This window comes from Neoalteromonas facilis (assembly GCF_002807665.1).
GTDB lineage: Bacteria > Pseudomonadota > Gammaproteobacteria > Enterobacterales > Alteromonadaceae > Alteromonas_E > Alteromonas_E facilis.
In genome coordinates this window covers 288,357-403,699 of record NZ_PEAY01000001.1, presented here as the reverse complement: position 1 = coordinate 403,699, position 115,343 = coordinate 288,357, and the positions used below count along the sequence as shown (strand labels likewise).

The following is a 115,343-nucleotide window of genomic DNA, read 5'->3' as shown; positions in this document are numbered from 1 at the left end:
GCCCGCATGTATAAAAATTGGGGCTTTTGTAATTTGAATGAAACCAGTTACAAAAAGTCGATTAAGGATATGAAACAAGCAGATAAGCTTATCGAGCGGATCCTGTTTCTTGAGGGATTACCCAACTTACAAAAGCTTGGCAAGCTCTACATCGGCGAAGACACAGCAGAGATGTTGAAGTGTGATATGACATTTGAACTCGAGCAAGTTCCGCTACTCAAGAAGGCAATCGCGCTGTGCGAATCTGAACAAGACTATGTAAGTCGTGATCTGCTTGAAGATATACTGACCTACGAAGAAGACTACATCGACTGGCTAGAAACTCAACAGTATCAAATAGAGGCTATGGGTATAGAGAATTACCTACAGAGCCAAATTGAGGAGGATGAATAACATGCAGGGTAAGCACAATATTATCGAGGGCTTGAACACCCTACTCGCTTATGAATTAGCAGCGATGGATCAATACTTTATTCATTCACAAATGTATCTCGATTGGGGTTTAAATAAACTTTATGAGCGCATCAATCATGAATTTGATGATGAAAAAGGCCATGCAACTAAACTGATTGAGCGTATTTTGTTTTTAGAAGGTACACCTGACATGCAAACGCGCGTTGGGTTTATGGTAGGAAAAGACGTTCCTGAAATGCTAGCAAGTGATCTTCGAGTCGAATATGAAGTTGCAAATAAGCTCAGGGAAGTGATGGCATTAGCCGAAACAGAACAAGACTATGTTACACGCGATATTTTGTTGGAATTGCTTGATGATACAGAAGTTGACCATGCTTACTGGCTAGAGCAACAATTAGGCTTGATAAAGCGCGTTGGATTAGCAAATTATTTGCAGTCTCAAATGTAACGCTAGTCTTATTATTCAACGGTAGTAAAAAAACGCACGCTTATTGGCTGCGTTTTTTTGTTTATAACGAGTGTCATTTGCCATTCCATTTGCGTCAGATTGCAACTCCCTAAGAAGAACAGGCCCTCGTATGATGTAGTTGATTCCGCATTACGAATTACCGGTGTTTTTCCCATATACATATTCACGCCTTCAATCCAGCCCGCTTCGACGCTAAATGAGGCTGTCGATTTAACGCTAACAAAGCTCTCTTCCTCTATCTGTGGTGGCTCTACAAATGAAATTGTAAAAGCCTGATTATCTAGGTTAACAGTACATTCTCGATCTGACATGATGCATAGGTGATCCCCTGCTATATTTAAAGCACTTTGCCCTGTTGGTGCTATTGGATGTTCACTGCCGTTTTTTATAAATATAAATGTGACAATAGCGATAATGGTTACGAGTGAAAAAGTTGCGTATTTTTGCATCGACATTTAACTAAATATTAACCTGTGTTTAACGTTTGAATATCGTTTATTGACCGAGATCAACTGTTTTGTGCTTTGGGTATCTTTATGTATTTAAAAGCATTATTATCGCACCGTCAAAAACCACTTGGCCGATACAAAATAAAGCATAAATCGCCAAGGACAAACAGTGAAAACACTTTTTTAAATTGCAGTGGAAGATCCGTCAAATGAGTGAAATCAGCCAAGCACAGCCAGACTACAACTATAAAGTGGTTCGGCAATTTACCGTGATGACAATCATCTGGGGCATCATTGGGATGACCGTTGGAGTCCTTATTGCAGCGCAGTTATTTGCACCTGCTTTAAACTTCGACCTCCCATGGTTAACCTATTCACGATTGCGTCCCCTTCATACCAACGCGGTTATTTTTGCGTTCGGTGGTTGCGCCCTATTCGCTACCTCATACTACATCGTTCAGCGTACCTGTCAGGTACGATTGTTCAGCGATAAACTAGCGTCGTTTACGTTTTGGGGATGGCAGGCCGTTATTTTAAGTGCCGTTGTTACCTTGCCATTAGGTATCACCAGCAGCAAAGAGTACGCTGAGCTTGAATGGCCGATTGATATCCTGATCGCTTTAGTATGGGTCGCATACATCATCAACTTCTTCGGAACCCTGGTGATCCGTAAAACGTCTCACATCTATGTTGCTAACTGGTTTTTAGGCGCATTTATGTTGACCGTTGCGGTATTGCATATCGGTAACAGCATGGCGATTCCATTGTCTTTCACCAAATCTTACTCTCTATATGCGGGTGCAGTCGATGCCATGATGCAATGGTGGTATGGCCACAACGCGGTAGGTTTCTTCCTAACGGCAGGATTCCTAGGGATGATGTACTATTTCGTACCAAAACAAGCCGGCCGACCAGTTTACAGCTATCGTCTTTCGGTGGTTCACTTCTGGGCACTTATTTCACTGTACATTTGGGCCGGTCCTCACCACCTTCATTATACTGCGCTTCCTGATTGGACTCAGTCGTTGGGTATGGTGATGTCGTTAATCCTATTTGTTCCTTCTTGGGGCGGTATGATTAACGGGATTATGACGTTGTCAGGTGCGTGGCATAAACTACGTACTGACCCAGTGTTACGCTTCTTGATTGTTTCTCTATCTTTCTACGGCATGTCGACGTTTGAAGGTCCGATGATGAGTATTAAGACGGTAAACGCGCTATCTCACTACACAGACTGGACTGTTGGACACGTGCATTCTGGTGCGTTAGGTTGGGTTGCGATGGTGTCTATCGGTTCAATTTATCACCTTATTCCAGTGTTATTTGGCCAACGCGGCATGTACTCAGTTAAGTTGGTTAATGTTCATTTCTGGTTAACGACCATTGGTGTTGTTCTTTACATTGTAGCGATGTGGATCTCAGGTGTTCTTCAAGGCTTGATGTGGCGCGCAGTTAACGCTGACGGCACACTAACCTATAGCTTTGTAGAATCATTAGAAGCCTCTAAGCCGTTCTATGTCGTTCGTTTCCTTGGTGGTGTGTTCATTGTTGTTGGTATGTTGATCATGGCATACAACGCCTACATGACAATTAGAGCCCCTAAAGAAAGCTTTGGCCAAGAGCCAGCAAGCCAGGCAGCGTAAGGAGTAAACAATGGCTAATCCACATGAGTTAATTGAAAAGAACGTTGGTCTACTAACGGTTCTAATATTAGTCGCTATCAGCTTCGGCGCGATGGTTCAAATTACGCCCTTAATGTTTCAGCAGCAGACAATGGAGCCTGTAACAGGTTTGCGTCCTTACACTGCGCTTGAGATGGAAGGTCGTGATATCTACATTCGTGAAGGGTGTTATGGTTGTCACAGCCAAATGATTAGACCTTTCCGTGCTGAAACAGAGCGTTATGGTCACTACTCTGTTGCCGGTGAGTCTGTGTGGGAACGCCCTTTCCTTTGGGGTTCTAAGCGCACAGGTCCTGATTTGGCGCGAGTTGGTGGTCGTTACAGTGATGAATGGCACCGCGTTCACTTAATAAACCCGAGAGACGTTGTTCCAGAATCCAATATGCCCGGCTACCCATGGTTGCAGGAGAATGTGTTATCAGGTGACGAAACCGGTAAGAAATTGCAGATCTTCCAGAATTTAGGTGTTCCTTATACTGATGAAGATATTGCAGGTGCTAAAGCTGCTGTTCAGGGTAAAACCGAAATGGAAGCGCTTATCGCCTACCTACAGTCACTTGGCACACATTTGAAGTAATTATGGATCAAGGTGTAATCGGCAGCATATTTACTGTCATCGTATTCGTCTCCTTCATCGGTGTTGTCTTGTGGGCATTTAGTAGTCGCAACAAGCAAAAATTCGACGAGGCAGCCAACCTAGTGTTTGCTGATGAAGAAGACAACAAGAACACAAAAAATAAGACACAGGAGTCTGAAAACTCATGAGCATGTTTTGGACAATTTGGATTTCGGTAATAACACTCGGGCTCATATTCGGTTGTTACCTGCTTTTGCGTTGGTGTTTAGCCAATAACACAGGTATTCCTGAAGGCGAAAGCATGGGGCACGAATTTGATGGAATAGAAGAAATTAATAACCCTTTACCTAGATGGTGGACGATTTTGTTCTATATCGTCATCGTATGGGGTCTAGTTTACTTGGTGCTTTATCCTGGACTCGGAAGCTATAAAGGCTTATTGGGTTGGACAAGTTCAAACCAAGGCGTTTTAACTCTGGAAGAATCTAACGCGAAGCAACAGGCGGCTATCGATTCAGGCGCACTGGTTCAATATGACCGTGAAATTAAGTTTGCGAACGAACGTTTTGATCCGATCTTTGCTGAATACGCAAAGGTGCCGGTTGAAGAACTCGTTAAGAATGAAGAAGCGGTAAAAGTTGGTCAACGTTTGTTCTTACAAAACTGTTCACAGTGCCACGGCTCTGATGCTCGCGGTCAAAACGGCGGTTTCCCTAACCTAACCGACAATGACTGGTTGTATGGTGGTACGGGAGACAAGATCAAAGAAACGCTTCGTAATGGTCGTAAAGGTGCTATGCCTGGTTGGCTCGCTCCCTTTGGCGAACAAGGGATTAAAGAAGTGGTTGCTTATACATTGAGTCTAAGTGGACGTGAGGTTGACCAATCACTTAAAGATGCGGGTAAAGTTCGTTTCGCCGCTTGTGCTGCTTGTCACGGTATGGATGGTAAAGGTAACCAAATGCTTGGCGCCCCAAATCTTACTGATAACATTTGGCTATATGGCGGTAGTGAGCGTGCCGTTACAGAAACGTTGAATTACGGTCGTAATGGTGTGATGCCTTCTTTCGCCAAAACGTTAGGCGAAGATAAGATTCACGTTGTCGCAACGTACGTTTATAGCTTATCGAATTAAACCTAGTTTGGTGTCAAAATAGCCCCGTTATCGCGGGGCTTTTTTATATAGGAAACTAAATTTCAATGACAAAAACGAACATTACGCCATGGTATAAACAATTTTGGCCATGGTTTTTAATCGCTGTACCCATGTCGTCGTTTATTGTGGGTTTTATAATGTTCCACTTAGCATCGAATACAACGGATAGCTTAGTCGTTGATGATTATTACAAAGAAGGCCGTGCCATTAATGCAAGGCTTGATAAAATTCAAACAGCCCGAACGTTGAATATTAAAACTGAGCTTACCTTTGCTGCAGATGGATCTATAGCGCTGAAGTTTCTATCGGGTACGCCGCGTTCTAGCGAAGCGTTAAAATTATCCCTTTATCACGTGACATTGAAAGATCGTGACGTCGATATTTTGCTTTCAACCGATGCACAAGGGGTTTACCGAGGGTTCACTGAAGAAGTGCTCGACGGTAAATGGAGGGTCACCCTGCTACCTCTCGATGAATCCTGGAAGATCCAACAAGTAATAGCGTTACCACAGACATCTAGCATACGGTTTGAACCTTGAGCACTACACCTACATGTTATCACTGCGGGCTTCCAAATTATGAAGGCTCGAAATACAGCGTTGTTATTGCTGATAAGTCTCGTGACATGTGTTGCCCTGGCTGTCAGGCAGTTTCTCAGGCCATTGTTGATAACGGGTTGGAAGATTACTACACCTTTAGAACAGAACCTGCAGCAAAAGGCGATGGATTTCTTGAATCTACGTTGGATAAGTTAGCCATATTTGACCAAGCCGAAGTGCAGGAAGAATTTGTCCATGACAAGCGTGATAAAAAGCAGATCCAATTAACCATCGAAGGTATTACATGTGCTGCTTGTGGTTGGCTAATAGAAAAACAAATGGCCAAAACCCCAGGTATTGCTCAAGTGTCGGTTAACGTGTCGAGTCGCCGAGCGCTTATTGATTGGGATCCATCTCAAATTTCCCTGAGCGCTATCATTGCTAATTTTCAAAAAATTGGCTACCACGCCTCTCCCTTCCAACCTGATAAACACGAAGAGAGCTTTAGGGCCGAACAAAAAACACTACTCAAAAAAGTTGGGCTCGCAGGCATCATGACGATGCAAGTTATGATGTTGATGGCAGGGTTATATTTTGACTGGTTTGGCAACATCGATTTAGAAACCCGGCATTATTTCTACTGGGTGAGTTTAGTGCTCACAACGCCAGTCGTATTGTATTCCGGTAGTGTTTTTTACGTTAGCGCGATGAAAGCGATTGCGGCAAAAACGGTTAATATGGATGTACCTGTTACTCTGGCTGTAATTGGGACCTATGTGGCGGGTATCAAATCAACCCTATTAGAAAAAGGCGAAGTGTATTTTGAATCTATATGCATGTTTATCTTTTTCTTATTGTTATCACGCTTTTTAGAGCATCGGGCTCGCCACAAGGCGGCATTGATATCAGCCAATATGCTGCAGTATATGCCTGTTTCAGCGACGTTAGTTGTGTCTAATGGGCACAAAACCGTTTTAGCAAAACAGCTGCAACCTGAACAAATAGTACTGGTAAAGCCCGGGGAAACAATTCCTGTTGATGGCGTGGTTGTTGATGGGCAAAGTCAGGTAAATGAGTCTATGTTAAATGGTGAATTTGAACCAGCAACCAAGATTTCGGGGAGCACAGTCTACGGTGGTACTGTGAATGAAAGCGGTTCACTGACAGTTAAAGTAACGACACGGTTAAAAGATGCATTAGTCAATCAGATCGTGTTGATGCAAGAAGAAGCGTTGGCAACTAAACCCCATATCGCCCAAATTGCAGATAAATTCTCGCGCTATTTTGTTGTTGCAGTGCTCGTTATATCGGCATGTACCTATTTGTTTTGGTCATGGGTTGGTAGTGAACATGCGTTTTGGATCACCATAGCAGTATTAGTCGCTACCTGCCCTTGCGCATTGGGATTGGCCACGCCATCCGCCCTAACCTGTGCAATGGCACGTCTAAATAACTTGGGAGTTGTACTTAAACGAGCAGACGCGTTAGAGCAGATAAATACGGTTGACACCCTTGTGTTAGATAAAACCGGCACATTAACTGAGGGTAAATTCTCAGTTCATAGTCAATGGCGCTCACCACATTATTCTGGTGAAGATCCTATGGAAGTAGCAGCCACACTAGAGTCACGATCAGAACACCCTATCGCTAAAGCATTTGCTGGTTGGCCATTGCTTTCAGTGAAGAATACGAAAATCACCATCGGTGGTGGTATTGAGGGTGAGGTTAACGGCAAAGTGTATCGCATCGGTAGCCCTCAATATGTCGGTGAACAGGCTGTAGACCAAGCATTAAAACAAGGTGTTGCGCATATTGATTCTGCGAATGTTTGGTTAACTGAAGAAAATAACCTAATTGCGATATATTGGTTAAATGACACACTCAAGCCTGGTGTGAAACAAACACTACAGGATACGCCGCTAGAAAAAGTACTGCTCAGTGGAGACACCGAATCAAACGTTAAAATGATAGCCGAACAATTGAATATTCCAACTTACATTGCCAAGCAAACTCCTTTTGATAAGCTTAAATTCGTAGAACAAAGCCAATCTCAAGGGAAAAAGATTATGATGATTGGTGATGGTGTAAACGATGCGCCCGTTTTAGCGAAAGCGGATATTTCCATTGCTGTTGGGAATGCATCCGATCTGGCGAAGAGTTCAGCAGATGTTGTTTTGTTAAATGACAGCATTTCAGCCACACCGGAACTGATTGATATGGCCTTACGGACAAAACGTAAAATAAAACAAAATATAGCGTGGTCTGTGGGATATAACTTACTGATACTACCTTTTGCTGTTTCGGGCATTTTAGCGCCTTGGATGGCTGCTGTAGGTATGTCCCTAAGTTCTATTATCGTTGTGACCAATTCCACAAGGCTGTTAAGAAAGAGAAGTTAGAGCGCTAAAATGACCATTATTTATGTATTGATCCCAATCGCTATCATCATTGTGGCTATCGCAATAGGTGTTTTCTTTTGGGCGGTTAGATCAAATCAGTTCGATGACCTTGAAAGACAGGGTTACAGTATCTTGTTTGATGACGATTTATCGCCAGAGGAAAAAGCACTTGCAGAAAAGCGTAAACAAGATCTAGAAAAAGATGGCGAGTGAATTTAATCTTTTCGCCGCATTTTTGATCGGATTAGCCGGCGGTGTTCACTGCTTAGGAATGTGTGGAGGAATTACAGTAGCACTTCAATCGGCTATTCCTCGAAATGCAAATCCACTCATCTACTCATTAAGTTATCACCTCGGCCGTATAGCCAGTTATGCCGTTGCGGGAGCGCTTGCTGGATATGTCGGCACGATCATTAGTCATGCAAGTAAAAGCCATGGATTATCAATTCTAACCATTCTAAGCGGTATTATGTTGGTGCTGCTTGGAAGTTATATTGGCAATTGGTATCGCGGTTTGCTCAAATTGGAAAAGCTCGGCGGTTTTCTTTGGCGTTTTATTCAACCTGTGTCTAAACGATTAATCCCCTTTAGGTCGCCTATTCATGCACTTTCCTATGGCATAGTATGGGGCTGGTTGCCGTGTGGACTTGTGTACTCCACGTTGAGTTGGAGCATGGCAGCAGGCTCGTCATTACAAGGCGGTCTTATCATGCTTATGTTTGGCTTAGGAACACTGCCTTTAATGCTAGCGGTCAGTATCGGCTCGAGCAATTTAACCTCGATTCTTCGCGCGAATTACCTGAAACAATTCATAGCTTTATTACTTGCTAGTTATGGTGTTTACTTGATTTTTAATGGCGTAAGATTTATAACGTAAGTTGTCTTTTGGGCAACCACTAAGGTGCATAATGCACAGCAAATTAGGTCGCAGTGACCTGTCAATACACTGTCAAACCTGTAGTTTTAGTCACTTATGTCTTCCAGTTTCACTTAGTGAAGAGGAAATGGGGTCGCTGGATGAAATCATCGAGCGTAAAAAGCCATTGCATAAAAACGACAAACTTATTAGCGCAGGTGATCCTTTTCATTCTCTATTTGCAGTGCGTTCAGGCTCGTTCAAATCCTTTATTAGTGATGAAGACGGCGAAGAACAGGTTATTGGTTTCCATTTCCCCGGGGACATTATTGGATTTGATGCGCTGCGCGAAAACACACATAAAAGTTTCTGTCAGGCATTAGAAACCGCTATGGTGTGTGAGCTTCCTTATGAAACGCTCGATGAAATGTCTGCGAAATTTCCTAAATTACGCAAACAAATCATGAGTTTTATGAGCGCTGAAATTAAACACGACCATGATTTAATGATGTTATTAAATAAGCGCACTGCCGAAGAACGGTTAATGTATTTTATCGCACATTTGTCACAGCGCTTCGAAGAGCGAGGGTTTTCACCCAAGCAATTTAACTTAACCATGACCCGAAATGATATAGGCAATTATTTAGGTCTAACGGTTGAAACGATTAGCCGCCTGTTAACACGTTTCCAAAAAGAAGGTGTTATCAGTGTAGAAGGTAAACTGATCACTATTTTAGACTTCGATAAGATGTCGGAGAAATTGCATTCTGCAGAAATCCCCTCTTGTACCATCGAATAATTCACTTTGCTTGCGTTAGGTTGATCTAACGCAAGTCCCTCAACTAGCAAATTTTTTTATCCCGTTTACACTGTAACTAGACATCAAAAACGGAAAATAGAATGTTTGAATATAAAAATATCCTAGTTGTTATCGACCCAGAAGCTGAAACGCAAACAGCACTTGCCCGCGCCTGTGAATTAGCCGCAAAATGCAATGCTAAAGTGACGGCATTCATGTGTATTTATGACTTTTCATATGAACTCACGACCATGTTGTCTGCCGACGAACGCAATGCAATGCGTAAAGCGGTATTAACTGATAGAACTGAATGGCTATCAACTTTGGTTAAACCGTACGGGTCAGACAATGTAGAGGTTCAAGTTAGCGTAGTATGGGATAACTCCGTTTATGAATCAGCGATTAAGGCGGCGTTAGAGTTACAAGCTGACCTAATTGTAAAAGCTGCAGGCTCGCATGATGATCTCGCATCATTACTTTTCACGCCGACAGACTGGCATATCCTTAGAAAGTCACCTACGCCAGTACTGATGGTTAAACAACATGATTGGCCAGTGAATGGCAATGTAATTGCCAGTGTGAACGTTGGTACTGAAGATGGCCAGCATGCGCGCTTAAATGACAAAGTGGTTGAAACCGCCAAAGGATATTCAGAGCTTTTAAAAGCGAATTTACACCTTGTAAATGCATACCCAGGAACTGTTGTTAATTTAGCAATAGAAATGCCTGAGTTCGATCCACAAGGCTATAACGAAAATGTAAAGCGTCATCATCAAAATGAGATGCAAAAGTTTTCGCACAAACACTCAGTAGCACCTGAAAACTGCCATGTAATCCAAGGGTTACCGGAGGCTGCAATTCCTCAACAGGCAAAGTCATTAGATGCTGAACTGGTCATTATTGGTACGATTGGCCGGGCGGGATTGTCTGCAGCGCTAATTGGTAATACCGCAGAAGCCGTTATAGATGGATTGAACTGTGATGTGCTAGCCATTAAACCTGATGACTTTGAATCACCTATTCACGGATAACACGCCAATGAAAGATGGGTACTCAAAATAAAAAACGTCAGCTGTTTTTTAACGCAACAATAAGTTTTACAATAGGCGCATTAGTATTCTTATTCAGACTTACATGAACTCTAGCGTTAACACTCGCGCTGACGCCAAGCGCCAATACAGTATCAACAAACTCCAAAAACGCCTGCGTAGAAATGTCGGCAAGGCGATTGCTGACTTCAATATGATAGAGCATGGCGATCATGTCATGGTGTGTTTATCCGGCGGAAAGGATAGCTACACCCTACTCGACATATTATTGTTTTTGAAAGCGATTGCGCCGATTGATTTCACTATTACAGCTGTGAATCTTGACCAAAAGCAACCAGGCTTCCCCGAACATGTTCTTCCTGATTACCTGGATAATTTAGGGGTGAATTATAAAATTGTAGAAGAAGACACTTACAGCATTGTTACGGACAAAATACCGGAAGGTAAGACAACCTGTTCGTTATGTTCTCGACTTCGACGCGGAATATTGTACAGAACTGCAAAAGAAATAAAGGCAACCAAAATTGCGCTTGGTCACCATCGCGATGATATGCTGGAAACCTTGTTTTTGAATATGTTTCATGGTGGCAAGTTAAAGGCAATGCCGCCTAAATTAGTCAGTGACAACGGTGAGCACATCGTTATTAGGCCATTGGCATACTGCTCAGAGCAAGATATTCAGCGCTACAGTGATGCGGTAAACTTTCCCATTATTCCGTGCAACTTGTGTGGTTCGCAAGAAAACCTGCAACGAAAGAACATTAAGATGATGCTACAGGATTGGAACAAACGATATCCAGGCCGCATTGAGTCTATGTTCCGTGCAATGCAGAATGTTGTTCCGTCACATTTAGCGGATTCAGAACTATTCGATTTCAAATCAGTAGAAACGACCGACGCGCCTGTCGAAGGTGGCGATACAGGCTTTGATCAGCCAAATTTTCCCGTTTCACAACCTGATGTGTCAGACGACAAGCCGCAAATTATTTCGCTTAGCTAACAAGGATCACATATGAAAATTGGATTAGCCCTAGGCGCAGGCGCAGCGCGTGGATGGACTCACATCGGCATAATTAAAGCGCTTGAAAAAATGGGGATTAACATTGATATCGTAGCTGGCTGCTCGATTGGTGCCTATGTAGGTGCGGCTTACGCAAGCGGAAAGTTAATAGAGTTAGAGGAATGGGCTAGCTCTCTGACCGAATGGCAGGTATTTGCCCTTTTAGGCGTTGGTATACGACGTGGTGGTATCGCTTCGGGTCAGAAGGTTTTTGATAAACTTGCTACAGAATTCTGTGCAAATTCGTTTGAAGAAATGAACAAACCTTTTGCTGCTGTTGCTACAGATTTATATAGCGGCAGAGAAGTCGTCTTTAACTCAGGTGTGCTTGGCGATTGTATTCGCGCATCATGTGCAATACCGGGTTTATTTTCACCTGTTGAACACGGCAATCGATACCTAGTGGATGGTGCTGTAGTCAACCCTGTACCGGTAAATCTATGTCGACAGCTAGGTGCTGATTTTGTTATCGCAGCTAATTTGAGTGCTGATTTTAGGCCGCAGGTGTTAGAGCAAAACAGCATTGAACACGAAAAGATGCAGCGTAAAACCGACGAGTTCTTAAATTCAAAAACATCTGTTCTACGTCAGTGGTTTTCACCCGGTCCCAAAGAAGAAAAAAGGTCAATGCCCGGTATTATGGGGGTTATGAGTAGTTCGCTTGAAATTTTACAGGCTAGAGTCACGCGTTCGAGACTCGCTGGCGATCCACCTGACATCCTAATTGAACCGCAATTACGCGATGTTGGCTTACTAGAATTTCATCGTGCAGCTGAATTAGCTGCACGCGGTGAAGAGAGTGTTAACCGGCTAGCAGAACAAATCCGCTATCAGTTAAGCTTGGATAGTTGATTACCGGTGGGTTCTAGCTGTTATTCTCAGAGGGATCTGAGGTAATACAAGTAGCTTACCTTGTTTTAACCAATCACTATTGAGTTGCAATACCCCATTGACGATACTGGGTGCGTCTTTTAATTCATAATCTAGATCATGATCGGAGAAGTGCACAGTTAACCCATCGACTTGCGGCATCATAAAAGATAGGAAACTCCCCATTTCATTAAAAAATGCTGCGTATTGCTCGAAAATTAACTGCAAATCCTTGGGTTCATAATACTGTTTCAAATATTCAGGTTTGGTTTCCAGTTGAACTGACATATCGCATTGATTTGCTAGATCATTGGTAACGATACGAACCGTTGCATCGGCGAGGTTTAGCGCTCGTTCAGAGGGAACGGTAAACCTATTTTCTGGCGTGATCACCAACGGAATCGTTTGTTTTTGTGTGACGATATCGGCAGAAATAAGTTTGCATAATCTCGATTGAGTTACATGCTGGAATCCAAACGCAAATTGCAGCGCCTGAGTATCCTCACCGTTTAGTTTTTTTACATGACTATAGAAACCTTTGTATTCGACTTCTATTACGTCTTCAGCATGCACGAATCCGGAACCCAGCAGGAAAAACACAATGCTGATAATACGTTGAAAACTCATGTAGATATAAACTCCCTATTAATGCGTATCATATGTTGTAGCTCATCGATGTAGGCTTCTCCCCTTTCGGAATACTGCATCAAGCCTTCTGATAATGCAGTACCCGTTATTGGGCGCTGATTAACCCTGAGTCTGTAACGAATTTCTCGCAACGATTTGTAAGCTTGGTGACGATTTAGGTTGCGCATGTAGGTATATGTCGCATGCGCGAGGTTCTTAAATTTAGCTACTTCATGAACCGCACCATCTGTGCGTTGCTTAGGTACAAAGCCACAATTTACTCTAAAGCACCATAAACCAAAGAAGTTGTATCCTTGGGTAGCAAATCTTGATGTTCCCCACGCACTTTCGTTTGCAGCTTGTACTAATACTAAATCCGCCGGTATTATATCGACACGGCGTAACAACGCTGATAACTGTTCTTTAATGGGGAGCGTGGAATCTACTTTATACTCTTTTACTAACCAATGAAGACGACTAGTATCTGCAGCGCTTAAAACGCCGCTTTGCTCATAAGCTTCAGCGATCGCCTTTATTTTCAGTCGTAAACCCATGATGTAATCATTTTGGCGCTCGACTTCGGGTAATAAGTAGTCAAAAAACGCTGACTTTTTATCTTTCACCTGCCCAATGCTTGCAAAATCAGGCATTTCTGGTTCCGCTTCTCGAGCTGTCACAGGCGGTTCAGGTACAAGTGGTTTCGGTCCATATAAAACGGGATATAGAAAAGAGAAACCAACGAAAAGCGTTACTAGTAACCACCAAACTATTTGCTTTATGTTCATACCCACCTCACATCGTTAAGCATCAAAAACCGATGCGTTTGAAGTCGAAGCATCTACACCTTGCTCATCACCGAAAAGTTTATCATAAAGAATTCCCTTAGCATTAAAATACAAAGGTAATACCCAAATAAGCGCGATACCAAAGGTAAAAGCGGCAAACATAAATAAGACAATGGAAATAATAAAAAATATAAAAATTTGTAGGAAATATTTCGTGGTTACTCTAACCGACAATATGAGTGCACTGATAGCCGTCAGTTTTTTATCTGCAATTAAAGGTAGGGTAAACGTAGTCGCGATGCCAAAGTAAATACCGGGAATAATGAAAAGCATCATACCGATTTGCACTAAAATTGACGCAATTAAAGAGCCGAGTGCAAGTACAACCGTAATCGATACCCAGTTAAATAAATCACCTACTTTCACATTTTTCTGTCTAGCTGATTTCACCCCCATCATCATGAGTCCAGCCATTAATGGCGAAATCAACAATACTAAAGTCACATCGACAATAGCGGATTGAGTAGCGTTCATATCGTTATATTGTTCAATTGGAACACCGAGTATTTGCAAAAGCATAAAAATTGTGACGATTACTGTGGCTGCAACGATAAACCCCGACAAAATGAAGGTACTAAAATTTCCTTTGGTTAATTCGTTTGCTTGCTTAAACGCCTCTACAGCATCTAATTCAACCTCTCCAGCTAAGGCCTTCGCAATTTTTCCCGTATATTCATTTTTGTTTTCGTTATCTGATTGCATATTAGTGTGAGTATTCTAAGTTTAAGGTGATTATAAGTGAAAATGGCCAAGTTATTACACAGGTTGGAATAACAAAAGATTGGTTGCCAATACGATTAACAGCACACCCATGGCCCTATCTAAAAGATATCCTTTATTTCCTATAAAGGAGAGAACTCGACTTGTTCCGAGTAAATAAGAAAATAAAACAAACCATATACCAGTAGCGATGCTCAGGTATATTCCATATATTAATTGTACGCTAAATGGGGTGTCTGTACTTATTACAACGGTAAACAACGACATAAAAAACAAAGTCGCTTTTGGATTCAATCCATTGGTTAAAAAGCCGACCCAAAAAGCGCGAAGCCAGCTAATAGTTTCAACGTTTACTGCATGAGTATTAATCTCAGTTTCTTGTGTCTGAACGGTAGCTTTAGCCCTAATGGCACCCCACGCCAACCAAAGTAAGTAGGCTGCAGCAATATAGCTAAACGTTGCGTATAACCATGGCGTTGTCTTGATCAACAAGCTTAAACCCAATAGCGAATAAGCAACATGAATCAATATGCCGACACCTATACCAATACTTGTCGCATAAGCAGCGTTACGCCCATATTTTACACTGTTCTTTACCACTACAGCGAAATCAGGCCCCGGACTGGCTACAGCAACCAAATGCACAGAGGCAATGGTTAGGAATTCAAGCCAGTAATGTTGTAATAGTGTACTCAAGAACTATTCCATAAAGGTTGATGTTAAAAATTGCGGGACAACTTGTGTTGCGGGACCGTTTATTTGTATATCAAACAGGTGGTTATTGTTACTCGGCTCAAGGTTTAACTCAACGGTTTTTGCACCCGAAAACTTTGCTATTTCGACAAAACCTGCCGCAGGATATACATTTCCAGACGTACCAATGCTAATAAACCAATCTGCTTGTGTCAGGGCATCTTCGATAACGTCCATGTACATTGGCATTTCACCAAACCAAACGATATCAGGCCTAATTGTAGCTGTTGGTGAGCAGCAGTGGCATCGATCACGCCCATCAAAATCGCAATCTATCGCAAATTGTTGGCCCGATTTACAACATCGAGCTGACAGTAACTTTCCGTGCATATGGTAGACACGTTTTGAACCTGCGCGCTCATGCAAGTTATCTACGTTTTGAGTGACCAAGGTTAAGTTACTTCCGAGAACATCTTCTAAATCTGAAAGTGCGGTATGTGCTTGATTGAACGTGACGTCAGGTGATTGCAGTTGGCGTCTACGTTCATTATAAAAACGATAGACTAAATCTGGGTTTCGATGAAATGCTTCAGGCGTTGCGACATCCTCTAAGCGATGGTTTTCCCACAATCCGTTATTATCTCTGAATGTTTTTAAGCCTGATTCCGCAGAAATACCAGCGCCCGTGAGTACTACAACGTTAGGCTTGCTCATTTTTAAACCTCCACAGGGAGTTCATTATTAGCCCCCCACTCTGTCCATGAACCATCATACACAGCCATATTACGATGACCCAATTGATAAGCCGCTAACGCAAGACAACAAGCCGTAACACCTGAACCACAAGAAAATACCAACCGTTTATTTTTGTATGCACCCAGGGCGCTGAATTTTTCGTTTAACAATTGGTCGCCAAGTAATACACCGTTTTGCTGTGTGTCACTAAAGGGCAAATTAACGGAACCCGGTATATGCCCTTTGCGAAGGCCAGGCCTTGGTTCATCGACATTGCCAGAAAAACGTTCTGAACTGCGGGCATCTATAACCAATGTATTACTAGTCGAAGAGTTGTTAGCGGTTAGCACTTCATTAGCCGATATAAAAAGCGCAGTATTCGGCAATGCAACAAAGTCGCCTTTAATAGTACTAACGGACAATTCATTCATTGTCGGTAAACCCGCTTGTTTCCAGCCATCTAAACCGCCGTGCAAAATACTAACGCGTTCATGCCCCATAGCTTTAAACATCCACCAAACTCTTGGAGATGCATAAAGCCCCTTTGAATCGTAAATAACCACATGACTATTCTTGCTTATTCCAAGGTTGCGCGCACATTCACTAAACCTTTCTGGTGGTGGCATGGTATGCGGAAGATTAGAATCTTGATCGCAGAACTCGTTTTCAAAGTCGAATAATTGCGCGCCGGGAATGACGCGACCGGCTAACGCTTCAATCTCTCCCGACTTGATATCTGCAATGCGCGTATACAATAAAATGACATTATTGCTTCTCATATGCTTAGACAGCCAAATAGCGTCTACGAATAATGGAACCTTTGTTTGCATGAATATTATTTGTAAGCGTTATGTATCGGCATTATTCAATAATTCTCTTAACCTTCCAACTCTCATATTTTGATGTAATAAGAAAATATTCCGGCCAAATAGGACTATTATTTAAAGGCTGTTAAAAAACAAACAATGAGCAAGCACATGAAAATAACTACCACCACTTTCAGTACTGCAGCGATTCTCTCACTATTGTGTACACCCGCTGCATTGGCCAATGATAATACCCAACAAGGGTTTTCATTAGGTGCAAAGTTAGGCACGTTAGGGCTTGGGTTGGAGGCTGACTATGCCTTTAATGAAAAATGGAATGGCCGTATCCAATTTAATTCCTACACTTACGATGATGATTTTGAAGAAGATGATATTAATTACACCGGTGAAATTGATCTATCGTCCATTGGCGCACTAGTGGATTATCGACCATTTTCTGGAGCGTTTCGATTGTCTGCGGGTGTATATTCGAATAGCAATGAGCTCAATGGTACCGCGGTCAGTTTAGGCAATGAAGTTTTTGATATCGGTGACTTATCATACCGCGGCAGCTCAACCGACCCTCTTACTTTAACCACCAATGTAGAACTTGGCGATGGGACCGCAGGTTACCTCGGTGTTGGATGGGGAAATACCTACGGTAATGGTTTTAAATTTTCATTTGAGGTCGGCGTTTTATTATCAGGCTCACCCACTGTGTCGCTTGACGCTACAGGGAGCGCGCAATTAGTCGGCGTTGATAATGTAACCTTTGATGTGAATGACAGTACGAATCCGTTTGCGGTGCAGCTACAGCAGGAAGTAGAACAGGAAGCGCGTAATTTGGAGGATGATATTTCAGATTTTGAATATTATCCTGTTATTTCAGTCGGATTTGCTTACCGATTCTAGGAAATGGTGCCCGGGGCCGGACTTGAACCGGCACACGCTTTCGCGCGAGGGATTTTAAATCCCTTGTGTCTACCAATTTCACCACCCGGGCAGGATGGTTGCAGGTTGCCCTGCTCTCTTTATATGGAGGCGGAACCCGGAGTCGAACCGAGATCCACGGATTTGCAATCCGCTGCATAGCCATTCTGCCATTCCGCCATATAAGAGATGGTCTTCGTCGCAGAGTGTCAATACAGAAGTATTGGAGCGGGAAACGAGACTCGAACTCGCGACCCCAACCTTGGCAAGGTTGTGCTCTACCAACTGAGCTATTCCCGCTTGCAACGTGGGGTCGAATTCTACCGACAAAGACTCCACTGTCAACTACTAAAATGTCTGTTTGCTGTGTTTTTAAGCGACTTTTGCCTGAACGCCGATATTTTAAACAATTCTATGCTTTCTTGAGATGTACCCAAGCCGCTGTCGTGTACGTTACCATTGACCATAGAGAGAGTGCCGCTGCAAAGTACAGCAGAATATAACCTAAGGAAACCCAATAAATACGGATGCCCATGAAATATTCCAATCCGGATAAAAGTCCAATGAGTGCCAACATCTGCGCCATTGTTTTGGCTTTACCGGTAAAGTTAACTTTTACGACATCACTCAACCCGTGTTGGCCCATCCATTCACGCAATGCCGAAATATAAATTTCGCGCATCATAAGAATAATAGCGGGTGCTGTTATCCAAACACTATTATAGGTGTGTGTAATCATGAGCAATGCAGCGCCGACAATCAATTTGTCCGCAACAGGATCCAGAAATGCGCCGAATGGCGTTGATTGCTGTAATTTCCTCGCGAGATACCCATCGAACCAATCGGTTATTGCAGCTAACCAAAAGATAAATGCACCCGCATATTGTGCCCATTTCCAATCGAGAAAATAAACAATTACAAACACCGGAATTAAAACGACACGAAACAAAGTAACGATGTTAGGAATTGTCCACACGTGCTTACTACTCTTAGACTCAAAACACCCGCAGTGTACACACTTAGTCGTGAAAAGTTAACTATGAAGGTAGTCGTATATTGTTTCAGCGAGCTCTTTGCTAATTCCAGGTACATTGGCAATTTCATCTTTACTGGCTTTTTTAAGCCCGTGTAATCCACCCATATATTTCAATAATGCCTGTCTACGTTTGTTCCCGATACCTGGAATTGACTCTAGTGATGACGTTGTTTTAATCTTTTGTCGACGGTTGCGATGGCCCGCAATAGCAAAACGATGTGATTCATCGCGAATATGTTGAATGAGATGAAGTGCGGGTGAATCAGGATCCATTGGAATGGTTTCATGTGTTCCCGCAATGATCAGTGTTTCAAGCCCGGGCTTGCGAGTCGTGCCTTTTGCCACACCTATTAATAATGGCTTTTTCTCTAATGGCCAGTTTTCAAAGCAACGTTCAGCCTGAGATAACTGACCTTTACCGCCGTCGATCAATAACACATCAGGCACCTTATCAACTTCCTTTACCTTGCTGTACCGACGTCGTAACGCCTGATCCATGGCGGCATAGTCGTCGCCTGGTGTAATGCCGTCTATGTTAAAGCGTCGATAATCTGATTTTAACGGCCCTTCTCTGTTAAACACCACGCAGGACGCAACCGTTTGTTGACCCGAGGTGTGACTAATATCAAAGCATTCCATTCGTTGGATCGGCATGTCCCACTGCAAAACTTCTTCAAGTGCTGTATATCGTGCAATTACGGATTTCTGTTGGTTCTGCTGTGCTTCTAATTGGTTCTTTGCGTTGTTCATCGCGAGCTGCAGGTATCGCCTTTTTTCATTGCGAGCACCAATAAACAACTGGATTTTTCTTTTCGCCTGTTGAGAAAGAGCCTCAACAATAGCTTTTTGATCCTCTAAGGCTGTGGGAACCACTATTTGCTTGGGGATTGTTTTATTCCCAGTTAAATAAAACTGTGTAAGGAATGACTCGAATATTTCAGCTTCATTCGCAAGCGAAGGTACCTTGGGGAAAAAAGATTTACTGCCCAATAATTGATTATCACGAATAAATAATCCGTGAACACATGCACTTCCTCTATGAACATAGATCCCGAATATGTCCAGCTCTTGTTGTGTACCGGCCACAAATTGTTGTTCTTGAATTTTTCTCAGTGCTGCGATTTGGTCCCGATAACGAGCCGCAGCCTCAAAATTAAGAGAAACACTTGCCTCTTCCATTTTAACGACCAAGCGATCGATGACTTCTTTATTCTTGCCCTTCAGAAATAACCGAACCCAATCTACTTGTTCCGCATATTCTGCGTCAGACACATACCCCTCGACACAAGGTGCAGAACAACGTTTCATTTGGTATTGCAAGCATGGCCTAGAACGAGCGCGATAATAGCTATCTTCACATTGTCTTACAGGAAAGATGCGCTGCATTGAGCGTAGGCTTTCTCTAACTGACCAAGCTGATGGATAAGGACCAAAATATTCACCCGCCCCCTTCTTTGGTGTTCCTCTGCGAAAGGCTAAGCGTGGGTGTTCATGCGCTGATAACATGATGTATGGATAACTTTTGTCATCGCGCAACACCACATTGTATCGAGGCCGATATTTCTTAATAAAGTTGTTTTCCAGCAGAAAGGCTTCGGTTTCACTGCTGACTACAGTTACATCTATAAACGAAATATTGGCAACAAGTGCCTGAGTTTTGGGGTTGTCATGTTGAGACTTAAAATAGCTAGAGACCCGATTTTTTAGGTTTTTCGCTTTGCCAACGTATATGACATCGTGTTTATCGTTATACATTCGATAAACACCAGGTTGATGAGTTAAATGAGCAAGAAACGTCTCGATATTAAAGGGAGAATCGTCAGTCATTAAAACTGTTCGGCGCTGATTAACTTGTGCCGTAATGCCAAATGGGTCAATTCTACGTCGCTTTTAACGTTAAGTTTCTCAAACATTCGATAACGGTAGGTGTTGACTGTTTTTGCGCTGATATTCAGGTAGTTGGCGATATCCGGTACTTTTTGACCCTTCGTGAGCATCATTGTTATTTCCAGCTCACGATCACTTAATTGGTCAAACGGATTGCTATCGTTCATATCCAGAAAACCTAACGCGACTTGCTGCGCTATGTCGGGCGCTAAATATTTTTGTCCGGCCGCTACCTTATATATAGCGTTAATGACTTCGTCTGGCTCAGCATCTTTAGTTAAAAAACCAAAAGCGCCGTTATGCATGACTTTTGCTGGAATAGGACTTTCACTTTGCATTGACAGCCCGATTACGCGCGTATTTTCTGACAAACGCATAATTTGGCGCGTTGCCTCCAACCCACCGATACCGGGCATATTGACATCCATCAACACGACATCTGGGGCATTTTTACGGCAAACAGCAACAGCATCCTCGCCGTTCTTTGCCTCAGCAACAACGGAAAAGTCCTTAACATCTTGTAAAATCCTTTTTATGCCTGTCCGCACGAGATCATGGTCATCGACCAAAAGAATTTTTATCACTGTAGTGTTCTTATTATGTTGAGTACTGGATAAGTTAAGACAATAGCGTCTGATTTGGCAATAATAGTTATTCTCAGTTGATTTGCCAATAGTCAATAAATATCAATGGGTATGATAAGTTGTTACGAAATATGCCAAATTAACTAACAAGTATTGTGGCTATTTATGGAAATGTGTGACCACTTAGAATTGATAAATGAGCCTTAACATCTGTAGCAAGGACAGATATTCCTGAAAGCTCAAGCGCTAAAAAGTCGGTAAAACAATAGTTTTGCCAGATTACCATTACAAAAATGAAATAAAAAAAAGCCCGAGCTATTAACGTCGGGCTTTATTCAACACTTAGATTTTAAACAGTTTAGGTTATTAACCTTAACTTATGCTTGCTTGCGACGACGTACTGACGCAAGACCGAATAGGCTTAGACCTAATAGCGCAACAGTGTACGGCTCTGATACATTTGTAGATGTGCAAGGTGCACCTGGTTGAGGTACACATTGTTGGTTACCACCGTCAACACTTAGGGTTGATTTGGCCAGCGTTACTAACCAACCTTCATTAGCAACATCAATATCTAGCCAAAGTTGAAGCCCTGCATTCACCTGAGTCTCTGCCCAAGCATAACCAGTCAGGTCAAAGACTGTAAATTCCCAAGTATCATCCGTTCCCATTAGGTTTCCTAATAGAAACCAATCAGAACCGTCCCACGCATAAACATTATCAATTTCGTCAGGACTATCAATATCAAATGCGGAGATTTCAAGAATAATTGACGAAAAAGTACCAGCGATAGCATTGTGAACCCATCCCCAGTCTTCTGATGCACCACGCCAAATACCAGAATCGTATTTGTTTGCGTCGTTATCGACAAAATATTCGCTAGCGGTATTCGATGTATAGTCTTGAACATCTGTAATGGGTACCGCGTATGCTGCCACTGAAGCAGTTAATGCAAATACTCCTGCTAATAAACGTTTAATCATGCCATAGCTCCTTGGATTTAAATTGTCATTCTTGCTGTAAAGAAAGATTGTTTACGTTCGCTTTACAAAAGCATATCCTGGGCCAACTTTATAAACGCTTTAAATATCAACGTGTTGTAGCTTATCTGTTCGAGTTGACGTTCAAAAAAAGATCTATTCTGTAAAAAAAGCTGACATTTTATTTACAGAAATTAATATCGTAATTTAAAGCATGCAATTGTTCGCGTTTTAACTCAGCACAATAAATATGTGTCAGTTAGAGCAACGTAAATAAGAAAAGGTTTAAGCGTGAAAAAATAGATCCGCGACTTAGATTGGTGAATAACTCGAATGATAAGCAGGTTTTGATAATATGAATGAGAAAATTATGATTTCTAGTAGAGTTGGTAACGGTTATGTAACAATTACGAAAAAGGGCCGCATTTCTGCAGCCCTTTAAATTTGGCGGAGAGGGAGGGATTCGAACCCCCGGAAGGTTTGACCCTTCGCCTGATTTCAAGTCAGGTGCATTCAACCGGACTCTGCCACCTCTCCAAGTGCTGCGAATGTTAATGATGAACGTTGTGCTTGTAAAGTAGTAATTCAAAAAAAATGTTCGTTTGCCTAGTAATTAGTCAGTTCGGGCGGAATTGATACAATTCATCGAGAAATCTGTCGTTTAGCTATTTGAAAGCACTTGAAAATTGGAACTAAACACCATACAAAGTACTCTATAAACAAGCGATCCCGTTTTCGCTGTAATCTGTTATAAGACGTTAACACCTGTTGGAGGGTAAAAATGGAACATCGTTCGATGTACGCTAGTTCAGCACAAGAGTCTGCTATTCAGACGAATAAAGTACTTCGCAGTACTTATATGTTGCTATCGATGACACTGGCGTTTAGTGCTTTGTGTGCGGGTATTGCCATGGCTGTAGGGATCAGTCGCTTAGCATCTATTGGCTTTATGATTGGTGGTATCGTTACATTATTCATCCTTAACCGTAAGGCTAATTCTGCGGCAGGTATTGGTTTAGTATTCCTATTTACCGGATTATTTGGTGCAGCGCTTGGTCCGATATTGTCGTTCTATGCTGGATTTGCTAACGGTCCATCCATCATTATGCAGGCATTAGGCGGCACCGCTATCGTGTTTCTATCGCTATCAGCCTATGCATTGACGACAAAGAAAGATTTTTCTTTCCTTGGTGGGTTCCTTGTAGTCGGTATGGTCGTTGTGTTGATTGCAGCCATTGCCAACATATTCTTCCAAGTGCCAGCGGTATTTCTAGCACTTAATGCAGCCATTATTTTCATAATGTCTGGCTTTATCCTGTTCGATACAAGTCGCATTATTAATGGTGGCGAAACAAACTATATTTTGGCTACTGTATCCTTGTACCTAAACATATATAATATTTTCACTTCACTTCTACACCTATTGGGTGCCTTTGGTGGTGATGACTAATAGATTGTTAGGGTTTAATTAAAGAAAACGCCCCTTCTATGGGGTGTTTTTTTTGGATGTATATGAAAACAGTAAGTTGCCTAATTACCAGCAGTCCTGAACATGCATTACGTATGCAAGAAGCTTTGTTTACATTGCGCACTTTTCTCTCTGCTGGACATGCCATCAACAACGTTTTTTTCTATCAAGCTGGTTGTGCAAATGCGAATGGTTATCTCCATGTACCATCTGATGAATTTAATGCAAACACTGCATGGCGTGAGTTTTCGCTAGAATTTAATATCCCTTTACTGGTTTGCGTATCATCAGCTGAGAAGCGCGGCGTTATTGATACTGCCCTCTCCCATGAATATGAAGCGAATGGATACAATTTACATCAACCGTTCGAGCAAGTTGGTATTGGAGAATTCTTTACCCGTTTGCACGACGCAGATAAGTTGGTGCAATTTTAATGGCAACCATTCTCAGCATCATTTCACAAGCACCACATCAAACGACTGAAAGTAAAGATGCATTAGACTTTGCTATGGCTGCAGGCGGTTACGGTCATTCTTGCGATGTTTTATTGATCAATGATGGTGTATTTCATGTGCTCACGGCTGCTACGCAGGATGTGTTTAAAACAAAAGATGCGAAAAAAAGACTCAAGTCCCTTAACTTTTTTGATGTTGAGCATGTATATATCTGCGAACAGAGTCTTACGCAGCGTTGCGTTAATTTTATCAATGATATTGAGGGGGCCGAAATATTGGACACAAACCAATTATCGGCTTTGACTGATCAATATGATTTTGTGGTGAGCTTTTAAGATGACACTTTGGGTTATTCGAAAACTTCAGTCTGACGTTACATCTGATGACCGGCTTCAACTTATCAATAGCCAAGATACCGTAATTGTCATGGAAGATGCGCTTTATTATTGTGACAAATTAAAAGAGCATCTTATGTGCGATATTTATGCCTGTGAGGAGCATATGTACGTCAGAGGTATTCAATTTCCTGACATTGCAACGATACCCCTTAATGAAGCTGCTAAGTGGCAAGTGTCTGCAAAGAGAAGTATTTCATTATGAGTGACAACGCGATAGTTGTAGACGAACGTTCTATACCGGTGGATAAATTAGGTTACTTGAAGAACGTTCAAGACTGGTCTGAGTCTGTTGCTTTGTATATAGCAGAATTAGACAACGTTACTTTGACCGAGTCTCACTGGGAAGTTATTTGGTTTGTGCGTAACTTTTACCTGGAATATGAAACCAGCCCAGCTATTAGAGCACTAGTGAAAGCCATGGCTGCTTCGTTAGGCCCCGATAAGGGCAACAGCCGATATTTACATCGACTCTTTCCCAATGGACCAGCTAAACAGGCAACAAAATTGGCAGGTTTACCTAAACCTGCCAAGTGCTTGTAACTTACAGTAATTCTGCTCCACCAAGGTACGATTGCAGCGCTTTTGGTACAGTGATCGAACCATCCGCATTTTGGTAGTTCTCAAGTACCGCAACCAAGGTACGCCCAACCGCAAGCCCAGAACCATTGAGTGTATGAACAAGTTCAGGCTTCTGACCTGCAGCGCTTCTATAACGTGCTTGCATACGACGAGCTTGGAAATCACGCATGTTAGAGCACGAAGAAATTTCTCGGTAGCAATCTTGCGCAGGTAACCAAACCTCTAGATCATAGGTTTTAGCAGCACCAAATCCCATGTCGCCAGTACACAATAGGACTTTTCTGTATGGGAGTTCCAATGCTTGTAAAATAGCTTCTGCATGACCAGTTAATGCCTCTAAAGCCGCATCAGACTCCTCAGGCTTAACGATTTGCACCAACTCTACTTTATCAAACTGATGCTGACGAATTAGCCCGCGTGTATCTCTTCCATATGCGCCAGCTTCACTTCTAAAACAAGGCGTATGCGCTGTCATTTTAAGCGGTAATTGCTGTTCATCTAATATCGTGTCTCGTACCAAATTGGTCAGAGGTACCTCTGCTGTTGGTATCAGTGACATGCCCTGGCCTTCTTCAGTTGCAGGCTTTGTATGAAACAAATCTTCACCGAACTTTGGTAGTTGACCTGTCCCAAATAAGCTATCTGAGTTAACCAAATACGGAACATACATTTCTGTATAGCCATGGTGTTGTGTATGCATATCCAACATAAGTTGGGCAATAGCGCGGTTCAACTTAGCAATTTTTCCGCGCATCACCACAAATCTAGCGCCAGATAATTTGGCTGCTGCTTCAAAATCTAAGCCTTTGTCTAGCTGCTCACCGAGATCCACGTGGTCTTTGATCTCAAAATCAAATTCGCGTGGCGTTCCCCAGCACAATACTTCTACGTTGTCGTTTTCATCTTTACCTTCAGATACATCTTCGTCCGGTAAGTTTGGTGTCTCTTGATAGAAAATATTAAGCGAGGTTTGAACACTGTCTAGTTCTTGTTTTGCTTGAACTAGTTCATCACCTAACGAACTGACTTCAGCTAATAACGGTTGAATATCTTCGCCCTGCGCTTTTGCTTTTCCAATTGCTTTACTTTTTACATTGCGGGTATTTTGAAGATCTTGAGTTTTAACTTGAAGCGCCTTGCGCTGTTCTTCTAATGCGTTATACGCGTCGACATCTAAAGTGAAACCACGTGTAGCAAGACGCTTCGCGGTGATTTCAATATCGTTACGAAAATACTTCGGATCTAACATGAGATCTACTTATCCTTTCACTAAATACACCGCAGATCCTGCGGCGATAATACAAACAAATACATTAAGTCCAACGTTGGCCAATGCTTTTAACCACTCTCCCTGTTGGAGTAGCAAAACCGTATCAAACGAGAAGGTTGAAAACGTAGTAAATGCGCCCAATACACCTATGGCAAAAAACGCGCGGTACGCATTATCAATCGGCGCATTTTGATGCATTAGCGCATAAAATACACCTAATAAAAAGGAGCCAATTACGTTAACCGCTAGTGTACCAAAGGGCATGCCTTTTCCAAACCAATCTTCTGCTCTTAACATGACAAAATATCGGAGACTGGCGCCAATGGCACCGCCAATGGCGACATACAGGTAATTCATTCTGCGTGATTCCCGTTATTTTGATGAAAATGTAAATCAAGACTATCCAAAAAATCTTGCTTGGCTTTCAACTGCTTTTCAAACCCGCGTTCAGTAGGGTAATAAAATCCACCGTCAACATTTTCGGGTAAATATACCTCACCGGCAGCATAGGCATTGGGCTCATTATGTGCATAGCGATAACCCTCCCCATGTCCTTGAGAGCGTGCAACAGCCGTTGGCGCGTTACGTAAGTGATTGGGGATTGGTGCGTCAGGGTGCTTTTGAGCTGCTTGCTTTGCTGCTTTAAATGCTGCGTAAACTGCATTACTTTTAGGGGCCAATGCGCAATATACAATTGCTTGCGCTATCGCTCTTTCACCTTCAGATGCCCCTACGCGATGATAGATATCCCAAGCATTTAGACACACTTGTAAAGCTTTTGGATCTGCATTACCAATATCTTCACTGGCTATCGCCAATAAACGACGAGCTACAACAGTGGCCTCACAACCCGCTTGTATTAAACGTGCAAAGTAGAACAAGGCTCCATCAACAGAAGATCCTCTTACTGACTTGTGAAAAGCCGACAAATGATCATAAAAATAATCACCGCCGCGATCAAACGCGGTCGAGGTTTCCCCCTGAGCCATAGTGACATGAGCCAACTCAACAGTATCGCCATCGCATAACTGAACGGCCAGTTCAAACTGAGTTAATAACTTTCGCCCATCTCCTGAAGAAACATTAAGAAGGCTTTTAATCGCTTGTGGCGTAACGGTCAGAGGCTTTTCACGGCTATGATTTATCGCTTTGGTTGCTTTTATAATCAACGCTTCTAAATCCTCTGTACTTAAAGACTTTAATACAAACAAACGCGTACGTGAGAGCAACGCGTTATTAAGCGAAAACGAAGGATTCTCTGTTGTTGCGCCAATAAATTGGATCAAACCAGACTCTATATGCGGTAGAAACGCATCTTGCTGGGATTTATTGAAACGGTGTACTTCATCCACAAATACCACCGTACGCTGATGCTGCTCTAAAGCATGAGTCGCCTTTTCGATAGCGCCTCTGATCTCTTTTACGCCGTCAGTCACCGCCGATATACGGATGAAGTTTGCATTGCTGTGTTGTGCAATGAGTTCTGCTAACGTCGTTTTGCCCGTGCCTGGAGGGCCCCACAATATGATTGATGTAGAGGCGTCTTGGCGCAGAATTTCCGCCAACGGCTTACCGTCTGCAATTAAATGTTGTTGACCAACAACGTCTTCAAGACAAGTTGGACGTAAACGCGCGGCAAGTGGAGCGTTGAGCTCTGGTGGAGGAAAAAGTGATAAATTATCGTTTGCGTTGGTCATCCAGCACGAATCCACCAATATTCTCGACGATAAAACGATCAGCAGGTACAGCTTGATTGATCACTCTGCCTGTAAACGTTAATACACTTTTTTGTTGTTGTGTGTCGATACTTTCTAAGCTGCTTAACTGATTATCATCGAACACTAACTTGAGTTGCGTTATCGCACTTTCATTTATTGGGGTGACAACAAACGCGTCTTCACTAAAGGTCACGTTTACATTAAGCCAATCCGCATCATTGTCTGATGCTAACAGCATAATAGGATTGTCTTGAACGGCATCACTTTGATCGACCACGGTTATTTGCTCAACAAAGTAATCGACTTGTGATACGGATTGCCCATCAGCTACCAATAAAACCTCATCTGGCAGTTCGGTATGCCAATACAACTTTTGTGGGCGCTCAATGACTATGGAGCCCGACGCTTCATGTACCAGATTCTTCTGGGCATCTTTTACAATCTGTGTAAAGGATGCCTGATAGGTATTGATATCCTTGAGCATACTTCTTAATTGTGATTTGGCATCGTCACTTGCCATGCTCGATAGGCTCGTAATTGTAAAGACAAGCGCAATTACAAAGTTATTAATCATCTTTTAATCCCTTGGTGGCGGAGGTGGAGCTAATACCTCTCTATTGCCGTTATGGCCCGATGCACTTACGACGCCGCTTAGTTCCATTTGTTCAACAATTCTGGCGGCTCTATTGTAACCAATTCTAAATTTTCGTTGCACACTACTTACCGATACCTTGCGGGCTTGTGTTACAAAAGCAACCGCTTCATCATAAAAAGCGTCCATCTCTTGATCCTCGCCTTCCGGTTGTTCGCCAGGAAGTAAAATCTCAGCCGTCGCTTCAGGGTTCAATATTTCATCGATGTATTCTGGTTCACCGCGCTGTTTCCAATCCGCTACAACGGCATGCACTTCATGGTCATCAACAAAAGCTCCATGAACACGTGTCGGAACAGCCGTTCCTGGCGGTAAATACAACATATCACCAGCACCTAATAAAGCTTCAGCGCCTTGCTGATCAAGAATGGTTCTGGAGTCAATTTTGCTCGACACTTGAAACGCAATTCGGGTTGGAATATTGGCTTTAATTAGCCCTGTAATAACATCGACGGATGGTCGCTGAGTTGCCAATACCAAGTGAATGCCTGCTGCACGCGCCTTTTGTGCAATACGCGCAATTAGCTCCTCGACCTTTTTGCCCACAATCATCATCATGTCAGCAAATTCGTCAACGACGACAACGATTGACGGAAGCTTTTCTAAATCAGGCGCTTCATTCAGCATACTCTCTTCATGACGCCATAACGGATCTTTAATTGGCGTGCCTGACTCTATCGCCGCTAATATCTTTGCGTTATAGCCTTTTAAATTTCTTACGCCTAACTCAGACATTAAGCGATACCGCCGTTCCATTTCGCCTACACACCAACGCAGCGCATTAGCGGCTTCTTTCATATCGGTAACAACTTCGGCAAGTAAGTGTGGAATTCCTTCGTAAACCGACAATTCCAACATCTTCGGATCAATCATGATCATACGCACGTCTTCAGGCTTAGATTTGTACAATAAGCTCAAAATCATAACGTTTACGCCAACGGATTTACCTGAACCCGTTGTACCCGCGACAAGTAAGTGTGGCATTTTGGCTAAGTCAACAATAACCGGTTTACCCGAAATATCCGCCCCCAGCACCATCGTTAATGGTGAAGCCGCAGACTGGAACGCTTCGCAGGTAATGACTTCACTTAGGCGCACCATTTCTCTATTTTTGTTAGGTAATTCCAGACCAATCACAGATTTGCCTGGTATAACTTCAACGACACGAACCGAAATAGCAGACATCGCTCTGGCGAGGTCTTTAGACAAGGCTGTTATTTTGCTCACTTTCACGCCGGGTGCTAAATCAAGTTCAAATCGTGTGATCACTGGGCCGGGGTACACCCCTACTACACTGGCTTCTATATTGAAGTCTGCCAGTTTTTGTTCAACTAAACGGCTTACTTGTTCTAGCTCTTCCGGTGAGATTGGGTTCTCGTGCTTATCTGGTCGCTCAAGTAAGTCAAAAGAAGGCATAGGCGTCGAAGGTTCAGATTTAACGACGACTTCGTCCTGCGTGGCGGCTTTGCCCTGTGATGTGGTAGCACCGCCAGTAGTACTATTAACTAACTGCTCTTCGTTTTGTTCACTTGTATGTTCTCTGTCAATAGAACGACGTGAGGCGAAACGCTGTTTTAAACTGTCTATTCGACTGATCGCAGGCACCTCAGAATCTGCATCAGAAGACTGACTGGACACATCGTTTTCAAATACTTCATCAGGAATACCAAAATGGGGTTGTTGCTTGACCGGCTCTGCGCTCGGATTATCTTCCGGCGTGGCGCGTAATCGAGTAATGGTTACGTCACTAGACAGCTCTTCGTTGTTATTGCTTAAGCGTTTCATCGAAGGCAATTCTAGCTGTTGAAATTTATGGGGTAACGACGTAGTCGCTTTAGCGGTTTTGATTGTATACCGGCCGATACTATCGATAACAAAAAGCCAAGATAGACCCGTCATTAACGTAATGCCGGTTAGGACAAAACAGAGTAGAAGCAGTGTCGTGCCGGCCAGGTTAAAATATGGCATCAGCGCAGAGCTCATTACGTCTCCCACCATACCGCCCGCAGTAAAACTGTATATATTGTCAGCGTTAAGACTAAGTAAACTTGACGCACCTAACATAAATAATACAAAGCCAATGATCCTCAACCCTATGGTTAAGTAATCAAATTCAGCCAGAGTTTTAACGTGCTGAAATAGGAACCAGCCAATCAACGCACAACCGATAGGCGCCGCGTATGCAAGATAACCAAAAAAGAATAACAGAATATCTGCCACCCAAGCGCCTGTTGCCCCGCCCCAGTTTTGAACATTGGTTTGCAAGCCTACTTGACTCCAGCCTGGGTCGGCTGGATTAAAAGAGACGATTGAGAGCAATAAGAAAAATGCGAATGTACACGCCAACATCATGCCGACTTCGAACAATCGCTGAATACCTGATAATCGCGCCATAACCCTAGAATTACTCGATTTAACTCAGTGTGATGCTGCTTTAAGCGTCCACTGTTTATTTTTATTATCTAGCTATAAAGGGTACCACAACCCACCTAAAGAGAGTGATAATTTTCCACTCTGGATTGCTATTTAAGGCTTATATGTACTTGTGTTGTCGATTTGACTTCTTCCATGACCACATATGTCCGCGATTCACTCACACCAGGCAGCCTAAGTAGCGTATCGCCTAACAAGCGTCGATAACTCGACATATCCGCGACTCGTGTTTTCAATAAGAAGTCAAAATTGCCCGATACCAAATGACATTCCTGTATATCATCATGCAACTTAACCGCAGCAGAAAATTCTGCAAAGATATCAACCGATGTTTTAGTTAACGTTATTTCAACAAACACTAACATGGCTGCCCCAAGTTTCTCAGGATCAACCATGGCCTTGTAACCCGTAATATACCCCTGCCCTTCCAATCGTTTGACTCTCTCAAGACACGGGCTTGCGCTTAACCCAACTCTTTTAGCAAGTTCGACATTGGATAAACGTCCATCTTTTTGCAGTTCGATTAAAATACGACGATCGATTTTATCTAAACTCTTGGGTGTTTTAGCCAGCATGTAATTTCACCTATTCAAACATAGGCAAAATTATATGCTGAAACAGCCTAAATTACAGCCATTTCTTTGCCGAATTTGTCAGTATACTGCGCTCCGAATTTATTCTGTTAAAGGTTTGTAAAATGTTAGTAGGTGTACCTAAGGAAATTAAAAATCACGAGTATCGTGTAGGCCTTACTCCAGCAGCGGTTAAAGAATTCGTTGCACACGGACATGACGTTATTGTTGAAACTCATGCCGGCACAGCTATTGGTTTTGACAATGCGATGTATGAAGATGCGGGTGCAACCATAATAGATACAGCTGAAGAAATTTTCGCGCGTGCAGAGATGATCGTTAAGGTTAAAGAGCCACAGCCTAACGAATGTAAAATGTTACGCGAAGGACAGACTCTTTATACTTACCTGCATTTAGCCCCCGACCCTACGCAAACTGAATTACTCGTAGAGTCAGGCGCAACCTGTATAGCTTATGAAACGGTAACCGATGCTCGCGGTGGACTGCCGCTACTAGCACCGATGAGTGAGGTGGCTGGTCGTATGTCTGTTCAAGCAGGCGCGCATTATTTAGAAAAAGCTCACGGCGGCAGCGGTACATTACTAGGCGGCGTGCCGGGTGTTGCTCCGGGCAAGGTTTTGGTTATTGGTGGTGGTGTTGTAGGTACAAACGCGGCCAAAATGGCAATCGGTCTGGGGGCAGACGTGACGATACTAGACCGTTCTCTACCTCGTTTACGCGAGCTGGATGATATATTTGGTAACCAAGTTAAAACGGTTTTCTCGACCGTAGATGCAATAGAGCATTATTCATCAAAAGCAGACTTGGTTGTTGGTGCTGTGTTGATCCCAGGAGCGGCCGCTCCCAAGCTACTGAATACTGACCACATTAATGCAATGAAAAAAGGTTCTGTGTTAGTTGATGTGGCTATTGACCAAGGTGGTTGTTTTGAAACCTCTCGTGCTACAACTCACCAAGATCCCGTATACATTGTTGATGGAGTCGTCCATTACTGTGTAGCGAATATGCCAGGCGGTGTTGCGCGTACATCAACGATGGCGCTTAATAATGCAACGCTTCCCTTTGGTCTAGCGTTAGCCAATAAAGGACCAAAGCAAGCTATGCTTGATAATCCACATTTGTTAAACGGCTTGAACGTACACCAAGGGAAAATTACCTATGCAGCGGTTATGGACGCATTAGGTGAGCAACTATCTTTACAATATCAAGATGCTGCTGAGGCACTACGCTCGTAGTCATCTAATTTAACGTGAAAAGGCTGCTTATAAAGCAGCCTTTTTTATTTCTTCATTGATATTGTAAAGCGCATCAGCGGGGTTTGAGGACTGAGTAATTGGGCGGCCAATCACCATGTAATCTACGCCGTCTTTTATCGCTTGCGCGGGTGTGACAATTCGGATTTGATCGTCAGAATTTGACCCCGCAGGTCTTATACCGGGCGTGACAAGCTCAAATTCTTTTCCTAGCTTGGGCTTCAGTAAAGGGGCTTCTTGAGCTGAACACACCACACCATCTAGGCCACAATCTTTACTTAAGGTTGCTAACTTAACCACTTGCTCTTCAACCGTAGTGTTCGGAACCACACCGCTTAATTGCTGCTGATCCATACTCGTGAGCACTGTAACAGCTATGAGTTTCGTATTACTACCGTAATTGGCTAACACCTTCTTTGTATGTTCCATCATTTTCGCACCGCCAGATGCATGAACATTAACCATCCACACGCCGAGGTCAGACGCTGCAAGACATGCCTTCGCTACCGTGTTGGGGATATCGTGAAACTTCAAATCTAAAAATATGTCAAACCCCAATGCTACCAACTGTTTCACGATGTTGGGGCCTAAACGCGTGAATAACTCTTTACCAACTTTAAGGCGACATTGAGAAGGACTAAGTTGCTCAACAAGTGATAAGACTTGATGTTCGTTTTCAAAATCCAATGCAATAATAACTTTAGGGTCTTCTATGATCACACTACTCTCCATCTAGACCTTTAATGGGTTTAACAACACCCCATTTTTTACACGATGGGCACAACCAATAAATTTTGCGCCCTGAAAACCCACAATTTCCGCATCGGTATTTAGGCCGCTGCAACATTTGTTGTTCTACTAAGCCTCTTAACAGCGCAAGGCTACTAGTAGACGGGTCTTGTTTATGTTGTTCGATATATAACTTCATCAACGTCGCAAAGCCTTTCATTGTTGGCTTCTTACGTAGCTGCTCATAAAGCATTTGCGTCGCTTCTTCGGTTTTCCCTTTTCGCGCCAAAATATTCACTTTAGCCAAGTAGGATGTTGCACATACGCTGCCGTATTGGTCGATAACCTGTTCTAACTTTTCCCAATCGTCATTTTCTTCAGCACAGGTTTCGAGTAAAGGGATCGCTTCACTGAACCAATTAATGTCACGTTTAGCCACTTCCATTAGGCAGTCAAAAGCGTCATTGAAAGATTGCTTTGAAATAGCAAGCTCACCAAGCATTAACCAAGGTCTAATAGCCTTTTCGTCTGAATGAGTCGCTTTTTGCAGATAAACAGCTGCTGTTTCTTGATCACCTTGCGCCAATGACAACGCTGCTTGTTCACAATAAAAGTGGGCTAGTCGCACCAATATATCGTTGTCGTCACCATGGCAATCTACCATGCGTTCAGCGAGCTCTATTGCTCGATCCCATTCCTTAGTCGTCTGGTATATTTTGAATAAGTTGGTTTGAGCATCAATATAATGCTTATCGGAATTTAGCAACTGCAAATAGGCATTTTCTGCACGTTCTAGAAAACCCGCTTGGGTATAATCGCGGCCTAGTTCTCTTAATGCATTTTCTCGCTGGCTAGGCTCAATTTCATCTCTGCTAACAAGGTTTTGGTGCACTTTAATCGCGCGATCCAGCTCTCCTCTATGGCGAAAGAAGTTCCCCATCGCTATATGCGTCTCAACCGTGTCATTATTGAGGTCGATCATTTTGATCAAGGTGTCAACAGCTTTATCTGGCTGTTCAGATAATAGGAAATTTAATCCACGGTAATAGTGTTTGGAAAGAATACTAGATTGCTTACGCTGGGCTTGGCGTAAACTATTACGCCCCATCACCCATCCATAGCCTACTGCAACAGGTAATAAAAGGAACAGCAGTTCTAACATGAATTACTCGTTTTGCAGTTTTTTTAATTTTTGTTTTGCTAAGCCTAACTTGACTCGCAATGTTAACCAACTCGCCATCAGGATTATCAAACCGATTGCCACACCTATTGTCATAACAATCGCCATGAGCGTTGATAACTTCAAAGTCGCCTGTGCGATAAGAAAGTTGACCGTTACTACCTGACTATTTTGTGCACCTACTAAAACAAAAATGCACAGCAACGCAATAACGGACAAGAAATAGACTAGTCCCCGCAAGGAGCATATCTCCTATATGTATTAGCGTTGTTACATGGATTCATTAACACGATCTCTAAGCTCTTTACCAGGCTTAAAGTGTGGGACATATTTTCCTTCTAACTGCACGGTTTCACCCGTTTTAGGGTTTCTACCCACGCGTGGAGCGCGGTAATGCAAGGAAAAACTACCAAAACCTCGAATTTCTATACGTTCACCCTTCTGTAGAGTTTGCGCTAGTTGTTCCAAGAGTTCTTTGACTGCTGTTTCAAGCTCTTTTGCAGGAATGTGATCAGCTTTTAACGCCAATCTTTCGATAAGTTCTGACTTTGTCATGGCAACCTCACGATAGTTAGATATCAGGATGTTACCAGCAGGAGGGAAAAGGCGCATCAATTGATGCGCCTAATAGGAGTAAATTACTCGCCTTTTGCTGCTTTGAAAGCTTCAGCCATGGCGTTAGCAAAACCAGCATCTTCTTGCTGATTTACTTTATCCAAAGCTTCTTTCTCGTCAGCTTGGTCCTTCGCTTTAACAGAAAGGTTAACCATGCGGTTCTTACGATCTACGCCCATGAATTTGGCTTCAATCGCGTCACCTACATTTACAACTTCTGAAGCATCTTCTACACGATCACGTGCTAGGTCACCAACACGGATATAGCCGTCTACTTCTTCAGCTAGGTTTACAGTTACACCTTTCGCGTCAACTGCGGTAACAGTACCATTAACGATAGCACCTTTCTTGTTATCTGTCAGATACTTATTGAAAGGATCTTCTTCGATTTGCTTAACGCCTAGTGAAATACGCTCGCGCTCTGGGTCGACCTGCAATACAACTGCAGAAATTTCGTCGCCTTTCTTATAATCGCGAACCGCATCTTCACCTGACTTGTTCCAAGAAATGTCAGAAAGATGAACCAAACCGTCGATGCCGCCGTCTAGGCCGATAAAGATACCAAAGTCAGTGATAGACTTGATCTTACCTGATACCTTGTCACCTTTTTCGTGTGACTTAGCAAACTCTTCCCAAGGGTTAGCAATGCACTGCTTAAGACCTAGAGAAATACGACGACGCTCTTCGTCAATTTCAAGAACCATAACTTCAACAACGTCACCTAAGTTAACAACTTTAGATGGGTGAACGTTTTTGTTAGTCCAATCCATTTCTGAAACGTGTACAAGACCTTCTACGCCATCTTCGATTTCTACGAAACAGCCGTAATCAGTAAGGTTTGTAACTGCACCGCTTAGCTTAGAACCTTCAGGGTAACGGTTAGCAATTTCTTGCCATGGATCGCTGCCCATCTGCTTCATACCAAGAGATACACGTGATTTGTCTTTGTCGAACTTAAGAACTTTAACGTTGATTTCATCACCAACATTAACGATTTCGCTTGGGTGCTTAACACGTTTCCAAGCCATGTCAGTAATGTGAAGTAGACCGTCTACGCCGCCAAGATCAACGAACGCACCGTAATCTGTAAGGTTCTTAACGATACCTTTAACTTCATGACCTTCTTCCAAGTTAGCCAATAATGAATCGCGCTCTGCACTGTTTTCAGCTTCGATAACGGCACGGCGAGAAACAACAACGTTGTTACGCTTAGCATCTAACTTGATTACTTTGAATTCTAGTTCTTTACCTTCAAGGTGAGCTGTATCGCGTACTGGGCGAACATCTACCAATGAACCTGGAAGGAAGGCGCGTACTGAGTTCACTTCTACAGTGAAACCGCCTTTAACTTTACCGTTGATAACACCTTTGATGGTTTCTTTTTCTTCGTATGCTTTTTCTAGCTCTACCCAAGCTTCATGACGCTTAGCTTTTTCACGAGATAGGATAGTTTCACCGAAGCCATCTTCTACTGCATCTAGTGCAACATCAACAGAATCGCCGATAGCAATCTCAAGTTCGCCTTCAGCGTTCTTGAATTGGTCAGCAGGGATTGCGCTTTCTGATTTGAGACCTGCATCTACTAATACAATGTCTTTGTCGATTGAAACAACAGTACCTTTAACGATGGCACCAGGACGAGTTTCAAGTTGTTGTAAGCTCTCTTCAAAAAGCTGTGCAAAATTTTCAGTCATAAAAGTCAATTAATTTATATAATTACATCCACATTACAATCCAGTTAACATGGGGTTGTTACTCAAAATCATCGAAATCCATATCGACGAAACGGTCTATCTAATTACTAGGAATCGTCAATCACTTAACAGGAATTGTTTTGCTATTGATAAATTCCAAAGCCTTTTCAAATACTTGAGCAATACCTAACGATGTTGAATCAAGAACTAAAGCATCATTAGCAGGGACCAACGGCGCCACAGTTCTCTGTGAATCACGCTCGTCTCTTGCCTGTATGTCAGATAAAAGGCGCGAAAGTTTAACACTCATCCCCTTATCTTTCAACTGATTGAAGCGTCTTTCCGCTCTCGCCTCAGCCGATGCAGTTAAAAATATTTTGGCGTAAGCATCGGTGAAGACTACAGTGCCCATATCTCGGCCATCGGCAACCAAACCAGGCGGCTGCTCAAATGCACGTTGTCGACGCAATAGTGCTTCCCTCACGCGCGGTAATGCGGCTACTTGGGAGGCAATACCACCGACTTCCTCAGTGCGGATAACGTCTGTAACGTCTTCGCCTTCTAGAATAATTTTACGCGTATTGCCGTCTAGCTCAAAAGTAACATCAAGACTTGAAGCTAACGGTAACAACGCTTCTTCATCAGTTGGCGACAGATCATGATGCGAACAGGCAACCGCCAACACTCGGTAAATGGCGCCGCTATCTAATAAATGCCAGCCAAAATGTTCAGCTAACATGGATGCCAGGGTACCTTTCCCTGCTCCACTGGGTCCGTCGACAGTTACGACAGGAATAGACTGCATATAAACCACCCTTGGTTAAAAACGGGCGGCATTATACGCATCCAACATAGGAATTACCACTTTGAATGGGTTAAGTGGCTGGATTATGCGCTTTGGTACAGTGTCGAAAAGCGTTCGAAATAGTCTGGAAAGGTTTTACGCGTGCATCCGGGATCAAGGATGGTTACAGGTGTATCGCTTAGCGCAACCAATGAAAAACACATCGCAACACGGTGATCATCATAGGTTTCAATTTCAGCGTGAGCTATATGCTTTGGTGGGGTAATGGTTATATAGTCATGACCCTCTTCAACTTCAGCTCCAACTTTGCGTAATTCGGTCGCCATCGCGTGCAGGCGGTCGGTTTCCTTTACACGCCAATTATAAATATTGGAGATACGTGTTGTTCCATCGGCAAACAATGCCGTGGTAGCGATAGTCATAGCTGCATCTGGAATATGGTTCATGTCCATATCGATGCCTTTTAGTGGTGCGCCGGTTACCGTAATGGACTCATCTTGCCAAGAGATTTTGGCGCCCATTTTTTCCAAAACATCAGCAAACCGTATATCACCCTGTATTGACTTCTTACCGACGCCGGTAACCTTAACAGTACCACCTTTGATAGCGCCTGCAGCAAGAAAATATGAAGCTGATGAAGCATCCCCTTCAACCAAGAATCGCCCTGGTGATTGATAAGTTTGTTGCCCTTTAACATGGAAACGCTGGTAGTTGTCATTTGTGACTAACACACCAAACGCCGCCATCGTCTTGAGCGTTATATCAATATAAGGCTTAGAAACCAACTCTCCCTTAATGGTAATTGTTGAATCACCTGCAAACAAAGGAGCAGCCATCAGCAATGCGGTTAGGAACTGGCTTGATACACTGCCATCAACCGATAAGTCACCACCGTTTAAACGGTGACCTTTTATGAGCAGCGGTGGATATCCTTCATTTTTTAAGAATTGAATATCAGCACCTGCTGCAATTAACGTATCAGTCAGGTCACCAATAGGCCTCTCTTCCATGCGAGGTTCACCGGTTAGGGTTGCTTCCACATTTGATGTAGCAAGGACTGCACACAATGGACGCATCGCAGTTCCCGCATTACCTAAAAACAATTCGACAGTGCTATCGAGTGAAAATGCCTTACCCAACCCATACACAGTACATTCTGTGCCATTGCTACTTAATTGATAGGTTACGCCTAACCGTTGCAGAGCGTTTAACATGTGGTTTATGTCATCGCTATTCAACAAGTTTGTTAGCGTAGTAGTGCCTTCAGCAAGAGCTGCAAGTAATAACGCTCTATTTGATAGGCTCTTTGAGCCTGGCACGTTAACCGTACCCTCAATACGTGAAATAGGGTTAAGGGTAAGCTTTTCCATTATTATCCTTGTGTGCGTTCAAATTCGCGCATGAACTCAATGAGTGTTTTTACACCTTCTTCAGGCATTGCGTTATATATACTGGCTCGCATACCACCGACTGAACGGTGTCCTTTGAGCGCATGTAAACCTTCATCAAGTGCCATAGACAGGAATCGTTCATTTAGTGATTCATCCGTTAATTGAAACACTACATTCATGCGGGAGCGATTTTGCGGCATTATTCGGTTGTTGAACAATGAAGAACTGTCAATAAACGAATAGAGTAGATTTGCTTTTCGCTCATTAATTTTAGCGATCGCTTCTACACCACCCTGCGCAATTAACCACTTAAACACCAAACCCGAGAGATACCAGCTATAGGTTGGTGGCGTGTTGAACATCGACTCGTTATTAGCCGCAGCCGTGTAATCAAGGATAACAGGCGTTTGCGGTTGGGGGTTGCCGAGCAAATCTTCTCGAATGATAACCACCGAAAGACCACTTGGACCTATGTTTTTCTGCGCGCCCGCGTATATCAATCCATAGTCACTGACATTAACTTTGCGAGACAGAATATTAGACGACATATCCGCCACGAGTGGTGCTGCTGAATTGGGTAGAGAAAACAATTCAATACCATCAACCGTCTCATTTGGACAAAAGTGAACAAACGCATGAGCACCTTGTTCTGGCTGATATTTGGATACATCCGCCCCTATTTGCCCATTTTCGTTTGTGATAATGTCGACGCTATCGGCTTTAACGTATTTACTGGCTTCAACCACAGACGCTTTAGACCAAGAGCCAGACACAATGTGCATAGCTGGCTGGCCTGATTTGGCTAAGTTCAATGGAACAGCAGCAAATTGCCCCCGACCACCACCGTGCATAAATAACACACGATAGTTTTTCGGGATATCCATTAAGGTTCGCAAGTCTTGCTCGGACTCTTCAGCAACCCGCATAAATTCTTTACTGCGATGGCTGATTTCCATTACGGAGGTACCGAGCCCATGCCAATCAATCAATTCCGCCTGAGCCTGGGCCAAAACTGGGGCCGGCAACATAGCCGGCCCAGCTGAAAAGTTATACACGGGGTGTGTCATAGATGTTTAGTCTTCTGAAGGAGCTGTATCATTCTCTGCTGTGGCTGAAGATTCTGGTGTTTCAGTTGTCTCTACTGATTCATCGAGAATTTCGTCTGTTTCGATTTCTTCAATGCGTTCCAAGCCAACTACGTTTTCATCTTCAGCGGTTCTAATCAGACGTACACCTTGAGTATTACGCCCAACAACAGAAACCTCGTTAACCCGCGTACGCACCAATGTGCCTTTATCACTGATCAACATAATTTCCATATTGTCATCAACTTGCACGGCACCTACGACTTTACCATTACGTTCAGACACTTTGATCGATACAACGCCCTGCGTCGCCCTGCTCTTCGCAGGATAATCAACCAATGGTGTACGTTTACCGTAACCATTTTCGGTAACGGTTAAGATAGCGCCATCAGTATTGGGTACGATTAACGAAACGACTTTTTGACCAGGTTGTAATTTAATACCACGTACTCCGGTCGCCGTGCGCCCCATCGGACGAATCGCAAGGATCTCTTCACCTGTTTCAGGGTCACGTTTAACCTCACCGGTTTCAGAATCACGCGCTTTTTCATTGAAACGAACAACTTTACCTTCGTCTGAGAACAGCATGATATCGTCTTCACCATTAGTGATTGCAACACCAATAAGCTCGTCGCCTTCGTTCAGGTTAACCGCAATGATGCCGTTTGAACGAGGTCTTGAATATTGCGTTAATGCAGTCTTTTTCACCGTCCCGTTTGCAGTGGCCATAATAACAAACTTGTCATCAACGAATTCTTTGATCGGCAAAATGGCGGTGATACGCTCATCTTCCTCAAGTGGCAGAATGTTGATAATCGGACGACCTCTTGCATTTCGGCTGGCTAGTGGTAATTGATAGACTTTCAACCAATATAAGCGGCCGCGAGTACTGAAACATAGGATGTGATCGTGTGTATTAGCAACCAATAAACGTTCAATGAAATCTTCATCTTTCATTTTCGTTGCTGATTTGCCTTTACCGCCACGACGCTGCGCTTCGTACTCATTAAGCTTCTGGTATTTCACGTAACCTTCATGAGATAAGGTTACGACAACATCTTCCTGTTCAATTAAATCTTCAATATCAATATCGTGACTTGCTGCAGTAATTTCGGTGCGGCGTTCGTCTCCGAACTCGTCACGAATAGCTTCTAGCTCTTCCCTAATGACTTCCATTAGACGCTCAGAGCTCGCCAATATGTGCAGCAATTCGGCAATCAAGTCCAATAGACCACGATATTCATCAAGGATCTTATCGTGCTCTAGACCCGTTAGTTTATGTAGGCGTAGGTCAAGAATTGCTTGCGCTTGTTGTTCAGTTAAATAGTACTGACCATCACGAATACCAAATTCAGGGGCAAGCCATTCTGGACGTGAAGGATCTTCATCACCAGCGCGTTCCAACATTTGCGCCACATCACCAAGATCCCAGCCGCGATCAACGAGCGCCTTTTTAGCATCTGACGGGCTTGGAGATGCTTTTATAAGCTCTATAATCTCGTCAATATTCGCCAGCGCAATCGCGAGGCCTTCTAATATATGTGCGCGGTCACGAGCTTTGCGTAATTCAAACACTGTCCGACGAGTTACAACCTCACGACGGTGTAGAATGAAAGCTTCTAGCATTTCTTTAAGCGTAAAGACTTTCGGCTGACCATTATCAAGCGCAACCATGTTTATACCGAACACTGTCTGTAACTGTGTATTGGCGTATAAATGGTTTAGAACAACTTCTGCTGACTCATTGCGTTTAACTTCGATAACGATACGCATTCCGTCTTTGTCAGATTCATCGCGCAACGCGGAAATGCCTTCTACGCGTTTTTCTTTTACGAGTTCAGCTATCTTTTCAATTAAGCGTGCTTTATTGACCTGATACGGGATCTCATTGACGATAATGGTTTCTTTACCATTTTCTTCCGTCTCGATATTGGCCCTTGCACGTAGATAAATTTTACCACGGCCAGTACGGTATGCATCGTCGATCCCCTTACGACCACTTATCATTGCAGCGGTTGGGAAATCTGGGCCGGGTATAAATGTCATTAACTCTTCGATAGGCATATCAGGGTTATTGATAAGCTCGATACATCCGTTAACGACTTCGGTTAAATTGTGTGGTGGGATATTCGTCGCCATACCAACGGCAATACCAGATGATCCATTCACCAATAAATTCGGCACCTTGGTTGGCAAGACTTCTGGAATTTGTTCTGTACCGTCGTAGTTAGGCACAAAATTGACGGTTTCTTTATCAAGGTCGGCTAAAAGCTCGTGCGATATTTTCGCCATGCGAACTTCTGTATAACGCATCGCTGCCGCTGAGTCGCCGTCAACTGAGCCAAAGTTACCCTGCCCATCGACTAGCATATAACGTAAAGAAAATGGCTGAGCCATCCGTACGATAGTATCGTAAACCGCGGAATCCCCGTGAGGGTGATATTTACCAATTACATCACCCACTACACGAGCAGACTTTTTATAAGGCTTATTAAAATCATTTTTTAATTCATTCATCGCGAACAGGACACGACGGTGAACAGGCTTTAAGCCATCTCTTACGTCAGGCAGCGCACGCCCAACGATTACGCTCATGGCGTAATCAAGGTAGGAATTCTTCAGTTCTTCTTCGATATTGATCGGAAGGATTTCTTTAGCATTGTCAGTCATAAACTGGCGGTTCCCTTATAGGTTTTATTCGGTCTTACCTGCAGGATTAAAGGGTGATCACATATTGCAACACGAATTCGCCTTTAATCAGCATTTCAAAGCAGGTATTAACACTCTTTTGGGTAATACTCCAAGCGTTCGAGTGTACCATTACAAAATTACAAACTGTAGCCTTAGATGCGCTTCGTTTAAAACTTTTAAGCAAGGCTTTACGACGTGAATTGCAATCGTTAATAATATCGAGGATTTATAACTAAAAATGAGCAAATAATGACCACTAACGTAGATGAACAAGAAATTAAGAAGTTTTCCGATATAGCATCGCGTTGGTGGGATCTTGAAGGCGAATTCAAACCGTTACATCAAATAAATCCATTGCGCGTTAACTGGATAGCACAACAAACCAATGGCTTATTTGGACTGAACATTTGCGATGTTGGTTGTGGTGGAGGCATTTTATCTGAATCGATGGCAAAGCTTGGCGCTCAGGTTACTGGAATTGATATGTCTAGCGATGCGCTAGAGGTCGCAAAGTTACACGGTTTAGAAAGTCAGGTAAGCGTACAGTATTTTCACTCTACCGCTGAAGATTTTGCCACTCAACAAGCACAACAGTTTGATGTCGTAACCTGTTTAGAAATGCTGGAGCATGTTCCAGATCCAGCGTCCGTTGTCAGAGCGTGTGCGAAGCTTGTGAAACCCGGCGGTCATGTATTCTTCTCTACCCTAAATCGTAATTTAAAATCGTATTTAATGGCGATAGTGGGGGCTGAATATGTGCTTAACCTAGTACCAAAAGGAACGCACGAACATAGCAAGTTTATTAAACCGGCTGAATTGATGAATATGATCGACGACACTCAGCTTCAACCGTCAGCGGCAACAGGGTTGCACTTTAATCCATTACTACAACAGTACTTCTTATCTGATAAAAATCTTGATGTGAACTATATTTTACATTGTAGTGCTTAGTCGCCTAGGCACTACATATTGTGTTTATTTAAATCAAGAAAACCTATATATCGATAATCTATAGGTTTTATAAAAGTTAGAAAAATTTCGTTCTAGGCCTAAAAAACTATTTGATCTTTAGTAAACGGCTATAAGAAAAGCCATATAATGTGAGTCTCCACTAACTAAAAATTGATGCCAGTTTTTATTTCATAAAATCCCTATATATTGGGTTGCGCATTTATCAAAACCGCTCTATCTTGTGTTTCAGTTGCTCGCAAAAAACGTATAAAAAAGCAGCGGCTACATAATCAATAAAATAAAAATCCGATACTCGTATTGAGCTATATCGCTCCCTGTGTCGTGCGCTAACTAAAACGAATGGCTAAACATCATGAATAACAATCTGTATGTCACTAAACGTAACGGTGAGAAAGAAGCAATCGATCTCGATAAAATTCACAAGGTCATTACCTGGGCAGCGAAAGGCCTTAGTAATGTGTCAGTTTCTCAAGTTGAAATAAAAGCGCAGATACAATTCTACGAAGGTATCAGCACAGAAGTTATCCACGAAACATTGATCAAGTCAGCTGCGGATCTGATATCGACGGATGCACCTGATTACCAATATTTAGCCGCTCGCTTAGCTATTTTCCATTTGCGTAAAAAGGCGTACGGCCAATTCGAGCCACCCAAATTGTATGACCATGTCAAAAACATGGTTGACGCCGGTAAATATGACGCGCACATCCTCGAAGATTACAGCAAAGAAGAGTTAGACGACCTCGACGCTTACCTCGATCATTGGCGAGACATGAACTTCAGTTATGCGGCGGTTAAACAGCTAGAAGGTAAATACCTCGTACAAAACCGTGTTACCGGTGAAATTTATGAATCCGCTCAGTTCCTATATATTCTAGTCGCGGCTTGTTTATTCGCTGAATATCCAAAAGAAACGCGTATTGATTACATCAAGCGTTTTTACGATGCGACATCTACATTTAAAATTTCATTACCAACTCCGATTATGTCCGGTGTTCGTACTCCAACGCGCCAGTTCAGCAGCTGTGTATTGATTGAGACGGGAGACAGTCTTGATTCTATTAACGCAACAGCGAGTGCCATCGTAAAATACGTTAGTCAACGCGCAGGGATTGGTATTAATGCAGGGCGTATCCGCGCTTTGGGCAGCCCTATCCGCGGCGGTGAAGCATTCCACACAGGTTGTTTACCATTTTATAAATACTTTCAGACTGCTGTTAAAAGCTGTTCACAAGGCGGTGTGCGCGGCGGTGCTGCTACCCTATTCTACCCATTGTGGCACTTAGAAGTAGAATCTTTGCTGGTATTGAAAAACAACCGTGGCGTAGAAGAAAACCGGGTGCGCCACTTAGATTATGGTGTGCAATTCAACAAGCTAATGTACCAACGTATGATCAAGGATCAGGATATTACACTATTCAGTCCTTCTGACGTGCCTGGCTTGTATGACGCGTTCTTTGCTGATCAAGACGAATTTGAGCGTTTATATGTGCAATACGAAAATGACCCAAGTATTCGTAAGAAGCAAATAAAAGCGGTTGAGCTTTTCAGTTTATTTATGCAAGAGCGCGCAAGTACAGGCCGTATCTATTTACAAAACGTTGACCACTGTAATACGCACAGTCCGTTTAATCCGAAACTTGCTCCTGTGCGTCAGAGCAATCTTTGTTTAGAAATCGCTTTGCCTACTAAACCTCTTCAACACGTAAATGATGAAGAAGGTGAAATCGCATTGTGCACGCTATCTGCATTCAACCTTGGCGCGATTGAGAGCTTGGACGAATTTGATGAACTTGCTGACCTAGCCGTTCGAGCGTTGGATTGCCTGTTGGATTATCAGGATTACCCTGTACCCGCAGCACGAAATGCAACTGAAGGTCGCCGCACCTTGGGTATAGGTGTCATTAACTTTGCTTATTATTTAGCTAAAAATGGCGTTAAGTACTCTGATCACAGTGCTAACGGCTTGGTACACCGCACGTTTGAAGCAATGCAGTATTACCTACTCAAGGCATCTAACAATCTAGCTAAAGAGAAAGGAGCTTGTCCTAAGTTTAATGAGACAACCTATTCTCAAGGTTTGATGCCTGTTGATACATACCGCAAGGAAATCGACGCGATATGCAACGAACCACTGCATTATGACTGGGATGCGTTACGTAAAGACATCGTCGAGTACGGGCTACGTAACAGTACATTGTCGGCCCTAATGCCGTCAGAGACATCGTCTCAGATTTCAAATGCTACCAACGGTATTGAACCACCACGCGGCCATATCAGTATCAAATCGAGTAAGGACGGCGTACTTAAGCAGGTTGTGCCGGAGTATGAGCGATTAAAAGATCAATACGAGCTGTTGTGGGAAATCCCGTCAAATGATGGATATCTACAATTAGTTGGGATCATGCAGAAGTTCATTGACCAAACAATATCTGCCAACACTAACTATGATCCGAGCAAATACGATGGCGGTAAAGTTCCGATGAAGTTACTTCTTAAGGACCTTCTCACCACCTACAAACTGGGTGTTAAAACACTTTACTACCATAACACTCGCGACGGTGCATCTGATGCAACAAGCGCAAGCGCTACAACAACGGGTGTTAAAAAACCTCAAGCCACTGAAGTTGTGATGGCTGAAGATGACGATTGTGCGGGAGGCGCCTGCAAAATTTAACGCAGGCCCCTAGCAAGATACTAAAACGCTCGTACGTAGAATCGATAAAAGAATAGGTTTCCATGAAATATACAACGTTTAACCAAACAGTTACTGATACATTAAGTGAACCCATGTTCATGGGGAATCCTGTAAATGTTGCGCGTTATGATCAACAAAAACACGAGATATTTGAAAAACTCATTGAAAAGCAAATCAGCTTTTTCTGGCGTCCAGAAGAAGTAGATGTAAGTAAGGACCGCGTAGACTTTCAGAAGCTAAGCGAGGCCGAGCAGCATATTTTCATTTCAAATTTGAAGTATCAGACCCTGCTTGACTCTGTTCAAGGTCGAAGCCCCAATATAGCGTTACTCCCTATTGTATCGATTCCAGAGTTGGAAACTTGGATTGAGACCTGGTCGTTCTTTGAAACGATTCACTCTCGCTCGTACACACATATATTGAGAAACCTGTTTACTGATCCAAGTAACGTTTTCGACGATATCGTTGTGAATTCAGAGATCAAGAAAAGAGCCAGTGATATTAGTCGCTACTATGACGACCTGATTTTTTATACTCAGTTGTGGCAAACCCTAGGCGAAGGAAAACACACGATAAACGGAGAAGTCCATAATGTGACTATCCGAGAGTTAAAGAAGAAGCTGTTCTTATGTATAAACTCAGTCAATGCATTGGAAGCCATTCGTTTTTACGTCTCTTTTGCTTGTACATTTGCATTTGCAGAACGCAAGTTGATGGAAGGAAACTCTAAAATCATTCGCCTTATCGCGCGTGACGAGAATGTTCACCTAACATCGACACAGCATATTCTTAATTTGTGGGCGCGTGGTAAAGACGATCCAGAAATGGCTGAAATTGCTGAGGAATTAAAAGACGAAGCCCGTGCCATTTTCTTAAAAGCAGTTGAGCAGGAAAAAGAGTGGGCAGATTATTTGTTCCAAAACGGCTCTATGATCGGTCTAAACAAAGATATTTTATGCCAATATGTTGAGTACATCGCAAACCATAGAATGTCGGCTATTGGTATGGAGCCACCATTTGACGTTAAAGATAATCCATTGCCTTGGATGAACAACTATTTGAGTTCAGACAATGTTCAAGTTGCACCACAAGAGTCTGAAATCAGCTCTTACTTGGTGGGTCAAATAGACTCAGAAGTGAGTGTAAATGACTTTGAAGATTTTGAACTATAAGTAAGGGTTCGAGTGACAGACAAGGACGAAATGCCTTTCTGTGTCACCGTTATTGATGGCAAATACGATAATGGTGACACGCAAACACTCAATCCAGCGCCGAAAGAAACGTTACTCGAAACATTAGAGCGCTATCAGATTGATGTTCAATTCCATTGCCGTGATGGTTTTTGTGGCGCATGCCGCTGCAAAATTAAGAGCGGGACGGTGGCCTACACTACCGATCCTTTAGCATTTATTGATGATGACGAAATTCTACCCTGTTGCACTAAAGCAACCAGTGACCTCACACTACTTGTCAACTAGGCCTAAATTTAATAATGCGACCACTCTATGACAACCAACTTCAATGATACTATTACCATACCCGCTTTTATCATCGACTACTGTTTAATAGCGTAGGTCCAATCACATAGTTATAGCCATCAAAGGATTGAAACATGTATAAAGGTTCCTGTTTGTGTGGTGCTATAAGCGTAGAGCTAAATGGCCCGATTAGTAGCATTATCCATTGTCACTGTTCACTGTGTAGAAAAAACAGCGGTACAGCTTATGCAACGAATGGTTTCGTGAATACTGCTGATTTCGCTGTATCTGATCCTGAAGAGTTACTCACCGGCTATGAGCGCACACCAGGAAAAATAAGACATTTTTGTTCCAAGTGCGCCTCCCCGGTTTATAGCTCAAACGCTGAAGATAAAACTCGATTGCGCGTAAGACTGGGTATTTTTGATACACCCATCGTTGAACGTCCAATCTCTCACAACTTTGTATCATCTAGAGCAAATTGGGACGATTTAGACGCCCATTTACCGCGTTACGATGGATATGAGCCTAGCCGCTCTGCCTAACGTAACATGGTTAACTTAATCGACACCTTGTTATAACGCAGAGTGTTGGGTCGTCAATTATTGCCAATGTTAACAATATGAGTAGGCCAAAAATGGACATAATAAGAAGCAAAGAATTTGTTGCAGAGAAACCTTGGGGTGCTAAAAAAATTGCCAGTATGAACAATATTTCCACAAGCCTTCACTGGACAGATAAGCCCTACAAGTGGCACGTGAATGATGGTGAGGAAGTTTTTGTGGTGTTGGATGGAAGCGTAAAGATGTTTTATAAAGAAGGACAACATGAACGTATGGCAGTATTAAATGTGGGTGACATATTCTATGCTTCCATTGGTACTGAACACGTCGCTCATCCTATTGGAGAAGCAAGGATTTTGGTGGTTGAAACCGAAGGCAGTGTTTGATTACCCGAGAATGAATTAACAAAATTAGCCTGGGTTTATCTCGGCTTTTTTACTGATATATGCAGGTTGTCATTCGTTAACCTGACATAAAAAACCCGACATCAGTCGGGTTTTCTTTTTACTTGTAATAAAATACTTTACAGCGGGACGCCTAAACGTTCAGCAACTTCTATATAGGTTTCAACGACGCTGCCAAGGCCCTGACGGAATCTATCTTTATCCATCTTTTTGCGTGTTTCTTTATCCCATAATCGGCAACCATCCGGCGAAAATTCGTCGCCTAGAACGATACGCCCCTCATATACCCCGAATTCCAACTTAAAGTCGACTAACAGCATTCCGCCCTCGGAGAACAACGCTTTCAAGACATCATTTACTTTTAGCGTTTGCGCTTTCATCGCGTCGATTTGCGTCTGAGTTGCCCAATTGAATGAAATAATGTGGGACTCGTTAACCATAGGGTCATGCAGCGCATCGTTCTTTAAAAAGAACTCGAATGTTGGTGGTGAAAGTTCAATCCCCTCTTCAACGCCCAATCGACGGCACATTGAACCAGCAGCATAATTACGCACGACACATTCAACCGGGATCATATCCAATTTTTTCACAAGCGATTCAGTATCACTTAAACGTTCAATCAACTGTGTTTCTATGCCTGCAGCTTCAAGCTTTTGCATTATGAAGTGGTTAAATTTGTTGTTGATCTCGCCCTTTCGATCGAGCTGTTCAACTTTCTCACCATCAAATGCTGACGTGTCATTACGAAATTCAAGTATCAACTTATCAGCTTCACCTGTTGTAAATACCGTTTTCGCTTTACCGCGATATAATTCGTCGCGCTTTTGCATGCAACTATCTCTCTATAAATTAGATATCTAGGTTATTCTCTGACATGACTTCTGCGAAGCGCGGAAATAAATCAGAAACTCTATTTGCCGTGAACGGCTCGCTTTCATCATCCATGAGGGTAACTGACGTTTTAGGGCCAAGGGCTTTTATTTGTAGGCGATAATCGTCTTCATCTAACAATAATTCATTGTTACTAGAGAACCATCCTTCCCACCATTTTTCTTGCGCACCGGAATACGTTACAAACAGTAATCCATTTGATTTATCCAAATCTTTTACGTCAAATCCAAGTTTACGTAACACAAGTTGCATTCTAGGCCATGCAATGTCGTATTCGGCATCAATAACAAACGCAGCATTACCGTCATCATCAAATCCCATTTGCATATCAAAACCCTGACGGATCTGTTGGATTTTGCGTGATGTAGCAAGTCTGATTTGATAGTCGTAATGGCTTATCACCTGATTTAGAATATTAACTTCTTCTCGGCGTTCGCGTATTGCATCGATGTTCGCCGCTACGTCATCACCTTTCTGTTCTAGATAATCAACAAGCTCAACATTAAGCGCTGCACTTCTACCGTGTGGCTTCATATCTAATTTAAACTCAAAACGGCGCCCTATTTGACTTTCGGTGCTGGTCCACTCGTACCAACTGTCATCTTCTTCCTTAGAAACAATCATCCAGTCTGTGACTAAGCGCTCTTGTTCTTTGTCGAAACTATCAACAGCGATCCCCTGCTCTTCAAGGAAAGAAAGTAATGAATTCCAAATGGCTTGATCGAGTGGCTGAGAATCATCAACTTTATCAAACCAAATCGTTGCTGAGCTCTGGCCTTCCGCAATATGAGAGCCCGATACACTTGGAATAACAAGGCTAGGAGAAGCGACTCTTAATTTTTCGCCAACCAGATCCCGAGGGGCATTTTCACCTAACGCTGGTAGTTCATATCGCTTAGAAAATTCCGGCGCATCGACACCTTCAGGAATTGAAATGGTTTGACCTGGTGTCATTTGCGTATAGCGATAGCTCCCAGATGCAAGCTCACGTTCTTCTTTGCTGGCACAACCCGTTAATACTACCGCTAGCGCAATAGACGCGCCTACATTAACGACGTAACTTAAATTCTTCATGAAAACCTTAATTTATTAACTTTAACTGGCGTAGAGTTGCTTCGATTTGTTTTTGGCTCACAAGTTCCGGCTCAACCATCGGTAAACGCAAAACAGGACTTGGGATCTTGTTCATTTTATACAAAGCCCACTTTGGCATAACGGGATTTGGCTCAATAAATAAATCGGTGTGCAATTTAGCTATGTGCGTATTTAATGCTTCAGCCTCATCAACCGCGCCTTCAGCAACTAACTTGCAAAGTTTTGCCATTTCCGCAGGCACAATATTGGCGGTTACTGATATTACCCCATGCCCTCCGGCTTTTAAAAAAGCTAAGCTGGAATCATCATCACCACTTAACATAACAAAGTCATTAGGCACTAACGGTTGAGTATCTAGCAAGCGCTGAATATTACCCGTAGCATCTTTTAAGCCTACAATAGTCGGTAACTGAGCTAGCTCCGCAACGGTTTCTGGAAGCATATCCGCACTGGTTCTGCCGGGCACATTATACAGTAAGTTAGGCAGATCCGTCGCTTGCGCAATCTTTGTGAAATGCGCCACCATGCCGCGTTGTTGCGGCTTATTGTAATAAGGTACGACAGTTAAAAAACCTTTTACACCGGTTTTGGCGAGCTGAGTTGACAAAAATACGGCTTCTTCCGTTGAGTTTGCGCCAGCGCCTGCTATTACAGGTATTTTACTTCCAGCAAATTCAACGGTTTTTTTAACTACATGAACATGTTCTTCGAATGGTAACGTCGCTGACTCACCCGTCGTACCCACTGCTACAATGCCATCTGTTCCGGCATCGATGTGAAACTCAACTAAATGCTGAAGTGCGGCGTAGTCAACACTACCGTCACTGTGCATTGGTGTAACTAATGCGACCCAACTACCCGTAAACATGTTCACCTCTTTTTCTGCGAGCGCACATGGTAATGATGGACGCGTTTAAAAACAAGCGATCCATACATTCTAATCATTAATTTTACAGGTATATTGCACTCACCTGTCATAATCTGGACAATATCGCCCTGCTTTTTAACCCATGTGCGTAATCTTGCATGAAATTACAGTTAATCGTTACCGTACTCGGACAGAACCGTCCGGGTATTTTAAGTGCTCTAGCAGAGTGTGTTGCAGAAGTTGGTTGCAACATACTCGATAGCCGGCAAGCGATCTTTGGCAAAGAGTTTTCATTGACCATGATCATTGAAGGGGGCCAGTCAGCTATCACTAAAGCTGAAATTATGTTGCCGCGCCTTTGCCAAGAGCATGATCTGTTATCCATATTAAAGCGTACGAGTGAGCACTGTAAGCAAAACCTAGAACATTTACTCGGTTTAGAATTTAGCGGTGTGGATTCTGTCGGTATCGTAAAAGCCGTTACATCACTGTTCGCACAATACGAAATTAGCGTGACGGCATTGCGACAACAAACCTATATCGATAAACAAACGGGTGCCAACATGATGCGCTGTAAAATGATGCTAAGTGCACCGCAAACATTAGCGGTCAGTGACATTGAACAAGCAATCATGACCATGCTTTCGTCACTTAATCTATCCGGTAAACTGATCGATAAACAAACACAGGAATAATATGAAAACTTTGGCAGCGGGCGATAAGGCCCCTCAATTTGAGCTACTTGATCAAAACGGCAATAGTGTGAAACTGGACGACTTTTCGGGTCAAAAGGTGTTGGTGTACTTTTACCCCAAAGCGATGACACCTGGCTGTACAGTTCAGGCTCAAGGACTACGTGATGTTAATGACGCATTGAAAAAACTGAATGTTAGCGTCATTGGCATTAGTATTGACTCCGTAACGCGCCTCGCTAAATTCGCTGATAAAGAAGGGCTGAATTTCACATTACTCAGTGATGAAGATCATGCGGTTGCTAATAAATTTGGCGTGTGGGGTGAAAAGAAATTTATGGGTAAGGTTTATGATGGAATTCATCGTTTAAGTTTTTTAATAGATGAAAGTGGCACAGTTGAGCACGTATTCAATAAATTTAAAACGAAAGAACATCACCAAGTTGTCTTAGATTACTTATCCGCATAACGTTACAAAAAAAAGCAGCGTACGCTGCTTTTTTTTGTGTCTATTCACTTTACTCGTTTGTAGTTTGTGGTTCAGTACCAATAGGTGTAGAGGACCATGCATTGACTACCGCTTTAACGAGTGTTGCAAGCGGTATTGCGAAAAACACGCCCCAAAAGCCCCATAAACCGCCAAAGAAAAGTACAGCGATAATAATGTACAAAGGATGTAGGCTTACCGCTTCACTGAATAACAGCGGTACTAATAGATTGCCGTCTAATGCTTGTATAATTGCATAGGCAATCATGAGGGTCCAAAAAGGCGTTGTTAAACCAAACTGAAATAAAGCGACAGCAGCGACAGGAATGGTTACAACCGCTGCGCCTATATAAGGAATGAGCACGGACAAGCCGACAAGTACGCCTAATAAAACCGCGTATCGTAAATCCAGGATCAAGAAAGTGATGACCGAAACAGCCCCCACAATAATGATTTCGATTACCTTTCCTCGAATATAGTTAGCTATTTGAGTATTCATTTCAGAGCCAACTTTATTTATTAGACGGCGTTCTTTGGGTAAAAATCGTGACACCCCCTGCAAAAGAACTTGCTTGTCCTTGAGCATAAAAAACACCATTAACGGCACAAGAATTAGATAAATTAACAAAGCTGCTAAGTTGCCCAACGAGGTAAACGATAACGAAATTAATTCTTGCCCAATTGCTACAGCACGTTCATTTATCCCTCCCATCATACGTTCAATAGCATCATATTGAATGTAACTTGGGTACTTCTCGGGCAATGTCATTAACCAACTCTGTGCTTGCTGCCAGATAGCAGGTATCTCTCTAATTAGGTTGGCACTTTGTTTAGTCACGACAGGGAGTAATGCGACTAACAATACTACACTAACTGCGAAGAACAGTATTAGGACCAAAGCCGTGGCAAATGTTCGCCGAATACACACCTTTTCTGCTTGTGTCACAAGCCAATCCAGTAGATAAGCGACGACAACGGCAACAATTACAGGCATTAACAAACTGCCCCAGAATAGCAAAATTAACGTGCTGATAATGATAAGAACCAGCAGCATCATTGCATCAGGATCGGAGAATTTACGTTTGTACCAGCGGTCAATAACGCCTAGCATAGACAGAGCAATACCTTAATCAGTAATAATGTAGTCGGATGATAGGGTATGCGAGGGGCTAATAGCAATCAGCATAATACTAATATCCCATAGAATATTAGAAAGATTGCAACTATTTAATGCCATTAGTGTTCTTAGTAACAGACAAGCAATTGAAACAGGGTATTTTTTCGCGCACATGACCATTCGAAGTACATTCGCATTCGTTCTATCTTTTTGCTACTTCACCCTCGTGTCGAATGCAGCAGCATTACAAAGCAGTCGCATTGATAAAAATGCGTTGCCCGAAATTGGGGTTGTTGCCGCCGATGCTGTAAGCATAGATAAAGAAATGCTTATAGGCGATGTCGTCATGCGTCAAATGCGTGCACAAGCGCCAATCATAAACGATCCAGTGCTCACCCAATATATACAGGATTTGGGTAATCGACTGGTGATCCACGCTGATAATGCCAAGTTCCCTTTTACATTTTTCCTGATCAATAATGCCGATATAAATGCGTTTGCTTTTTATGGCGGGCACATAGGCGTACATACTGGCCTGATTTACAATGCCGACAACGAAAGTGAGGTTGCCTCAGTATTAGCGCACGAAGTGGCGCACGTTACACAAAGGCATTTAGCGAGGCGAATTCAATCAGCACAACGATCATCTCCACTTCAGATAGCGTCGATGATTGGTGGAATTCTATTAGGTATAGCTGCACGTGATCCGCAAGCGGGTATGGCTGCTATTAGCGCTTCTCAAGCTGCGGCCGCGCAAATGCAGTTAAATTATACGCGTTCAAACGAACAAGAGGCCGATCGCATTGGCATAACGATGCTTGCACGCGCAGGTTACGATCCTACGGCTGCAGCTTCATTTTTCGGCAAGTTAGCGGCGCAAATGAGAGTCGTGTCACGCCCCCCTGCTCGATTGTTGTCTCACCCATTGCCCGAATCACGAATTGCAGACGCGCGGATCCGCGCCAATAGCTTACCCGCAGTGAGGCTTCCTCCAAGTGTTGCCTTTCATTTAGCTAAAGCGCGTATTCAGGCTCGCTACATATATGATAAGGACATTGCACTAGAGTATTATCAGAATGCAGTAACTGAACGCCAGCTAGTACCACAAGCCGCGCAATATGGGCTTGCTTTAGCGTTGTTACGCAGCGACAAGCCAGAAGAAGCCAAAGTCATAATCGACGAGCTGCTTGCTACAGACACGAGTAATTTGTTCTATTTAGATGCAGCAACTGATATCGAAATTGCACTGGGCAAAGCCGACATTGCTGTTGAAATGCTAGCAGAAGAGCTAAAATACAGTCCACGCAATGCTGTTGTTACACTGAACCTAGCCAATGCCGCGATTGAAAGTGGCCAGTTAGATTATGCCATTGAGTTGTTACGCGATTTTCTGCTCATTAATCCTGACCATATGCTGAGTTATCAATTATTGTCTGATGCCTACGCGAAAGCGAAGAAATATAAAGAAATGCATCAAATGAAAGCGGAAGTTTTGAACTTACTTGCAGCTTTCCCTCAAGCAATTGATGAATTACAACACGCATACAATTTCACTGGTGATGACCATCTAGAGAAACAGCGTATACGCGCACGCATCCAACAATTACGAGATGAAAAAGAGCGTCTAGAGCGTTTGCTTTAATTGAGCGATTGCGGCTTGAAGTGATGCCGATGTTTGCTCGCCTAGCAACGGCGGCGTCACACTGCCGTCAGGTTTTATAATGAAAGTAGCGGGCAGATATTGTGGCTTATCTATCGGCACAAACTTGGTTTCGGTAGGCAACAACAGTTCAAATTGCATGTTGTATTGGGTGGCCAGCCCTTGCAAGGCTACTTGATCCAAGTCGTCATAACTAATTGCCACTAAATGCACATCTGATTGTGTTCCCGTCCACTCAGCAAAAAGGTTTAGTTCAGGTACCTCACGCAAACACGGGGCACACCATTCGGCAAAATAGTTCACCACAACCCACTCACCCGAAAACGAACTCCAACGGTGCTTTTCACCACTTAGGGTCTTAAAATCATACAGGTTTGCTTGGTATAACAAGACACCTAAAACTAACGCAACAACTGCTGCGATGCTAAATAACCATTTTTGCACTTGAACCTCCCTTGCGATTACACGGTATACTACTGTGTAACGAATTGATTTTGGAACTTATTTTTATGCAATATTTACACAACCCACGTTGTTCAAAAAGCCGACAAGGTCTAGCGCTATTGCAAGAGCATGGCGCTAGCCCTGAGGTTATTGAATACCTTAAAGAGCCTCTGAATACGGCACAGATAGAAGACATTGCTAAAAAATTAGGTATCGATGATTACCGCTTGATGATGCGCGTAAAGGAAGCTGAATATAAGGAAAACAACCTCGCAAATGCAGATCAATCGCAACTTTTGGCAGCCATGGAGAGTATACCTAAATTGATTGAGCGTCCCATACTGATCACGGCCAGTCACGCGCGTATTGGACGCCCTCCTGAAGCACTATTGGAATTATTGTGAGTTATATTCTCGTACTTTATTACAGTCAATCAGGCGGCACTCGAAAACTCGCTGAAAAAATAGCGCAGGGGATCGAAGCTCAAGGTATGACCGCCATGATTAGAACGGTGCCGAAAGTATCAAACAATATAGATGATACACAGGCGTTCATTCCGGATGAAGGCCCCCCTTATGTGAGTAAAGAAGACTTAAAGAATTGCGCCGGATTAGCACTAGGAAGCCCTACTCGCTTTGGTAATATGGCTGGCGCAATGAAGTATTTTCTGGACAGTACGAGTGACCTTTGGTTAAAAGGTGCATTAGTTGATAAACCCGCTTGCGTCTTTACTTCTACAGCCAGTATGCACGGTGGTCAGGAATCGACTTTGCTATCAATGATGCTTCCGCTAATGCATCACGGTATGATCATAATGGGCCTGCCTTATTCTGAGCCAGATTTATCAACTACGGTTAGTGGCGGCACCCCTTACGGAGTGAGTCATGTATCACACAACAAGCCTGCAGCGGAACTCACAACAGAAGAAAAGTCGCTGGCAATTGCACAAGGTAAACGTTTAGCGAACATGGCAATGGCCATAACAGTGAGGAATTCATGAGTAGTACTACTAAATTTTATCGTGTTCTTGCACTCACCTGTCATATAGGCTTATTGCTTTGGGTAGCACTGTGGCACTTCTACTTGCGCGATGAACAGGCATTCAGCACGTTGTTTATCCTACTCATATACATCGCACCTTTAGTGTTCCCTTTACCTGGGGTTATCAAAGGGAAGCCCTACACACACGCGTGGGCAAATTTTATTGTAATGTTTTACCTGATCCACGGTCTTACCATAATGTATGCCGAATCTCATGAGTGGTTGTATGCACTAATAGAACTGGTATTGGCCACTGGCATGTTTATCGGTTGTGCTGTGTTTGCGCGCATGAGAGGTAAGGAGCTCGGAGAAGGGTTAAAGAAATTATCGGTCGTCATGAAGGAAGAACGTGACAAGTATGAACGAGGTTAAGCCAATGAACTTACAGCGTATCAAAGGGTTTCACTTTATCGCACCTGCATTAATTGCAATAGCGCTAACAGGATGCGGCGGATCTTCCGATGGTAGTGGTCCTGCCCCCAATACGCCTACACCGCCACCGCCAACGCCGGTTCCAGACGATACGCCTGCTACACCAATACTTGAAACTGACGGTTTATCATTGTTTGGTGTTACCAACAGTGCATTAAGTGAATCGGTTGGCTTTGCTGTAACAACAAGCGATGATGTAGGCATTGCCACCGTCGAATGGTCTCAAATTGCGGGTCCCGCAACCGTTCAAATTCTTGCCGCACACACTCAAGCCATTGGTTTTGATGCAAAGCAAGCTGGGGAGTATCAGTTCACGGTGACGGTCACCACCACTTCAGGCAGTACCAGAACCGCTGATTTCAGTCTCATTGTAGACGGCACGACTGAAGCGACAGCCAATATACGCTTAGATCATGCAGCAACTGAACGCGGGCGCGTGTCGTTAAGGGTCGATGCAGCGCCTGGGAAAACAATAGAAACTGTAGAATGGGAACAAATTACAGGACCTGAAGCGCAGAACGTGGTCATTAACGATGACAATATTAATTTTGTCTTTTTTGACGCCCCTGCGGTGAGTGAAGACAGAATAATCGAATATCAGGCAACCATTATCTACACCGACCAAACAACGGGTGTTGACACTGCATTAGTTGCCGTTGTTGATGACAATATTAACGAATCAGGCTACTTCCCTTCGAATAATTTAATAGTTAGTGCAGATATGTTTGCTTATCGCCCCAATAGCCCATACGCATCAGCACTAGAGAGTTGTGTTTACAACAATCAAATTTCAGCAACCTGCCAATTTTCTGTTCTGCCGTTGATAGGCCAAGTAACCTCAACGCCAACGGTAGATGATATTTTAGACAGAACCTTCGTTTCACATGAATGGATGGGCCAGCGTTTTGAGCAATTCCTTCGCAATTCAGCGGCGGGTGCAGACATGGTACAACTACTCAGAGCCACTACTGCAGTCGTCATTTCCTATGAGGTTCGTCCTTCCTTCTATTGGACCGCGACAGGTGCTATTTATCTTGATGGTAATAATTTTTGGCAAACGCCTGAAGAACGCGACACGCTTAATGACAGACCCGATTATCGCAGCGATTTTGGCGATGACCTTGCTTTTGTTATTCCATGGCGTTACATAAAAAATGATGACTATTACCCAGCAGGCCGTTACCCACAATCAGATAGAATGGAACGTTCATTTACTGATTTGGAAGCGTCAATTAGCTGGCTAATGTACCACGAGCTAGGTCATGCAAATGACTTCTTTCCGCCTAGTCGCTGGGCAGGTCTGAGTATGAATGACAACCCCTTATCTCATTTCAGAAGTAACGGAGCTACATCTGATCAAATCCCCACATCGTATCCTTTAAACTCTAATGAAATGAAAGCGCTAGCTCGGGTTAGCTTTTCGGGGGAAACCGCAACGAACCAGCAACGGAATTACCGTGGTACTGACATAGAACAATTTTTCAAACCTGATGTTTCACCTAGCTATTACTCATACCTCAATGAACGTGAAGACTTCGCCACCCTGTTTGAGCGCTTTATGATGCTGTATAGATTAGGCGCCAGTAATGATGTGGGCATTATCGATATCGTGGATAATGATGACTTATTAGTCACGTGGGGACAGCGAAACCGTATTAATGATACAAGCTTACAATCCCGCGTGCGGTTTGCCGTTGAGAATGTACTGCCCGAGCTCAATGTTCCGCTGCTCCAGAGTCAACTACCGTCACCTGAACTTCTAGACCCTACGAAGAGTTGGTTTGACAACGTTATACTTGGCGCTCCCGTACAGAGTGAAGGGCTACAAAGGTTACCAAGAGAAATGCCTCGTTTACGCAGTTTTTCTGAAGAGAATTTACACGGTCCGGACCATTGGTTGCCGCCGCCTCAACAATAGGATTACAAGCCTAACTCTCGTTTAATTAAATCTACGGTTAGCGCTTTTTGCTCACGCAAAGAGCGTTGATCGAGGCGTTCAATAGTATCAACTAAAATGCGTGTACTTCGCTCACAATGGTTTAGCAAGTAACTAATGGCTTTGTCGGAAAATTTAATTCCTTTTACTGCCGCTAGCAGCGCAATTAATTCTTGTTTTTGCGCATCTGTTAATGGCTTCAAACCATATACTGCGCCCCACTGCAGACGAGACAGTAGATCAGGCAAAACGACAGGAACACAGGATTGAAACTGTGCCAGTGTCACATCACTGGCAATAAAAAGCGCTCCTGAATCGACTTCTCGCCGTTGATTGATCAAATCAAAGATGGCGACCTGCCAATCTTTTTTATCATATATGTGTTGAATATCATCGATACAAAGTAAGGGGATATCCCTAAAGCCGGCAAGTAACTCAGGTGAATAATCTTCGCACCTAGCGAGTGAAAGATAAAAACTTTCAATACCGGACTCATTGGCTCGATGACACATGGCATACATAAAATGGCTTTTACCGCTTCCCTTTTCTGCATGCAAATACAATTGCTGATACCCGTTTTGATTGGTTAATAGATTCTCCAATGCGTCGCATGCATGCGCGACTAAAGGCGAGTTTTCGCCCACAATAAAATTAGAGAGCTTCTTTTCGACCGGCAACTGTACGGGCAGCGTTAATTGCATATTTACTGTTGTGACCAGGTAAGTTCTTGAATATCAACGACGTTGCCAAAGGCATCAACTTTAGGTTTAAGACGACCATCTAACACCAACGCATCAACCAACTGTGTCGTATCAGCAAATAACCGCAATTCAAAGGTGGCCTCCTGGCCAATAAAAGCGAGTAAACTTGCTTGCTTCACCACACTCATCGTACTTAACAACGAATAAACTTGCTGATAGTCGGTTAAGTTTTGAATATTATTAACCTTGATGGTAACACGCGTTAGATCTTCATCACTTTGAATTGCATCAATCGCATAACGCTCTGCCAATGTATCGGCATAACGGTTAACCAGTTCTTCGACCAACTCGTGAGGTTGCTCAGCCCCAACATTTCCGCTGATCACCTGCCCATCGATTATAAAGGTGAAATCTAATTGAAATGGTTGCAAGTCTGACAACAATGTTTGAAATTCTTCATAACTGAATAATGGAGGTGCCTCCAACTCGTCAGGCTCGCCTAGTACATCATCGTCTTCATTAATGCTAAAGCTCTCAGCAACCTGCGCTTCACCAACATCTGAGTCAAACGCGTTATCACCGCCTGTAGTTATAACGGGTTCATCATTACCAACGGGCAATGCTGAAAGGTTTTCACTCAATAGTTCATCAATGGCCGCGAAATCTTCTTCACTTGCATTGGCCTTAATTGCTTCTATTCGTTCCTTCAGCACATCAGGGTCATAATTAGGTGTTTTACGCACTCTGGCTATAACGGCATGATTGATCCCATAACGCTGATTGGCGGCTTCAACTGGTCGAGTAAAGCGACCCCAAATATCATAAACCGACACTGTATTAGCATCTTCTATATCAAATATTGGAAGGGTGATCGGGATCCCTCTTTCTTCTGCAACCCGCAGGACTATTTGATTAAACTCATTCGGTAATGTTTCAGATACAACAATATTGTCTGCTGCATTTGGCTCGAACAATGTTAGCCATACAATGCTGTCGGGTCGACGCTCACTCCATATTTTGAGTTGATTTTCACGTAGAAGCGTTTGCATGCGCAATTTGTCGAAAGTCGCCACTATAAATAGCTCATTATTGACCACTTCATATTGATAAGCTTTTAAAAATACAGTCGCTTGAGTTTCAAATGATCGCCATAAGCTACGGTTAAACTGGGCGCGATTACCTGACATTTTAAGTATCGCTTGACGAAACGCTTTCCTCACAGCCCTACGCTGCTCATCAGCAGATTGATTCGCAACCGGGATCTTTACAACATGTGTATCAAGCACGCTTGAATCGCCTACTCGAGGTGCCTGTGCCTGGCTTAATGGGGTTACTAATGAGGCAAATACAATAAATGCGCCTATTACGAGTCTTCGCATTACTTCATTTAATAAATAAAACAGACGCCTATTGTTATCGATTTACGTTTTATTTGCATCCGTTAATAAATTTATTTGTGTGATTGGTTATCGCAGCCGTAGCTGGTAGAATTCGCGCAAATTTCGATAGTAATCTTAAAGGAAACACCGTGAGCAACGATAAAACCGCGTTAAGCTATAAAGATGCTGGAGTCGATATTGACGCAGGTAATCAGCTGGTAGAACGGATCAAGTCTGTAACCAAACGTACTAACCGTCCAGAAGTTAAGGGTGGATTAGGTGGTTTTGGAGCGTTGTGTTCTTTACCACAAAAGTATAAAAATCCGTTGCTCGTATCCGGTACAGATGGTGTTGGCACTAAACTACGACTGGCTATGGACCTAGGTAAGCATGACAGCATTGGTATTGATTTGGTTGCAATGTGTGTCAATGACCTAATCGTACAAGGTGCAGAGCCTTTATTTTTCTTAGATTACTACGCAACTGGGAAACTCAATGTCGATACGGCTGCTGATGTGGTTACTGGTATTGGTGAAGGTTGTATTCAATCAGGTTGCGCATTGATCGGCGGCGAAACCGCTGAAATGCCAGGCATGTATCACGGTGATGACTATGATGTAGCCGGATTCTGTGTGGGTGTCGTAGAAGCTGAAGATGTAATAGATGGCAGTAAAGTGAGTGACGGCGATGCATTAATCGCATTAGCCTCATCTGGACCGCACTCAAATGGTTATTCATTAATCAGAAAAATACTTGAAGTCGACAACACCGACCTATCGCAACCGTTAGGTGACCGCTCCATCGCAGACCATCTATTAACACCAACCAAAATATACGTTAAATCTGTACTCACATTGTTAGAGCAAGTTGAAGTGCATGCGATTTCGCATATCACTGGTGGTGGTTTTTGGGAAAATATTCCGCGAGTTTTACCCAACAATTACTGTGCGAGCATAGACGGCAATAGCTGGCAATGGCCAGAAATTTTCTCTTGGCTACAACAAGCCGGCAATGTTGACACAAAAGAAATGTACCGCACCTTCAACTGCGGTGTAGGTCTTATCATTGCGCTACCTCAAGAGTCTGTTGAGCAAGCTATCAATATCTTAACTGAGCATGGGGAAGATGCTTGGCAGATTGGTACTATCGTGCCGAAATCTGATGAGCAAAGTGTTGTGATCAATTAACATGACCGATGTAACTCCAGCGCGCATTGTCGTTGTCATCTCTGGAAATGGCTCCAACCTACAGGCCATCATCGATGCAGTTGCCCAAGGCCATATAAAAGCAAGCATTTGCGGCGTCATATCTAATAAAGCAAATGCTTATGGGCTAGAGCGTGCAGCCAGTGCAAACATTCCTTCTGCTTTAGTTGAGGCGGTTAAAGGTGAATCTCGTGAATCCTACGATGAGCGCCTAACCGCTGCAATTGAGGCATTCAAGCCAAGCTGCATTGTATTAGCTGGTTTCATGCGAATCCTCAGCGAAGGCTTTATTCAACGTTTTGGTGACATTCTTTTGAACGTTCATCCATCTTTGTTGCCCAAGTACCGAGGATTAAATACGCATCAGCGCGCTATTGAAGCCTGTGACTCAGAGCATGGCTGCAGTATTCATTTTGTTACGGCAGAGCTTGATGGCGGTCCCGTCATCCTGCAGGCCAAGGTGCCGGTATTTGCTGAGGATGACGCTGAAACTCTGGCACAACGAGTTCAAACGCAAGAGCAACAAATATACCCACTTGTGGTAAAGTGGTTTTGTGAAGGTCGGCTAAAAAAAATAAAAGATAAGGCTGTATTAGATGATCAAATTCTCCCCGAAAACGGTTTTGCCGCTGATTAGTATAATACTAGGTAGCGTATTGGCAGTATCGGTTGGGGCAACCGAGTTACAAAGTGACACGTCAATTAAGCCCTTTAAAGCAGAATATGTTGCGTTTAGGTTTGGCGATGACATTGGCGGCGCAACACTCGAACTTCAACACTTAGGGTATTCCCAGTATTCACTCACCTACAGCTCTAAAGTCAGCAAATTCTTTTTGTCAGATAAACGTTATGAACACTCTATTTTTCATATAGACGGCGACAACATCGTTGCAGATGAATATCACTACAAACGCACTGGTACGGGCCCTGACAAGGAGCTTTCGGCCAAGTTCGACGAAGACTCGAAGAGCATATTAGTTGATGGTAAACGCGTTCAAGAATGGCAAGGTGAACTTGATAATCAGCTATTTCGCATCGATGTGCCTCGTCAATTAGCGCAGGGTAAAAAGGAAATGCGCTATGACTTTATTAATTATCGTGGCGAACCAAGAAGCTACTTGATAAAAGTCGTGAGTAAAGAACAACTTGCCCTACCCTATGGCATGGTCGACAGTATCAAATTGAAAATTGACAGAGGATCTAGCTCACGAGAAACATTCGCTTGGTTCTCACCAGCATTAGACTACACTCTGGTACGTTTACAGCAATTCAAGGATGGTGACGAACAAGGCGATATTCAGCTTAAAACGCTGACAAAGTAATCACACGCCATCAAAACTCAGCTTTTTCCACTATACTTATTCGTAGATATCACTGGAAAAAATGCCTGAACCAATCCACTTTGCTTGATCTTTCGTTTAGGTAATATTAGGTTACGTTAAATCTGGTCTGACCTATGACCACTTCCCGGTGACTTTTCACCCTTTTTCAGGAGGCAATATGTCTGATTTAGTTTGGTTTTTATTGTGCGTAGCGGTAGTTGCCGTATCAGCCTATAAACAAACTTCATTACTTAACTGCGTTATCGGCTTAGGTGCTGTGATGATTGTAGGCACGCTTGCAGGTGACATTGGCTTGTTCGGATGGATCGTTTTTGCATTGTTGACGGTTCCTTTTGTGAATCGAGATATAAGAAAGAAACATATCAGCAGTCAATTACTCGCTTTTTACAAAAAAGTTATGCCTGAGATGTCAGAAACAGAACAGGAAGCTATTGATGCAGGTACAGTCTGGTGGGATGGCGACATTTTCACCGGTAAGCCGGATTGGAATAAGCTTCATGCTTACGCTCAGCCTCGTTTGACGCCTGAGGAACAAGCCTTTTTAGATGGCCCATGTGAAGTGGTTTGTAACATGGTTGATGAATGGCAGATCAACCATAAAGACGCGGACCTTTCACCGGAAATCTGGCAATACTTAAAAGACAACAAGTTCTTCGCCATGATCATCAAGAAAGAATACGGTGGGTTGGCTTTTTCAGCCTATGCGCAATCACGTGTTTTGCAAAAATTAGCCGGCGTAAGTGCAGTGCTTTCAAGCACGGTAGGTGTGCCAAATTCATTAGGCCCAGGTGAACTATTACAACACTATGGTACGAAAGAGCAGCAAGATCACTATTTACCGCGTCTTGCCGTAGGGGATGAGATTCCTTGTTTTGCACTAACTAGCCCTGAAGCCGGTTCTGATGCAGGTGCGATCCCTGACTTTGGGATTGTGTGCAAAGGTGAATGGGAAGGTAAAGAAATTCTCGGAATGCGTTTAACCTTTAATAAGCGCTATATCACTCTGGCACCAGTTGCTACGGTTATCGGTTTAGCATTCAAGTTACGCGATCCTGACGGTTTACTTGGTGATAAAGAAGAGGTCGGTATCACATGTGCTCTGATCCCTCGCGATACCAAAGGACTAGATGTTGGCAGACGCCACTTCCCATTAAACGTTCCGTTCCAAAATGGTCCAGTACGTGGTGAAAACATTTTCGTTCCACTGGACTACATCATCGGTGGAGAGCAAATGGCCGGTAAAGGCTGGCGTATGTTAATGGAGTGTCTATCGGTAGGACGCTGCATCACATTGCCCTCTTCCGCTGCAGGCGGCGCGAAATCTATCGCCGCATCAACCGGTGCGTACGCACGTATTCGTCGTCAATTTAGACTTCCTATCGGCCATATGGAAGGTATTGAGGAAATGCTCGGTAGAATTGGCGGAAATGCCTACCTGATGGATGCTGTTACAAGCATGACGACGGCCGCTTTAGATATGGGGCAAAAGCCATCGGTTATCTCAGCGATATGTAAATATCACCTTACTGAAAGAATGCGGACTATTATAAACGATTCCATGGATATTCATGGTGGTAAAGGCATTTGTTTAGGGCCTAATAACTACATTGGGCGTGGTTATCAAGGGGCACCAATATCAATAACGGTTGAAGGTGCCAATATTTTAACTCGCAATATGATGATATTTGGTCAAGGCGCTATGCGTTGCCACCCATACGTATTAGAAGAAATTCGTGCTTCACAGATAAGCGACCGCAAAGACAGCTTAGACAAATTTGATAAAGCTGTTTTTGGTCATATTGGCTTTGCAATTGGCAATACATTCAGGAGCTTATGGTTTACTCTTACTGGAGGCCGTTTAAGCAGCACTCCTTTTAAGGATGATACAAGTCGCTACTATCAATTGTTACAAGGCTATTCGGCAAATCTTGCATTACTTACTGATATTTCAATGGGTGTGCTCGGTGGAGACCTCAAACGTCGAGAACGTTTATCTGCCCGCTTGGGTGACATCCTAAGTAATATTTACTTGGCCAGTGCTGCACTTAAACGTTTTGATGAGCAAGGTCGCAATCAAGAAGATTTGCCTCTATTGAACTGGGCAATGCACGACTTAATTTATCAGACCGAAACGGCAATTGATGAATTCATTCGTAACTTCCCAGTATCAGCAGTTAGTGCGTTTATGCGCGTTCTTGTAATGCCGTTTGGACGTCGTTTTGACAAGCCATCAGATGTTACAGAGCATAAAGTCGCGCAAATTCTACAAAGTCCCTGCCCGGCGAGAAATCGCTTGATTTACGGCCAATATATTACGCGTGAAGATGGCAATTTATTGGGCGATCTAGAGCTGACATTGGACAACATCCTTGCTGTTGAGCCTATTTTTGAACGCATATGTAAAGCGTTCAAGCAAAAGCTACCCATGACAGGTTTGGACAAACTTGCTGACTTAGCATTAGCAGAAGGCATAATATCCGATGAAGAAGCTGATCTGATGAAACGCACCGAAGCTGGTCGTTTACGTACGATTAACGTTGATGACTTTGATCCTGCAGAGCTTGTAGCTGCAGCGACTCCCAAGAAGCCTGCTAAACGTGCCACCAAGGCTAAATCAGCTAAGGCTGCATAATTTATACGCGTTTACGAAACCTAGAAAAAGCCAGCATTTTTTGCTGGCTTTTTTATATCGTTTACCTAGGTCGGTGTTAATTACCTCATCTCTAAAAAAATCGATTCCAATTGGTGCTGTGATTGTCGGTTTAATTTTAATAAACTTACCTGAACATTATATTCCACTGAATTTACGCTTCAGTCTTTAGGCCAAGAGTTAATTGTCCAAATGCCATTTTTTACAAGGCGCCGCCCCAAACAAGCCAAGAAGCCAGTCAATTGGCGAGCGGTGTTCGCCGAATCTGGGTTTATCAGCGTCAGTATTTTGCTGGCATTCGCTTTGCAAGATTGGGATGAAGCATCTGATATAGAGGAGCGAACTCTCATTGCGCTATGCAATGTAAAATCAGAATTAAAATTAAACAAAGTCCTATTGCAAAATGACTACATCCCGCGTCAAAAAGGCTTGTCTGCCACTGTAAATGGCACAATTTCGCAGCTTGAAAGTATGCCAGGACAACAAACACCAGATACAAACCTTGAAGCGATGTACCAACAAAAATCACTTCGCTATTCAGCTTGGGCTCTTGCCGGTGAATCTGGCTATCTGCTACATGCCAATTTCGAGCTGGCTACTGAGATTGGTGCTTTAATCCACTTTCAGCAGGATAATTACGCGAATGTCGTTACAAAACTCAACGCCGCGATCTTCGAACGTAGCACGGACTACACTGCTGACCCATTAGCTTATTACGTGTCGCTTAGTGGCTTAATAGATGAGTGGATCACGCAAACGAATTATCTAGAACAAATGTACTCATCGTTATTTGCGAGAAAGGATTTTATTGAACTTCCCTGTGATTGATTAACATTTATGGTTTAAACACGTTAGTAGGCAAGCATTACACATCAAACTGCCAGAGCATTTAATATATATTTGGAATAGCCATTCAACGATAACGTCAACCGTTCATTGCAACCTCACTTGAATATTCTTGTGTAGAAGGTATAACAAACTCTGCGCAAACAAATTCATACACTTACTGGAGTATTTATCTATATGCGAGTGCTTCTCATCATATCATTTGTATTATCTGCTTTGTCCGCACAGGCAGCGACCGCCTTTGACCAAGGGCGTGAAATTAAAGACTTACCAGATGTATTAAGCTTTCAAGACCGAGTAACGCCTATTAACGATATGGTGGTTGACCGCCTTGATAACCTACTCCCCAAATTAATGGATGAATCAGGCCTTGATATGTGGCTGGTGATTAATCGAGAGTATGGCGAAGATAGATTGTTTTACACGCTAGTTCCTCAACCGACGTTCGCGGCGCGGCGAACTACATTGTTGGTTTTCGCCAAAAAGGCTGATGGTTCAGTCGAGCGTTTCAGTGTAAGCCGTTACCCTATTGGAACGCTTTATCCGACCGTATGGGACGGCGGCAGTGTTGAGCAGCAGTGGCAAAGATTAGCGGAAGTAATTGCAGAGCGTGATCCAAAGCGTATTGGCATCAACATGAGCGAAGATTGGGCGGTGGCTGATGGCTTAAGCGTTGGTTTATACACCAAATTGCGCAACGTTCTGCCGGAAAAATTTCAGCAACGACTAGTAAGTTCTGAATCGCTGGTGGTGCGTTGGTTCGAAACCCGTAGCCCAAAAGAATTAGCGGTTTATCCGCAAATTGTTTCACTTGCTCGCGGTGTAATTGCTGAGGCGTTCTCTAACAAAGTGATAACACCCGGCGTTACCACTACGTCAGACATTGCATGGTATATCAGACAACGCTTCGAAGATCTTCAATTGCGACCTTGGTTTCAGCCTTACGTCAATATTCAACGTCGTGGGGATGGAACCAAACAAGCCGATGTGTTTATGGGTAAAGACAACCGCACTGTATTGCCTGGTGATGTACTGCATACTGATGTGGGAATATGCTATCTAAATCTGTGTACTGATACTCAGGAAATGGGCTACGTGCTAGGTTTGGGTGAAAAAGATGTGCCAAAAGGGTTAAAAGATGCATTAGCAACCGGTAACCAATGGCAAGACATATTAACCAGTAACTTCAAAACAGGCTTGTCGGGCAACGAGATCTTGGCTAATACAATTAAAGATAGTGAAAGTGCCAAGATCATCAGCAGCACCTATACCCATCCACTGGGCTTTGTCGGTCATGCGCCAGGGCCAACCATTGGGATGTGGGATAATCAAGGACCAACGCCTGTTCAGGGCGATTGGGCATTGTATCCAAACACTGCGTATGCCATCGAAGGCAATATCAAAGCACAAGTGAGTGAGTGGGATAATCAATGGGTACAAATAAAACTTGAACAAAGTGCGGTATTTGACGGCCAACGCGTTATTTATTTAGCAGGCCGTCAAACAACGTGGCATATTGTTCGCTAACGCCCCACCGCTACGCCTTCTCGACGGGGATCTGCACCACCTATCAAGGTCCCCTTTTCAATCTGGATCCCATGCAAACCACTGTTTAAGTCTATCACTTTAACAGTATGCCCTTTCGACTCTAATCCTTCTTTAAGCCATTCTGCAGGCGTGCCTTTTTCCAGTGCCGTATAATCATTGCGGTTCGTTATCTTTGGCAGATTAATGGCTTGCTGCACATTTAAGCCCCAATCTACTACGCCGATAATCGTTTGCGTAACATAACTAATGATCCGAGAGCCACCGGGTGAACCAATCACTAATTTCACATCTCCTTTGTCATCGAAAACTATTGTAGGAGCCATCGCACTGCGTGGGCGCTTATTCGGCTCTACACGATTTAATACAGGACGACGATTGCGTGTGGGGGCTAATGAAAAATCTGTCAATTGGTTATTCAATAAAAAACCCTCAACCATAAGGCCAGAGCCAAACATAAACTCAATACTAGAGGTCATCGACACGACATTACCTTTCTTATCGACGATTGCGATATGACTAGTATTGGGTAATTCCATTGCATAGTCAGGGCTAAGTTGTGCCTCTGAATACGGACGCCCTGCCCTGAACCTGCGCATCTTACCGTCAGGGTTAATATCTTCAGCGCGTCGTGATAAATAGGTATCGTTTATCAACGCGGCATAGGGCAAGTTAGTGAAATCCGAATCGGCAACATACAAATCCCTATCGGCATAAGCCATTGCCGTTGCTTGGGTGTATACATGAGCAAAATCTAACGAATTGGGCGTCATATTCCCAACCTCAAACCCTTCTAGCATCTTGAGTATTTGAATAACGTTGATACCACCTGAGCTTGGCGGTGCCATACCACAAACCCGATTTTTTCTATAAGTACCACAAACGGGTTCTCGTTTAACCGCTTGGTAATTTTCGAAATCAGAGATTTCCAGTACACCAGGGTTTATCGGGCTATTTTTTACAGCATCAACAATACGCGCGGGAATATCACCCTTGTAAAATGCATCGGCACCTTGACTGGCAATCTTGCGCAGCACATTCGCTAATTTAATATTACGCTTTTTATCGCCAACTTGAAGGATCTGTCCGCCGGGGAAAAAGTAACTGTTCGTTGCAGCAAACTCTTTTAACCCTGGATGCACTCCCAGAGAAAGTAATCGATGTAAACGCTCTGATACTGTAAACCCCTTTTGTGCCGTTACGATGGTATCGTCAAATAAGACAGACCAATCAAGCTCGCCGAATTCACCATGGGCTAACTCTAATGCTTTCAATGCGCCTGGAACACCAACAGAACGACCACCAACGACAGCATCTCTCCATTTAATCGGTTTACCCTTTTCAGTGAAAAGATAAGCGTTAGCCTCTGCAGGCGCGGTTTCGCGACCATCGAAAGTATGCAAACGCTTATTTTCATTGTCCCAATACAAAATAAACGTACCGCCACCGATCCCTGAGGATTGTGGCTCAACTAAAGTTAGCATTGCTTGAATAGCGACAGCGGCATCGATTGCACTGCCGCCTTTGTCGATAATGTTCCTGCCGGCCCAGCTCGCATAGGGATTAGCCGCTACGACCATGTAACTGTTCGCACTAAAGGCTTTTTTATCTGAATAGCCAGTTGCCGCTTCAGGCTCTCGATCTTCTCTTTTCTGAGGGCCAGACTGTGCAACAGCTACAGTAGTCGTGAACCAAAATAGACTAAGGGTGATAACTAAAAGTTTTCTAAACATCATTTAATTGAATTTCTCTGGATTAATTGGACGCTTATTTAAAAATGCATCAAATGCTTCTTGAGCGGGCTCTGAACGCATAGCATCGATAAAGTAGTCCAGTTCTTCATTCATATGCTCTTCGACACTTTGGTGATCGGTTTTCATCAATCTTTTTGTCGTTCGCAATGCCATTCTGGGTTTGGCGCACAATGCTGTGATGACTTTTTCAACCATGTCGTCTAATTGTTCTGCATCAAACTGAGCCGTCACTATCCCAAAACGCTCTGCTTCTTCACCATTAAACGGCTTACCTAACATCAGCCATTCAGCGGCTTTACGATGTCCGGCCAATCTGGGCAATATATAACTGGATGCATATTCTGGTACTAGACCTAAATCAATAAACGGCATGATAAACCGCGCACTGTCATCGCAGTAAACAAAATCGCAATGCAGCAATAAGGTTGTACCTATGCCAACCGCTATTCCTCTAACTTTTGCAACGACGGGGACTTCACAGCGCATCAACGCATTCATAAAGTGGGCTGTTTCATTCACATGTTCGGCATCACCTACCGAGGCAAAATCTGCAATATTATTGCCAGCGGTAAAACAATCGCCCGCACCTTCGATAACAACAACCTTAATATCGTTATCGGCCACAGCGTCTATTGCATCACCCATTGCATCATACATTTCTCGAGTAAGAGAGTTTTTCTTGTCTGGACGATTGATTGTGATGCGAGTCACGTTGTTATTGTTGGTAACAATAATATCTGACATGAGATTATTCCTTAAAATGTACCCTAGCAGGTATTTAATGCCGGTATATGGCACATGACTTTAACGTATATAACGGTATGATACCCAACGAAATAATAAATTCGACTCACGTTTATGAATAGGCTTTCATTTCCCACCGCATTTCGCTTGTGGATTGTACCATTATTTATTGGCTTAGCTGCCGTCATAGGCTGGCTATTCGACCCCGCCGCGTCGAAATTATTTGCCCTTAACTATGAGCATGTGCGTAATGGTGAGATCTATCGTATGCTCTCTGGCCATCTCATGCATACCAACGAGTGGCATCTACTGTTAAATTTAGCAGGTCTTGTATTGCTTTGGGCCTTGCATGGCGATTACTACACGCCTAAACGCCTCATTATTGTTTGGGTAGGCATTTCCCTTTTAACCAGTGTTGGGTTAGTCATTGTCGACCCCGATATGACATATGTAGGCTTATCGGGTGCCCTTCACGGTCTTTTCGCTTGGGGTGCTTGTCTGGATATACGCAACAAAGACAAAACCGGTTGGCTGCTATTACTTGGGTTATTTATAAAGATCGGATTTGAGCAATTCGGCGGTGATACCAGTGACATAGCAGCCCTTATTGACGCCTCTGTCGCTGTCAATGCACACGCATTTGGCGCATTTGCTGGGGTAATCTTTGGACTTTTTTACGCGCTAAAGAAAAGCCCTCAGTAGAGGGCTTTTGTCGTTACAAGTTCTCGTCGAACAGTTTATAGATACGTCGGTATTCATCCAACCACGAGCTTGGCTGGACAAAGCCATGCGGTTCTACCGGATAAATAGCCGTTTCAAAGTTTTCTTTTTCCAGTTCAATCAGTCGTTGTACTAATCGCACAACATCAACAAAGAATACATTATTGTCTACCATTGGTGCGTTGATTAATAACGGTTTCTCCAACCCTTCGGCAAAATAAATAGGTGAACTTCTGCGATACGCGATTGGATCAACGTCAGGTGTATTGAGGATATTCGAAGTGTAAGGATGATTGTAATGCGCCCAATCACTTACCGGACGTAACGCGGCGCCCGCTTGGAATAACTCAGGCTTGGTAAATAAAGCCATAAATGTCATAAAGCCACCATAAGAACCACCATATGTACCTATACGGCTTTCATCTACATTTGCATTTTCGACCAGCCACTTTACACCATCAACCAAATCTTCAATTTCAGGCGTTCCCATTCGACGATAGATAGCAGTACGCCAGTCTCTACCGTAGCCTTTAGACGCTCGATAGTCCATATCCATAACAACATAGCCTTCATGTGCCAGCATACTGTGGAACATAAACTCTCTGAAATAGCCTGACCACCCCATATGCGAGTTTTGTAGATAGCCTGCACCATGATTGAAAATCACTGCTTTACGCTTTTCGCTCGATTCATTGGTTGGCAAATAAACGCGAGAATAAATAGGCGCGTCATCATGGGACGATTGAACAGGCACTATACTGGGGGCCACCCAAGGTAATGCTAAAAACGCATCGCTAACCGTATCAGTAACCTTAACCGGCGAAGCTGATGCTTTTTGAAGTGCAAGCGTATACAGCTCAGGTGGCATCGTAAGCTTACTATGAGTGAGTAATAAACTCGTCTCATCTGGGCTCAGTACATAATCAGTCATACCGTTTAAATCAGTCAATGCCACCTTATCACCACCGTTAAGTGGTACGCGGTAAACCTCGTAGATACCAGGGTGTTTAACATTTGCGGTAAAGTATGCAAATGCGTCATCATCAGATAGCGTGACGTTATCAACTACATAATTACCACTTGTTAGCGCTTTAGCGTCGCCATCAATAGGTTTTACATACAAATGTGAATAACCGCTTTCTTCTGATAGGAAATACAGGGTTTCACTTTGATTTAGCCAGCCAAACTGGTTATAGGCATAATTTATCCAAGCTTCGTCCGACAAACGGTGCTGGGTTTCTAACTGTGCTTTATCAAAATCAACCGTTGTGATCCAACGATCTTTGTTGTCCCATGCTTCAAGCATAATGGCTACTTGATTACCGTTTGAGTGCCACACTATTGGCGATAACCCATACCAACTTTGTAGCAATCCAATATCTCGCGGCAGGCGATTTACCTGATAGTCTTCGCCAATAGCCTCTGCATTTTCACGTTTTACTTCAGCCAAGACATCATCGTTGTAGCCCGGTAAAACATGCTTTTCCAACTCGGTCATTTTATGTGTTTGTAAGTTTAACAACCACAAACTGTGACTTTCAGGCTTCGTATCTGCGACACGCTGGCGAACCCGATCCGCTGCAATGCGTCCATCTTCTTGAATATAGTTCGGCATAATATCGCCGTCAGAACGGGTCGGCAGGTCTTCGCGACTGGCAACGATCAAATATTGTCCATTCGGCGATAGCGCAACCGCTACGTTTTCATGACTTTTAGGGAGGTAGAACCGGTTATTCGTTACAGTATTATTCTGCGCTTTCAGTTCATCGGTGTAATCTGCGCGGGTTTGTCGATCAGCACGCTTGTTGGCGATGTAATCGATCAGTTTAATTTGCTCTCGTGCAATAAAATCTTTTGCCTCGCTTACTGCTTCAGGCTCGTTCGCATATTGCCAGTGTACTAACTCTTCACTGAAACCATTTTGCAAGCTAACGGCAACATAACGATTATCAACACGATAAGCCAACCTACCGTCATTCATAAACAAAAGGTCACGCGGCACATCACTATCGCGAGTAACCTGAACCACCGTTTGGGTATCATGTTTATACACGTAGATATTGTCTTCAAACACCCAGGCTGTTAGCGATTTATCGCTATTCGAAACCTGCCTCTCGCGCTCAACAGTATGCAACTCCCTAAGTGCAACGGCTTCACCGTTATTTAAAATGCCGGGTTTAGCGACAAAATAATCTTCAATGACAGAACCTTCTCGCTTGCGTTTGTAAACAATAGATTCACCATCTAATGACCATTCCGGAGAGGTTGGCTGACGTCCTAACCAATCTGGGTCCGACATTATTTGCTCTAGTGTTATTGCGCCCGTTGCATTTTCCACGGATTGGACTGGAGTAACGGTTTTGGGCGCCGCAACCGTCGTATTGTTGGCTGATGCGGTGCTGGGCGTTTGCGTTGCTACGCACGCAGTAAGTGTTGTACTGATCACAACAATCAGCAACGGCTTAGTTGTTTTCCACATGTTGAGTTCCTGTTTTTATTTCGCGCCAAACTATAGCACTAAGACGTTACCTCTGGTCAAACAAGGTCGTCAGTAAAATCACGAAGTTCATCGAAAATATTGGTTGGGGCGAGTGATCTTTTTAGTTTAAATTAGGCTAATAAAAACCAACACATCGCGTTAGAGATCTGATATGAAATTAATTAGTAACAGTTTGATAGGATTGTTTTTATTGGCTAGCACGCCGGTATTCGCAGTAGAAGAATGCCCCGACGTACTTAAATTTGTAAAACGTAAACTCAACTCACAGGAAACCGTTAATTTATGTAGTGAGTTCAAGGGTAAAACCTTATTAGTTGTCAACACCGCCAGCTACTGTGGATTTACGCCACAATTCGAGGGTTTGGAAAAACTGTACGCTGATTACAAGGATCAAGGTTTTGCAGTACTTGGATTTCCATCACATGATTTCAACCAAGAGGACGATGATGAAGGGAAAACAGCAGAACTTTGTGAGTTAACCTATGGTGTCAAGTTTCCAATGTTTGAGGCCGTTGCGGTAAGGGGCGATGACGCCGACCCGCTGTACCGGATGTTAGCTGAGAAATCGGGTACGACACCGAAATGGAATTTCTATAAATACCTGGTAAACAAGAATGGTGACGTAGTTGAAAGTTATTCATCATTCACGAAACCCGACGACGACGACTTAATTGCCGATATTAAATCTGCGTTGGCACAATAATGCATGAGTGACACAGAGCGTCGCCTAGAGTTGAGATAAAAAAACCCCGCAATAATGCGGGGTAAAAACAAGCACACTCAACTTGGAACACACGGTAGGAAGGAAACTAAACACCCTACAGAGATTAAGAGTCACTAGGCTCCAATAAGTTCAAAAATATTTTTCTCCGCAGATTTCCACGCTTCATTTGCCGCCTCTTCGCCCATTGCTAAGCCCTCTGCGTAAACAAAATTGACGTCATTAACCCCCAGGAACTGCCAAAAGTGCTTTAAATACTCTGTTTGCGTGTCCAGAGGTGTTCCCGCATAAATACCACCACGCGCAGCTAACACGGTTACTTTTTTATCTTTCAATAAGCCTACCGGGCCATTTTCTGTATATTTAAACGTTCTCCCTGCGCGAGCTAACCGATCAAACCAGGCTTTTAAACTACTGGGAATGCCAAAGTTATACATCGGAACGGCCAAGACAATTTCATCTGCGCGTTCAACTTCTAATACAATTTCGTCAGAAATTTGTGCAAGAGCCTGTTGTTCAGAGGACCTTGCTTCTTCTGGCGTCATCCATGCGCTCATTTCTGCGTCGTTCAAATGAGGAAGCTCTGAATCTGCAAGATTTCGCGTGGACACATCAACAGACATAGTCTTGGTCAGTTCATTGATGTACTTTTCCGCTAACTTGTAAGAGTTTCCATTGCTGGAATTTAAGCTCGACTGGATAACTAATATTTTCTTCATGTGATGTGTACCTCTAAAAATTCAGTGGAAACATAATATGAATAACTAATTAGAAATAAAATCGCATTATTTTGACCAAAGCATTCAAATAAATAGAACGAAATTCGGTTTTAACTGGCACTTTAATCGAAAGCCATCAAGTGATTGAAGCTAGCATACTGTTTTGACAACCTATCAATGGATTAAAACAAAGGGTTTACGGTTAAAAACACGTGAGTGTCGTTACCTATTTATGTTCTCGCCCGTGTTTGATTTTTTCAATAAGTTGGCGTTTAATCTGAGAGGTAGTAATAAATTGGCTGTTTGTACTGAATATCTATGAAACTGCATCTTTTAGTTTTATGCACAAGCCTACTAGCAATATTGCCCTATGCTCACGCAGAGCGAAAAACCGTAGTCTTGGGGGCGTCACTCTTTCCGCCAAGCGCTTACATTGACAAAGACTCGGGAGAGTGTGTCGGCGAAAATATAGATGTCTCCAGAAAAGTACTAGCCCACTACGATATTAAACTTGAGGTTGTGTGTACGTTACCGGCCAGAATGTACCGCCTTATTAAAAATTCAGAAGTCGATTTTACCGTCAATGTTAAATCAACCACGGATTTGCGGCCCTATGTTGAGTTCGTCGAACCACCATTAAAGAACTTGATAATTAATCTTTACAGACATGCAAACGACAACGAGTTAAAAACCATTTCTGCGATCCGCGGTTTTGAATATAACGGAGGCCGACAGAATTTAGTTGATCAAAACTACCGCTTTATCGATTTACCCACTGCAGAAGCCGCACTGCAATTATTTTTAAAGCGCCGGACCAGTGCGCTTATCTCCTATCAGTCGAACGTGCTCCATTTAATGCAACAAAACGGCCTCTCATTCCCTAACGAGGTTACTGTCACCCCATTGCTTGAAGTAAATGCGTATTTTGGCGTTGCCAAAGGCTCTGAGCATTTTGATTTGCTTTGGCATGCTTTTAACGACTATGCAGAGGTGAATGATTTAACTTATTTTGTACAACTAACAACACCGGAGTGACGAAGCCATTTGCGGTTAAATGGATACTGTAAAAACACGCTAACCTTCAATCCGCAGCTAGTTGTTGATCCTTCTCCAAACCTTTAGATAATCCGAACAAAGAAAAAAGATCAATCGGATATTTTTTACATTAACACCAAATAAAAGTTGCTAAAGACATCTGATCCTTAGTAAAAATATTACGCGTAGTAATGGGGACTTTTTCACAAGGAAACCGACTATGTACACATATAGATTACTATTGGGAGCCTTTTCTCTTTTGAGTGTAGTAGGCTGTAACTCCGACTCAAATGATTTGCCTCCACCGCCTACTCCACCGACACCACAACCCACTGTCACAACCATCGTTGACGTAGCCGTAGACAATGGTAATTTCACAACGTTAGTTGCAGCCCTTGAAGCCACCGGGCTTGATGCTACGCTAGCTGACCCTGATGCAAGCTTTACCGTCTTCGCACCGACTGACGACGCATTTGCGCTGTTGGGTGATGACACCATTTCAGCGCTGCTGGAAGACACCGATACGCTCTCTAGTATTTTGACATATCATGTTTTGTCCGGCGAAGTGAACGCAGATACAGCGTTAAATGCTGCAGGTTCAACGGTCGAGACGGTTAACGGTTCGAATGTTGCTCTATCGATCACTGACGGGGAGCTATACATCAATCAAGCGCTGGTAACAGCTACAGATATTGTGACCGATAATGGAATTATACACGTTATCGATCGCGTCATAACCCCGCCAGCTGATTCAGGCGATCCAGTAAATAATATCGTTGAAACCGCGATATCCGCCGAAAACTTCACAACATTAGTTGCCGCTTTACAAGCGACATCGCTGGATGCAGCACTGGCTGACGAAACTCAACAATTTACTGTTTTTGCACCTACAGATGATGCTTTCGCTATGTTAGGTGAGGAAACCATCAACACTTTGCTGGAAAACCCCGACATCTTGTCTGATATCTTATTGCAACATGTCGTGTCGGGTGCCGTCGATTCTACAACGGCCTATAGCCTGGTTGGTCAAGAGGCTGAAACACTGTCACTGGCGACGATCCCTGTTGCCTTGAATACAGATACGCGCGCACTCACCTTTGGTGGTGCGAATATCGTGACAACAGATATTTATACTACCAACGGCATTATTCACGTTATTGACACCGTGGTGGTCGCAGATGTTGAAGTGCCAGCGCCAGCACAAAACATTGTCGAAATTGCATCACAAGCCGGCAGTTTTAATACGTTGGTAGCGGCCTTACAAGCAACAGGGTTGGACACGGTTTTGGCTAACGCTGACGCCGAGTTTACGGTGTTTGCTCCAACAGACGCCGCTTTTGAACTATTAGGCCAGGACACAATTACTGCGTTGTTGAATGACACTGAGGCCCTCAGCAATATCCTTCTCAATCATGTAATCGCGGATGCAACCATTTTGCAGGATGCAGCAGTGTCTGTTGCCCAGTCAACCTCGCCATTCGTCACGATGGCAAATGAACAGGAAACTGCGCTATCACTTTCAGGCTCTACCTTGTTTATTAACCAGTCAACAGTTTCTTCTGCCGATATCTTGGCCGAAAATGGCGTGATCCATGTTATTGATCAAGTCATTCTTCCTTTAGCCGAGAAAGGTGAGCCAACCGATACCATTGCCGATGTCGTCGCCGGTAGTCAAGACTTTGAGACACTATTAGCAGCGTTACAAGCGGCCGATCTCGTAGATGTCCTTGCCAATGAAAATGTGACTGCCACCGTATTTGCACCTACCGATTCGGCCTTTGATAAGATTGAAGATGCGGCTTTATCAGCATTACTGAGCGATCAAAGCGCGCTTGCTGGGGTTCTGCTGCAGCATGTGGTAACCAATATAGAAATTAATGCACTGCAAGCATATGCCGCTAATGGCGGAAGCGTCGACACAGCGTCAGGTCAAGACGTAACGGTAGACCTCGTTAACTATACACTTTTTGAAGATACAGATTCATCTGAAGTAGCTTATGACGCCACAAACGAGCGTTTAGTTGGCGGGAAAGCTTCAGCATTAGCGGGCTATACACTTTATGTATTCGATAATGATTTGGGCACTGGTGGTAGCGTTTGTAATGATACTTGTGCAGAAACTTGGCCACCTGTAATCGTATCAGACGGGGATGCGTCACCGCTTGTTGGATTATCCATGATTGAACGTGACGACGGTTCTATGCAGGCAGCCTACCAAGGTAGACCTCTATATTTCTTTAACGGAGATACAACTCCAGGAGAAGCCAATGGTGATGGTGCTAGTGGGTTATGGTGGGCTGTATCGCAACCTCAAGTAGCCCTACGAGTTCAAGGCGCTAACGTAACCACTACCGATATTTACACGGTGAACGGTGTCATTCATGTCATCGATAGCGTTATCACTGAATCACTGTCGAATTAAACTGTAACGTGATTCAAGCAGAATAGAAAAATCAAAAGGCCAGCATAGTAGCTGGCCTTCATCTAAAGCTTTTTAACTTTGCTAAAATTTTTCGAACGCGAGCTTAAAGTCAGCAACCAAATCATCGATATCTTCTATGCCAATAGAAAAGCGGATCAAATTTTCACTGATCCCCATTGCTTTCCTTGCTTCGGCACCATTTTCAAAAAAGATAGTCGAGGCAACCGGCAATGCGAGTGTACGCGTATCACCTAAATGTGTTGCCGATAGCACCAATGAAAGTTGGTTTAGAAAATCAACTGGATCTATGTCGTCGCGCAACTCAATACTTAAAATAGCACCGAAAGTACGGAACTGCTTTCGTGCCAAACCGTGCTGTGGATGACCCGCTAAACCGGGATAATAAACCTCCGATACACAGGGATGAGAGTGCAACCAGGTAGCTAACTGCAGCGCGTTGTCACAGGCTTTATCCATTCGTAATGCCAGTGTTTCAATACCTACAGCTAATCGACCTGCGGATTCAGGCGCCAGTGTGGCCCCCATATCTCGCAAGCCACGTTTTTTAATTTGGGTTATACACCATTGTTGATGGTCATCGCCTTTATAGGCTTCATGAATATTGCCATATGTCCGCCAATCAAATAATCCAGTGTCAACTACAACGCCACCCAACACGTTTCCATGACCGCCGATATACTTAGTAAGCGAACTGACTACCAAGCTTGCACCAACAGCTTTAACATCGAATAAATAAGCTGGTGTCATGGTGTTATCTATAACAAACACCAAACCTTTTTCGGCACAGAATTGACCAATTGCCTCACAATCGCTGACCTGGGTGACAGGGTTAGCAATCGTTTCACAGAACACCATGCGCGTATTTGACTGGCATGCCGCTACCACATTACGAATATCAGTAACATCAACAAACGTCACCTCTACGCCATATGAAGACAGCGTGTTTAAAAAGCTGCGCGTGTTGCCAAATAAATACTGGCTCACAATAATATGATCACCAGCCTTTAGCAGTGATATCAGCGTGCTGCTGATTGCGGCCATACCAGTGGAAAAACACAAAGCCCCTACACCACCTTCAAGATCATTGAGTATGGCTTGAAGTGCATTAACAGATCCCGATGATGAACGAGAGTATACGTGCCCTGCTTTCTTTCCTTGAAAAACATCGACAAGGTCCTGTGCATCTGCATATTCAAACAATACAGATTGGGAGGTAGAACTGTGAACGCCACCTGATTCAGGGGCATTTAAATTGCGGTCAGCATGAACGAGTGTGGTGGTGAATCCTTTGTGAGACAAAACTTATTGCTCCGAAAACCTAACATTATTGGGGTACTTGGCGTGCACTGTACCAAAAAATTGATATACGCGATGCATTTTATCCTCAAAAGTACCATCTGGCGAAATGCTTGGCCCAATAATGATTTTCTTTAACTTAAAATCAAACCCTATCAATACCACTGGAACCTTTGCAGTTTCCGCGATTGCGAGAAAGCCTGTTTTCCATGGGTAGATTGGTGAACGCGTTCCCTCTGGTGCCACTGCAAGTATCATTTCTTCTTTTTGATTGAACTCGTTGACAACCTGTCCCACCACTCCGTGAGCTGAGCGTCGGTCAACTGGCATTCCACCGATGGCTTCCAGTAGTTGTTTAACAACGGGTACAAATATCGTGTGCTTACCAAGAAATCGAATGCGGATACGCAGTGCAAATAATACTGCTACACCTAAAAAGAAATCCCAATTAGACGTATGAGGCGCTACCGCCACCACCATTTTACGAAAATTAGGTAATTCGCCCTGAAATGACCATCCCGTTAACTTCAACAATGTCCTCCCCAACCAACCGGTAAATCGGTTTCCCCCTAAGGGCGGCGGACCTATTAATTGCTTGTCGATTTTAATTTGTTGTTGTGAAGACATAGACATTACTGCTACAAAATAATACGTTGAGTATAACAACAACAATTTTAAGTGGGTGCAAGCGCTTTATGTTGGTGCACCCAACAGACTTTACTGAGCCATGTGTATTCTATTTATCGCAGTCAATAAACACCCTAAGTACCCTCTCATTATAGCAGCCAATCGAGACGAATTTCATAAACGCCCCACACAACAAAGCCAATTCTGGGAATCGGCACCTGATGTCCTAGGGGGTATAGATATGGAGGCTGGCGGGACATGGATGGGGGTTACGCGGCACGGCAAATTGGCCGCATTAACCAATATTCGAGATCCCAATCGAATTAAATCCAACGCAATATCACGTGGCGCATTGGTAGCCGACTTTCTCAAAACTGATGTAACGGTCAGTGACTACTCAAGCCAGATTTCGAAGAGTGTTGACGATTACAACGGATATAACTTGTTATTCGGTGACCTTCCATCAATGGATATCCGCACATTTAATAGCCATTTATCGGAAGAACAACGTTTGGAAACCGGCTTTTATGGCCTATCCAATGCCAGCCTAGACGTTGCTTGGCCTAAAATACAACGTGGTAAAAAAGCACTTGAGCAGTATTGTGAAACTCATAAACAGCTTGATACACAAGCGTTATTTTCAATATTGGCAGATCCTACGCTCGCGGAAGATACTGAGTTACCCAAAACTGGCGTGCCTTTGGAATGGGAGAAACGATTGTCATCCATTTTCATTACTAGCGAGGATTACGGTACACGTGCGAGTACGCTCTTGCTCATGGATAAGCAGATGCATATTTATTGGTATGAAAATAGTTTTGATCAGTATGGCGAAGTTACAGGCTCGCGTGCGTATGACTTTCCACTAGAGAAATCCTAAAAACATGCGTATTTGTTTGGATCGCCACTGGTAAGCAACGCATGCACAATGGCATAATGCGCCGGTTGCCAACTCACTATAAAGAGGACTATTCGTGTTTGAAGTGTTACCCCAATTAGCGCCTGATCCAATTTTGGGCTTATCTGCCGCATTTAAACAAGATCCTAACCCCAATAAAATTGATTTAGGTGTGGGTGTTTATAAGGATGAGCAAGGCAATACACCAATCGTTAAAGCGGTTGCTAAAGCAGCGAAGCAACTTTTAGACACGGAAACCTCAAAAACCTATATCACGCCACAGGGTGTACAAGGTTTCATTGATAATATGCTGAGTTTAATTCTATCAGCGCACAGCCCAGTATTGTTAGCCGATCGCGTTGCGGCTGTACAAGCTCCTGGTGGTTGCGGTGCACTTAGGATCTTGGCGGAATTATTAACACGTGTAGATAAAGATCTGACCGTTTGGGTCAGTGATCCTACCTGGGCAAACCATATCCCGCTTATCGGTAACGCAGGGCTTTCAATTAAAACATACCCTTATTACGACAAAGCCACCGCATCGGTTAAATTTGACGAAATGATCGATGCACTAAAGGCCGTTCCAAAAGGTGATGTTGTCCTGTTCCACGGCTGCTGTCACAACCCAACCGGTGGTGATTTGAATCGTGAACAATGGAATGAAGTGTTGTCTGTGACAGAACAACAAGGTTTCTTGCCATTTTTTGATATCGCCTATCAAGGCTTCGGTGATGGCTTAGAAGACGATGCCTATGCGATTCGTTTGTTTGCTGAACGTTTACCTGAGCTAATTATTGCCGCCTCATGTTCAAAGAACTTTGGTTTGTACCGTGAACGTGTTGGTCTAGCAGCGATTTTGACGCAAGATGCCAAAACTAAGCAAGTTGCGCAGAGTCAAATTCAAAGCGTTGCACGCGGTATTTACTCTATGCCACCAAGCTATGGTGGAGCTCTCGTCGATATTATTTTAAGCGACCAGGGGTTGAAGCAAGAGTGGATTGATGAAGTCGATGCAATGCGTAATCGTATGCAGCAATTGCGCGCACTGTTGGTCAATGCATTACAGGATAAAGGTGCCAATAAAGATTTCTCATTTATTAATGAGCAAAAAGGCATGTTCTCGTATTTGTGTATTTCGCCTGAGCAAGTGCAACAAATGCGTGAGCAAAACAGTGTTTACTTTGTTGACTCTAGCCGTGTGAATATTGCCGGGATCAATCAACACAACGTTGAGCGACTCGCAGACAGCATTATCGCGGTGTTGTAACCATCCTAATCAGGTGGCTCTGGCGAGCCACCTATCTAAAGCATTGGCGAATGCTTGTTTTTCTCTTTGACCATAGGGCTTTTGCCCGCCAGTATGTTCTCCACTTGCTCGCATGGTGTCCATAAAGTCACGCATGTTAAGCTGCGCTCGAATACTACTGCGATCGTACATGTCGCCGCGCGGATTGAGCGCATCAGCACCTTTGCCCAACACTTCTGATGCCAACGGAATATCAGACGTAATAACTAAATCACCAGCAACACAATGCTGTGCAATATAGTCATCAGCAATATCAAAACCCTTTTCCACTACAACGTTTGTAATTTGTTGATCGGGAGGCGTCTTGATACTCTGATTGGCGACCAAAATCACAGCCACCTTGGTTCTACGACTGGCTTTAAACAAAATGTCCCGTGCAATGACGGGACAGGCATCAGCATCAACCCAAATGGTCATTAGGCCAAGAATCCTCCATCAACAATGACTGTCGCTCCGGTGGTATAGCTAGACGCATCAGATACTAAGTACAAAACTGTCCCCGCCATTTCATCTGGTTGAGCAGTTCTGCCCAATGGAATTTGCATTAGTGCAGTTTTCAAAATTTTATCGTTTGTGGTTAACGCTGACGCAAATTTTGTTTCGGTTAAACCCGGTAACAGTGCGTTCACGCGTATATTAAAGCGACCACATTCCTTTGCAAATGATTTTGTCATACTGATCACAGCAGCTTTTGTAATGGAATAAATACCCTGCATGTCACCAGGACGTATACCGTTAACTGATGCAGTGTTTAATATCACACCACCGCCCTGCTCGCGCATCATTTTGCCGGCCTCGATAGACATGAAAAAATAACCACGAATGTTAACATCAACAGTCTTGTTGTAGGCGCCTAAATCGGTATCAAGTATATGACCGAAATACGGGTTAGCCGCTGCGTTATTTACCAGAATATCCAATCGCCCAAAGTCACGCTTAATCGTATTAAATGCGGTTTCAATCTGATCCATTTCGCCCACATGGCAAGCTAAAGCAGTTGCTTTGCCACCATCGGCCACAATGCTATCAGCTACTGTTTTGCAATCATCAAACTTACGGCTTGATACAATGACATGAGCGCCATATTGAGCTAATAACCGCGCGATAGACTCACCAATACCGCGACTTGCACCGGTCACTAACGCGACTTTCCCACTTAAATCAAACAAATTTTGCATATTCATAATCTCTTTATAATTTACGCCAACATACCACCATCAAGCACGACACTTTGCCCTGTCATAAAGCTTGATTCATCGGTAGCTAGCCACGCGATCGCGCTTGCAATCTCTTCTACTTTACCTAAACGTCTCATTGGATTAGCGCCAATAATTGCACGCTGGGCCCTTTCATCGACCTTCTTCAATGTATTTTGCACCATTGGTGTATCAATAAAGCTCGGGCACACGGCATTACAGCGAATGTTCGCTCTCGCGTATTCGACCGCTGCTGCTTTAGTTAACCCCATCACGCCGTGCTTAGCAGCACTGTAAGCTGAAATCATGGGTGAAGAGCGCAAACCCGCCACTGAAGCAATATTGATGATGTGTCCTTTTCCTTGTTTTAGCATTACCGGTATAACGGCCTGCATACAATGCCAAACGCCGGCAAGGTTAATCGCAATGTTGCGGTCAAACGCTGACTGAGGCACCTCATGAAACGGCGCGGGATCGTGATCAACCCCAGCGTTATTGAGAATGACATCAATACCGCCCATCTTTTCAACGCTGAATGCAATAAGCTCTGCAACGGCTTTACTATCAGACACATCGGTCTGGTGAAAAAATGCACTATGGCCCGCATCGTTGATTGACTTAACTAACGCCTCGCCGTCCTTAACATTGATATCACTGACCACAACTGTTGCACCGAGTTGCGCCATCAGCGCAGCAGCACCTTCGCCGATACCTGACGCACCACCAGTTACTACAATACGTTTTCCTGATAATGACTGCATGGTTAATCCTTATGGTCGACTTTTAACACTAATTTGCCAAAGTTTTCGCCTTTAAATAGCATCATCAGTGTTTGTGGGAATTTTTCGAACCCTTCAACCACATGCTCTTTCGCTTTCAATTTGCCTTCTGCAATCCAGCCGGCCATTTCTGCCGCTGCTTTTCCATAGTGTTTCGCATTATCGAATACAACGATACCTTCCATACGCGCACGATTGACGAGTAACGATAGATAGTTTGAGGGCCCTTTAACTGGCGTAGTGTTGTTGTATTGGCTTATTGCGCCACAAATAACAATGCGAGCTTTGAAATTAATCCGGGTCAACACATCATCCAGTATGTCACCGCCGACATTGTCAAAGTAAACGTCAACGCCTTTAGGACATTCGCGTTTTAAGCCTTGCTTGACGTCTTCGTGTTTGTAATCAATAGCGCCATCAAAGCCCAGTTCATTGATCAGATAGTCACATTTATCTTGACCGCCCGCTATGCCTATAACACGGCATCCTTTAATTTTAGCAATTTGACCAACAACAGTCCCAACGGCACCGGCAGCACCGGAGACAACCACGGTTTCACCGGGTTGTGGATTGCCTGTATCTAATATACCGAAATATGCCGTCATACCGGGCATACCTAATACACCCAAGTAACGCTCTAGTGGTGCTAGGCGTGGATCAACCTTGTGGACACCTTTTGTGTCTACAACTGCATACTCTTGGACACCAAAATGCCCATATACAAAATCACCCGCGGCAAAATTAGGATCTGTGGATTCAAGTACCTCGCCAACCGTGCCTGCGCGCATGACCGCACCTATTTGAACCGGTTCAATGTATGACTTTCCATCATTCATCCAACCACGCATAGCCGGATCGAGGGAAATGTAATCAATTCGCACTAAGATTTGATTGTCACCCAAAGCCGGGGTTTCAGAAGTCGACAATGTCCAATTGGATTCATTTGGTTCGCCAATTGGGCGAGATGCTAATAAAAACTGTCTATTTTTCATAATGGTGTCCTTTTTGTTTGCAAGTTTTGTTTAGAAAAAATCGGCTTGCATGTCGTTACAAACTTCGTCGACGTTTAACAATAGTCCGAAGTCTCTTTCAATGAGTGGCAACTCCCAATGAAAGTAATATTCTGCGGCACGTAATTTACCTTCTAAGTAATCCTTACGTTGTTGATTATCTTCAGCAACGGTAGTCATCAGTTGGCTAGCAGTATTGGCCTGGCGCAGCCACATCCAGCTCATCACAACAGAAGAGAAAATATTCATAAAGCATTGTGCATTAGCAATTAACGGTGCTTGACGATCGCTCGCTAGCGTCGTGCCAATATGTTGAATAAGCGCGGGTAAACGGGCCAAATATGGCTGCAATAACGCAACAAGCGCCTGTGTTCGCTCCGTAGTTGCTAATTGCATATCTGTGGCAATGCGCCCTTGCAACGTTTTCAAACCTAGTTGATTATTTTGCCAAAGCTTTCTGGTCATCAAATCTAATGCCTGAATGCCGTTGGTGCCTTCATGGATGGGGTTTAAGCGGTTGTCACGCCAACACTGTTCTACTGGATACTCTCGGGTGTAACCGGCACCACCTAAAATTTGAATCGCTAAATCATTTGCCTTAGGTCCAAACTCAGATGGCCATGCCTTACAAATAGGCGTAAGTAGATCAAGCAATTCTGCGGTTGCCTGTTTTTCGGCTTCATCAGCTAGACTCGCTTTTCCATCCACTAGCAACGAACCATAAAAACACAGCGCCATTCCGCCTTCGGTATAGGCTTTTTGCGCTAATAGCATGCGTTTTACATCACCGTGTTCAATAATGTTAACTGCAGGGTCTTCAGGCTTTGTGAGTGGTGGTTTACGGCCTTGAACGCGATCTTTGGCGTATTCGAGGGAGTAACGATAGCCTCGATAACCAATCATTGCAGCACCAAAACCAACACCAATACGCGCTTCGTTCATCATCATGAACATATAACGTAAACCCTGATGGGGCTCTCCGATCAAGTAGCCATGGCAATCACCATTTTCACCAAATGTGAGTGCCGTTGAAGTTGTACCGCGGTATCCCATTTTGTGGATCAACCCTGCAAGCGTGACATCATTTCGATCACCGACTTGCTCATTTTCATCCAACCTATATTTCGGCACTATAAACAATGAGATCCCTTTCACCCCTGCTGGCCCACCTGGAATTTTAGCTAAAACAAGATGGACAATATTGCTAGAGAGTTCGTGCTCGCCGCCACTGATGTAGATTTTGCTACCTTTGATACGATAGCTTCCATCTTCTGCAGGTGTTGCCGTAGTGCGAATATCCGCAAGCGATGAGCCAGCATGAGGCTCAGTCAATGCCATCGTACCCGTGAACTCACCGGTTAACATGCGCGGCATAAATCGCGCTTTAAGTTCCTCACTGGCGAAATGGCAAATTACGTTCGCAGCGGCAGCAGTTAAAAATGCATAGCCAGTGGAAGACGGGTTCGCCGCCATAAAATAGCTGGCGCATGCGGTCATGACGGTTTCAGGCAGTTGCATACCACCATCATCATAACTGTATCGTCCTGCGATAAAGCCGGCTTCTCGGTATGTATCAAACGCGGTTTTTACTTCCGGGATCATTGACACTTTATTACCGTCAAACTTAGGTTCGTTCTTATCGGCTTCGCTGTTGTGCGGTAAAAACTGCTCTTCTGCAATTTGTTCGGCAATATCCAAAATTGCATCTATTGAGCCTTTGTCGTGATCAGCAAATGGTGCTTGCGTTAACAACTGATTAAGGTCTAGATTTTCATACAACTGAAAATTCAGTTCCTGACGGGGGACTAATAGTTCTGCCATAACTTTCACTCGCTATTGAATTGTTCATAGTGTTGCACGAACAGAATAGGGTTTTAATTGTCTCAAATGACATATTTTTGGTTTATACTGCCACATATTAGTCTTGTTAATATGCGCTACTTACTCACTATTATGGAACATGTAGAAACGATTGCAGCGAAACCCTATCAAGTTGTCATTGTTGGCTTCGACCAAGCACTCGCATCGTCAATTAATGGCGCGATTGACATGTTTTCATTATCCGGCGTTGCCTGGCAGCGCATCTATCAACAACCCATAAAAAAATTATTTAATGTGCAATTAGCAAGTCTTGATGGCGGTTTAGTGCGTTGTATCAACAATAATCAGTTGATCGCACATACATCACTGGATCAAATACAACATGCTGACATTGTGATGGTGCCAACTATTGGTGGAAATATTCCACAAGTATTAGAACAAACGCGCGGTATTTTGCCCCATTTAATAAGGCTCTATCGGGCTGGAAGTGACCTTGCGAGCAACTGTACAGGCGCATTTTTACTCGCCAATGCGGGGTTACTTGAGGGACGAATGGCCACTACTCATTGGGGGTACGCTGAACTCTTTTCCACTATGTTCCCAAAAGTAAACCTGATGCCCAACCAATTGATTACTGAAGACAATCAAATATTCTGCGCTGGTGGTGGTATGGCATGGTATGACCTCGCTCTGCGATTAATTGAACGTTATTACGATCACAAGGTAGCTGCTGATACCGCGCGTGCACACGTAATAGAGTTTGCAAGAGGTCAGCAAGCAGCCTACGCACCTTTAGGACGTAAAAAATTTCACCACGACAGTGATATATCAAAGTTGCAGGATTGGATAGACAGGCATTTCTTCCAACCTATTGGTATCGACGAGATGGCTGAACAGGTTTCACTGTCGAGCCGCACTCTCAATCGGCGTTTCAAAGCTGCAACCCAGCAAACCCCACAGCAATATCTTCAACATGTGCGTATTGAACAAGCCAAACGGTTGCTCATCAATTCTGATCAGGCCATATCCAGTGTAGTTCAGGAAATTGGCTATGAAGATATCAGTTCTTTTACGCGCTTGTTTAAACGAGTTACCGGTTTCTCTCCTGGCTATTACCGAAAACGCTTTAGACGATAAATTTATTCTGGAACAAGATTTTAGATAACTGCTAAAATAATAATGCTTACTAAAGCACACCCGAATTTAACTCCCATTCTTGGTGAACACACAATGAAAACAATGACTAAAGCGCCAATTGCGCTTGCCGTATGTTGCGCATTAGGTAGCACTGTGGCTATCGCACAAACGGCAGAAGAAAAAGAAAATGCAATCTTAGAGAAAATTACGGTAACCGCTCAAAAGCGTACCCAATCGATCCAAGAAGTGCCTATTTCTATCGCGACGCTCAATGGTGAACGTTTCGAAGCGCTTTTCTCTGGTGGTGAAGATATTCTAGCTTTGGCTGTACGAGTACCTGGCCTATACGCTGAATCGTCTAATGGTCGTGTAGCGCCACGTTTCTACATGCGTGGATTAGGTAATACTGACTTCGATTTGGCAGCATCACAACCTGTGTCCATCGTGATGGATGATGTGGTAATGGAAAATGTTGTATTAAAAAGCTTTCCTTTATTTGATGTTCAACAAGTTGAAGTGATCCGTGGTCCACAAGGTACATTGTTCGGACGTAACACGACGGCTGGTATTGTGAAATTTGATACTGTTAAGCCAACACAAGATTTTGATGGTTATACCAAGTTTGGATTTGGCTCTTACGGCACCATCAATCTAGAAGCAGCAGCTGGCGGTGCAATTAATGATGATTGGTCTGGCCGTATTTCTATATTGTCTCAAGATCGTGATGACTACATCGACAATGCGTACACCAACCAAAAAGATGCACTTGGCGGCTATGATGAAAAAGCATGGCGTGCACAGCTCCTGTATCAACCAAGTGACGATTTTTCTGCGTTATTGAACGTACACGGGCGCAATTTAGAAGGCACTGCATCAATTTTCCGCGCCAATATTTTCAACAAAGGCTCTAACGATCTAAATCAAAACTATGACCGTGATGTCGTTTGGTACAACGGTGACTTAACGGGTGATGGTACTGACAACAACCCACAAGAATACCGTAACTTTGGCACGTCATTGAAATTAGAATATGACGCAGGTGATTACACCATCACTTCAATTTCTGCACTGGAAACAGCTGACGGTTATAGTTTAGGTGACATTGATGGCGGCGTTGCCCTATTCGCGCCTGCCGATATTAATGGCGACGGAACAGAAGAACTTACCTACCCTGGCTTCATCGCATTTGATGCAGTAACACAGGATGATCTTAAAGATCTCGAACAGTTTACCCAAGAAATCCGTTTTGCCAGTGATACTAGTGATGCGTTAAGTTGGCAAGCAGGCGCGTTTTTCTTCGATTCATCGTTTAGCGTTACCAGTATCGATGGTTATTTTGGTGCAACCACGGTTACACATGAAAACACGACATGGGCTATTTTTGCGCAGACGTCCTATCAGGTTAACGAAAAGCTGAATATTACCGGTGGTGTGCGTTATACGCGTGATGACAAATCATTAGTCGTTGGCGATCAAAACGTAAATGGTTTTGCATTGATTACAGGTGATGCACAAATTCAAGATTACGATCCAATTGACGTAGATGACGGTCAAGTTAGTTTCGAGCTTAGCGCGAACTATAAACTGACTGACAATACATCAGTATTTGCGCGCTTAGCGAATGGTTTCCGAGCACAAACGATTCAAGGTCGTGATGTTGCGTTTGAAGGCTCGCCGAGTGTTGCTGATGCTGAAACAATTAATTCGATTGAAGGTGGTTTCAAGTCGGATTTACTAGACGATTCGTTACGCCTAAATGCAGCCGTTTATTACTATGAAATCGACGATATGCAATTCTCTGCTATCGGCGGTGGTAATAACTTCACGTCATTGGTCAATGCTGATAATGGTGTCGGTTATGGATTTGAAGTAGACGCGCAATGGTTGGCGACTGATGAGTTAACGCTTACAGCAGGTTACAGCTATAACTATACTGAAATTCAAGACGACTCACTGACAGTGCTGCCATGTGGAGCAAACCCAGCCTTCGGTGCTACCGGAAATTGTACAGTTTTGGATCCCCGTCCAGATGGTTTCAGAGCGTCTATTGACGGAAACCCATTCCCTCAAGCACCTGAAACAATTTTTAACTTCACCGCACGTTATGCCATTCCATTTGGCGATGACGGTGAGTTATTCGTGTTTACTGATTGGGCCTTCCAGGGCGAAACCAACTTATTCTTGTACGACTCTGTTGAGTTTACGACGGATGATAACTTTGAAGGCGGTCTTCGTATCGGATACGAAAATTATGCCGAAGGGTTTCAGGTTGCTTTATTTGGTCGCAACATTACCGATGAAGATAATGTAAAAGCTGCTGTCGATTTTAACAACCTAACCGGTATCGTTAATGAACCACGGGTGTGGGGTGTAGAAGCGAAATTCACCTTCTATTAAACACTTTGCAGTAATAAAAAAGCCGCGATATTCGCGGCTTTTTTTATGCGTAACGACACGACTACTTATTTTGCAATCGCCACATTATTGTCTTCAGACTCCGGTAGCGGTTTTTTCCGTTTTAAAACCTTTTTGAGATCATCAAGAATGATATACAGAGCCGGCACCAACAAAAGCGTGATCACCGTTGCAAACAAAATTCCAAACGCTAACGAGATAGCCATTGGGATCACCACTTGCGCTTGTAAACTACGCTCAAAAATTATTGGCAGTAAGCCCATGAATGTCGTTAATGACGTCAAAATAATCGCCCTAAAGCGCTGTGTACCAGCTTCAATCGCAGCATTTATTAGAGAGTGTCCTTCTTTACGTGCTCTATTAACAAAATCAACCATGATCAAACTGTCGTTTACTACAACACCAGATAACGCAATGATCCCGCATATTGATAACACGCTTACCGCCTGCCCCAGCAGTAGGTGACCGACAATAGCGCCCACGATGCCAAACGGTATAACCGACATGATGATAAGGGGTTGTGAATAGCTGCGTAACGGAATAGCCAGCAATGCATATATTGCGAACATCGCAAATAGCATACCTTTCAACAATGAAAACGTTGCTTCTTGCTGTTCACGTGAATTCCCTTGTAACTTAAAGTCTACATGCGGGTAGCGTTGCAATAGGTCAGGAATAACGTTACTGGTGACTTCATTGACCACTTCACCTGGCTCAAGAATCGCTTTATCAACCTTAGCGCTTACGGTTACAGAGCGAAAACCGTCCACACGAATGATAGAATCAAACCCCTGACCGAGCTCAATGTCAGCGACTTGTTTGAATGGCACTTCTTCTCCCATTGGCGTGCGGACCCGCATACTTTCAAGGTGACCAACTGACGTACGCTCTTCTTTAGGGTATCTCACCATTACGCGTACTTCTTCGTCATCACGTTGAACTCTTTGCGCTTCAGCACCATAAAACCCAAAACGCACTTGCTGTGCAAGTTGTTGCAGAGTGATGCCTAACGCCTGTGCTTCTGGGCGAATATCCAATTTAATTTCATCCGCACCTCCACTGAAGGTGTCATTGATATCCGTAACGCCGTCGTAGCCTTCTAAATATTTCTTCAAATCAAGGCTTATCGCACGCAATTCTTCGATATTGGCAGAATTAAATTCAAAACTGAGATCTGAACCACCACCTGGACCGCCAGGCGATCCCACACTAAATGTTTTAACACCCGGTATCTCAGGTACATATTTTCGCCAAATATCATGGATCTCAAAATCGGTTAGGTCGCGCGTTTCACCTTTTGTTAGCTCAACAAAAATCTGACCTGCCAACGGTCCATTATCAAATGCGATTGAATGCTTAACGACGCCTTCGCCGTAGTTTTCACGCACTTCCTCATCCATTTTATGCATTGCTGCGATCATTTCATTGATGGCTGAATCACGCGCAGCAAGCGATGAACCTGGCTGTAATTCAACAGACGCCAACATAAAATCGCTGGGGATGTTGGGGAAAAAGACAAAACGGACAAAACCACCACCAAACAAGCCCACCGTTAAGATAAGCATGGCAAAGAAGGTGGCTAATGTGGTGTATCGGTTTTTAACTGACTTAATCAAAAATGGTGCATAGATATTTTTAACGAAATCCTTAATACCCTCACTGAAGAAATCCCTAAAACGTTGGAATCGGTTGGCTTTAGCACTGTCATAGGGTTTCAGCTTCATATGCACTAAGTGAGCAGGCAATATTAACTTTGACTCTATGAGTGAGAAGGCCAAACAAATAATCACCACCAAGCCAATGGTCTTCCAAATAATGCCAAATACCCCTGTAACCATGAGCATTGGTGTGAATGCCGCAATAGTTGTCAAAACACCGAATGTCGCAGGCATAGCGACCTTTTTAACTCCCGCGATGACGTTCTCGGCGTTGTGGCCTTTTTTGTCAATCTCGCTGTAGGCGGATTCCCCCATAATGATGGCATCATCAACCACGATCCCCAGTACCAGAATAAAGGCAAACAAACTCAGCATATTGATTGATACATTGACACTATCCAACGACATCACAAGCAATGTCCCGAGAAAACACACGGGTAGTCCAACGATGACCCAAAATGCTAGTTTGATCTTAAGGAAAAGCGATAACACGATGAAAACTAATATCGCCCCCATCAACATATTCGACAGCATCATGTTTAGGCGGTCAGCTAGATAAAACGAACTATCGCCCCAAGAGTCAGCTTGAATATTAGCCGGGAAGCCAGCACGGTTTTTATCTAGAAAACGATTAACCTCTTCAGAAATTTTGAGCGCATTCTGATCACCAACAGCCCGTACTCGTATACTGACAGCTGGCTTACCATCAAATAACGCATATTGGTTGTTCTCTACAAAACCATCATCTATGGTCGCAATATCACCCAATAATAGCCGCGTACCGTCCTCTCGCGTCGATAGCACGATCTGAGCGAAGTCCCAGCCATTATAAGCTTGACCATTGGTACGTAATAAAATGTCGCCATTTTCTGATTTGATAGCCCCACCCGGTAAATCTATCGATGACTGCCTTACCGCTGTCACCACATCAGTAAACGTCAGCTGATATTCCTGTAGGCGTTGCTCCGAGAGCTCGATGGATATTTCATAATCCCTATCGCCGACTACCGAAACATTGGATATTCCCGGTAAGTTAGCGATTTGATCACGTAGGTCTTTGGCAAATTCCTTTAGCTCACGTTCGCTGGCATCGCCATACACAGAAACCCAAATAACGTCCTGCTGCGCTTTTAAACGATAAACAACTGGCTTTTCAGTGTTGGCAGGAAAGCTTGGGATTGCATCAACTTGCGCTTTAACCTCATCGAGCAATATTTGTGTGTCATACTCGTCTTCTACTTCGATGTTGACACTGGCCATCCCTTCAACCGCGGTTGATGTAATCTTTTTGATGCCATCGAGATCTTTTATCGCTTCTTCGACCTTTAAAATAACGCCTTCTTCAACTTCTTGAGGCGCCGCACCAAGGTATGGCACGCGCACTTGTACAATATTCAGTTCAAAACTGGGAAACACCTGCTTTTGAATCGAATACGCGCCAAAAAAGCCACCAACGATCAAAATGAACATCAATAGATTCGCCGCGACACTATTTCGTGCAAACCAAGCAATAACGCCTGAATGAGTATCAATTCTAGACATTAGTCTTCACCTCTTTGTGCGATGGTATCCGTTTCATCGCTGATATCTTGTTCAGACTTTGATGGTGTGTCTTCATCCGTCGATAATCGAACTGGCATCCCGTTATAGGGGTTAGGGATCGCGCTATAAGCGACTTTATCTGAACTATCTAATCCACTACTGATATACACGAACTTCTCATCTGCGCGCATCACCTCTACAGGACGAATAGCAACTTTGTTATCCGGCGTAATAACCACAACAGAGCCATCGAGACGTAAAGTATGGCGCGGTAAAACAACCAAACCATCGGCGCTATTACCCTTGATGGTGGCATTGACGAATTGGCCAAATCGTATTGGCAAACCATTGCGCTCGCCTTTGACTAAGTAAGGGTCGTTTATTTCAACTACCGCATATACAACTCGCGCACGCTGATCTAACACGCCTTCACTGCGCACGACTTCCCCTTGCCAACTGGCCATCTTACCGGCAACGACGGCTGATAACGTGGCCGGTTCATGTGCTTTGTTTAAATCCAAGAACGCTAAGTCACTGTCCGTCAATGGCAGACGTACCTCAGCGGTATCAGTCGAATAAATTTCACCTAAATTGGCCGCTGTCGTAATAAACTGACCTAAATCGACGTTACGAGCGACGACCATACCGTCATATGGCGCTCGGATCTGTGTTCTAGCTAAATTTCGTTTAGCTCTTTCTAATTGAGCTTCGGCAGCCTTAACATTCGCTTGCTCGCGCGCGAGTTGAGGTTTACGCAGTCCGAGTTCTGGCGGCGTAGTGTTATTCACTGAGCGCCACTCTTGCTCAGCTACACGCCCCCTCGCTATCTCTTCCTGTAAAGCCGCTTGGTTGCGAGCTAATTCCGCTTCAGCAAGTTTAACGTCGGTTAAAAAATCATCTTTTTCCAATTCAACCAGTACGTCTCCCTTACTAAAGAAACCGCCTTCAACAAATTTTTCAGATATTGCCGTTACCCTGCCAGACACTTGAGCAGTCACTATCGTTTGGTTTTTGGGTACAACATTGCCCTGAGTTTTCACCTCGAATGTAACTTGTTCAAACTGAATAGGTTGCGCTTCAACCAAAATAGCTTGCTCTTCTACTTCCTTCTTTTCGGGTGGCTTACGAGACATCACCATTACCGCTGCAACCGCAACAGCGATGAAAATGATAATAATGGGAATACCTGTTTTACGAAGTGAATTACTCATTGTGTTCCTTAAACAAAGAATTTCAGGGGCTTCATACCTAGTTTAACGCACTTAGTCACTTTATTTTGCGAATAGTTTGTTAATAATTATTTCAATATACTGTGCAACGCTATCGGCATCTTACTCATAAACAAAACGTAAAATCACAGCTTTAGATCAATACTATCCCCCTTCGAAACGATCAATTGTAAACATTTGGTTAAGACTAAAATTTGACATCGCCAATTGTGTAATTATTAAACGTTTCGTTCACAATAACGTAACAAAATAATGCTTGTTTTGTTCATTTTTTGCACTTATTTTGTAATTAAATTACATTTTTAGTCTAATGAGGACATAACATGAGTATCAAAAAGCAGTTTTTAAAATCAAAGCCTGTTTGCAAGGTAACCTTTAAAGTGAGTAAAGCTGAAGCAAAAGCTGCAGACACTGTGCGTTTAGTTGGGGAGTTCAATGATTGGGACACTAGCGTTGAACCGATGAAAAAACTAAAAGATGGAAGCTTCACGCAAACGCTTAATTTAGAGACCAACAAGGCACACCAGTTTCGCTATTTACTGAATGATGCCGAGTGGGAAAATGATTGGAATGCAGATTCATATGTTCCAAGTCAATTTGGTTTTGACGATAACTCGGTAGTTGCTTTATAAAAAAAAGGCTTGCACTTGGTGCAAGCCTTTTCGTTTTAACCTATAAGGATAATTAAAGCGCTTGCTCTAATTCGGGCAACACTTCAAACAAGTCACCAACGAGTCCGTAATCGGCCACTTGGAAAATTGGCGCTTCTTCATCCTTATTGATGGCAACAATGACTTTAGAGTCTTTCATACCAGCCAAATGTTGGATAGCACCCGATATGCCTACTGCAATGTAAAGCTGCGGTGCAACGATCTTACCCGTTTGGCCAACCTGCATATCGTTTGGCACGAAACCAGCGTCTACAGCGGCTCGTGAAGCCCCAATAGCAGCACCTAACTTATCTGCGATGCCTTCTAATAACGAGAAATTCTCGCCATTTTGCATGCCTCGACCACCTGAGATAACCACTTCAGCTGCGGTTAATTCAGGACGTTCTGATTCTGTTAACTCTGCAGAAACGAACGCTGATTTTGATAACTCAACCACGTCAGCTACAGACTCAACGCTTGCCGAACCATCTGTTCCAGCCGCATCAAATGCAGACGCTCGAACAGTGAGCACCTTCACAGAATCAGTTGATTGCACAGTTGCGATTGCATTACCCGCATAAATTGGACGAACAAACGTATCTGATGATTCTACTTCAATAACATCTGAAATCTGCGCCACGTCTAACAATGCAGCCACTCGTGGCATAAAATTTTTGCCTGTCGTTGTCGCTGCTGAAACGATGTGCGTATAGCCATCTGATAATTTGACGACCAAATCCGCAATATTTTCCGCTAATTGATGCTCATAAGCAGCGTTATCAGCAACCAGTACCTTGGCGACACCAGAGATATTTGCAGCTGCGTCAACAACTGATTGGCAACCGGCTCCTGCTACGAGGATATTGATTTCGCCGCCTAATTTAGTCGCCGCGTGAACCAGCTTATGGGTTTCTGCTTTTAAGCTGCTGTTATCATGTTCTGCGTATACTAAAATACTCATGAGATCACCTTTGCTTCATTCTTTAACTTACTGACTAATTCAGCTACGTCTGCCACTTTAACGCCACCCTCTCGTACCGGCGGCGGTGTTACTTTTAACGTTTTAACATTAGACGTCAGTGAAACACCTAATTCTGCTGCTTCAACTACATCCAGAGGTTTACGCTTCGCTTTCATGATATTTGGCAGAGAAGCATAACGAGGCTCATTTAAGCGCAAGTCAGTTGTCACAACAGCAGGAAGATTAAGCTTAACTGTTTGAAGACCGCCATCGATTTCACGCGTAACGTTTACACTACCATCTTCTACAGCAACTTCTGACGCAAATGTGCCTTGTGGCATACCCGTAAGCGCAGCCAACATTTGACCTGTTTGATTGTTGTCCGAATCGATAGATTGTTTACCCAAGATAACCAATTGCGGCTCTTCTTTCTCTACAATTTTTTGCAATAGTTTTGCTACTTGCAACGAATCTAAAGATTCACCTGTTTCAATTTGAATACCACGGTCAGCACCCAGTGCTAATGCAGTTCTGATTTGCTCTTGGCAGGCTTTATCGCCGATTGATACGACAACAATCTCTGAAGCAACGCCTTTTTCTTTTAAACGAACCGCTTCTTCTACCGCGATCTCACAGAAAGGGTTGATCGACATTTTCGCGTTTGTTAAATCTACTGCGCTATTGTCTGGCTTTACACGTACTTTAACGTTGTAATCGATAGCGCGCTTTACCGCTACTAATACTTTCATTTTCACCTCGATGAATGGGCTTTAAACCTGCCCTGCTTAGTATAATGACGTATGCAGGGATGAAAATTGGCGTCAATGTACTTACTGTTGACGTAAACGTCAACCGCATTTACCCTGCAACACAATGCGTAATTTACCTGTTTTTGGCCTATTAAATTATTTGTTTAATCAATAATTCACTATAACGGCCTTTAAGAATAATATTAGCGGGTAAATAACAGAATGTCCCACAACAACCTACAACAATTAGGAGCTCGCCGTGGAAAGAGAATCGATGGAATTTGACGTAGTAGTAGTCGGTGCAGGCCCTGCGGGCTTATCTACAGCATGCCGAATAATGCAGCTCGCGCAAGAAGCTAATCAAGAATTAATGGTTTGCGTGGTTGAAAAAGGTAGCGAAGTTGGCGCTCATATACTCTCTGGTGCAGTATTCGAACCTCGCGCATTAAATGAATTGTTCCCCGATTGGAAAGAACGCGGTGCTCCACTAAATACAGAAGTCACAGAAGACCACATTTACTTGTTAAAAGGCGAAGAAAAGGCCACTCGCCTGCCCAATATGATCACGCCTAAGACCATGCACAATACAGGCAACTATATTGTCAGTATGGGTAATGTTTGTCGTTGGTTGGCTGAACAAGCTGAACAATTGGGTGTAGAAGTGTTCCCTGGTTTTGCCGCTTCAGACGTATTATATAACGACGACGGCAGTGTTGGTGGCGTTATCACTGGCGATATGGGAGTTGGTGAAAATGGCGAACAAAAAGACGGCTTTATGCCCGGTATGGAGCTTCGCGCGAAATACACAGTGTTTGCTGAAGGTTGTCGTGGCCATTTAGGAAAAGAGCTGATTAAAAAGTTCGAACTGGATAAAGATTCATCGCCACAGCATTATGCTATTGGCTTCAAAGAAATTTGGGATGTTCCAGCCGAGAATCACCAAGAAGGTCTAGTGGTGCATACTGCTGGATGGCCGTTAGAAGATGCAACCGGCGGTAGTTATCTCTACCACGCTGAGAATAACCAAATTTTGGTAGGACTCATCGTAGATTTAAATTACAGCAACCCGCACCTTAGCCCATTTGATGAATTTCAGCGCATGAAACATCACCCCGTTATTGCGCAGTATTTAAAAGGTGGAAAACGCGTTTCTTATGGGGCTCGCGCAATCGCAAAAGGAGGATTCAACTCTTTACCTAAGATGACATTCCCTGGCGGTCTATTAGTCGGTTGTGAAGCTGGGACGCTGAATTTCGCTAAAATTAAAGGCAATCACACCGCGATGAAATCCGGTATGTTGGCAGCTGAAACTATCGTAGAAGCATTAGCAAGTGATCAGGCGAATACTGAATTGTCGAGTTACACGGACAAATTCAAAGCTAGCTGGCTGTATGACGAATTATATCGTTCACGCAACTTTGGCCCTGCAATCCATAATTATGGGACATTCTGGGGTGGCGCGTTTAATACCTTGGACCAGAATATTTTTGGCGGCAAAATCTTCATCAATTTGACAGACGATAGTCAAGATTATGCTCAGATGAAGCCCGCTGCTGAATCGCCAACCATTAGTTATCCAAAACCTGATGGCGTATTAAGCTTCGATAAATTGTCGTCGGTATTTTTATCCAATACCAACCATGAAGAAGACCAGCCGTGTCACCTTAAACTGCTCGCCCCATCAATTCCGTTAGATGTTAATCTAGCCAAATTTGATGAACCAGCTCAGCGCTATTGTCCAGCAGGCGTATACGAGATTGTTGAAGACGAAGAGGGTAAGACCAAGTTCCAAATCAACGCGCAAAACTGCGTACACTGTAAAACCTGTGATATTAAAGACCCATCTCAAAATATACGCTGGGTTGTGCCTGAAGGTGCCGGTGGACCTAACTACCCTAATATGTAATGAGTAGTGCGAAGGTATGTCAGTGTTAAATTACGAAGTACGGCACTCAACCGACGCGTCGCGTAACCAATGGGCCGTGTTAATCCACGGTCTATTCGGAAATTTAGACAATCTGGCAAGCATTGCACGTAGTCTCGAAGATACAACTCATTGTGTGTTGCTCGACCTGCCCAACCATGGTTTGTCACCCACAGCCGAAAACCTCGATTACGATGCTATCACGCAGTTAGTCAATAACACGCTAGATGAAATCGGCATTGCCAATGCTCACTTTATCGGTCACTCACTGGGTGGCAAAGTGGCTATGCACTTCGCCTTACATCACCCTGAACGTTGCAATAGTTTAATCGTTGCGGATATTGCGCCAGTGGCCTACCCACACCGCCACAACAGCGTATTTGAAGGATTAAAAAACGTCGACTTAAGCGTGGTAACGTCGCGTCAAGACGCGTTAAAGCAACTGAGTGAACACGTTAAAGAGCTACCTACTCAGCAATTTCTGCTAAAAGGCTTATACCGCCATGAGGACAGTTGGCAATGGCGTTTTAACGTAGATGAAATTATCGCAAGTTACCCCATCCTTATTGATTGGCCGCCCATATCGGAACAATACAACAACCCCGTATTGTTTATCATCGGTGGAAATTCTGATTACGTGACCCCTGATCATCAAGCCCTTATCCGCGCATTATTCCCCAATGTAAAAGCCAAAATCATTCAAGGTACTGGCCATTGGTTACATGCTGAAAAACCCACGATATTCAACCGTATCGTCAATGACTTCATACAATCAGTGGAATAATTAACACAGATGAGATTTCCCCATCTTTGCCCTTCATGGTATATTCACGCGCAATTTTCCTAAGTACGTAAATTTGAGTGATGGCAGAGAATTACGAGCTCATCGAAAGCATTGTGCTGAACATTTCTTTAGTTGTTTTGTTTGGCCTTATGGGCTACGCAGTGCACGATGTTTTAAGTAAGAACGATGTGCCTAAAGTGGGGCGATACGTCGCATACGGCGTATTGTTTTTAGGTGCCGCTGGCTTTATCGCCAAGGGTATCATTCAAATTTTCTTTAATAGTACCGGTGTAGGCGGTTAAAACGTTTTAAAACTGAGGTGATGTAAATGGCAAGTGTTGGCCTTTTTTTTGGCAGCGACACCGGCAACACAGAACATGTTGCCAAATTGATTCAAAAAGAGCTTGGTAAGCATCTGATAGATGTTAAAGATATCGCGAAGAGTACCAAAGAAGAAATTGCTGAGTACGACCTACTGATATTTGGGATCCCAACGTGGTACTACGGTGAACCCCAGTGCGATTGGGATGACTTTTTCCCTGAATTAGAAGAAATCAATTTTGAAGATAAGCTCGTGGCCATATTTGGTTGTGGCGATCAGGAAGATTATGCTGAATATTTTCTTGATGCCATGGGTATGATCCGCGACATAGTAGAGCCTAGAGGTGCAATTCTTGTTGGTCAATGGCCTACTGACGGCTATGATTTCGAGGCATCAAAAGGTATGGCAGATGACAACCACTTTGTCGGTTTAGGTATTGATGAAGATCGTCAACCAGAGTTAACCGACTCACGAGTTAAACAGTGGTGTAAACAACTACACGATGAACTGTGTTTAGCCGAACTTGCATAAACAATATGAATACAAAAAAGCCCGCAGATGCGGGCTTTTTTAAACTTTAAACTGTTCCACCGCCTGCTTCAGGCTATTCATTTGCGCTTCAATTTCGCCTGTCACTTCTGACGATTGCTGCGTGCTAGCGGCCGTTTGCTCAGCGAGTGCTACAATTTCAGCCAAACTACCGTCGGCCTGCTCTAACAGAATATCCTGCTCTTTGGTGTCTTTGACAATTTGGTCGTTAATTCTTGCTACAGCCGTCACTAAGCGCGTTATTTCACTGACTTGTTCATTCACCAATTGGGTCACTTGAACACTTTCATTCGCCTTATTCTTACCTTCTGATATTGCACTAACCGCTTGACTAGCGTCCGTTTGCAATGACGCGATCATCTTTTCTATTTCTTCGGTAGAATCATGCGTACGATTTGCAAGTGTCCGCACTTCATCGGCAACGACCGCAAACCCTCTGCCTTGCTCTCCTGCTCTAGCCGCCTCAATAGCAGCATTCAGCGCAAGCAAATTGGTTTGTTCCGCAATCGTTTTAATCACATCGAGAATGCTGCCAATGTTACGACTATTTTCATCCAAGCGAGCAATAATTTGCTCAGAGTGCTCGGCTTGTTTAGCTTGAGACGTAACTTGCTGACGACTTTCCTCCAGCAAGTTAACCACTTTTTCACTTTGCTCACTGGCTGCTTGAAGTTGCATTAACGAATCTTCTACTTGACGTAAATTCGTCTGACTCATATGCCTAACTTCTGCGGTATTCTGGCTGGTTACCTGTATCTTTTGACGCTGTTGGTCGACTTGTCGGAGACTTTGTCGCGACATCTCGCCACTGCGTCGCGTGACATCATCTAATGCAATTTCTTGCTCGAGGATATTCCCTACCAGTGCTCTTAAACTACCCGACAATTCATTGACTTTAGTCGCCAACTTATCAAATTCGCTGCCACCGGAGTCATCCAGTTTAGTCGTTAAATCACCATCAATGAGTTTGTTTAAGCCAATGTTTATATTTTTGAGAGGAACTGAAATACTGCGCGTCGCCAACACTGCTAGCACCACTACCGCACCTAAGCCAACCAAAGAAATAAGCACACTTTTTGCGATATTAAACGTCACGTTGTCTAATATATCATTTTGCCCTGACAGAGTTTCAGCGCTGATGGTCGAAAACAATGACTCAATACTTTCTAACCCTTGCTCTAATGAGACAGTCGCATTAGTAAAAGCAACCTGCGCTTCATCAATGGCGGCCAATTTAGCGCGCTGATTAGCAAATAATCCTGCATCCCCTTCTAATGATGCTTTTAAATTTTCAAATTGCTCATTAAACAATTCAACTAAACCATCATTTTCAATAGTTTCAGCTAGTCGGTTGATATAATCACTGTCAACTTGGATGTTGCTAACGGAATATTCCAAATCTTCAATAATACGCTGACTAACCTCAGCATCATTTGAATTCACCAACTCTCTTATGGCACCTAGCATGGTCGCTAACTTATTGTCGATACCTGTCCCCGCGCCTATCAATGTAGGTAAGCCTGGATCATTGCCGCTTAAATAAGATAAATCCATCATTAGCGCGCTAGCTTCATCGGTAAATGCCAATACTTCATCACCTTGGGCAATGATAGCGTTCCGGAGTTGTAGATGCTTTTCCCGCGCCGTATACATATCTTCACTGTGTGCGAGAAACTGAGAATTAGCTTGCAGTGCAGCGGCTTGATTCGACGACAAAAGCGCAGTCAGTTCTGTAAACACGGATTCAAACTGCTGCTTACTTTTGACAAAGTTTTCACGATTTTTAGCCAACGCATCTAATGAACGTTCGTGAAAGCCATTAGTGGTGATATTAGCCAGTTTTAGCGTACTGGCTTGTATTTCAATCACTTTGGCTTGCACCGGCATTTTTTCTTTCACTACCGATTCAGCTGAACGACTGATGTCGAGCAAGCCTAAGTAGCTCAGAAAACTTGTCAGCACAAGCAATATGCCCAAGGCCAAAAAACCTAGGACTATTTTACGAATAACCGTCAACTTCATTTTTAGTATTCTATTTATTGTTCAGGCAACTTACCCGCGTAAGCTTACACAATTGCCACCGTGATGCAATTGTCATCCTACCAGTTAGAACCATTCTTTTAGTGTAGTTCATTCCCTTCGCTCTTCACTAAAAATTGCATAGCTATCAATATTATCGCCAAATACTTTTAAATCTTGATAACTCCCCTATAATGACGCACAACACAAAAGCGCAATAAGAGACCGATGGATCAAAATAAAGAACTTAAAAAAGCCGGCCTAAAAGTAACGCTTCCGCGCTTAAAAATACTCGAAATCCTTCAAGAGCCTGAGAATCAACACATCAGCGCTGAGGATGTGTATAAAATTCTTATCGAACAAGGTGAAGAAATCGGATTGGCGACCGTATACCGCGTTCTAAACCAATTTGATGATGCGGGTATTTTGAATCGACATCACTTTGAAGGCGGTAAGTCAGTATTCGAAATTAGTCACAAGAAACATCATGACCACCTAGTGTGTTTGCGCTGCGGTAAAGTCGTTGAGTTTGAAGATGACATTATTGAAAAACGACAGGAAGAAGTCGCTAAACAAAATAATATGTCTCTAACTCACCATAGTTTGTATCTCTATGGTGAATGTAACGATCCTAATTGCGACGCTAACGAAGAATAGATCTACAAGTGAAACTTATGGGAGTGGTAGCTACGTAACGCTTCCTCCCATTTTGGACCAGGATGTCCATTACCAACGCGCTCGCCATCTACCTCAATTACCGGTGCTATTTCTTTGCTCGAACTGGTTAACCAAATTTCACTCGCTTGACTGAGTTCAGACTTATGCAGTGGTCGTTCGATAACGACGATCCCTTCTTCTTTTAGACTCTCTATCACTAAGTAGCGCGTGATCCCAGGCAATAGTTGATGATCAAGCGGTGGCGTAACAATTTCACCGTCAACTACTGCAAACACATTACAGACACTGGCTTCAGTGATATACCCTTCATCATTATAGAGGATAGTTTCATTCACTCCGTCGATCTGACTTTGTTGAAAGTGCAATACATTGCCTAATAACGACGTCGATTTAATGTGACAGCGTCGCCAACGCAAATCTTCATTGAGCACCACTTTCAAACCTTCAACTTGATCGGTGTCTGCGGGTTTTGACGGCGGGATCTCAAAAGCAAACGCAAAGACGGTAGGCGAAACATTTTCTGGGTATGCATGAAAGCGCTTAGTATCGGTGCCGCGACTGACATGAAGATATATGCCAATGTTGCGACTTGGGAAACTCTCAGTGTTCCGATCAACTAATTCTCTCGCTATAACCAGCCATTGCGCATCATCTTCTGGTACATCTATGCTGATTTCGTGTAACCCCTTATTCATGCGAGCCGCATGTTGACCACCACCCACCAATTTCCCCGCGTAACTGGGTATTACTTCATAGATACCATCACCAAATAAAAAACCACGATCTAGAGGAGAAATTCTCGCCTCTTCTAAAGGTAGAAAATTGCCGTTTAAATACGCAATGGTCATGGTCGTTCTCTTATTCGTTTAATTAAAAATGTCGTGAAACCGCTGGTGAATTCTGGTTATTTCAAACGCAGCTACAGCGGCTTCACTCTCGGTGAATGTTAAGGTATCACCTGTTCCGCGTTGTGCAAAGTAAGGTATATCGCATAATTGAATATTCGCAATTTTCGGATATCCTCCCATGGTTTGATGGTCCGCCATCATAACGATGGGTTGGCCATCAGCAGGTATTTGGATTGTACCGACCGTTAAAGGCTCAGATGGCATCGACTGTTTTTGGGCTCTAATTGGAGAACCCGATAACCTATACCCCATCCGACTGCGCTTATCCGTCAGTTGAAACTCTTCTGTCAACAGCTTCAACCACCCCAATTTGCCAAATTCGTCTATTTGATTTCCTGGCAAAACGCCCAAAGCTCTGGGCCTGTACATCCGGTTAACTAACTCACTAAGCTTGTGTTGATTGTGAGCAGACAATTGAACGGCTTGCGATTTTGCAGATTGAAAAGTGCGGATCTCATCACCGCGTTTTAACACACTTCCTTTGCCATCTAATCCCCCCACTTGCTCACGTACCACCGTACATACGCTGCCGAAAGCAACTTCGCTAACAAGCTGATGAGAAAAAGATACATATGCGACGTTCCCTGCTTTACCTGTACAAATGCTGACTTCATCGCCAGCATGCAGCTGGAGCACTTGCCATGCCGGTGTATCTATACCGTTAATCTGGATATGTACATCAGGTCCGGCAACACTGCATTGCATCGCTTTAGAAACGGAAAAGCTAAAACTGCCGTGGATAATCTCTATCTGGGCGTTCGAATTACCGCCCTGCATCAACCAGCCGTTGACTGCATATGCAAAGTGATCGAGAGGACCGCAGGGAGTTGCCCCAAGATACTGCTGACGTAGACGACCGCGGTCAACAATCAAGGCTTGTAATGGAACATTTTTAACCAATATCGTCATCGCGCTAGTCATCTATTAACGAATTACACGTGTATTGGACAGTGTCTCCAACCCGTAGGGATAAACTACGATAAGCAGCTAAATCAACAACACTTCCTAAAAGGTTCCACCCGCCAGGTGAGACCATTGGATATACTGCGGAGTACTGATCGGCGATTGCTACACTGCCCTCGGGTACTGCGGTACGTGGCGTGGCTTTTCGCGCTATGGTCAACGCTTCTGGTAATTCACCTAAATATGCAAAACCAGGAGTGAAACCGATAGCGAATACTTTAAGAGAAACAGATGTGTGCAGCTCGACGATCTCTCGCGCCGATAACCTAAGCGTTGTAGACAGTTCAGCTAAATCAAACCTTTCTGACATGGAATAATTGACCGCAATTGTATGATGAGATGCACGCTGGCTGGTTGAGTGGCTTGCTTCAATAGACGTTACCCACGACAACACATCAAAATAACCTTTCTGCGTGACGTCATAAGCAATCATCAACGTATCAAATGATGGCACAATGTCAGTAACCCATACTGGGGCGTTGTCACGAATAGCGTGATAAAAACTAATCACTCTTTGGTTTCGCAAAAGCAAAGAATCGCCATCAAAATTGAAGATTATGCTTTGTTCTCCACAATGAGCATATTCTGAAATAAACCATGTTTGTTTGAACTTAGGAACATTCATACAGGGTGTTATAGCATTGGGCGAATCGCACTCGCCAACCCGATACAGTCTGGATTGTCGCCGTGAATACAAAGGCTCGTCGCTTGGATCTCAATTGATTGCTGGTGTTGAGTAAGCACGCGCTGCTCTTCTATCAATAGTTTAGCTTGGGCAATTGCTTCGTTCTGGGTTAACACAGCTCCGGGTTGAGAACGTGGTACTAACCTTCCATCAGGTTGATATCGACGATCAATGAACGCTTCGAAAATAAGTCCAAGTGAGTGTTTATCGGCTTCTTCTTTAAAGCGCACCTGCTGCTCGAGGTTTGTCGCCTGTATCATTAACTCAAGCGATTTAAACTCACTGACTGCTTGTATAGTCGCTAAACGCACAGTGTCATCGGTAACAATGTCGTTATACAGAGCACCATGTGGCTTGACGTAAGAAAGCTCGCTACCACACAAACGACACATCGCTTGCAATGCTGATACTTGGTATTGAATAGTCGCGACCAAATCCATATGCCCCATTTTCATGCTGCGCCGGCCAAAGCCAACGAGATCCGGATAAGAAGGATGTGCTCCAATTTCTAAGCCATTTGCAATCGCTGATTGAAGGGTGGTTTTGATCGTTAACGGATCACCTGCATGAAATCCACACGCGATGTTTGCTTGATCGATATGCTGCATAATGTGAGCGTCCACCGGCATTTTAAAGCTGCCATAGTCTTCTCCAAGATCACAATTTAACTGCATTTCTGTCAATATCTCCGATTCCTGTTCTGCTTTTCAGCAACAATGCGTACAATAATACGATGACTCTACAAGTAAATGTAAATAATGATTGAGATTGGTAGCAACAATCAACTACGTGTTGCGGAAGAAATGCCTTTTGCATACCGCTTAACGCATGAAAGCGATGAACGCCAAGTACTATTGCCCACGGTGACCGTCAAACAAAAACTGCATGAAGGAGACATCGTCAATGTTTTCGTGAATGTTGACGAAGACGGCAATCTAACAGCCAGTATGCAGCAACCTAAAGTGACGGTTGGCCAAGTTGCACTTCTGAATGCAAAAGGAGTGACCGATTTTGGCGCATTTTTTGACTGGGGATTAGAGCGAGACCTGCTCGTGCTTAAACGTGACCAAGAGCGCCCCATTGCGGAAGGCATGGACTATTTAGTACACGTGTATTTAGACGAAAATACACAGCGTGTTTTAGGCAGCACGAGATTACATTATTTCTATCCGGAAAAAGTCAGTGAGGAACGTCCTTTAACAGTCAAGCAACCAATAAAGGCAACCGTTTATGCCAAAACAGAACTCGGTTATAAAGTGATGATTGACGGCTGTTACCTCGGCCTCCTGTTTCTTTCAGACGCGTTGAAATCGTTACGGACCGGTGAATCAGTACAAGCCTTTGTTAAACAAATTCGCAGCGATGGGAAAATAGATGTAACCATGCTCAATGACGGTGTCGGCGCACGTTTGTCATTAGAGCAACAGATTATTGAAGAACTTGAAAGTTTCGGCGGTCTACTTACGGTGACAGATAAAAGTTCACCAGAAGAAATCTATTCCCATTTTAAAGTGAGCAAAGGGGCTTATAAAAAGGCTATTGGTAAGCTTTACAAACAAAAACGCATCGTAATTTCAAAAGACAGTATTAAATTAGTGGAGTAAATCAATGCAAGCGACTGTGACCTGGCAAGGTGGCCTATCCTTTAAAGGACAAACTGATAGCGGATACGAAGTGATCATGGATGGCGATAAACAGGCGATTTCACCTATGGAATCGGTTCTTATTGCTGCGGGCGCATGCTCTTCAGTAGATGTAGTTGAAATCCTTCGTAAAGCCCGTCAGGACATTCAATCCTGCTACTGTGAATTGAATGCAGAACGTGCCGAAAACCCACCTAGGGTCTTTGAAAGCATTCATGCACATTATGTTGTTAGTGGCAGTGACATAAAAGAGAAGCAACTTGCGCGCGCTGTGCAATTATCAGCCGAAAAATATTGCAGTGTCATGTTGATGCTTGACGGTTCAGTTAACATTACGACTAGCTATGAAGTTAAAGATAAAGAAGCGTAAATAGTATTATCAACCAGTTAATGGTGGTTATAGGCACTTTTTAGCAAATATAGCCACCACTTCAGATCTCCCCCTACATACGACCACAAAATATAATTATAACACACTGTTTTTAAAGCACTTTATTTTAACTCGCATAACTGGCACAAGTGATGCTCTACAGAATAAAAAACTAAAGGACTCTCTGTATGAACGCGTTTAAGCCTAACAAATCGTTGAAAACTCCATTAAAAACTACTGCTTTAGTATGTGCTTTCGCACTCATGACTGCGCCACTGACCGGATGCGGTGATGCTGATGCCAGCGCACAGAGTATTGAGTCTGAAAAGCAAGAAGTGGTCGTTTCAATACCAGTAGAAGCACAATTTGTTTCTTCAGGTGATATCAGCTCACATTACGCAACCACCGCTGTACTAGAAGCGAAAGAAGAAGCGTTCGTTGTTGCTCGCGCGTCGGGTATTATTGATGGTATCTATGTAGAAGAAGGTGACTACGTAGAAAAAGGTCAGGTATTGGCGACCCTCGATGCCCAGCGTTATGAATTGAATCTGCAAAAAGCGCAAGCTGAATTACAAGGAATTGAGAAAGAGCTAGCCAAAATCAATAAGGTGTATTCGCAAAAATTGGTAAGTGATGACGTGTACGATAAATTATCTGCCCAACACGCCTCAGCCAAAGCCTCACTTGCAATAGCAGAACTGGATTTAAAAGAAGCCACAATTGTGGCACCTATCAGCGGCTACATCGCAGAACGAAATGCCAAAGTGGGTAACCTTACAGAAAGCTTCCAGCGTGAGCGGATGTTCCATATCGTTCAGCAACGAGAGCTTCAAGGTGTCGTCCACCTGCCAGAGAAAGAACTTAAAAATATCAAAGCGAAACAACAAGCCACGTTATCGATTGCGGCCATTGGTAACCAACAAGTCAATGCGTATGTGGAACGCGTCAGTCCAGTGATCAATGCGAATACCGGTACCTTCAAAGTTACCTTGCGTGTGCCGAATCCCGACAATGTTCTTCTCGCCGGTATGTTTGCGGAAGTAGAGCTCGAATACGACACTCATCGCGATGCTACATTGCTGCCACGTAGAGCGTTATTGTCAATTGATAATGCTGACAGTGTATTTGTTATCAATGACAAAGGTGTTGCTGAAAAAGTGACCGTTACAACGGGGTTCCAGAATTCAGAATACGTAGAAATTTTAGATGGTTTAAATGGCTCTGAACAAGTTGTGACCGCAGGACACCACAACTTAAAAGACCAGTCTCCTGTTGAAGTCATCGAGGCCAACGTAGGTTAAACAACCTCAACACCTAAGGATCAGTTATGAAAATAGTCGATTTAGCGGTTAAACGTCCGGTCGCGATCAGCATGTTCACCTTTGCAGTATTGTTATTCGGCATGGTGTCTTTGTCTCGCCTCTCTGTGAGCCTGTTACCAGAATTATCATATCCAACACTGACGGTTAGAACCGATTATGACGGTGCAGCGCCTGTAGAAGTTGAGCAGTTGGTATCTAAACCCATCGAAGAAAGTATCGGTGTTGTAAAGGGGATCCGCAAAATCACCAGTACTTCGCGCCCTGAGCAATCAGATGTAGTAATTGAATTTAACTGGGGCACTGATATGGATTTCGCAAGTCTGGAAGTCCGCGAAAAGCTTGACGTGCTGCGCTTGCCATTGGATATCGACAAGCCGCGCCTGTTGCGTTTCAACCCCAGTTTAGACCCGATTATAAAGCTTGGCTTAGGCTTTAAAGAAACCGCTCAGCAAGCGTCAACCAACCAGCTAAAAGGGTTGCGTATCTATGCCGAAGAGCAAATTAAACGCCGTCTTGAATCCATCGAAGGTGTTGCTTCCGTGCGTGTTGGCGGAGGTCTAGAAGATGAAGTCCACATTCAGGTTGATCAGACCCGTGCCAGCCAATTAGATATTTCTCTCAGTACTGTTGTAGAAAGGCTACGTCGCGAAAATGTTAACACTGCCGGTGGCCGCATCAACGACGGTGCACAGGCTTTCCTCGTGCGCACCGTGAATCAGTTCGAGTCGATTGACGAAATAGCAGATCTGTTTATTGCAACACGAGATGGGCGCAATATACGTTTGGGCGATATCGCCACCGTCAGACAAGCCTATAAAGAGCAAGACTCGGCTACGCGATTCAATGGCCTGCAAGGCAGCGAAATAGCCATATACAAAGAAGGCGATGCGAACAGCGTCGCTGTGGCAGAACGGGTTGAGAGTGCTTTGGCATCGATTGAGAAACAACTACCCAGTTCATATTCCATTGCCAAAGTTTATGACCAAAGTGAATTTATCTCGCAAGCCATTAATGACGTTAAATCAGCGGGGCTGATCGGCGGTATACTCGCCATGCTGATCATTTATTTGTTCCTGCGTTCATTTTGGCCAACCTTGATCATATCTATTTCAATTCCTGTATCGATCATTGCTACTTTCAACCTCATGTACGGAAACGATATTTCGCTCAATATAATGAGCCTGGGTGGAATAGCATTGGCAATCGGGCTTTTAGTCGATAACAGTATTGTGGTTCTGGAAAATATTGACCGTAAAAAACGTAATGGTGCCAATAATGTTGAAGCCGCCACGGATGGAACTAAGCAAGTTGCTAGTGCTATTACTGCATCGACGCTCACCACAATGGCCGTATTTTTTCCGTTAGTCTTTGTTGAAGGGATCGCCGGTCAACTGTTCAGTGACCAAGCGCTAACCGTAACCTTCGCCCTACTCGCTTCTTTAGTTGTTGCGTTAACATTGATTCCAATGTTGGCAAGCAGAACGCAAAATAAACCGCTTGAGTTTGAGCAGACATTTGACCAATCTAAGCAGGAAAAAACCGTGCGTACAGGTTGGAGAAAAGTAGTAGGCTATTTGGGCTTACCATTCTCTTTAGTTGGCAAACTTTGCTTTGTTATATTACCTGGCGCCATCATGGCAGCGGTATTGTTACTATGGCGTTTAATCAGTAAAGGCCTATATTGGTGCTTTAAACCTTTTGTCGCTGTATTTAATATTGGCTTTAACGGATTACAAAAAATCTATGCAGTGCTGTTAAAAATGGCGTTGCACGCGAGGATCGCGACGTTCTCCGCTATCGTTATTTTCGCACTAAGCGCCATATTACTCATTCCTCGCTTAGGTATGGAATTGATACCGCGTATGGCACAAAACGAGTTTTTCGTAGAGATTAACCTCCCTGCAGGTACCAAACTAGACTCGACAGACAAAACACTAACGAATATTGCCGAGTATGCCAAAACGCTCGATACCGTTGAACGTACCTATTCATTAGCTGGAACCGGTAGCTTGGTATCAGCCTCACCCAGCCAAGGCGGTGATCACTGGGGTAAAATCAATGTCGTCATGAACGCTGGCTCACAAGAAGGTGACGTAGTGGCAGCAATGGATGCAATTCGCAGTTACGCGAATAAACTACCAGGTCTAACCACCAACTTTGCCTTTCCAGAATTGTTCAGCTTTGCTGCGCCTATTCAAATTGAGTTAAATGGTTACGACTTAGCAACCTTGCAACGTCACGCTAAAGCCCTTATGGAGGCATTTAGCCAAAATGAACGCTTCACTGACATTAATACATCGTTGCGTCCTGGTAATCCGGAACTCGCTATCGATTTTAATCATGCGCGATTGAATCAATTAGGACTAGATGCAGCCAACGTTTCTGAACTTATTGCCTCTAAAGTCGGTGGCGATATAGCCACTCAATACACCATTGAAGACCGCAAGGTTGATGTATTGGTTAGAACGGCTGAGCAGCAACGTGACAACCTCACTGATATCGGCAATATAATTGTTAATCCAGATTCTGAGCAGCCTAGCCCACTGAGCGCTGTAGCAAACTTACACATGGAAACCGGTCCAAGCGAGATCACCCGTATTGGTCAACAACGTGTTGCTGTGATCAGCGCTAACCTGGCGTTTGGAGATGTAAAACAAGGCGTTAATGCGGCACAAACGATTTTAGATGATTACACTTTGCCGGTTGGCCTTACAGCGCGAATTGCAGGCCAAAACGAAGATATGCAAGCCAGTTTTACCAGTTTGCAGCTGGCATTAGCACTCGCCGTATTTTTGGTCTATTTAGTCATGGCGTGTCAATTTGAATCATTGTTCCAACCGCTACTAATCCTTATGGCAGTACCACTCGCTGCGGCTGGCTCAATCTATGGTCTGTGGCTAACCAATACAACCGTCAGTGTGGTGGTATTTATTGGTTTAATTATGCTCGCCGGTATCGTAGTGAACAATGCGATTGTCCTTATCGACCGCATTAATCAGTTACGTGAAGCGGGTACAGAGAAAACACAAGCGATTACGGATGCGGCAATGCAGCGTTTGCGCCCAATTGTAATGACGACGTTAACCACAATCCTCGGCTTACTGCCAATGGCGCTAGGCATGGGTGAAGGTGCGGAAGTACGCACACCAATGGCGATCACCGTCATCTTCGGTTTACTGTTCTCTTCTGTATTAACGTTGCTATTACTGCCTATCATGTACAGCTTGTTTGAGCGCAAGCACTTTGATAAACCAGTAAAGCAAAACCAAGCACAAGCGTCACTGAATGAGGAGCCTATCTATGGATAAGTTCGAATCAGCCGGCGCGGCATTGGCGAGGTTTGCCATGCGCCGCCCTGTAACGGTATGCATGACATTCTTCACTTTACTGGTATTTGGCATTATTGCCGGGCGTCTTTTACCACTGGAAAAATTTCCTGGCATCGACATCCCGCAAATGGTGATACAAATCCCCTACCCGGATTCAACACCGGCCCAGACTGAACGTATGATCACACGCCCGGTTGAAGAGGCCGTAGCGACTATGTCGGGCATAAAACGAATGTTTGCGAACAGTTTTGAAGATCGCGCTGAAATCTTTATGGAATTTGCTTGGGATGAAAACATTAAAGCAAAAAGCATTGAGGCT

General features: G+C 43.6%; 112 protein-coding genes and 4 tRNA genes (2 of these 116 cut by a window edge). 59 read left to right on the top strand and 57 right to left on the bottom strand.

Annotated features, from left to right (window positions below; all coding sequences use genetic code 11):
• Both bfr (CSH93_RS01845) and bfr (CSH93_RS01840) read left to right on the top strand, forming a co-directional pair.
• Positions 1–393 carry the 3' portion of a bacterioferritin gene (gene bfr, locus CSH93_RS01845; RefSeq protein WP_100641378.1) on the top strand. The gene continues 84 nt to the left of window position 1, outside the view, so only the last 393 of its 477 coding nucleotides appear in the window; its start codon lies beyond the left edge, outside the window; the stop codon is at positions 391–393.
• A gap of 1 nt (position 394) precedes the next feature.
• Positions 395–862, top strand: a complete 468-nt coding sequence (gene bfr / locus CSH93_RS01840; protein WP_100641375.1) for a bacterioferritin — start codon at positions 395–397, stop codon at positions 860–862.
• Between the two features lie 11 nt (positions 863–873).
• Here bfr (CSH93_RS01840) and CSH93_RS01835 read toward each other — a convergent pair whose 3' ends face one another.
• A complete protein-coding gene (locus CSH93_RS01835) occupies positions 874–1,332 on the bottom strand; it encodes a hypothetical protein (RefSeq protein ID WP_124748922.1) in 459 nt (152 codons plus the stop codon).
• Between the two features lie 209 nt (positions 1,333–1,541).
• Here CSH93_RS01835 and ccoN point away from each other — a divergent pair, with 209 nt between their 5' ends.
• From ccoN to rssA, 12 genes are all read left to right on the top strand, one after another.
• Positions 1,542–2,975: a cytochrome-c oxidase, cbb3-type subunit I gene (gene ccoN, locus CSH93_RS01830; protein ID WP_100641371.1), complete on the top strand. Its 1,434-nt coding sequence runs from the start codon at positions 1,542–1,544 to the stop codon at positions 2,973–2,975.
• 10 nt (positions 2,976–2,985) lie between these two features.
• Positions 2,986–3,591 (top strand): cytochrome-c oxidase, cbb3-type subunit II, encoded by a 606-nt coding sequence (gene ccoO, locus CSH93_RS01825; protein WP_100641369.1) that lies wholly within the window; start codon positions 2,986–2,988, stop codon positions 3,589–3,591.
• A gap of 2 nt (positions 3,592–3,593) precedes the next feature.
• Positions 3,594–3,779, top strand: coding sequence for a cbb3-type cytochrome oxidase subunit 3 (locus CSH93_RS01820; RefSeq protein WP_100641367.1), 186 nt, complete (start codon positions 3,594–3,596; stop codon positions 3,777–3,779).
• Positions 3,776–4,726, top strand: coding sequence for a cytochrome-c oxidase, cbb3-type subunit III (gene ccoP, locus CSH93_RS01815; RefSeq protein ID WP_100641365.1), 951 nt, complete (start codon positions 3,776–3,778; stop codon positions 4,724–4,726). Before CSH93_RS01820 ends, ccoP begins: the two co-directional genes overlap by 4 nt.
• 65 nt (positions 4,727–4,791) lie before the next feature.
• Positions 4,792–5,286 (top strand): FixH family protein, encoded by a 495-nt coding sequence (locus CSH93_RS01810; protein WP_100641363.1) that lies wholly within the window; start codon positions 4,792–4,794, stop codon positions 5,284–5,286.
• Positions 5,283–7,685, top strand: coding sequence for a heavy metal translocating P-type ATPase (locus tag CSH93_RS01805; RefSeq protein ID WP_100641361.1), 2,403 nt, complete (start codon positions 5,283–5,285; stop codon positions 7,683–7,685). Before CSH93_RS01810 ends, CSH93_RS01805 begins: the two co-directional genes overlap by 4 nt.
• A gap of 9 nt (positions 7,686–7,694) precedes the next feature.
• The gene (ccoS, locus tag CSH93_RS01800; RefSeq protein ID WP_100641359.1) at positions 7,695–7,898 is read left to right on the top strand and encodes a cbb3-type cytochrome oxidase assembly protein CcoS; all 204 of its coding nucleotides are present in this window, start codon (positions 7,695–7,697) and stop codon (positions 7,896–7,898) included.
• On the top strand, positions 7,888–8,562 hold the full coding sequence (locus tag CSH93_RS01795; protein WP_100641357.1) for a sulfite exporter TauE/SafE family protein: 675 nt from the start codon (positions 7,888–7,890) through the stop codon (positions 8,560–8,562). The genes ccoS and CSH93_RS01795 overlap by 11 nt, the downstream gene beginning before the upstream one ends.
• Before the next feature lie 31 nt (positions 8,563–8,593).
• Positions 8,594–9,340: a fumarate/nitrate reduction transcriptional regulator Fnr gene (gene fnr, locus CSH93_RS01790; RefSeq protein WP_100641355.1), complete on the top strand. Its 747-nt coding sequence runs from the start codon at positions 8,594–8,596 to the stop codon at positions 9,338–9,340.
• Between the two features lie 101 nt (positions 9,341–9,441).
• Positions 9,442–10,371, top strand: a complete 930-nt coding sequence (uspE, locus tag CSH93_RS01785) for a universal stress protein UspE (protein WP_100641353.1) — start codon at positions 9,442–9,444, stop codon at positions 10,369–10,371.
• 103 nt (positions 10,372–10,474) lie between these two features.
• The gene (ttcA, locus tag CSH93_RS01780) at positions 10,475–11,389 is read left to right on the top strand and encodes a tRNA 2-thiocytidine(32) synthetase TtcA (protein ID WP_100641351.1); all 915 of its coding nucleotides are present in this window, start codon (positions 10,475–10,477) and stop codon (positions 11,387–11,389) included.
• 12 nt (positions 11,390–11,401) lie between these two features.
• The gene (gene rssA, locus CSH93_RS01775) at positions 11,402–12,301 is read left to right on the top strand and encodes a patatin-like phospholipase RssA (protein WP_100641349.1); all 900 of its coding nucleotides are present in this window, start codon (positions 11,402–11,404) and stop codon (positions 12,299–12,301) included.
• Here the strand turns inward: rssA and CSH93_RS01770 are convergent, their stop codons facing one another.
• The 6 genes from CSH93_RS01770 to sseA are packed head-to-tail and all read right to left on the bottom strand — an operon-like array spanning position 12,302 to position 16,769.
• Positions 12,302–12,946 carry a DUF2987 domain-containing protein gene (locus CSH93_RS01770; RefSeq protein ID WP_100641347.1) on the bottom strand — a complete coding sequence of 215 codons (645 nt, stop codon included), beginning with the start codon at positions 12,944–12,946 and terminating at the stop codon, positions 12,302–12,304.
• The gene (locus tag CSH93_RS01765; RefSeq protein WP_100641345.1) at positions 12,943–13,731 is read right to left on the bottom strand and encodes a glucosaminidase domain-containing protein; all 789 of its coding nucleotides are present in this window, start codon (positions 13,729–13,731) and stop codon (positions 12,943–12,945) included. The genes CSH93_RS01770 and CSH93_RS01765 overlap by 4 nt, the downstream gene beginning before the upstream one ends.
• A 15-nt stretch (positions 13,732–13,746) precedes the next feature.
• Positions 13,747–14,493 (bottom strand): DUF2189 domain-containing protein, encoded by a 747-nt coding sequence (locus CSH93_RS01760; RefSeq protein WP_100641343.1) that lies wholly within the window; start codon positions 14,491–14,493, stop codon positions 13,747–13,749.
• A gap of 54 nt (positions 14,494–14,547) precedes the next feature.
• A complete protein-coding gene (locus CSH93_RS01755) occupies positions 14,548–15,207 on the bottom strand; it encodes a LysE family translocator (RefSeq protein ID WP_100641341.1) in 660 nt (219 codons plus the stop codon).
• A gap of 3 nt (positions 15,208–15,210) precedes the next feature.
• A complete protein-coding gene (gene cobB, locus CSH93_RS01750; RefSeq protein WP_100641339.1) occupies positions 15,211–15,918 on the bottom strand; it encodes a Sir2 family NAD+-dependent deacetylase in 708 nt (235 codons plus the stop codon).
• 2 nt (positions 15,919–15,920) lie between these two features.
• Positions 15,921–16,769, bottom strand: a complete 849-nt coding sequence (gene sseA, locus CSH93_RS01745; RefSeq protein ID WP_100641337.1) for a 3-mercaptopyruvate sulfurtransferase — start codon at positions 16,767–16,769, stop codon at positions 15,921–15,923.
• Between the two features lie 147 nt (positions 16,770–16,916).
• Here sseA and CSH93_RS01740 point away from each other — a divergent pair, with 147 nt between their 5' ends.
• Positions 16,917–17,657, top strand: a complete 741-nt coding sequence (locus CSH93_RS01740; protein WP_100642309.1) for a hypothetical protein — start codon at positions 16,917–16,919, stop codon at positions 17,655–17,657.
• Between the two features lie 4 nt (positions 17,658–17,661).
• Here CSH93_RS01740 and CSH93_RS01735 read toward each other — a convergent pair.
• The 8 genes from CSH93_RS01735 to CSH93_RS01700 all read right to left on the bottom strand — a co-directional run bounded on the left by CSH93_RS01735 (position 17,662) and on the right by CSH93_RS01700 (position 22,699).
• A tRNA-Leu gene (locus tag CSH93_RS01735) sits at positions 17,662–17,748 on the bottom strand.
• Positions 17,749–17,781: 33 nt separating this feature from the next.
• Positions 17,782–17,855, bottom strand: a tRNA-Cys gene (locus CSH93_RS01730).
• A gap of 44 nt (positions 17,856–17,899) precedes the next feature.
• A tRNA-Gly gene (locus CSH93_RS01725) sits at positions 17,900–17,975 on the bottom strand.
• Between the two features lie 112 nt (positions 17,976–18,087).
• A complete protein-coding gene (gene pgsA / locus CSH93_RS01720; RefSeq protein WP_100641335.1) occupies positions 18,088–18,651 on the bottom strand; it encodes a CDP-diacylglycerol--glycerol-3-phosphate 3-phosphatidyltransferase in 564 nt (187 codons plus the stop codon).
• Between the two features lie 57 nt (positions 18,652–18,708).
• Entirely contained in the window at positions 18,709–20,538 is a 1,830-nt protein-coding gene (gene uvrC, locus CSH93_RS01715) for an excinuclease ABC subunit UvrC (protein ID WP_100641333.1), read from the bottom strand.
• The gene (gene uvrY, locus CSH93_RS01710; RefSeq protein ID WP_100641331.1) at positions 20,538–21,182 is read right to left on the bottom strand and encodes a UvrY/SirA/GacA family response regulator transcription factor; all 645 of its coding nucleotides are present in this window, start codon (positions 21,180–21,182) and stop codon (positions 20,538–20,540) included. The genes uvrC and uvrY overlap by 1 nt, the downstream gene beginning before the upstream one ends.
• Before the next feature lie 377 nt (positions 21,183–21,559).
• Complete coding sequence (locus CSH93_RS01705) at positions 21,560–22,165, bottom strand: PEP-CTERM sorting domain-containing protein (protein WP_100641329.1); 606 nt, start codon at positions 22,163–22,165, stop codon at positions 21,560–21,562.
• A gap of 442 nt (positions 22,166–22,607) precedes the next feature.
• Positions 22,608–22,699: transfer RNA gene (locus CSH93_RS01700), tRNA-Ser, on the bottom strand.
• Positions 22,700–22,943: 244 nt separating this feature from the next.
• On the opposite strand from CSH93_RS01700, the gene CSH93_RS01695 reads away from it, so the two are divergent.
• From CSH93_RS01695 to CSH93_RS01675, 5 genes are all read left to right on the top strand, one after another.
• On the top strand, positions 22,944–23,612 hold the full coding sequence (locus CSH93_RS01695; protein ID WP_100641327.1) for a Bax inhibitor-1/YccA family protein: 669 nt from the start codon (positions 22,944–22,946) through the stop codon (positions 23,610–23,612).
• Between the two features lie 62 nt (positions 23,613–23,674).
• Entirely contained in the window at positions 23,675–24,064 is a 390-nt protein-coding gene (tusD, locus tag CSH93_RS01690; RefSeq protein WP_164078270.1) for a sulfurtransferase complex subunit TusD, read from the top strand.
• Positions 24,064–24,420, top strand: a complete 357-nt coding sequence (gene tusC / locus CSH93_RS01685; protein ID WP_100641323.1) for a sulfurtransferase complex subunit TusC — start codon at positions 24,064–24,066, stop codon at positions 24,418–24,420. The genes tusD and tusC overlap by 1 nt, the downstream gene beginning before the upstream one ends.
• Position 24,421: 1 nt before the next feature.
• On the top strand, positions 24,422–24,685 hold the full coding sequence (locus CSH93_RS01680; protein ID WP_100641321.1) for a hypothetical protein: 264 nt from the start codon (positions 24,422–24,424) through the stop codon (positions 24,683–24,685).
• Positions 24,682–25,023 carry a TusE/DsrC/DsvC family sulfur relay protein gene (locus CSH93_RS01675; protein WP_100641319.1) on the top strand — a complete coding sequence of 114 codons (342 nt, stop codon included), beginning with the start codon at positions 24,682–24,684 and terminating at the stop codon, positions 25,021–25,023. Before CSH93_RS01680 ends, CSH93_RS01675 begins: the two co-directional genes overlap by 4 nt.
• 1 nt (position 25,024) lies before the next feature.
• Here the strand turns inward: CSH93_RS01675 and serS are convergent, their stop codons facing one another.
• The 6 genes from serS to lrp all read right to left on the bottom strand — a co-directional run bounded on the left by serS (position 25,025) and on the right by lrp (position 31,710).
• A complete protein-coding gene (gene serS, locus CSH93_RS01670; protein ID WP_100641317.1) occupies positions 25,025–26,311 on the bottom strand; it encodes a serine--tRNA ligase in 1,287 nt (428 codons plus the stop codon).
• A gap of 9 nt (positions 26,312–26,320) precedes the next feature.
• On the bottom strand, positions 26,321–26,689 hold the full coding sequence (crcB, locus tag CSH93_RS01665; protein WP_100641315.1) for a fluoride efflux transporter CrcB: 369 nt from the start codon (positions 26,687–26,689) through the stop codon (positions 26,321–26,323).
• Positions 26,686–28,029: a replication-associated recombination protein A gene (locus CSH93_RS01660; protein ID WP_100641313.1), complete on the bottom strand. Its 1,344-nt coding sequence runs from the start codon at positions 28,027–28,029 to the stop codon at positions 26,686–26,688. The genes crcB and CSH93_RS01660 overlap by 4 nt, the downstream gene beginning before the upstream one ends.
• Positions 28,010–28,624: an outer membrane lipoprotein periplasmic chaperone LolA gene (gene lolA / locus CSH93_RS01655; protein WP_100641311.1), complete on the bottom strand. Its 615-nt coding sequence runs from the start codon at positions 28,622–28,624 to the stop codon at positions 28,010–28,012. Before lolA ends, CSH93_RS01660 begins: the two co-directional genes overlap by 20 nt.
• Positions 28,625–28,627: 3 nt before the next feature.
• Complete coding sequence (locus tag CSH93_RS01650) at positions 28,628–31,096, bottom strand: DNA translocase FtsK (RefSeq protein ID WP_100641308.1); 2,469 nt, start codon at positions 31,094–31,096, stop codon at positions 28,628–28,630.
• Positions 31,097–31,224: 128 nt separating this feature from the next.
• Positions 31,225–31,710: a leucine-responsive transcriptional regulator Lrp gene (gene lrp / locus CSH93_RS01645; protein WP_100641293.1), complete on the bottom strand. Its 486-nt coding sequence runs from the start codon at positions 31,708–31,710 to the stop codon at positions 31,225–31,227.
• A gap of 122 nt (positions 31,711–31,832) precedes the next feature.
• On the opposite strand from lrp, the gene ald reads away from it, so the two are divergent.
• Complete coding sequence (ald, locus tag CSH93_RS01640; RefSeq protein ID WP_100641291.1) at positions 31,833–32,963, top strand: alanine dehydrogenase; 1,131 nt, start codon at positions 31,833–31,835, stop codon at positions 32,961–32,963.
• Positions 32,964–32,990: 27 nt separating this feature from the next.
• Here the strand turns inward: ald and pyrF are convergent, their stop codons facing one another.
• The 9 genes from pyrF to gyrA form a co-directional block, all read right to left on the bottom strand.
• Positions 32,991–33,695 (bottom strand): orotidine-5'-phosphate decarboxylase, encoded by a 705-nt coding sequence (pyrF, locus tag CSH93_RS01635; protein ID WP_100642308.1) that lies wholly within the window; start codon positions 33,693–33,695, stop codon positions 32,991–32,993.
• A gap of 7 nt (positions 33,696–33,702) precedes the next feature.
• Positions 33,703–34,872, bottom strand: a complete 1,170-nt coding sequence (lapB, locus tag CSH93_RS01630; RefSeq protein ID WP_100641289.1) for a lipopolysaccharide assembly protein LapB — start codon at positions 34,870–34,872, stop codon at positions 33,703–33,705.
• 3 nt (positions 34,873–34,875) lie between these two features.
• Positions 34,876–35,130: a LapA family protein gene (locus CSH93_RS01625; RefSeq protein WP_100641287.1), complete on the bottom strand. Its 255-nt coding sequence runs from the start codon at positions 35,128–35,130 to the stop codon at positions 34,876–34,878.
• A 30-nt stretch (positions 35,131–35,160) separates the two neighbouring features.
• The gene (gene ihfB / locus CSH93_RS01620; RefSeq protein ID WP_100642307.1) at positions 35,161–35,445 is read right to left on the bottom strand and encodes an integration host factor subunit beta; all 285 of its coding nucleotides are present in this window, start codon (positions 35,443–35,445) and stop codon (positions 35,161–35,163) included.
• 83 nt (positions 35,446–35,528) lie between these two features.
• On the bottom strand, positions 35,529–37,199 hold the full coding sequence (gene rpsA, locus CSH93_RS01615; RefSeq protein ID WP_100641285.1) for a 30S ribosomal protein S1: 1,671 nt from the start codon (positions 37,197–37,199) through the stop codon (positions 35,529–35,531).
• Positions 37,200–37,320: 121 nt separating this feature from the next.
• Entirely contained in the window at positions 37,321–38,004 is a 684-nt protein-coding gene (gene cmk, locus CSH93_RS01610) for a (d)CMP kinase (protein WP_100641283.1), read from the bottom strand.
• Between the two features lie 83 nt (positions 38,005–38,087).
• Entirely contained in the window at positions 38,088–39,374 is a 1,287-nt protein-coding gene (aroA, locus tag CSH93_RS01605) for a 3-phosphoshikimate 1-carboxyvinyltransferase (RefSeq protein WP_100641281.1), read from the bottom strand.
• A gap of 2 nt (positions 39,375–39,376) precedes the next feature.
• Positions 39,377–40,462, bottom strand: a complete 1,086-nt coding sequence (gene serC, locus CSH93_RS01600; protein WP_100641279.1) for a 3-phosphoserine/phosphohydroxythreonine transaminase — start codon at positions 40,460–40,462, stop codon at positions 39,377–39,379.
• A 6-nt stretch (positions 40,463–40,468) separates the two neighbouring features.
• On the bottom strand, positions 40,469–43,150 hold the full coding sequence (gyrA, locus tag CSH93_RS01595; protein WP_100641277.1) for a DNA topoisomerase (ATP-hydrolyzing) subunit A: 2,682 nt from the start codon (positions 43,148–43,150) through the stop codon (positions 40,469–40,471).
• A 270-nt stretch (positions 43,151–43,420) separates the two neighbouring features.
• Here gyrA and ubiG point away from each other — a divergent pair, with 270 nt between their 5' ends.
• The 6 genes from ubiG (at position 43,421) to CSH93_RS01565 (ending at position 49,268) form a co-directional block, all read left to right on the top strand.
• Entirely contained in the window at positions 43,421–44,122 is a 702-nt protein-coding gene (gene ubiG / locus CSH93_RS01590) for a bifunctional 2-polyprenyl-6-hydroxyphenol methylase/3-demethylubiquinol 3-O-methyltransferase UbiG (protein ID WP_100641276.1), read from the top strand.
• Between the two features lie 373 nt (positions 44,123–44,495).
• On the top strand, positions 44,496–46,820 hold the full coding sequence (gene nrdA, locus CSH93_RS01585; RefSeq protein ID WP_100641274.1) for a class 1a ribonucleoside-diphosphate reductase subunit alpha: 2,325 nt from the start codon (positions 44,496–44,498) through the stop codon (positions 46,818–46,820).
• A 62-nt stretch (positions 46,821–46,882) separates the two neighbouring features.
• Positions 46,883–48,013, top strand: coding sequence for a class Ia ribonucleoside-diphosphate reductase subunit beta (nrdB, locus tag CSH93_RS01580; RefSeq protein ID WP_100641272.1), 1,131 nt, complete (start codon positions 46,883–46,885; stop codon positions 48,011–48,013).
• 30 nt (positions 48,014–48,043) lie between these two features.
• Positions 48,044–48,319, top strand: coding sequence for a class I ribonucleotide reductase maintenance protein YfaE (yfaE, locus tag CSH93_RS01575; RefSeq protein WP_100641270.1), 276 nt, complete (start codon positions 48,044–48,046; stop codon positions 48,317–48,319).
• Positions 48,320–48,453: 134 nt separating this feature from the next.
• Positions 48,454–48,864 (top strand): GFA family protein, encoded by a 411-nt coding sequence (locus tag CSH93_RS01570; protein WP_100641268.1) that lies wholly within the window; start codon positions 48,454–48,456, stop codon positions 48,862–48,864.
• A 92-nt stretch (positions 48,865–48,956) separates the two neighbouring features.
• Positions 48,957–49,268, top strand: coding sequence for a cupin domain-containing protein (locus CSH93_RS01565; protein WP_100641266.1), 312 nt, complete (start codon positions 48,957–48,959; stop codon positions 49,266–49,268).
• 137 nt (positions 49,269–49,405) lie between these two features.
• Here the strand turns inward: CSH93_RS01565 and purC are convergent, their stop codons facing one another.
• From purC to dapA, 3 genes are read right to left on the bottom strand one after another with little or no spacing between them, the layout of a single operon-like run.
• Positions 49,406–50,116 (bottom strand): phosphoribosylaminoimidazolesuccinocarboxamide synthase, encoded by a 711-nt coding sequence (gene purC, locus CSH93_RS01560; RefSeq protein WP_100641264.1) that lies wholly within the window; start codon positions 50,114–50,116, stop codon positions 49,406–49,408.
• Between the two features lie 19 nt (positions 50,117–50,135).
• Positions 50,136–51,251, bottom strand: coding sequence for an outer membrane protein assembly factor BamC (gene bamC / locus CSH93_RS01555; RefSeq protein WP_100641262.1), 1,116 nt, complete (start codon positions 51,249–51,251; stop codon positions 50,136–50,138).
• A gap of 7 nt (positions 51,252–51,258) precedes the next feature.
• Positions 51,259–52,140 carry a 4-hydroxy-tetrahydrodipicolinate synthase gene (gene dapA, locus CSH93_RS01550; protein ID WP_100641261.1) on the bottom strand — a complete coding sequence of 294 codons (882 nt, stop codon included), beginning with the start codon at positions 52,138–52,140 and terminating at the stop codon, positions 51,259–51,261.
• 158 nt (positions 52,141–52,298) lie between these two features.
• On the opposite strand from dapA, the gene CSH93_RS01545 reads away from it, so the two are divergent.
• Both CSH93_RS01545 and bcp read left to right on the top strand, forming a co-directional pair.
• Positions 52,299–52,835, top strand: coding sequence for a glycine cleavage system transcriptional repressor (locus CSH93_RS01545; RefSeq protein ID WP_100641259.1), 537 nt, complete (start codon positions 52,299–52,301; stop codon positions 52,833–52,835).
• Position 52,836: 1 nt separating this feature from the next.
• Positions 52,837–53,301: a thioredoxin-dependent thiol peroxidase gene (gene bcp, locus CSH93_RS01540; RefSeq protein WP_100641257.1), complete on the top strand. Its 465-nt coding sequence runs from the start codon at positions 52,837–52,839 to the stop codon at positions 53,299–53,301.
• 49 nt (positions 53,302–53,350) lie between these two features.
• On the opposite strand, the gene CSH93_RS01535 is transcribed toward bcp, so the two are convergent.
• Positions 53,351–54,430, bottom strand: coding sequence for an AI-2E family transporter (locus CSH93_RS01535; protein WP_100641255.1), 1,080 nt, complete (start codon positions 54,428–54,430; stop codon positions 53,351–53,353).
• Positions 54,431–54,608: 178 nt separating this feature from the next.
• On the opposite strand from CSH93_RS01535, the gene bepA reads away from it, so the two are divergent.
• Positions 54,609–56,078 carry a beta-barrel assembly-enhancing protease gene (bepA, locus tag CSH93_RS01530; RefSeq protein WP_100642306.1) on the top strand — a complete coding sequence of 490 codons (1,470 nt, stop codon included), beginning with the start codon at positions 54,609–54,611 and terminating at the stop codon, positions 56,076–56,078.
• Here the strand turns inward: bepA and CSH93_RS01525 are convergent.
• On the bottom strand, positions 56,061–56,540 hold the full coding sequence (locus tag CSH93_RS01525; protein WP_164078269.1) for a TlpA family protein disulfide reductase: 480 nt from the start codon (positions 56,538–56,540) through the stop codon (positions 56,061–56,063). The two genes, bepA and CSH93_RS01525, sit on opposite strands and share 18 nt — an antisense overlap.
• 65 nt (positions 56,541–56,605) lie before the next feature.
• Between CSH93_RS01525 and arsC the strand changes: the two genes are divergently transcribed.
• Genes arsC through CSH93_RS01505 form a run of 4 tightly spaced genes read left to right on the top strand, consistent with a single transcriptional unit; the run spans position 56,606 to position 59,931 of the window.
• Entirely contained in the window at positions 56,606–56,944 is a 339-nt protein-coding gene (gene arsC / locus CSH93_RS01520; protein WP_100642305.1) for an arsenate reductase (glutaredoxin), read from the top strand.
• A complete protein-coding gene (wrbA, locus tag CSH93_RS01515; RefSeq protein WP_205663203.1) occupies positions 56,938–57,540 on the top strand; it encodes an NAD(P)H:quinone oxidoreductase in 603 nt (200 codons plus the stop codon). The genes arsC and wrbA overlap by 7 nt, the downstream gene beginning before the upstream one ends.
• Entirely contained in the window at positions 57,537–57,953 is a 417-nt protein-coding gene (locus CSH93_RS01510) for a DUF2069 domain-containing protein (protein ID WP_100641250.1), read from the top strand. The genes wrbA and CSH93_RS01510 overlap by 4 nt, the downstream gene beginning before the upstream one ends.
• Positions 57,940–59,931, top strand: a complete 1,992-nt coding sequence (locus CSH93_RS01505) for a PKD domain-containing protein (protein ID WP_100641248.1) — start codon at positions 57,940–57,942, stop codon at positions 59,929–59,931. The genes CSH93_RS01510 and CSH93_RS01505 overlap by 14 nt, the downstream gene beginning before the upstream one ends.
• A gap of 2 nt (positions 59,932–59,933) precedes the next feature.
• Here CSH93_RS01505 and hda read toward each other — a convergent pair whose 3' ends face one another.
• Positions 59,934–60,650, bottom strand: coding sequence for a DnaA regulatory inactivator Hda (gene hda / locus CSH93_RS01500; RefSeq protein WP_100641246.1), 717 nt, complete (start codon positions 60,648–60,650; stop codon positions 59,934–59,936).
• A 2-nt stretch (positions 60,651–60,652) separates the two neighbouring features.
• Positions 60,653–62,029 carry a DUF2066 domain-containing protein gene (locus CSH93_RS01495; RefSeq protein ID WP_100641244.1) on the bottom strand — a complete coding sequence of 459 codons (1,377 nt, stop codon included), beginning with the start codon at positions 62,027–62,029 and terminating at the stop codon, positions 60,653–60,655.
• A gap of 149 nt (positions 62,030–62,178) precedes the next feature.
• On the opposite strand from CSH93_RS01495, the gene purM reads away from it, so the two are divergent.
• The 6 genes from purM (at position 62,179) to CSH93_RS01465 (ending at position 69,600) form a co-directional block, all read left to right on the top strand.
• Complete coding sequence (purM, locus tag CSH93_RS01490; RefSeq protein WP_100641242.1) at positions 62,179–63,216, top strand: phosphoribosylformylglycinamidine cyclo-ligase; 1,038 nt, start codon at positions 62,179–62,181, stop codon at positions 63,214–63,216.
• Between the two features lies 1 nt (position 63,217).
• Positions 63,218–63,871 carry a phosphoribosylglycinamide formyltransferase gene (gene purN / locus CSH93_RS01485; RefSeq protein ID WP_100641240.1) on the top strand — a complete coding sequence of 218 codons (654 nt, stop codon included), beginning with the start codon at positions 63,218–63,220 and terminating at the stop codon, positions 63,869–63,871.
• 19 nt (positions 63,872–63,890) lie between these two features.
• Positions 63,891–64,556 carry a DUF3108 domain-containing protein gene (locus CSH93_RS01480; protein WP_240615461.1) on the top strand — a complete coding sequence of 222 codons (666 nt, stop codon included), beginning with the start codon at positions 63,891–63,893 and terminating at the stop codon, positions 64,554–64,556.
• Positions 64,557–64,734: 178 nt separating this feature from the next.
• Positions 64,735–67,209, top strand: coding sequence for an acyl-CoA dehydrogenase FadE (gene fadE, locus CSH93_RS01475; RefSeq protein ID WP_100641235.1), 2,475 nt, complete (start codon positions 64,735–64,737; stop codon positions 67,207–67,209).
• 210 nt (positions 67,210–67,419) lie between these two features.
• Positions 67,420–68,055: a hypothetical protein gene (locus CSH93_RS01470; protein WP_100641233.1), complete on the top strand. Its 636-nt coding sequence runs from the start codon at positions 67,420–67,422 to the stop codon at positions 68,053–68,055.
• 195 nt (positions 68,056–68,250) lie between these two features.
• Complete coding sequence (locus CSH93_RS01465) at positions 68,251–69,600, top strand: M24 family metallopeptidase (protein WP_100641231.1); 1,350 nt, start codon at positions 68,251–68,253, stop codon at positions 69,598–69,600.
• Here CSH93_RS01465 and ggt read toward each other — a convergent pair.
• Together ggt and CSH93_RS01455 are read right to left on the bottom strand one after the other, a co-directional pair.
• Complete coding sequence (gene ggt, locus CSH93_RS01460; protein WP_100641229.1) at positions 69,597–71,354, bottom strand: gamma-glutamyltransferase; 1,758 nt, start codon at positions 71,352–71,354, stop codon at positions 69,597–69,599. The genes CSH93_RS01465 and ggt overlap by 4 nt on opposite strands.
• Positions 71,355–72,116, bottom strand: a complete 762-nt coding sequence (locus CSH93_RS01455; protein WP_100641227.1) for an enoyl-CoA hydratase — start codon at positions 72,114–72,116, stop codon at positions 71,355–71,357. It lies immediately after the preceding gene.
• A gap of 114 nt (positions 72,117–72,230) precedes the next feature.
• On the opposite strand from CSH93_RS01455, the gene rrtA reads away from it, so the two are divergent.
• Positions 72,231–72,818: a rhombosortase gene (rrtA, locus tag CSH93_RS01450; RefSeq protein WP_100641225.1), complete on the top strand. Its 588-nt coding sequence runs from the start codon at positions 72,231–72,233 to the stop codon at positions 72,816–72,818.
• Between the two features lie 13 nt (positions 72,819–72,831).
• On the opposite strand, the gene CSH93_RS01445 is transcribed toward rrtA, so the two are convergent.
• On the bottom strand, positions 72,832–75,315 hold the full coding sequence (locus CSH93_RS01445; protein WP_100641223.1) for a S9 family peptidase: 2,484 nt from the start codon (positions 75,313–75,315) through the stop codon (positions 72,832–72,834).
• Positions 75,316–75,487: 172 nt separating this feature from the next.
• On the opposite strand from CSH93_RS01445, the gene CSH93_RS01440 reads away from it, so the two are divergent.
• Positions 75,488–76,039, top strand: coding sequence for a glutathione peroxidase (locus CSH93_RS01440; protein ID WP_100641221.1), 552 nt, complete (start codon positions 75,488–75,490; stop codon positions 76,037–76,039).
• 134 nt (positions 76,040–76,173) lie between these two features.
• Here the strand turns inward: CSH93_RS01440 and CSH93_RS01435 are convergent, their stop codons facing one another.
• A complete protein-coding gene (locus CSH93_RS01435; RefSeq protein WP_100641219.1) occupies positions 76,174–76,776 on the bottom strand; it encodes an FMN-dependent NADH-azoreductase in 603 nt (200 codons plus the stop codon).
• 318 nt (positions 76,777–77,094) lie between these two features.
• Here CSH93_RS01435 and CSH93_RS01430 point away from each other — a divergent pair, with 318 nt between their 5' ends.
• The gene (locus tag CSH93_RS01430) at positions 77,095–77,811 is read left to right on the top strand and encodes a substrate-binding periplasmic protein (RefSeq protein ID WP_100641217.1); all 717 of its coding nucleotides are present in this window, start codon (positions 77,095–77,097) and stop codon (positions 77,809–77,811) included.
• A 220-nt stretch (positions 77,812–78,031) separates the two neighbouring features.
• Positions 78,032–80,233: a fasciclin domain-containing protein gene (locus tag CSH93_RS01425; RefSeq protein ID WP_100641215.1), complete on the top strand. Its 2,202-nt coding sequence runs from the start codon at positions 78,032–78,034 to the stop codon at positions 80,231–80,233.
• A gap of 81 nt (positions 80,234–80,314) precedes the next feature.
• Here the strand turns inward: CSH93_RS01425 and CSH93_RS01420 are convergent, their stop codons facing one another.
• Both CSH93_RS01420 and CSH93_RS01415 read right to left on the bottom strand, forming a co-directional pair.
• The gene (locus CSH93_RS01420) at positions 80,315–81,553 is read right to left on the bottom strand and encodes a cystathionine gamma-synthase family protein (protein WP_100641213.1); all 1,239 of its coding nucleotides are present in this window, start codon (positions 81,551–81,553) and stop codon (positions 80,315–80,317) included.
• Between the two features lie 3 nt (positions 81,554–81,556).
• Complete coding sequence (locus CSH93_RS01415) at positions 81,557–82,177, bottom strand: 1-acyl-sn-glycerol-3-phosphate acyltransferase (RefSeq protein ID WP_164078268.1); 621 nt, start codon at positions 82,175–82,177, stop codon at positions 81,557–81,559.
• A 100-nt stretch (positions 82,178–82,277) separates the two neighbouring features.
• Here CSH93_RS01415 and CSH93_RS01410 point away from each other — a divergent pair, with 100 nt between their 5' ends.
• The gene (locus CSH93_RS01410; RefSeq protein ID WP_100641211.1) at positions 82,278–83,057 is read left to right on the top strand and encodes an NRDE family protein; all 780 of its coding nucleotides are present in this window, start codon (positions 82,278–82,280) and stop codon (positions 83,055–83,057) included.
• A 94-nt stretch (positions 83,058–83,151) separates the two neighbouring features.
• Positions 83,152–84,342: an amino acid aminotransferase gene (locus CSH93_RS01405; RefSeq protein WP_100641209.1), complete on the top strand. Its 1,191-nt coding sequence runs from the start codon at positions 83,152–83,154 to the stop codon at positions 84,340–84,342.
• A 9-nt stretch (positions 84,343–84,351) separates the two neighbouring features.
• Here CSH93_RS01405 and CSH93_RS01400 read toward each other — a convergent pair whose 3' ends face one another.
• From CSH93_RS01400 to CSH93_RS01380, 5 genes are read right to left on the bottom strand one after another with little or no spacing between them, the layout of a single operon-like run.
• Entirely contained in the window at positions 84,352–84,798 is a 447-nt protein-coding gene (locus tag CSH93_RS01400) for a YaiI/YqxD family protein (RefSeq protein WP_100641207.1), read from the bottom strand.
• A complete protein-coding gene (locus tag CSH93_RS01395; protein WP_100642303.1) occupies positions 84,798–85,559 on the bottom strand; it encodes an SDR family oxidoreductase in 762 nt (253 codons plus the stop codon). Before CSH93_RS01395 ends, CSH93_RS01400 begins: the two co-directional genes overlap by 1 nt.
• 20 nt (positions 85,560–85,579) lie before the next feature.
• Positions 85,580–86,338: an SDR family NAD(P)-dependent oxidoreductase gene (locus CSH93_RS01390; protein WP_100641205.1), complete on the bottom strand. Its 759-nt coding sequence runs from the start codon at positions 86,336–86,338 to the stop codon at positions 85,580–85,582.
• Positions 86,339–86,340: 2 nt separating this feature from the next.
• Entirely contained in the window at positions 86,341–87,348 is a 1,008-nt protein-coding gene (locus tag CSH93_RS01385) for an NADP-dependent oxidoreductase (protein WP_100641203.1), read from the bottom strand.
• A gap of 30 nt (positions 87,349–87,378) precedes the next feature.
• A complete protein-coding gene (locus CSH93_RS01380) occupies positions 87,379–89,187 on the bottom strand; it encodes an acyl-CoA dehydrogenase family protein (protein ID WP_100641201.1) in 1,809 nt (602 codons plus the stop codon).
• Between the two features lie 66 nt (positions 89,188–89,253).
• Here CSH93_RS01380 and CSH93_RS01375 point away from each other — a divergent pair, with 66 nt between their 5' ends.
• Positions 89,254–90,324: a GlxA family transcriptional regulator gene (locus CSH93_RS01375; RefSeq protein WP_240615460.1), complete on the top strand. Its 1,071-nt coding sequence runs from the start codon at positions 89,254–89,256 to the stop codon at positions 90,322–90,324.
• 93 nt (positions 90,325–90,417) lie between these two features.
• Positions 90,418–92,721 carry a TonB-dependent receptor gene (locus CSH93_RS01370; RefSeq protein ID WP_100641199.1) on the top strand — a complete coding sequence of 768 codons (2,304 nt, stop codon included), beginning with the start codon at positions 90,418–90,420 and terminating at the stop codon, positions 92,719–92,721.
• A gap of 65 nt (positions 92,722–92,786) precedes the next feature.
• Here the strand turns inward: CSH93_RS01370 and CSH93_RS01365 are convergent, their stop codons facing one another.
• Both CSH93_RS01365 and CSH93_RS01360 read right to left on the bottom strand, forming a co-directional pair.
• Positions 92,787–95,939 (bottom strand): efflux RND transporter permease subunit, encoded by a 3,153-nt coding sequence (locus CSH93_RS01365; protein ID WP_100641197.1) that lies wholly within the window; start codon positions 95,937–95,939, stop codon positions 92,787–92,789.
• Positions 95,939–97,150 (bottom strand): efflux RND transporter periplasmic adaptor subunit, encoded by a 1,212-nt coding sequence (locus tag CSH93_RS01360; RefSeq protein WP_100641195.1) that lies wholly within the window; start codon positions 97,148–97,150, stop codon positions 95,939–95,941. The genes CSH93_RS01365 and CSH93_RS01360 overlap by 1 nt, the downstream gene beginning before the upstream one ends.
• Before the next feature lie 341 nt (positions 97,151–97,491).
• Here CSH93_RS01360 and CSH93_RS01355 point away from each other — a divergent pair, with 341 nt between their 5' ends.
• On the top strand, positions 97,492–97,800 hold the full coding sequence (locus CSH93_RS01355; protein ID WP_100641193.1) for an isoamylase early set domain-containing protein: 309 nt from the start codon (positions 97,492–97,494) through the stop codon (positions 97,798–97,800).
• 52 nt (positions 97,801–97,852) lie between these two features.
• Here the strand turns inward: CSH93_RS01355 and CSH93_RS01350 are convergent, their stop codons facing one another.
• Entirely contained in the window at positions 97,853–98,779 is a 927-nt protein-coding gene (locus CSH93_RS01350) for an electron transfer flavoprotein subunit alpha/FixB family protein (protein ID WP_100641191.1), read from the bottom strand.
• Complete coding sequence (locus CSH93_RS01345) at positions 98,776–99,528, bottom strand: electron transfer flavoprotein subunit beta/FixA family protein (protein ID WP_100641189.1); 753 nt, start codon at positions 99,526–99,528, stop codon at positions 98,776–98,778. Before CSH93_RS01345 ends, CSH93_RS01350 begins: the two co-directional genes overlap by 4 nt.
• Before the next feature lie 274 nt (positions 99,529–99,802).
• Between CSH93_RS01345 and CSH93_RS01340 the strand changes: the two genes are divergently transcribed.
• The 4 genes from CSH93_RS01340 (at position 99,803) to fldA (ending at position 103,089) form a co-directional block, all read left to right on the top strand.
• A complete protein-coding gene (locus tag CSH93_RS01340) occupies positions 99,803–101,434 on the top strand; it encodes an electron transfer flavoprotein-ubiquinone oxidoreductase (protein WP_420807232.1) in 1,632 nt (543 codons plus the stop codon).
• Between the two features lie 16 nt (positions 101,435–101,450).
• Positions 101,451–102,236 carry an alpha/beta fold hydrolase gene (locus tag CSH93_RS01335; protein ID WP_100641185.1) on the top strand — a complete coding sequence of 262 codons (786 nt, stop codon included), beginning with the start codon at positions 101,451–101,453 and terminating at the stop codon, positions 102,234–102,236.
• 77 nt (positions 102,237–102,313) lie between these two features.
• Positions 102,314–102,538, top strand: a complete 225-nt coding sequence (locus CSH93_RS01330) for a DUF2788 domain-containing protein (RefSeq protein WP_100641183.1) — start codon at positions 102,314–102,316, stop codon at positions 102,536–102,538.
• 26 nt (positions 102,539–102,564) lie between these two features.
• Positions 102,565–103,089, top strand: a complete 525-nt coding sequence (gene fldA, locus CSH93_RS01325) for a flavodoxin FldA (protein WP_100641181.1) — start codon at positions 102,565–102,567, stop codon at positions 103,087–103,089.
• A 39-nt stretch (positions 103,090–103,128) separates the two neighbouring features.
• On the opposite strand, the gene CSH93_RS01320 is transcribed toward fldA, so the two are convergent.
• A complete protein-coding gene (locus tag CSH93_RS01320) occupies positions 103,129–105,129 on the bottom strand; it encodes a HAMP domain-containing methyl-accepting chemotaxis protein (protein ID WP_100641165.1) in 2,001 nt (666 codons plus the stop codon).
• Between the two features lie 225 nt (positions 105,130–105,354).
• Between CSH93_RS01320 and fur the strand changes: the two genes are divergently transcribed.
• Positions 105,355–105,783 carry a ferric iron uptake transcriptional regulator gene (gene fur, locus CSH93_RS01315; protein ID WP_100641163.1) on the top strand — a complete coding sequence of 143 codons (429 nt, stop codon included), beginning with the start codon at positions 105,355–105,357 and terminating at the stop codon, positions 105,781–105,783.
• Between the two features lie 2 nt (positions 105,784–105,785).
• On the opposite strand, the gene CSH93_RS01310 is transcribed toward fur, so the two are convergent.
• From CSH93_RS01310 to CSH93_RS01295, 4 genes are read right to left on the bottom strand one after another with little or no spacing between them, the layout of a single operon-like run.
• Entirely contained in the window at positions 105,786–106,652 is an 867-nt protein-coding gene (locus CSH93_RS01310) for an aminotransferase class IV (protein WP_100641161.1), read from the bottom strand.
• Between the two features lie 18 nt (positions 106,653–106,670).
• A complete protein-coding gene (locus CSH93_RS01305; protein ID WP_164078267.1) occupies positions 106,671–107,621 on the bottom strand; it encodes a 5-oxoprolinase subunit C family protein in 951 nt (316 codons plus the stop codon).
• 4 nt (positions 107,622–107,625) lie between these two features.
• Entirely contained in the window at positions 107,626–108,300 is a 675-nt protein-coding gene (locus CSH93_RS01300) for a 5-oxoprolinase subunit B family protein (RefSeq protein WP_100641157.1), read from the bottom strand.
• A gap of 8 nt (positions 108,301–108,308) precedes the next feature.
• The gene (locus CSH93_RS01295; protein WP_100641155.1) at positions 108,309–109,034 is read right to left on the bottom strand and encodes a 5-oxoprolinase subunit PxpA; all 726 of its coding nucleotides are present in this window, start codon (positions 109,032–109,034) and stop codon (positions 108,309–108,311) included.
• Between the two features lie 84 nt (positions 109,035–109,118).
• Here CSH93_RS01295 and CSH93_RS01290 point away from each other — a divergent pair, with 84 nt between their 5' ends.
• The 5 genes from CSH93_RS01290 to CSH93_RS01270 all read left to right on the top strand — a co-directional run.
• Entirely contained in the window at positions 109,119–109,964 is an 846-nt protein-coding gene (locus CSH93_RS01290) for a CvfB family protein (protein WP_100641153.1), read from the top strand.
• A 4-nt stretch (positions 109,965–109,968) separates the two neighbouring features.
• Positions 109,969–110,373 carry an OsmC family protein gene (locus CSH93_RS01285; RefSeq protein WP_100641151.1) on the top strand — a complete coding sequence of 135 codons (405 nt, stop codon included), beginning with the start codon at positions 109,969–109,971 and terminating at the stop codon, positions 110,371–110,373.
• Between the two features lie 188 nt (positions 110,374–110,561).
• Positions 110,562–111,674 (top strand): efflux RND transporter periplasmic adaptor subunit, encoded by a 1,113-nt coding sequence (locus tag CSH93_RS01280; protein WP_100641149.1) that lies wholly within the window; start codon positions 110,562–110,564, stop codon positions 111,672–111,674.
• Between the two features lie 26 nt (positions 111,675–111,700).
• Positions 111,701–115,003 carry an efflux RND transporter permease subunit gene (locus tag CSH93_RS01275; RefSeq protein ID WP_100641147.1) on the top strand — a complete coding sequence of 1,101 codons (3,303 nt, stop codon included), beginning with the start codon at positions 111,701–111,703 and terminating at the stop codon, positions 115,001–115,003.
• Positions 114,996–115,343 carry the 5' portion of an efflux RND transporter permease subunit gene (locus CSH93_RS01270; protein WP_100641145.1) on the top strand. The gene runs 2,724 nt beyond the window's last position, so only the first 348 of its 3,072 coding nucleotides appear in the window; its start codon is at positions 114,996–114,998; the stop codon falls past the right edge of the window. The genes CSH93_RS01275 and CSH93_RS01270 overlap by 8 nt, the downstream gene beginning before the upstream one ends.

What these genes read in the sequence shown, in the direction of transcription:
- bfr (WP_100641375.1), top strand. Translation starts at nt 395, where the DNA reads ATGCAGGGTAAGCACAATATTATCGAGGGCTTGAACACCCTACTCGCT.
- CSH93_RS01835 (WP_124748922.1), bottom strand. Translation starts at nt 1,332, where the DNA reads ATGCAAAAATACGCAACTTTTTCACTCGTAACCATTATCGCTATTGTC.
- ccoN (WP_100641371.1), top strand. Translation starts at nt 1,542, where the DNA reads ATGAGTGAAATCAGCCAAGCACAGCCAGACTACAACTATAAAGTGGTT.
- ccoO (WP_100641369.1), top strand. Translation starts at nt 2,986, where the DNA reads ATGGCTAATCCACATGAGTTAATTGAAAAGAACGTTGGTCTACTAACG.
- CSH93_RS01820 (WP_100641367.1), top strand. Translation starts at nt 3,594, where the DNA reads ATGGATCAAGGTGTAATCGGCAGCATATTTACTGTCATCGTATTCGTC.
- ccoP (WP_100641365.1), top strand. Translation starts at nt 3,776, where the DNA reads ATGAGCATGTTTTGGACAATTTGGATTTCGGTAATAACACTCGGGCTC.
- CSH93_RS01810 (WP_100641363.1), top strand. Translation starts at nt 4,792, where the DNA reads ATGACAAAAACGAACATTACGCCATGGTATAAACAATTTTGGCCATGG.
- ccoS (WP_100641359.1), top strand. Translation starts at nt 7,695, where the DNA reads ATGACCATTATTTATGTATTGATCCCAATCGCTATCATCATTGTGGCT.
- CSH93_RS01795 (WP_100641357.1), top strand. Translation starts at nt 7,888, where the DNA reads ATGGCGAGTGAATTTAATCTTTTCGCCGCATTTTTGATCGGATTAGCC.
- fnr (WP_100641355.1), top strand. Translation starts at nt 8,594, where the DNA reads ATGCACAGCAAATTAGGTCGCAGTGACCTGTCAATACACTGTCAAACC.
- uspE (WP_100641353.1), top strand. Translation starts at nt 9,442, where the DNA reads ATGTTTGAATATAAAAATATCCTAGTTGTTATCGACCCAGAAGCTGAA.
- ttcA (WP_100641351.1), top strand. Translation starts at nt 10,475, where the DNA reads ATGAACTCTAGCGTTAACACTCGCGCTGACGCCAAGCGCCAATACAGT.
- rssA (WP_100641349.1), top strand. Translation starts at nt 11,402, where the DNA reads ATGAAAATTGGATTAGCCCTAGGCGCAGGCGCAGCGCGTGGATGGACT.
- CSH93_RS01770 (WP_100641347.1), bottom strand. Translation starts at nt 12,946, where the DNA reads ATGAGTTTTCAACGTATTATCAGCATTGTGTTTTTCCTGCTGGGTTCC.
- CSH93_RS01765 (WP_100641345.1), bottom strand. Translation starts at nt 13,731, where the DNA reads ATGAACATAAAGCAAATAGTTTGGTGGTTACTAGTAACGCTTTTCGTT.
- CSH93_RS01760 (WP_100641343.1), bottom strand. Translation starts at nt 14,493, where the DNA reads ATGCAATCAGATAACGAAAACAAAAATGAATATACGGGAAAAATTGCG.
- cobB (WP_100641339.1), bottom strand. Translation starts at nt 15,918, where the DNA reads ATGAGCAAGCCTAACGTTGTAGTACTCACGGGCGCTGGTATTTCTGCG.
- sseA (WP_100641337.1), bottom strand. Translation starts at nt 16,769, where the DNA reads ATGCAAACAAAGGTTCCATTATTCGTAGACGCTATTTGGCTGTCTAAG.
- CSH93_RS01740 (WP_100642309.1), top strand. Translation starts at nt 16,917, where the DNA reads ATGAAAATAACTACCACCACTTTCAGTACTGCAGCGATTCTCTCACTA.
- uvrC (WP_100641333.1), bottom strand. Translation starts at nt 20,538, where the DNA reads ATGACTGACGATTCTCCCTTTAATATCGAGACGTTTCTTGCTCATTTA.
- CSH93_RS01705 (WP_100641329.1), bottom strand. Translation starts at nt 22,165, where the DNA reads ATGATTAAACGTTTATTAGCAGGAGTATTTGCATTAACTGCTTCAGTG.
- CSH93_RS01695 (WP_100641327.1), top strand. Translation starts at nt 22,944, where the DNA reads ATGGAACATCGTTCGATGTACGCTAGTTCAGCACAAGAGTCTGCTATT.
- tusD (WP_164078270.1), top strand. Translation starts at nt 23,675, where the DNA reads ATGAAAACAGTAAGTTGCCTAATTACCAGCAGTCCTGAACATGCATTA.
- tusC (WP_100641323.1), top strand. Translation starts at nt 24,064, where the DNA reads ATGGCAACCATTCTCAGCATCATTTCACAAGCACCACATCAAACGACT.
- CSH93_RS01680 (WP_100641321.1), top strand. Translation starts at nt 24,422, where the DNA reads ATGACACTTTGGGTTATTCGAAAACTTCAGTCTGACGTTACATCTGAT.
- CSH93_RS01675 (WP_100641319.1), top strand. Translation starts at nt 24,682, where the DNA reads ATGAGTGACAACGCGATAGTTGTAGACGAACGTTCTATACCGGTGGAT.
- serS (WP_100641317.1), bottom strand. Translation starts at nt 26,311, where the DNA reads ATGTTAGATCCGAAGTATTTTCGTAACGATATTGAAATCACCGCGAAG.
- crcB (WP_100641315.1), bottom strand. Translation starts at nt 26,689, where the DNA reads ATGAATTACCTGTATGTCGCCATTGGCGGTGCCATTGGCGCCAGTCTC.
- CSH93_RS01660 (WP_100641313.1), bottom strand. Translation starts at nt 28,029, where the DNA reads ATGACCAACGCAAACGATAATTTATCACTTTTTCCTCCACCAGAGCTC.
- lolA (WP_100641311.1), bottom strand. Translation starts at nt 28,624, where the DNA reads ATGATTAATAACTTTGTAATTGCGCTTGTCTTTACAATTACGAGCCTA.
- CSH93_RS01650 (WP_100641308.1), bottom strand. Translation starts at nt 31,096, where the DNA reads ATGGCGCGATTATCAGGTATTCAGCGATTGTTCGAAGTCGGCATGATG.
- lrp (WP_100641293.1), bottom strand. Translation starts at nt 31,710, where the DNA reads ATGCTGGCTAAAACACCCAAGAGTTTAGATAAAATCGATCGTCGTATT.
- ald (WP_100641291.1), top strand. Translation starts at nt 31,833, where the DNA reads ATGTTAGTAGGTGTACCTAAGGAAATTAAAAATCACGAGTATCGTGTA.
- lapB (WP_100641289.1), bottom strand. Translation starts at nt 34,872, where the DNA reads ATGTTAGAACTGCTGTTCCTTTTATTACCTGTTGCAGTAGGCTATGGA.
- ihfB (WP_100642307.1), bottom strand. Translation starts at nt 35,445, where the DNA reads ATGACAAAGTCAGAACTTATCGAAAGATTGGCGTTAAAAGCTGATCAC.
- rpsA (WP_100641285.1), bottom strand. Translation starts at nt 37,199, where the DNA reads ATGACTGAAAATTTTGCACAGCTTTTTGAAGAGAGCTTACAACAACTT.
- cmk (WP_100641283.1), bottom strand. Translation starts at nt 38,004, where the DNA reads ATGCAGTCTATTCCTGTCGTAACTGTCGACGGACCCAGTGGAGCAGGG.
- aroA (WP_100641281.1), bottom strand. Translation starts at nt 39,374, where the DNA reads ATGGAAAAGCTTACCCTTAACCCTATTTCACGTATTGAGGGTACGGTT.
- serC (WP_100641279.1), bottom strand. Translation starts at nt 40,462, where the DNA reads ATGACACACCCCGTGTATAACTTTTCAGCTGGGCCGGCTATGTTGCCG.
- gyrA (WP_100641277.1), bottom strand. Translation starts at nt 43,150, where the DNA reads ATGACTGACAATGCTAAAGAAATCCTTCCGATCAATATCGAAGAAGAA.
- ubiG (WP_100641276.1), top strand. Translation starts at nt 43,421, where the DNA reads ATGACCACTAACGTAGATGAACAAGAAATTAAGAAGTTTTCCGATATA.
- nrdA (WP_100641274.1), top strand. Translation starts at nt 44,496, where the DNA reads ATGAATAACAATCTGTATGTCACTAAACGTAACGGTGAGAAAGAAGCA.
- nrdB (WP_100641272.1), top strand. Translation starts at nt 46,883, where the DNA reads ATGAAATATACAACGTTTAACCAAACAGTTACTGATACATTAAGTGAA.
- yfaE (WP_100641270.1), top strand. Translation starts at nt 48,044, where the DNA reads ATGCCTTTCTGTGTCACCGTTATTGATGGCAAATACGATAATGGTGAC.
- CSH93_RS01570 (WP_100641268.1), top strand. Translation starts at nt 48,454, where the DNA reads ATGTATAAAGGTTCCTGTTTGTGTGGTGCTATAAGCGTAGAGCTAAAT.
- CSH93_RS01565 (WP_100641266.1), top strand. Translation starts at nt 48,957, where the DNA reads ATGGACATAATAAGAAGCAAAGAATTTGTTGCAGAGAAACCTTGGGGT.
- purC (WP_100641264.1), bottom strand. Translation starts at nt 50,116, where the DNA reads ATGCAAAAGCGCGACGAATTATATCGCGGTAAAGCGAAAACGGTATTT.
- bamC (WP_100641262.1), bottom strand. Translation starts at nt 51,251, where the DNA reads ATGAAGAATTTAAGTTACGTCGTTAATGTAGGCGCGTCTATTGCGCTA.
- dapA (WP_100641261.1), bottom strand. Translation starts at nt 52,140, where the DNA reads ATGTTTACGGGTAGTTGGGTCGCATTAGTTACACCAATGCACAGTGAC.
- CSH93_RS01545 (WP_100641259.1), top strand. Translation starts at nt 52,299, where the DNA reads ATGAAATTACAGTTAATCGTTACCGTACTCGGACAGAACCGTCCGGGT.
- bcp (WP_100641257.1), top strand. Translation starts at nt 52,837, where the DNA reads ATGAAAACTTTGGCAGCGGGCGATAAGGCCCCTCAATTTGAGCTACTT.
- CSH93_RS01535 (WP_100641255.1), bottom strand. Translation starts at nt 54,430, where the DNA reads ATGCTAGGCGTTATTGACCGCTGGTACAAACGTAAATTCTCCGATCCT.
- bepA (WP_100642306.1), top strand. Translation starts at nt 54,609, where the DNA reads ATGACCATTCGAAGTACATTCGCATTCGTTCTATCTTTTTGCTACTTC.
- arsC (WP_100642305.1), top strand. Translation starts at nt 56,606, where the DNA reads ATGCAATATTTACACAACCCACGTTGTTCAAAAAGCCGACAAGGTCTA.
- CSH93_RS01510 (WP_100641250.1), top strand. Translation starts at nt 57,537, where the DNA reads ATGAGTAGTACTACTAAATTTTATCGTGTTCTTGCACTCACCTGTCAT.
- CSH93_RS01505 (WP_100641248.1), top strand. Translation starts at nt 57,940, where the DNA reads ATGAACGAGGTTAAGCCAATGAACTTACAGCGTATCAAAGGGTTTCAC.
- hda (WP_100641246.1), bottom strand. Translation starts at nt 60,650, where the DNA reads ATGCAATTAACGCTGCCCGTACAGTTGCCGGTCGAAAAGAAGCTCTCT.
- CSH93_RS01495 (WP_100641244.1), bottom strand. Translation starts at nt 62,029, where the DNA reads ATGCGAAGACTCGTAATAGGCGCATTTATTGTATTTGCCTCATTAGTA.
- purN (WP_100641240.1), top strand. Translation starts at nt 63,218, where the DNA reads ATGACCGATGTAACTCCAGCGCGCATTGTCGTTGTCATCTCTGGAAAT.
- fadE (WP_100641235.1), top strand. Translation starts at nt 64,735, where the DNA reads ATGTCTGATTTAGTTTGGTTTTTATTGTGCGTAGCGGTAGTTGCCGTA.
- CSH93_RS01470 (WP_100641233.1), top strand. Translation starts at nt 67,420, where the DNA reads ATGCCATTTTTTACAAGGCGCCGCCCCAAACAAGCCAAGAAGCCAGTC.
- CSH93_RS01465 (WP_100641231.1), top strand. Translation starts at nt 68,251, where the DNA reads ATGCGAGTGCTTCTCATCATATCATTTGTATTATCTGCTTTGTCCGCA.
- ggt (WP_100641229.1), bottom strand. Translation starts at nt 71,354, where the DNA reads ATGATGTTTAGAAAACTTTTAGTTATCACCCTTAGTCTATTTTGGTTC.
- CSH93_RS01455 (WP_100641227.1), bottom strand. Translation starts at nt 72,116, where the DNA reads ATGTCAGATATTATTGTTACCAACAATAACAACGTGACTCGCATCACA.
- rrtA (WP_100641225.1), top strand. Translation starts at nt 72,231, where the DNA reads ATGAATAGGCTTTCATTTCCCACCGCATTTCGCTTGTGGATTGTACCA.
- CSH93_RS01445 (WP_100641223.1), bottom strand. Translation starts at nt 75,315, where the DNA reads ATGTGGAAAACAACTAAGCCGTTGCTGATTGTTGTGATCAGTACAACA.
- CSH93_RS01440 (WP_100641221.1), top strand. Translation starts at nt 75,488, where the DNA reads ATGAAATTAATTAGTAACAGTTTGATAGGATTGTTTTTATTGGCTAGC.
- CSH93_RS01435 (WP_100641219.1), bottom strand. Translation starts at nt 76,776, where the DNA reads ATGAAGAAAATATTAGTTATCCAGTCGAGCTTAAATTCCAGCAATGGA.
- CSH93_RS01430 (WP_100641217.1), top strand. Translation starts at nt 77,095, where the DNA reads ATGAAACTGCATCTTTTAGTTTTATGCACAAGCCTACTAGCAATATTG.
- CSH93_RS01425 (WP_100641215.1), top strand. Translation starts at nt 78,032, where the DNA reads ATGTACACATATAGATTACTATTGGGAGCCTTTTCTCTTTTGAGTGTA.
- CSH93_RS01415 (WP_164078268.1), bottom strand. Translation starts at nt 82,177, where the DNA reads ATGTCTTCACAACAACAAATTAAAATCGACAAGCAATTAATAGGTCCG.
- CSH93_RS01410 (WP_100641211.1), top strand. Translation starts at nt 82,278, where the DNA reads ATGTGTATTCTATTTATCGCAGTCAATAAACACCCTAAGTACCCTCTC.
- CSH93_RS01400 (WP_100641207.1), bottom strand. Translation starts at nt 84,798, where the DNA reads ATGACCATTTGGGTTGATGCTGATGCCTGTCCCGTCATTGCACGGGAC.
- CSH93_RS01395 (WP_100642303.1), bottom strand. Translation starts at nt 85,559, where the DNA reads ATGCAAAATTTGTTTGATTTAAGTGGGAAAGTCGCGTTAGTGACCGGT.
- CSH93_RS01390 (WP_100641205.1), bottom strand. Translation starts at nt 86,338, where the DNA reads ATGCAGTCATTATCAGGAAAACGTATTGTAGTAACTGGTGGTGCGTCA.
- CSH93_RS01385 (WP_100641203.1), bottom strand. Translation starts at nt 87,348, where the DNA reads ATGAAAAATAGACAGTTTTTATTAGCATCTCGCCCAATTGGCGAACCA.
- CSH93_RS01380 (WP_100641201.1), bottom strand. Translation starts at nt 89,187, where the DNA reads ATGGCAGAACTATTAGTCCCCCGTCAGGAACTGAATTTTCAGTTGTAT.
- CSH93_RS01375 (WP_240615460.1), top strand. Translation starts at nt 89,254, where the DNA reads ATGACATATTTTTGGTTTATACTGCCACATATTAGTCTTGTTAATATG.
- CSH93_RS01370 (WP_100641199.1), top strand. Translation starts at nt 90,418, where the DNA reads ATGAAAACAATGACTAAAGCGCCAATTGCGCTTGCCGTATGTTGCGCA.
- CSH93_RS01365 (WP_100641197.1), bottom strand. Translation starts at nt 95,939, where the DNA reads ATGTCTAGAATTGATACTCATTCAGGCGTTATTGCTTGGTTTGCACGA.
- CSH93_RS01360 (WP_100641195.1), bottom strand. Translation starts at nt 97,150, where the DNA reads ATGAGTAATTCACTTCGTAAAACAGGTATTCCCATTATTATCATTTTC.
- CSH93_RS01355 (WP_100641193.1), top strand. Translation starts at nt 97,492, where the DNA reads ATGAGTATCAAAAAGCAGTTTTTAAAATCAAAGCCTGTTTGCAAGGTA.
- CSH93_RS01350 (WP_100641191.1), bottom strand. Translation starts at nt 98,779, where the DNA reads ATGAGTATTTTAGTATACGCAGAACATGATAACAGCAGCTTAAAAGCA.
- CSH93_RS01345 (WP_100641189.1), bottom strand. Translation starts at nt 99,528, where the DNA reads ATGAAAGTATTAGTAGCGGTAAAGCGCGCTATCGATTACAACGTTAAA.
- CSH93_RS01340 (WP_420807232.1), top strand. Translation starts at nt 99,803, where the DNA reads ATGGAATTTGACGTAGTAGTAGTCGGTGCAGGCCCTGCGGGCTTATCT.
- CSH93_RS01335 (WP_100641185.1), top strand. Translation starts at nt 101,451, where the DNA reads ATGTCAGTGTTAAATTACGAAGTACGGCACTCAACCGACGCGTCGCGT.
- fldA (WP_100641181.1), top strand. Translation starts at nt 102,565, where the DNA reads ATGGCAAGTGTTGGCCTTTTTTTTGGCAGCGACACCGGCAACACAGAA.
- CSH93_RS01320 (WP_100641165.1), bottom strand. Translation starts at nt 105,129, where the DNA reads ATGAAGTTGACGGTTATTCGTAAAATAGTCCTAGGTTTTTTGGCCTTG.
- fur (WP_100641163.1), top strand. Translation starts at nt 105,355, where the DNA reads ATGGATCAAAATAAAGAACTTAAAAAAGCCGGCCTAAAAGTAACGCTT.
- CSH93_RS01310 (WP_100641161.1), bottom strand. Translation starts at nt 106,652, where the DNA reads ATGACCATTGCGTATTTAAACGGCAATTTTCTACCTTTAGAAGAGGCG.
- CSH93_RS01305 (WP_164078267.1), bottom strand. Translation starts at nt 107,621, where the DNA reads ATGACGATATTGGTTAAAAATGTTCCATTACAAGCCTTGATTGTTGAC.
- CSH93_RS01300 (WP_100641157.1), bottom strand. Translation starts at nt 108,300, where the DNA reads ATGAATGTTCCTAAGTTCAAACAAACATGGTTTATTTCAGAATATGCT.
- CSH93_RS01295 (WP_100641155.1), bottom strand. Translation starts at nt 109,034, where the DNA reads ATGCAGTTAAATTGTGATCTTGGAGAAGACTATGGCAGCTTTAAAATG.
- CSH93_RS01290 (WP_100641153.1), top strand. Translation starts at nt 109,119, where the DNA reads ATGATTGAGATTGGTAGCAACAATCAACTACGTGTTGCGGAAGAAATG.
- CSH93_RS01285 (WP_100641151.1), top strand. Translation starts at nt 109,969, where the DNA reads ATGCAAGCGACTGTGACCTGGCAAGGTGGCCTATCCTTTAAAGGACAA.
- CSH93_RS01280 (WP_100641149.1), top strand. Translation starts at nt 110,562, where the DNA reads ATGAACGCGTTTAAGCCTAACAAATCGTTGAAAACTCCATTAAAAACT.
- CSH93_RS01275 (WP_100641147.1), top strand. Translation starts at nt 111,701, where the DNA reads ATGAAAATAGTCGATTTAGCGGTTAAACGTCCGGTCGCGATCAGCATG.